General features: G+C 42.2%; 105 protein-coding genes, 6 tRNA genes, 1 pseudogene and 2 riboswitches (2 of these 114 running past the window's edge). Of the genes and pseudogenes, 86 read left to right on the forward strand and 26 right to left on the reverse strand.

Going from position 1 to position 115,343, the window contains the following annotated elements; translation table 11 throughout:
- Positions 1-1,441 carry the 3' portion of a methyl-accepting chemotaxis protein gene (locus tag ACWPWY_RS00575; RefSeq protein WP_454192747.1) on the forward strand. It extends 257 nt beyond the left edge of the window, so the window shows 1,441 of its 1,698 coding nt (coding positions 258-1,698); the start codon falls outside the window, past its left edge; the stop codon is at positions 1,439-1,441.
- A gap of 49 nt (positions 1,442-1,490) precedes the next feature.
- Positions 1,491-2,477, forward strand: a complete 987-nt coding sequence (locus tag ACWPWY_RS00580; protein WP_454189923.1) for an RsmD family RNA methyltransferase — start codon at positions 1,491-1,493, stop codon at positions 2,475-2,477.
- A gap of 66 nt (positions 2,478-2,543) precedes the next feature.
- Here ACWPWY_RS00580 and ACWPWY_RS00585 read toward each other — a convergent pair whose 3' ends face one another.
- Positions 2,544-3,500 carry a D-2-hydroxyacid dehydrogenase gene (locus tag ACWPWY_RS00585; RefSeq protein WP_454189924.1) on the reverse strand — a complete coding sequence of 319 codons (957 nt, stop codon included), beginning with the start codon at positions 3,498-3,500 and terminating at the stop codon, positions 2,544-2,546.
- Positions 3,501-3,992: 492 nt separating this feature from the next.
- Here ACWPWY_RS00585 and thpR point away from each other — a divergent pair, with 492 nt between their 5' ends.
- The 7 genes and pseudogenes from thpR (at position 3,993) to ACWPWY_RS00620 (ending at position 15,719) form a co-directional block, all read left to right on the forward strand.
- Positions 3,993-4,565, forward strand: a complete 573-nt coding sequence (thpR, locus tag ACWPWY_RS00590; RefSeq protein ID WP_454189925.1) for an RNA 2',3'-cyclic phosphodiesterase — start codon at positions 3,993-3,995, stop codon at positions 4,563-4,565.
- Between the two features lie 324 nt (positions 4,566-4,889).
- A complete protein-coding gene (locus ACWPWY_RS00595) occupies positions 4,890-5,789 on the forward strand; it encodes a cell wall hydrolase (RefSeq protein ID WP_454189926.1) in 900 nt (299 codons plus the stop codon).
- Between the two features lie 77 nt (positions 5,790-5,866).
- On the forward strand, positions 5,867-6,550 hold the full coding sequence (locus ACWPWY_RS00600; protein ID WP_454189927.1) for a metal-dependent hydrolase: 684 nt from the start codon (positions 5,867-5,869) through the stop codon (positions 6,548-6,550).
- Positions 6,551-6,855: 305 nt separating this feature from the next.
- Positions 6,856-7,440: pseudogene (locus tag ACWPWY_RS00605) on the forward strand (TetR/AcrR family transcriptional regulator).
- A 333-nt stretch (positions 7,441-7,773) separates the two neighbouring features.
- Complete coding sequence (locus ACWPWY_RS00610; protein WP_454189928.1) at positions 7,774-10,236, forward strand: YhgE/Pip family protein; 2,463 nt, start codon at positions 7,774-7,776, stop codon at positions 10,234-10,236.
- Positions 10,237-10,718: 482 nt separating this feature from the next.
- Positions 10,719-15,317 carry a glutamate synthase large subunit gene (gltB, locus tag ACWPWY_RS00615; RefSeq protein WP_454189929.1) on the forward strand — a complete coding sequence of 1,533 codons (4,599 nt, stop codon included), beginning with the start codon at positions 10,719-10,721 and terminating at the stop codon, positions 15,315-15,317.
- Positions 15,318-15,569: 252 nt separating this feature from the next.
- Entirely contained in the window at positions 15,570-15,719 is a 150-nt protein-coding gene (locus ACWPWY_RS00620; protein ID WP_454189930.1) for a hypothetical protein, read from the forward strand.
- Between the two features lie 134 nt (positions 15,720-15,853).
- Here ACWPWY_RS00620 and ACWPWY_RS00625 read toward each other — a convergent pair whose 3' ends face one another.
- Positions 15,854-16,222 carry a helix-turn-helix domain-containing protein gene (locus ACWPWY_RS00625; RefSeq protein WP_191797101.1) on the reverse strand — a complete coding sequence of 123 codons (369 nt, stop codon included), beginning with the start codon at positions 16,220-16,222 and terminating at the stop codon, positions 15,854-15,856.
- A gap of 222 nt (positions 16,223-16,444) precedes the next feature.
- Between ACWPWY_RS00625 and ACWPWY_RS00630 the strand changes: the two genes are divergently transcribed.
- The 12 genes from ACWPWY_RS00630 (at position 16,445) to ACWPWY_RS00685 (ending at position 28,125) form a co-directional block, all read left to right on the forward strand.
- Positions 16,445-16,870, forward strand: a complete 426-nt coding sequence (locus ACWPWY_RS00630; protein WP_454189931.1) for a hypothetical protein — start codon at positions 16,445-16,447, stop codon at positions 16,868-16,870.
- A gap of 963 nt (positions 16,871-17,833) precedes the next feature.
- Entirely contained in the window at positions 17,834-18,742 is a 909-nt protein-coding gene (gene galU / locus ACWPWY_RS00635) for a UTP--glucose-1-phosphate uridylyltransferase GalU (RefSeq protein ID WP_454189932.1), read from the forward strand.
- A 29-nt stretch (positions 18,743-18,771) separates the two neighbouring features.
- A complete protein-coding gene (locus ACWPWY_RS00640; RefSeq protein WP_454192748.1) occupies positions 18,772-19,431 on the forward strand; it encodes a sugar transferase in 660 nt (219 codons plus the stop codon).
- Between the two features lie 160 nt (positions 19,432-19,591).
- Complete coding sequence (locus ACWPWY_RS00645; protein ID WP_454189933.1) at positions 19,592-20,959, forward strand: sugar phosphate nucleotidyltransferase; 1,368 nt, start codon at positions 19,592-19,594, stop codon at positions 20,957-20,959.
- A gap of 12 nt (positions 20,960-20,971) precedes the next feature.
- Entirely contained in the window at positions 20,972-22,306 is a 1,335-nt protein-coding gene (locus ACWPWY_RS00650; RefSeq protein WP_454189934.1) for a UDP-glucose dehydrogenase family protein, read from the forward strand.
- A gap of 62 nt (positions 22,307-22,368) precedes the next feature.
- Entirely contained in the window at positions 22,369-23,313 is a 945-nt protein-coding gene (locus tag ACWPWY_RS00655; protein ID WP_454189935.1) for an LCP family glycopolymer transferase, read from the forward strand.
- Positions 23,310-23,837 carry a VanZ family protein gene (locus ACWPWY_RS00660; protein WP_454189936.1) on the forward strand — a complete coding sequence of 176 codons (528 nt, stop codon included), beginning with the start codon at positions 23,310-23,312 and terminating at the stop codon, positions 23,835-23,837. The genes ACWPWY_RS00655 and ACWPWY_RS00660 overlap by 4 nt, the downstream gene beginning before the upstream one ends.
- 58 nt (positions 23,838-23,895) lie before the next feature.
- The gene (locus ACWPWY_RS00665; protein ID WP_454189937.1) at positions 23,896-24,387 is read left to right on the forward strand and encodes a hypothetical protein; all 492 of its coding nucleotides are present in this window, start codon (positions 23,896-23,898) and stop codon (positions 24,385-24,387) included.
- A gap of 526 nt (positions 24,388-24,913) precedes the next feature.
- Positions 24,914-25,204 (forward strand): hypothetical protein, encoded by a 291-nt coding sequence (locus tag ACWPWY_RS00670; protein ID WP_454189938.1) that lies wholly within the window; start codon positions 24,914-24,916, stop codon positions 25,202-25,204.
- Positions 25,205-25,268: 64 nt separating this feature from the next.
- Positions 25,269-26,177 (forward strand): ABC transporter ATP-binding protein, encoded by a 909-nt coding sequence (locus ACWPWY_RS00675; protein ID WP_454189939.1) that lies wholly within the window; start codon positions 25,269-25,271, stop codon positions 26,175-26,177.
- On the forward strand, positions 26,170-26,949 hold the full coding sequence (locus ACWPWY_RS00680; protein WP_454189940.1) for an ABC transporter permease: 780 nt from the start codon (positions 26,170-26,172) through the stop codon (positions 26,947-26,949). Before ACWPWY_RS00675 ends, ACWPWY_RS00680 begins: the two co-directional genes overlap by 8 nt.
- A gap of 96 nt (positions 26,950-27,045) precedes the next feature.
- Entirely contained in the window at positions 27,046-28,125 is a 1,080-nt protein-coding gene (locus tag ACWPWY_RS00685) for an AI-2E family transporter (protein WP_454189941.1), read from the forward strand.
- A 103-nt stretch (positions 28,126-28,228) separates the two neighbouring features.
- On the opposite strand, the gene ACWPWY_RS00690 is transcribed toward ACWPWY_RS00685, so the two are convergent.
- The gene (locus tag ACWPWY_RS00690; RefSeq protein WP_454189942.1) at positions 28,229-29,578 is read right to left on the reverse strand and encodes a hemolysin family protein; all 1,350 of its coding nucleotides are present in this window, start codon (positions 29,576-29,578) and stop codon (positions 28,229-28,231) included.
- Positions 29,579-29,896: 318 nt separating this feature from the next.
- Here ACWPWY_RS00690 and cls point away from each other — a divergent pair, with 318 nt between their 5' ends.
- Positions 29,897-31,342 (forward strand): cardiolipin synthase, encoded by a 1,446-nt coding sequence (cls, locus tag ACWPWY_RS00695; protein ID WP_454189943.1) that lies wholly within the window; start codon positions 29,897-29,899, stop codon positions 31,340-31,342.
- Between the two features lie 179 nt (positions 31,343-31,521).
- Positions 31,522-32,412 carry a YitT family protein gene (locus ACWPWY_RS00700; RefSeq protein ID WP_454192749.1) on the forward strand — a complete coding sequence of 297 codons (891 nt, stop codon included), beginning with the start codon at positions 31,522-31,524 and terminating at the stop codon, positions 32,410-32,412.
- Positions 32,413-32,545: 133 nt separating this feature from the next.
- Here ACWPWY_RS00700 and ligD read toward each other — a convergent pair whose 3' ends face one another.
- The 4 genes from ligD to ku form a co-directional block, all read right to left on the reverse strand.
- Positions 32,546-33,436 (reverse strand): non-homologous end-joining DNA ligase, encoded by an 891-nt coding sequence (ligD, locus tag ACWPWY_RS00705; RefSeq protein WP_454189945.1) that lies wholly within the window; start codon positions 33,434-33,436, stop codon positions 32,546-32,548.
- On the reverse strand, positions 33,436-34,395 hold the full coding sequence (locus ACWPWY_RS00710) for an ATP-dependent DNA ligase (protein ID WP_454189946.1): 960 nt from the start codon (positions 34,393-34,395) through the stop codon (positions 33,436-33,438). Before ACWPWY_RS00710 ends, ligD begins: the two co-directional genes overlap by 1 nt.
- A gap of 29 nt (positions 34,396-34,424) precedes the next feature.
- Positions 34,425-35,294 carry a VOC family protein gene (locus ACWPWY_RS00715; RefSeq protein WP_454189947.1) on the reverse strand — a complete coding sequence of 290 codons (870 nt, stop codon included), beginning with the start codon at positions 35,292-35,294 and terminating at the stop codon, positions 34,425-34,427.
- A 139-nt stretch (positions 35,295-35,433) separates the two neighbouring features.
- Positions 35,434-36,354, reverse strand: a complete 921-nt coding sequence (gene ku / locus ACWPWY_RS00720; protein ID WP_454189948.1) for a non-homologous end joining protein Ku — start codon at positions 36,352-36,354, stop codon at positions 35,434-35,436.
- 150 nt (positions 36,355-36,504) lie between these two features.
- Between ku and ACWPWY_RS00725 the strand changes: the two genes are divergently transcribed.
- The 6 genes from ACWPWY_RS00725 to tsaD all read left to right on the forward strand — a co-directional run bounded on the left by ACWPWY_RS00725 (position 36,505) and on the right by tsaD (position 40,051).
- Positions 36,505-36,810, forward strand: coding sequence for a hypothetical protein (locus tag ACWPWY_RS00725; protein WP_454189949.1), 306 nt, complete (start codon positions 36,505-36,507; stop codon positions 36,808-36,810).
- Between the two features lie 2 nt (positions 36,811-36,812).
- Positions 36,813-36,995: an H-type small acid-soluble spore protein gene (locus ACWPWY_RS00730; protein ID WP_454189950.1), complete on the forward strand. Its 183-nt coding sequence runs from the start codon at positions 36,813-36,815 to the stop codon at positions 36,993-36,995.
- Between the two features lie 181 nt (positions 36,996-37,176).
- Positions 37,177-37,665, forward strand: a complete 489-nt coding sequence (gene tsaE / locus ACWPWY_RS00735) for a tRNA (adenosine(37)-N6)-threonylcarbamoyltransferase complex ATPase subunit type 1 TsaE (RefSeq protein WP_454189951.1) — start codon at positions 37,177-37,179, stop codon at positions 37,663-37,665.
- Complete coding sequence (tsaB, locus tag ACWPWY_RS00740; protein WP_454189952.1) at positions 37,662-38,474, forward strand: tRNA (adenosine(37)-N6)-threonylcarbamoyltransferase complex dimerization subunit type 1 TsaB; 813 nt, start codon at positions 37,662-37,664, stop codon at positions 38,472-38,474. The genes tsaE and tsaB overlap by 4 nt, the downstream gene beginning before the upstream one ends.
- A gap of 18 nt (positions 38,475-38,492) precedes the next feature.
- Positions 38,493-39,014 carry a ribosomal protein S18-alanine N-acetyltransferase gene (gene rimI / locus ACWPWY_RS00745; RefSeq protein WP_454189953.1) on the forward strand — a complete coding sequence of 174 codons (522 nt, stop codon included), beginning with the start codon at positions 38,493-38,495 and terminating at the stop codon, positions 39,012-39,014.
- Positions 39,011-40,051 carry a tRNA (adenosine(37)-N6)-threonylcarbamoyltransferase complex transferase subunit TsaD gene (tsaD, locus tag ACWPWY_RS00750; RefSeq protein ID WP_454189954.1) on the forward strand — a complete coding sequence of 347 codons (1,041 nt, stop codon included), beginning with the start codon at positions 39,011-39,013 and terminating at the stop codon, positions 40,049-40,051. Before rimI ends, tsaD begins: the two co-directional genes overlap by 4 nt.
- A 422-nt stretch (positions 40,052-40,473) precedes the next feature.
- On the opposite strand, the gene ACWPWY_RS00755 is transcribed toward tsaD, so the two are convergent.
- Positions 40,474-42,420 (reverse strand): ATP-binding cassette domain-containing protein, encoded by a 1,947-nt coding sequence (locus tag ACWPWY_RS00755; protein ID WP_454189955.1) that lies wholly within the window; start codon positions 42,418-42,420, stop codon positions 40,474-40,476.
- Between the two features lie 289 nt (positions 42,421-42,709).
- On the opposite strand from ACWPWY_RS00755, the gene ACWPWY_RS00760 reads away from it, so the two are divergent.
- The 8 genes from ACWPWY_RS00760 to ACWPWY_RS00795 all read left to right on the forward strand — a co-directional run bounded on the left by ACWPWY_RS00760 (position 42,710) and on the right by ACWPWY_RS00795 (position 48,844).
- A complete protein-coding gene (locus ACWPWY_RS00760; RefSeq protein ID WP_454189956.1) occupies positions 42,710-43,384 on the forward strand; it encodes a 5-formyltetrahydrofolate cyclo-ligase in 675 nt (224 codons plus the stop codon).
- 6 nt (positions 43,385-43,390) lie between these two features.
- The gene (moaC, locus tag ACWPWY_RS00765; RefSeq protein ID WP_454189957.1) at positions 43,391-43,897 is read left to right on the forward strand and encodes a cyclic pyranopterin monophosphate synthase MoaC; all 507 of its coding nucleotides are present in this window, start codon (positions 43,391-43,393) and stop codon (positions 43,895-43,897) included.
- A gap of 16 nt (positions 43,898-43,913) precedes the next feature.
- Positions 43,914-44,399 (forward strand): MogA/MoaB family molybdenum cofactor biosynthesis protein, encoded by a 486-nt coding sequence (locus ACWPWY_RS00770; protein WP_160032308.1) that lies wholly within the window; start codon positions 43,914-43,916, stop codon positions 44,397-44,399.
- Positions 44,400-44,536: 137 nt separating this feature from the next.
- Complete coding sequence (gene tatA, locus ACWPWY_RS00775) at positions 44,537-44,779, forward strand: twin-arginine translocase TatA/TatE family subunit (protein ID WP_454189958.1); 243 nt, start codon at positions 44,537-44,539, stop codon at positions 44,777-44,779.
- Between the two features lie 139 nt (positions 44,780-44,918).
- Positions 44,919-45,698, forward strand: coding sequence for a twin-arginine translocase subunit TatC (tatC, locus tag ACWPWY_RS00780; protein ID WP_454189959.1), 780 nt, complete (start codon positions 44,919-44,921; stop codon positions 45,696-45,698).
- Positions 45,699-45,910: 212 nt separating this feature from the next.
- Positions 45,911-46,192, forward strand: coding sequence for a co-chaperone GroES (gene groES, locus ACWPWY_RS00785; protein ID WP_191797156.1), 282 nt, complete (start codon positions 45,911-45,913; stop codon positions 46,190-46,192).
- Positions 46,193-46,265: 73 nt separating this feature from the next.
- Positions 46,266-47,900 carry a chaperonin GroEL gene (gene groL, locus ACWPWY_RS00790; RefSeq protein WP_454189960.1) on the forward strand — a complete coding sequence of 545 codons (1,635 nt, stop codon included), beginning with the start codon at positions 46,266-46,268 and terminating at the stop codon, positions 47,898-47,900.
- A gap of 419 nt (positions 47,901-48,319) precedes the next feature.
- Entirely contained in the window at positions 48,320-48,844 is a 525-nt protein-coding gene (locus ACWPWY_RS00795) for a GNAT family N-acetyltransferase (RefSeq protein ID WP_454189961.1), read from the forward strand.
- Between the two features lie 156 nt (positions 48,845-49,000).
- On the opposite strand, the gene ACWPWY_RS00800 is transcribed toward ACWPWY_RS00795, so the two are convergent.
- Positions 49,001-49,477: a DUF1641 domain-containing protein gene (locus ACWPWY_RS00800; RefSeq protein ID WP_454189962.1), complete on the reverse strand. Its 477-nt coding sequence runs from the start codon at positions 49,475-49,477 to the stop codon at positions 49,001-49,003.
- 5 nt (positions 49,478-49,482) lie between these two features.
- Positions 49,483-52,410, reverse strand: a complete 2,928-nt coding sequence (gene fdhF, locus ACWPWY_RS00805; protein ID WP_454192750.1) for a formate dehydrogenase subunit alpha — start codon at positions 52,408-52,410, stop codon at positions 49,483-49,485.
- 522 nt (positions 52,411-52,932) lie between these two features.
- Here fdhF and ACWPWY_RS00810 point away from each other — a divergent pair.
- From ACWPWY_RS00810 to ACWPWY_RS00835, 6 genes are all read left to right on the forward strand, one after another.
- A complete protein-coding gene (locus tag ACWPWY_RS00810; protein ID WP_454189963.1) occupies positions 52,933-53,280 on the forward strand; it encodes a DUF2294 domain-containing protein in 348 nt (115 codons plus the stop codon).
- Between the two features lie 12 nt (positions 53,281-53,292).
- Positions 53,293-54,093: a formate dehydrogenase accessory sulfurtransferase FdhD gene (fdhD, locus tag ACWPWY_RS00815; RefSeq protein ID WP_454189964.1), complete on the forward strand. Its 801-nt coding sequence runs from the start codon at positions 53,293-53,295 to the stop codon at positions 54,091-54,093.
- 28 nt (positions 54,094-54,121) lie between these two features.
- Complete coding sequence (moaA, locus tag ACWPWY_RS00820; RefSeq protein ID WP_454192751.1) at positions 54,122-55,138, forward strand: GTP 3',8-cyclase MoaA; 1,017 nt, start codon at positions 54,122-54,124, stop codon at positions 55,136-55,138.
- An 878-nt stretch (positions 55,139-56,016) separates the two neighbouring features.
- The gene (locus ACWPWY_RS00825; RefSeq protein ID WP_454189965.1) at positions 56,017-56,994 is read left to right on the forward strand and encodes a ring-cleaving dioxygenase; all 978 of its coding nucleotides are present in this window, start codon (positions 56,017-56,019) and stop codon (positions 56,992-56,994) included.
- A 148-nt stretch (positions 56,995-57,142) separates the two neighbouring features.
- Positions 57,143-57,736, forward strand: a complete 594-nt coding sequence (locus tag ACWPWY_RS00830; protein WP_454189966.1) for a nitroreductase family protein — start codon at positions 57,143-57,145, stop codon at positions 57,734-57,736.
- 149 nt (positions 57,737-57,885) lie between these two features.
- Positions 57,886-58,155: a phage holin family protein gene (locus ACWPWY_RS00835; protein ID WP_454189967.1), complete on the forward strand. Its 270-nt coding sequence runs from the start codon at positions 57,886-57,888 to the stop codon at positions 58,153-58,155.
- A gap of 103 nt (positions 58,156-58,258) precedes the next feature.
- Here the strand turns inward: ACWPWY_RS00835 and ACWPWY_RS00840 are convergent, their stop codons facing one another.
- Entirely contained in the window at positions 58,259-60,004 is a 1,746-nt protein-coding gene (locus tag ACWPWY_RS00840) for a glycine betaine ABC transporter substrate-binding protein (RefSeq protein WP_454189968.1), read from the reverse strand.
- Positions 59,982-61,199, reverse strand: a complete 1,218-nt coding sequence (locus tag ACWPWY_RS00845; protein ID WP_454189969.1) for a quaternary amine ABC transporter ATP-binding protein — start codon at positions 61,197-61,199, stop codon at positions 59,982-59,984. Before ACWPWY_RS00845 ends, ACWPWY_RS00840 begins: the two co-directional genes overlap by 23 nt.
- Positions 61,200-61,637: 438 nt before the next feature.
- Between ACWPWY_RS00845 and ACWPWY_RS00850 the strand changes: the two genes are divergently transcribed.
- The 7 genes from ACWPWY_RS00850 to ACWPWY_RS00880 all read left to right on the forward strand — a co-directional run bounded on the left by ACWPWY_RS00850 (position 61,638) and on the right by ACWPWY_RS00880 (position 71,061).
- Positions 61,638-62,201 carry a GbsR/MarR family transcriptional regulator gene (locus tag ACWPWY_RS00850; protein WP_454189970.1) on the forward strand — a complete coding sequence of 188 codons (564 nt, stop codon included), beginning with the start codon at positions 61,638-61,640 and terminating at the stop codon, positions 62,199-62,201.
- A gap of 175 nt (positions 62,202-62,376) precedes the next feature.
- Positions 62,377-63,564: a LolA family protein gene (locus ACWPWY_RS00855; protein WP_454189971.1), complete on the forward strand. Its 1,188-nt coding sequence runs from the start codon at positions 62,377-62,379 to the stop codon at positions 63,562-63,564.
- Positions 63,565-63,811: 247 nt separating this feature from the next.
- Positions 63,812-64,993 (forward strand): alanine racemase, encoded by a 1,182-nt coding sequence (gene alr, locus ACWPWY_RS00860; RefSeq protein ID WP_454189972.1) that lies wholly within the window; start codon positions 63,812-63,814, stop codon positions 64,991-64,993.
- Between the two features lie 219 nt (positions 64,994-65,212).
- Positions 65,213-65,494, forward strand: coding sequence for a CopG family ribbon-helix-helix protein (locus ACWPWY_RS00865; RefSeq protein WP_191797191.1), 282 nt, complete (start codon positions 65,213-65,215; stop codon positions 65,492-65,494).
- A gap of 3 nt (positions 65,495-65,497) precedes the next feature.
- On the forward strand, positions 65,498-65,848 hold the full coding sequence (locus ACWPWY_RS00870; RefSeq protein WP_160032284.1) for a type II toxin-antitoxin system PemK/MazF family toxin: 351 nt from the start codon (positions 65,498-65,500) through the stop codon (positions 65,846-65,848).
- A gap of 235 nt (positions 65,849-66,083) precedes the next feature.
- Positions 66,084-68,273: an alpha-galactosidase gene (locus ACWPWY_RS00875; protein WP_454189973.1), complete on the forward strand. Its 2,190-nt coding sequence runs from the start codon at positions 66,084-66,086 to the stop codon at positions 68,271-68,273.
- A gap of 574 nt (positions 68,274-68,847) precedes the next feature.
- The gene (locus ACWPWY_RS00880; RefSeq protein WP_454189974.1) at positions 68,848-71,061 is read left to right on the forward strand and encodes a Tex family protein; all 2,214 of its coding nucleotides are present in this window, start codon (positions 68,848-68,850) and stop codon (positions 71,059-71,061) included.
- A 68-nt stretch (positions 71,062-71,129) separates the two neighbouring features.
- On the opposite strand, the gene cmpA is transcribed toward ACWPWY_RS00880, so the two are convergent.
- Positions 71,130-71,273, reverse strand: coding sequence for a cortex morphogenetic protein CmpA (gene cmpA / locus ACWPWY_RS00885; RefSeq protein WP_191797197.1), 144 nt, complete (start codon positions 71,271-71,273; stop codon positions 71,130-71,132).
- A 128-nt stretch (positions 71,274-71,401) separates the two neighbouring features.
- The gene (locus ACWPWY_RS00890) at positions 71,402-71,770 is read right to left on the reverse strand and encodes a hydrolase/acyltransferase (RefSeq protein ID WP_454189975.1); all 369 of its coding nucleotides are present in this window, start codon (positions 71,768-71,770) and stop codon (positions 71,402-71,404) included.
- A 114-nt stretch (positions 71,771-71,884) separates the two neighbouring features.
- Here ACWPWY_RS00890 and ACWPWY_RS00895 point away from each other — a divergent pair, with 114 nt between their 5' ends.
- From ACWPWY_RS00895 to ACWPWY_RS00915, 5 genes are all read left to right on the forward strand, one after another.
- Complete coding sequence (locus ACWPWY_RS00895; protein WP_454192752.1) at positions 71,885-72,355, forward strand: SprT family protein; 471 nt, start codon at positions 71,885-71,887, stop codon at positions 72,353-72,355.
- Positions 72,356-72,382: 27 nt separating this feature from the next.
- Positions 72,383-73,126, forward strand: coding sequence for an ABC transporter ATP-binding protein (locus ACWPWY_RS00900; protein ID WP_454189976.1), 744 nt, complete (start codon positions 72,383-72,385; stop codon positions 73,124-73,126).
- Positions 73,127-73,876, forward strand: coding sequence for an ABC transporter permease (locus tag ACWPWY_RS00905; protein WP_454189977.1), 750 nt, complete (start codon positions 73,127-73,129; stop codon positions 73,874-73,876).
- Positions 73,877-73,923: 47 nt separating this feature from the next.
- Positions 73,924-73,999: transfer RNA gene (locus ACWPWY_RS00910), tRNA-Asn, on the forward strand.
- A gap of 7 nt (positions 74,000-74,006) precedes the next feature.
- Positions 74,007-74,095, forward strand: a tRNA-Ser gene (locus tag ACWPWY_RS00915).
- Between the two features lie 148 nt (positions 74,096-74,243).
- Here ACWPWY_RS00915 and ACWPWY_RS00920 read toward each other — a convergent pair.
- Together ACWPWY_RS00920 and ACWPWY_RS00925 are read right to left on the reverse strand one after the other, a co-directional pair.
- Positions 74,244-75,116, reverse strand: coding sequence for a Cof-type HAD-IIB family hydrolase (locus tag ACWPWY_RS00920; RefSeq protein WP_454192753.1), 873 nt, complete (start codon positions 75,114-75,116; stop codon positions 74,244-74,246).
- 2 nt (positions 75,117-75,118) lie between these two features.
- A complete protein-coding gene (locus ACWPWY_RS00925) occupies positions 75,119-75,898 on the reverse strand; it encodes a DeoR/GlpR family DNA-binding transcription regulator (RefSeq protein ID WP_454189978.1) in 780 nt (259 codons plus the stop codon).
- Positions 75,899-76,127: 229 nt separating this feature from the next.
- On the opposite strand from ACWPWY_RS00925, the gene ACWPWY_RS00930 reads away from it, so the two are divergent.
- From ACWPWY_RS00930 to ACWPWY_RS00940, 3 genes are all read left to right on the forward strand, one after another.
- Positions 76,128-76,199: transfer RNA gene (locus tag ACWPWY_RS00930), tRNA-Glu, on the forward strand.
- 72 nt (positions 76,200-76,271) lie between these two features.
- Positions 76,272-76,347: transfer RNA gene (locus tag ACWPWY_RS00935), tRNA-Lys, on the forward strand.
- Positions 76,348-76,362: 15 nt separating this feature from the next.
- Positions 76,363-76,445: transfer RNA gene (locus ACWPWY_RS00940), tRNA-Leu, on the forward strand.
- A gap of 181 nt (positions 76,446-76,626) precedes the next feature.
- Here ACWPWY_RS00940 and ACWPWY_RS00945 read toward each other — a convergent pair.
- The gene (locus ACWPWY_RS00945; protein WP_454189979.1) at positions 76,627-77,469 is read right to left on the reverse strand and encodes a DegV family protein; all 843 of its coding nucleotides are present in this window, start codon (positions 77,467-77,469) and stop codon (positions 76,627-76,629) included.
- 231 nt (positions 77,470-77,700) lie between these two features.
- Between ACWPWY_RS00945 and ACWPWY_RS00950 the strand changes: the two genes are divergently transcribed.
- From ACWPWY_RS00950 to urtE, 6 genes are all read left to right on the forward strand, one after another.
- The gene (locus tag ACWPWY_RS00950; RefSeq protein WP_454189980.1) at positions 77,701-78,042 is read left to right on the forward strand and encodes a helix-turn-helix domain-containing protein; all 342 of its coding nucleotides are present in this window, start codon (positions 77,701-77,703) and stop codon (positions 78,040-78,042) included.
- Between the two features lie 596 nt (positions 78,043-78,638).
- The gene (gene urtA / locus ACWPWY_RS00955) at positions 78,639-79,901 is read left to right on the forward strand and encodes an urea ABC transporter substrate-binding protein (protein WP_454189981.1); all 1,263 of its coding nucleotides are present in this window, start codon (positions 78,639-78,641) and stop codon (positions 79,899-79,901) included.
- Between the two features lie 44 nt (positions 79,902-79,945).
- Positions 79,946-80,851 (forward strand): urea ABC transporter permease subunit UrtB, encoded by a 906-nt coding sequence (gene urtB, locus ACWPWY_RS00960; RefSeq protein ID WP_454189982.1) that lies wholly within the window; start codon positions 79,946-79,948, stop codon positions 80,849-80,851.
- A gap of 15 nt (positions 80,852-80,866) precedes the next feature.
- Positions 80,867-81,967 carry an urea ABC transporter permease subunit UrtC gene (urtC, locus tag ACWPWY_RS00965; RefSeq protein ID WP_454189983.1) on the forward strand — a complete coding sequence of 367 codons (1,101 nt, stop codon included), beginning with the start codon at positions 80,867-80,869 and terminating at the stop codon, positions 81,965-81,967.
- Entirely contained in the window at positions 81,921-82,739 is an 819-nt protein-coding gene (gene urtD, locus ACWPWY_RS00970; protein ID WP_454189984.1) for an urea ABC transporter ATP-binding protein UrtD, read from the forward strand. Before urtC ends, urtD begins: the two co-directional genes overlap by 47 nt.
- Complete coding sequence (gene urtE / locus ACWPWY_RS00975) at positions 82,717-83,412, forward strand: urea ABC transporter ATP-binding subunit UrtE (protein ID WP_454189985.1); 696 nt, start codon at positions 82,717-82,719, stop codon at positions 83,410-83,412. Before urtD ends, urtE begins: the two co-directional genes overlap by 23 nt.
- An 84-nt stretch (positions 83,413-83,496) precedes the next feature.
- Here urtE and ACWPWY_RS00980 read toward each other — a convergent pair whose 3' ends face one another.
- Together ACWPWY_RS00980 and ACWPWY_RS00985 are read right to left on the reverse strand one after the other, a co-directional pair.
- Positions 83,497-84,120 carry a hypothetical protein gene (locus tag ACWPWY_RS00980; protein ID WP_454189986.1) on the reverse strand — a complete coding sequence of 208 codons (624 nt, stop codon included), beginning with the start codon at positions 84,118-84,120 and terminating at the stop codon, positions 83,497-83,499.
- A 232-nt stretch (positions 84,121-84,352) separates the two neighbouring features.
- Positions 84,353-85,072, reverse strand: coding sequence for an urease accessory protein UreF (locus ACWPWY_RS00985; protein WP_454189987.1), 720 nt, complete (start codon positions 85,070-85,072; stop codon positions 84,353-84,355).
- A 331-nt stretch (positions 85,073-85,403) separates the two neighbouring features.
- On the opposite strand from ACWPWY_RS00985, the gene ACWPWY_RS00990 reads away from it, so the two are divergent.
- A tRNA-Leu gene (locus ACWPWY_RS00990) sits at positions 85,404-85,486 on the forward strand.
- Positions 85,487-85,542: 56 nt separating this feature from the next.
- Here ACWPWY_RS00990 and ACWPWY_RS00995 read toward each other — a convergent pair.
- A complete protein-coding gene (locus ACWPWY_RS00995) occupies positions 85,543-86,028 on the reverse strand; it encodes a glutathione peroxidase (protein WP_454189988.1) in 486 nt (161 codons plus the stop codon).
- A 365-nt stretch (positions 86,029-86,393) separates the two neighbouring features.
- Positions 86,394-86,612: riboswitch (cyclic di-AMP (ydaO/yuaA leader) on the forward strand.
- Between the two features lie 92 nt (positions 86,613-86,704).
- Positions 86,705-86,875, forward strand: a riboswitch (cyclic di-AMP (ydaO/yuaA leader).
- A 145-nt stretch (positions 86,876-87,020) separates the two neighbouring features.
- Here ACWPWY_RS00995 and ACWPWY_RS01000 point away from each other — a divergent pair.
- On the forward strand, positions 87,021-87,434 hold the full coding sequence (locus ACWPWY_RS01000) for a hypothetical protein (protein WP_454189989.1): 414 nt from the start codon (positions 87,021-87,023) through the stop codon (positions 87,432-87,434).
- Positions 87,435-87,634: 200 nt separating this feature from the next.
- Positions 87,635-88,306, forward strand: a complete 672-nt coding sequence (locus ACWPWY_RS01005) for an HAD family hydrolase (protein ID WP_454189990.1) — start codon at positions 87,635-87,637, stop codon at positions 88,304-88,306.
- 72 nt (positions 88,307-88,378) lie between these two features.
- Here ACWPWY_RS01005 and ACWPWY_RS01010 read toward each other — a convergent pair whose 3' ends face one another.
- Both ACWPWY_RS01010 and ACWPWY_RS01015 read right to left on the reverse strand, forming a co-directional pair.
- Positions 88,379-89,686: an Nramp family divalent metal transporter gene (locus ACWPWY_RS01010; RefSeq protein ID WP_454189991.1), complete on the reverse strand. Its 1,308-nt coding sequence runs from the start codon at positions 89,684-89,686 to the stop codon at positions 88,379-88,381.
- Between the two features lie 314 nt (positions 89,687-90,000).
- Positions 90,001-90,915 carry a serine hydrolase domain-containing protein gene (locus tag ACWPWY_RS01015; RefSeq protein ID WP_454189992.1) on the reverse strand — a complete coding sequence of 305 codons (915 nt, stop codon included), beginning with the start codon at positions 90,913-90,915 and terminating at the stop codon, positions 90,001-90,003.
- A gap of 258 nt (positions 90,916-91,173) precedes the next feature.
- On the opposite strand from ACWPWY_RS01015, the gene ACWPWY_RS01020 reads away from it, so the two are divergent.
- The 3 genes from ACWPWY_RS01020 to ACWPWY_RS01030 all read left to right on the forward strand — a co-directional run bounded on the left by ACWPWY_RS01020 (position 91,174) and on the right by ACWPWY_RS01030 (position 92,674).
- Positions 91,174-91,593, forward strand: a complete 420-nt coding sequence (locus tag ACWPWY_RS01020; RefSeq protein WP_454189993.1) for an organic hydroperoxide resistance protein — start codon at positions 91,174-91,176, stop codon at positions 91,591-91,593.
- Positions 91,594-91,864: 271 nt separating this feature from the next.
- Positions 91,865-92,140, forward strand: coding sequence for a hypothetical protein (locus ACWPWY_RS01025; RefSeq protein WP_454189994.1), 276 nt, complete (start codon positions 91,865-91,867; stop codon positions 92,138-92,140).
- Positions 92,141-92,236: 96 nt separating this feature from the next.
- Positions 92,237-92,674, forward strand: a complete 438-nt coding sequence (locus tag ACWPWY_RS01030; protein WP_454189995.1) for a thiol-disulfide oxidoreductase DCC family protein — start codon at positions 92,237-92,239, stop codon at positions 92,672-92,674.
- A gap of 103 nt (positions 92,675-92,777) precedes the next feature.
- On the opposite strand, the gene ACWPWY_RS01035 is transcribed toward ACWPWY_RS01030, so the two are convergent.
- A complete protein-coding gene (locus tag ACWPWY_RS01035; RefSeq protein WP_454189996.1) occupies positions 92,778-93,659 on the reverse strand; it encodes a thermonuclease family protein in 882 nt (293 codons plus the stop codon).
- Between the two features lie 291 nt (positions 93,660-93,950).
- Between ACWPWY_RS01035 and ACWPWY_RS01040 the strand changes: the two genes are divergently transcribed.
- Genes ACWPWY_RS01040 through ACWPWY_RS01085 form a run of 10 tightly spaced genes read left to right on the forward strand, consistent with a single transcriptional unit; the run spans position 93,951 to position 104,690 of the window.
- Positions 93,951-95,123 (forward strand): nucleotide-binding protein, encoded by a 1,173-nt coding sequence (locus ACWPWY_RS01040; protein ID WP_454192754.1) that lies wholly within the window; start codon positions 93,951-93,953, stop codon positions 95,121-95,123.
- A complete protein-coding gene (locus ACWPWY_RS01045; RefSeq protein WP_454189997.1) occupies positions 95,120-96,355 on the forward strand; it encodes a CpaF family protein in 1,236 nt (411 codons plus the stop codon). Before ACWPWY_RS01040 ends, ACWPWY_RS01045 begins: the two co-directional genes overlap by 4 nt.
- A gap of 13 nt (positions 96,356-96,368) precedes the next feature.
- Positions 96,369-97,172 carry a type II secretion system F family protein gene (locus ACWPWY_RS01050; RefSeq protein WP_454189998.1) on the forward strand — a complete coding sequence of 268 codons (804 nt, stop codon included), beginning with the start codon at positions 96,369-96,371 and terminating at the stop codon, positions 97,170-97,172.
- 13 nt (positions 97,173-97,185) lie between these two features.
- Positions 97,186-98,058 carry a type II secretion system F family protein gene (locus ACWPWY_RS01055; protein WP_454189999.1) on the forward strand — a complete coding sequence of 291 codons (873 nt, stop codon included), beginning with the start codon at positions 97,186-97,188 and terminating at the stop codon, positions 98,056-98,058.
- A 12-nt stretch (positions 98,059-98,070) separates the two neighbouring features.
- Complete coding sequence (locus ACWPWY_RS01060; RefSeq protein ID WP_454190000.1) at positions 98,071-98,259, forward strand: Flp1 family type IVb pilin; 189 nt, start codon at positions 98,071-98,073, stop codon at positions 98,257-98,259.
- Positions 98,240-98,926, forward strand: a complete 687-nt coding sequence (locus tag ACWPWY_RS01065) for a TadE family protein (protein WP_454190001.1) — start codon at positions 98,240-98,242, stop codon at positions 98,924-98,926. The genes ACWPWY_RS01060 and ACWPWY_RS01065 overlap by 20 nt, the downstream gene beginning before the upstream one ends.
- Positions 98,927-98,951: 25 nt before the next feature.
- Complete coding sequence (locus ACWPWY_RS01070; RefSeq protein ID WP_454190002.1) at positions 98,952-101,156, forward strand: hypothetical protein; 2,205 nt, start codon at positions 98,952-98,954, stop codon at positions 101,154-101,156.
- A gap of 36 nt (positions 101,157-101,192) precedes the next feature.
- Positions 101,193-102,194, forward strand: a complete 1,002-nt coding sequence (locus ACWPWY_RS01075; RefSeq protein WP_454190003.1) for a TadE/TadG family type IV pilus assembly protein — start codon at positions 101,193-101,195, stop codon at positions 102,192-102,194.
- The gene (locus ACWPWY_RS01080; RefSeq protein ID WP_454190004.1) at positions 102,191-102,736 is read left to right on the forward strand and encodes an A24 family peptidase; all 546 of its coding nucleotides are present in this window, start codon (positions 102,191-102,193) and stop codon (positions 102,734-102,736) included. Before ACWPWY_RS01075 ends, ACWPWY_RS01080 begins: the two co-directional genes overlap by 4 nt.
- A 58-nt stretch (positions 102,737-102,794) precedes the next feature.
- Positions 102,795-104,690: a DUF6382 domain-containing protein gene (locus tag ACWPWY_RS01085; protein ID WP_454190005.1), complete on the forward strand. Its 1,896-nt coding sequence runs from the start codon at positions 102,795-102,797 to the stop codon at positions 104,688-104,690.
- On the opposite strand, the gene ACWPWY_RS01090 is transcribed toward ACWPWY_RS01085, so the two are convergent.
- Together ACWPWY_RS01090 and ACWPWY_RS01095 are read right to left on the reverse strand one after the other, a co-directional pair.
- Positions 104,687-105,580 (reverse strand): TIGR01777 family oxidoreductase, encoded by an 894-nt coding sequence (locus ACWPWY_RS01090; protein WP_454190006.1) that lies wholly within the window; start codon positions 105,578-105,580, stop codon positions 104,687-104,689. The genes ACWPWY_RS01085 and ACWPWY_RS01090 overlap by 4 nt on opposite strands.
- Positions 105,581-105,902: 322 nt before the next feature.
- Positions 105,903-106,373 (reverse strand): DUF2621 domain-containing protein, encoded by a 471-nt coding sequence (locus tag ACWPWY_RS01095; protein ID WP_454190007.1) that lies wholly within the window; start codon positions 106,371-106,373, stop codon positions 105,903-105,905.
- A gap of 350 nt (positions 106,374-106,723) precedes the next feature.
- Between ACWPWY_RS01095 and ACWPWY_RS01100 the strand changes: the two genes are divergently transcribed.
- The 3 genes from ACWPWY_RS01100 to tkt all read left to right on the forward strand — a co-directional run bounded on the left by ACWPWY_RS01100 (position 106,724) and on the right by tkt (position 111,314).
- Positions 106,724-107,851, forward strand: coding sequence for a deoxyribonuclease IV (locus ACWPWY_RS01100; RefSeq protein WP_454190008.1), 1,128 nt, complete (start codon positions 106,724-106,726; stop codon positions 107,849-107,851).
- A gap of 36 nt (positions 107,852-107,887) precedes the next feature.
- The gene (gene purU, locus ACWPWY_RS01105) at positions 107,888-108,781 is read left to right on the forward strand and encodes a formyltetrahydrofolate deformylase (RefSeq protein WP_454190010.1); all 894 of its coding nucleotides are present in this window, start codon (positions 107,888-107,890) and stop codon (positions 108,779-108,781) included.
- A gap of 481 nt (positions 108,782-109,262) precedes the next feature.
- On the forward strand, positions 109,263-111,314 hold the full coding sequence (gene tkt, locus ACWPWY_RS01110) for a transketolase (RefSeq protein WP_454190011.1): 2,052 nt from the start codon (positions 109,263-109,265) through the stop codon (positions 111,312-111,314).
- Positions 111,315-111,394: 80 nt separating this feature from the next.
- Here tkt and ACWPWY_RS01115 read toward each other — a convergent pair whose 3' ends face one another.
- Positions 111,395-112,294, reverse strand: coding sequence for an NAD(P)-dependent oxidoreductase (locus ACWPWY_RS01115; protein ID WP_454190012.1), 900 nt, complete (start codon positions 112,292-112,294; stop codon positions 111,395-111,397).
- A 282-nt stretch (positions 112,295-112,576) separates the two neighbouring features.
- On the opposite strand from ACWPWY_RS01115, the gene ACWPWY_RS01120 reads away from it, so the two are divergent.
- From ACWPWY_RS01120 to ACWPWY_RS01130, 3 genes are all read left to right on the forward strand, one after another.
- The gene (locus ACWPWY_RS01120) at positions 112,577-113,932 is read left to right on the forward strand and encodes a glucose-6-phosphate isomerase (RefSeq protein WP_454190013.1); all 1,356 of its coding nucleotides are present in this window, start codon (positions 112,577-112,579) and stop codon (positions 113,930-113,932) included.
- A gap of 201 nt (positions 113,933-114,133) precedes the next feature.
- Positions 114,134-114,766 (forward strand): YigZ family protein, encoded by a 633-nt coding sequence (locus tag ACWPWY_RS01125; protein WP_454190014.1) that lies wholly within the window; start codon positions 114,134-114,136, stop codon positions 114,764-114,766.
- A 3-nt stretch (positions 114,767-114,769) separates the two neighbouring features.
- A protein-coding gene (locus tag ACWPWY_RS01130) for a TetR/AcrR family transcriptional regulator (protein ID WP_191797266.1) crosses the window boundary here: on the forward strand, positions 114,770-115,343 show its 5' portion. 8 nt of this gene lie beyond the right edge of the window; the window shows 574 of its 582 coding nt (coding positions 1-574); the start codon lies at positions 114,770-114,772; its stop codon lies beyond the right edge, outside the window.

Raw genomic sequence — 115,343 nt, forward strand, 5'->3', positions numbered from 1 at the left:
GACGATTCGCTTTCTTAGCGACACTAGAAAAACGTATGAAGCTAATATTCCCAATGAAGAAATTCAAAAGCAATTCGATGTTTTTGTTACGGAGTGGGATGCTTACAGTAAAATCAATACGAGAGCCGTTGAAATAGTAGATGAAAATAATCCGAATTTGGCTTATGAAGTGTTGCTCAAATCAGAGAACTCCTATCGGAAGATGTTGGTTCAGTTATCGTCACTGGCTGCACTTAATCAACAAGAGGCAGATCAATCGACCGTAACCCTAGAAAAGAATTCACTTAAAGCGGTATGGGTCTTAAACTTAGGGATTTGCTTAATCATGATTGCTACACTTATTAGTAACTTTGTATTAATCCGTACACTAGTGAGACCGATTAAGAACATTGAGAAGAATGTACAATCTATCGCAGATGGAGACTTATCAGTAAAAGATATTTACCGGAAGAAAGAAGATGAACTCACATCGCTCGGTAGAGGGATTAATCAGATGAAGGCGAATCTGGTTGAAATCGTAAGTCAGATTGGGACCACATCTAAGCTTGTTGAATCGCATAGTAGAGATCTTGCAGTTACATCAGAAGAAGTGAAACTCGGAAGCCAGCAAATTGCGATCTCGATGGAGGAATCAGCAAAAGCAACCGAAAGTCAGGCAGAAACAGCCACTTCTGCTGCTAGAACGGTTGAATTACTTAATGAGCATATCCAGGATCATGCCTCTAAAGGAGAGCAACTTAAAGGCATGTCTGAACTTGTTCTTGAACAAGGAACACGCGGTAAACAAATTATGCTGAAGTCGATTGAACAGATGAACCAGATTGCGAACCGGGTATCCTCGTCGATGAACCAAGTGAACCATCTGGATAAGAGCAACGAGAGCATATACGAACTTGTTCATGTCATCCGCGAAATTGCAAGACAAACCAATCTATTATCTTTGAATGCATCCATTGAAGCAGCAAGAGCAGGGGAACATGGTCGTGGATTTGCTGTGGTCGCTGAAGAAGTAAGATCATTATCGGATGCGGTTCAGCAGACGGTGGGTCAGATTAACGAACTGACTTCTCAAATTCAGCACGACACGAGATCCGTTGTGGAGTCCCTTGAGAGTGGAGTGCAGGAAACAACGCGAGGAACACTCCAAATGGAAGAAGTGAATGATGCATTTGAACAGATCACGTCTTCGGTAGTTGAAATGGTGGCTGTCATTAACGAAGTGACAGCGGGTCTTGGAGGAATGCAGGAACTAAGCGGCGAAATGAACGATTTCAGCCAGCAGATTTCAGCCATTTCACAGGAGTCAGCAGCGGGTGTAGAAGAAGTGTCTGCATCGGCAGAGCAGCAAGTCGGATCGCTTGAAGTGGTAGCGGATCGAATTGTGAAGCTCAGAACATTGTCAGAGGAACTGCTCGCTTCCATCTCTAAGCTTCGGGTATAATAGAAGCTAGTATGTACAATGCGAGATGAGAAGGGATTTACGGTTACTCATGATCATTCACAATAAAAATAGAACGAGCGATACATTTTTATATACCTTTGCCTGTCACGAAAGTGAACAGGCTCTTTGTTTTCTAGAGTTGAAACGAATGCTGGGAATGCAGGAGGCTTTGGACAATTCATTTTATATAACGAATCACTGCATCGATCCTTCGCGAAGTCCTTTTCTTAAAATGAGAGTAGATATATTATTCTCGGCTTCTGATTTGGATGAATTGGTAGTGCTTGCCGAATCCATAGAACTAGAAGAGGGTTCCACTTTTAAAGTGTTGTATCTGAAAGAAGGTATTCCTTACCCTTATGACGAGCAAAGAAAACTAGAACGTGCGGTAGGGAGCCGGATTCAGGGTACAGCGAGAATGAAAAAACCGGACATTACACTTGGTCTCATACACTTGGAATCAGGATGGATGCTTGGTCTATGTCACGAAGCAGAGAGTGTGTGGCTAAATCACAAAAATAAACCTCATAATTATTCCACTGGACTCAGTTCCAGAGTTGCCAGAGCACTCGTTAATATCGCAGCGCCTGAAGCCGCGGGAGTAACGATGATTGATCCTTGCTGCGGGATGGGGAATGTCTTAATTGAAGCTTTATCCATGGGGATATCCATTCGGGGTAACGATATCAATCCGCTTGCGGTACAAGGAGCTCGTAAGAATCTTCGACATTATGGTTATGATGATACCCTGGTTACGCTTGGAGATATGACGCAACTCGAAGAAAAGGCTGATCGCGCCATTTTAGATCTACCCTATAATGTATGCTCCGTCTTACCGGTAGAAGAACAAATGCAACTGCTAAATCACCTTGGTAAGCTGGCTGCAGAAGCGGTCATTGTAAGTACACAGCCAATTGCACAGCAGCTCGAGCAGACCGGATGGAGAGTCGAAGACCATGTGACCACATCGAAGGGTTCTTTTGTTCGAGAAATCTGGTACTGTAAGAGGCAAACCGATAATCACCTTAGAGATTAAGGCTCTTTCGTTAAAAACAAGAAAAAACCCGCATCAAGAATATGTCTTGGGCGGGTTTTTGTATTTCTAATAAGAACGACGGTAATCGACTAGATTACGTGGAAGCGTTTCGTTCTTCACATAAGCTTTCAAGTTCTCTATAAATATTTCAAAAGCACGCTCCTTATAATAAGGAGTACTTCCGGCAATATGAGGTGTAATTAGTACGTTATCCATCGACCATAGGGGATGATCGCTTGGCAAGGGTTCTTCTTCAAATACATCGAGCGCAGCAGATGCAATCTTCTTGTCTTGTAAAGCTTGCAGCAGTGCTGCGGTATCTACGGTTGCGCCGCGACCGACATTGATGAAGCAAGCTTCTTTTTTCATAGCGGCAAAAGCCTGTTCATTAAATAAATGGCGGGTATCATCGGTAAGTGGAAGAATGTTCACCACATAATCTCCTTCAGCCAGAACTTCTTCAAAGCGATCCATAGAGACCATTTTGCTGACATGAGGGACTTCTTTACCCGATCTGCGAACACCAATCACATTCATGCCAAAAGCTTCGGCAAGTTTCGCTGTGGCCTTCCCAATCTCACCTACGCCAACGATTACCATCGTCTTGCCATGAAGTTCACTTATGTTATCTTCACTCGCATCCCAAGTGCTGTTAGACTGATTAACAGCCGCCCGTTTAAGATTACGAGATAAAGACAGCATCATACCAAGAATCATTTCTGAGATGGGAATCGCGTGAATTCCGCTTGTATTCGTAAGCAGAATATTTCGTTCTTCAAAAATTTCTTGAGGAAGATAATCTACACCGGCAGACCAAGTCTGCACCCATTTTAATTTGCTGTCTGGATGGAGTAATTCATCCGGGTTACTTTTTGGCCAACCCACCAGTATCTCTGCTTCTTGCAGGAGGGAGGGATCAAGCTCCTTTGCTTTGCCTGTAGTTATTGTATAATGAGGTGCTATATCTTGGATACGCTGCTGCTCTGTTTCTGTAAAAGAAATTAAACTAACAATGTTGCTCATTCGCGTAGATCCTCCTCGTTTTATGAATAGTTACAGTGTAGCAGATATTTGGGCAGGCGGGCAATTACAGCGGGGGAGTGCGCCGGATGTATACCATCTATTTCCTAACCTATATAATAGAAGAAAAAGATTTTTATATTGATTTAGAACACGCGTACTCCTTATAAAGAAACCTATTATATAGTAAGAAAAAAATTTTAACGTTAACTTAATAAAAGAAATGATCTATAAATATAGTTTGTTTACCCATTAACCGGAATAATAAAAAATGGTTTGTGTTACCATATTTTATAGATTCAGTGACTGTTAGCTTAAGCTTGATATCTCGTTCAATTGGTCTCGGCTGATTTGGGAGTAATCTTACAATATGGGAATTTCAACCTTTTATATTACTTTAGTACCTGGTACTAGTACTAGGATATTAATATTATAATTTGGTTAATACTAGGTAAAGATATAGAGATAAAAATGAATTTAGAAAGGGAGCTTCGAATGACTCAAACGACACAAGACAAAGTACGCCTCTTCACAGCTGTTTCTCTACCAGATCATGTAAAAGAAGAAATACAGCGCTGGACAGTCGACAATAAAGATAAACTTCCCTTCCGCAATTTTACACATAAAGAAGATTATCATATTACACTACAGTTTTTAGGAGATACGGAAAGAAATTCTATAAATGCACTGTGTGAAGCGCTTCGGGAAGCCGCTGTTAAGATGCAACAGTTTCCTCTAAGTGTTGGGGAGACAGGCGTATTTGGTTCGCCATTACGTCCTAGGGTTTTATGGAAAGGAGTCGAAGGAGAGATTGATGTGCTTGCTGTGCTTTTCCAGCATATTGTAAATGCGACTACGCCATTGGGATATATTTCCGAGAATCGTCCTTATCGACCTCATGTCACCATTGCTCGCAAATTTGATGATTCCCAGAAGCAAAAGTGGAATTTAGATGAACTGCCAGCACAGGAGAAAATAGAACCCTGGCTTGTCAAAGACTTTGTGTTATATCAGACGATACTCGGTCAAAAACCGATGTATAAAATAATGGAGAAATTTGATTTTTGATTGTCTCTTTTCTCTTAACTTCGCTACAAAATGGGTTGATCACTTATTATCCTAAAAATATACAATCAACCCAAATATATTAAATGATTTAATAGGGATAAAAAAATTCACAAAATTTATTCAAAATTTTTTATTTCACGATATAGAGCAGGTGTTCGTGTGTAAAAAATCCTGATGTATCAACGGAATTCTGAGTTTAACATTGTCCTCAATTAAGGGGCACACAGAGATATCAAACCTATAAAATAGTTTCCTCTATGTATTCAAACCTTGCATTTTTGGTTACAGTTAAGTAGAATTGTGCCGATATAACAGGAGGTTATTATGAATACAAATAGAGAGACTCGCTGGGTAGCACCGCTCATGTATGTGCTGCTTGTGTTTATATTGGGGGCAAGCCTGATTACGAAGGCTGTTGAAGTATATGGGGAAAGTACAACACAGGATAGTACGGAATCCGGAACTCCTATGAATCAAATAGCAGTAAATCAAAACAGCAGGATGTACTCTGATCGGGACGGAGTCGCTATGCTTACTTCTGTGACGGATTTAACAGGATTAAACACAGTAACGACGGCACAGCTGACACAGGATTCAGGACGTTCTTCTTCGGAAGACCATGTCTTGATTAAAACAGCTGCTCTTTCGGCTGAAACGAATGCTCAGAATGAGAAAGAAGCGGAACGTAAGGCTCTAGAAGCCAAAAAAGAAGCACAAAGAAAACAACTTGAAAAACAAAAAGCGATTGCGATAGCAAAAGAAAAAGAAAAACAAACTACTCCCCCAAAAACTCTATACTTTACCAAGACGGAATTACTAACCCAGGAGGAAAAAGATAAGGCTACCTGGAACTACAACGTCTCGGATAAAGAGCTGCGTATGCTGCAAAAAATTGTCATGGCAGAAGCAGAAGGTGAACCGTACGAAGGCAAAGTTGCAGTAGCTAACGTTGTCTTAAACCGGCTACGGTCAGCCAATTATCCCGATACCATTAAAGGCGTTATTTATCAAAAGTATCAATTTAGTCCCGTGGCGAACGGCCGAATGGACCGTGTGACGCCGAACGAGGACACCATTCGTGCTGTCAATGAAGCGCTCAATGGACGAAAAGAAGTACCTGACGAGACACTCTACTTCTTATCTATTACCCTAGCTGACGACTTAACCGTACATCATTCGCAAATAAAAGTTAAGAGAATCGGAAATCATACATTTTATAAATAAGATCCAACAGTGATATACTAGAAAGATAGTTCCTTTAAGAAATATTCATTTCTACTGATTAGGAGGCGTATCAATCTATGAAAATCACATATTATGGTCACTCATGTATCCTTGTTGAAGAAGCAGGCAAACGCGTTATTATTGATCCTTTTTTAACAGGGAATCCTACCGCAAAAATAGCTGCTAAAGACGTCAAAGTAGACGCAGTGCTACTAACTCATGGTCACTCCGATCACTTCGGTGATACACTCACGATCGCAAAACAGAATGATTGTCCTGTTGTAGCGGTCTATGAGTTAGCGGAGTATTGCCAGAGTCAAGGAGTACAAGTACAACATATGAATATTGGTGGCAGCTATCCGTTTGATGGTTTCAAAGTAAAGTATACGCTTGCCTTCCATAGCTCCTCTCTTGAAGTGAATGGGACAACCGTATATATGGGACAGCCTGCGGGAATTCTGTTAACGATGGGTGACAAAACGATCTATCATGCAGGAGATACGGCACTCTTCGGTGATATGAAAATCATCGGTGAAATGAACGATATTGATACAGCAATCCTGCCGATTGGAGATGTACTGACAATGGGTCCTGAAGAGGCTGCAATCGCTGCTGAGTGGGTAGGAGCGAAAAAGGTCATTCCCGTTCATTACAATACATTCCCGTTTATTGAACAGGATGCAAATTCGTTTACTGAGCTTCTAGAGTCCAAAGGGATAAAAGGAGTTGCTTTAGAGCCGGGTGCAAGTACAGAAATTTAATTCTTACTGAATCAATTTCATAATACCTTTAGTTGCTTTAATGAGGGCTATATAAAGATCGAAATGGTTTTATTCGTCTTTGTATAGTTACAAATTCACCATTTTCATGAGTTATGAAATTGATTTATTATAGAAGAAAGAGTCGCTTATGATCTTGCTGGGTCAGCCGGATGGGAAGTCGCTCTTTTTCTTTATTTATGTTATGTAATTTTTTTCTTGCTAATAGTAAATAAAAGTGGTAAAGTGATTTTTGACCGAATGACTATATTAGATTTTTAGTCAATAAGATCGAAGGAGGAGAGGCGATGGCTCCGATAGATCGTCGCAAACAAATACTCAAAGCGTGACGAAGTCCTTTGCTTTGTTTGGTTATAAAGCAACGACGATGGATCAGGTGGCGAAGATTGCGAATGTGGGTAAGGGAACAATCTACACCTTTTTTACGAATAAGGAAGAATTGTTCGATGAGATTTTGCATGAAGTCATTTTAGAAATGAAACATATTGCAGAGAGAGAATTAGATCATGAGCAGACGTTTTTTAATAACTTGTTTCGAATATTAGATTCCTTGCTTGAGTTCAGAGAGAAAGATGACCTGCTCATTAAGCTTTCTCAAGAAGTAAGGGAGTTTGGAACACTGCAGGCAAAAACGGGCAATGCCAAGGTAGAAGGTGTAATCACAGGTTATCTCGAGAAAGAACTTCGCTTAGCGCAAGAAAAGGGAGAGATAAAACCTTGTGATCCGAAAAGCCTCTTTTATTATGTTTAAGATCTACATTGCACTTACTTCGGACTGGAGCCATGGGAATGATCCTCTTAGCAAAGAAGAAATCAAACAATATATTGAATTGTTTTTGGTGCATGGACTAGCGCCAGATCTTCCGATATAAAAATACTTACTGAAAGCCGGTCGCACTATATAGTAATGAGATGGATGGAAATAGCCGGCTTTTAAAAATACTTCCCTGAGACAAATAGAAAGTATGCGATAAAACAAAAAGAAGATGTTTCATTGCTCAGGTAGAGGATTATATAAATAATGCAGTAATTAGGTTGTATCTTTGAAAAAGCATAGGAGAAAGGTTATTTTTTTTAATCTCATATGACTATTTGGGGAAAACAGTCATGAAGTTCGCGCTTTCTTTTTTCATACTGCGCTTATGAAATGAAATGACAACTAGAAAGTTCGAAGTGAGATAGCGTAAAGGGAGAGAAAGAAGTAAATGAAGACATTATCCGTATTTTTTCAAGATGTATGGCGGGCACTGAAGAACCCTAAAGTTCTTATCCCGCTGATTGCAGTCATGCTGATTCCTATTCTGTATACAGGCGTATATCTTACTGCCTTTTGGGATCCTTACGGCAAACTGGACACACTGCCTATAGCGGTGGTAAATCAGGATCAGGGAGCTGAATTTGAAGGCAAGCAGCTTCAGATCGGAGAAGACCTCATTGATGAACTGAAAGAAGGGCAAGATTTCAATTGGCAGTTCGTTGATCTTGATGAGGCAAGACAAGGAATGGATAATAACGAGTATTATATGATGATTACCATTCCAGAAGATTTCTCTCAAAAAGCAACGACATTAATGGATGATGAACCGAATCCATCCGAACTGATCTATGAACCGAATGCGAGCTATAACTTTATTGGTGCTCAGATTGGTGACACGGCGATGAAGGAGATCAGCAAGAAGGTATCTGCTGCGGTAACCGAATCCTATACAGAAACGCTGCTTGATAAATTTACAGAAGTAGCGGACGGATTTGAAGAAGCAGGAGATGGAGCAACTGAAATTAATGACGGTGCCGGTGAACTGAATGATGGAGCGTTGACACTTCAAGAAAATCTTCAGAAACTGACAGACGGAACGCTCGAACTAAAAGAAGGCATTGCTCCACTTGCAGACGGAGTTAAAACTTTGGATGATGGAGCGGGACAATTGAGCTCAGGTGCCAGCGATCTTTCTTCTGGACTATCTCAGCTCGTGGATGCGGAAGGTCAGTTATCTGGCGGGATCGGACAGCTCCAGGATGGTGCGGGTCAGTTGAAAGATGGAATCGTAAGTTCCCGTGAGGGTGCAGAGAAGCTTAGCACCGGTCTTACTGCCGCATCGAAAGGTGCAAATTCACTAGTATCGGGTCTTGAGGATGCATCAGCAGGAAGTGAAAAGCTAGTAGCCGGACTTACTTCTACCGAAGCAGGTGCCAGCAAACTTTCAGATGGACTGAAAAGTGCAGCTGGAGGAAGTGAGCAGCTAGTAGATGGTCTCACTTCATCTCAAGCAGCTAGCAAACAGATTGCAGAAGGTGCACAAGGCGTAGCAGACGGGATTAAACAGCTGACAGAACAGAGTCCAGAACTCGCTGCACTTCCTGAGGTACAGAAGCTGCTTGCAGCTAGTCAGGCTGTTGCAGCAGGAAGCAGTGAGCTTAGTGAAGGACAAAGTAAACTGCTAAGTGGAGCACAGTCTCTACATGAGGGGAATTCACAGTTATCTTCGGGTGCGGACGAACTTCTCGCTGCTCAGCAGCAATTACTTAGCGGAGCTCAGACTCTAAATGACGGACAGGGACAGCTATTAAGCGGTGCACAGCAACTTGCTGATGCTCAGAAACAATTAGCCGAAGGTGCGAGTACGCTGGCAGCAGGTCAAGATCAGCTTCTCGCAGGGGCGGATCAGTTATACAGTGGTCAGGGAGAACTTGCTAGTAATATGAACTTATTCGGTGAGAAATTAAGTGAAGCAGCAACGGGGAGTGAGACACTCAGCTCAGGCGCAGCCGATCTTAAATCGGGAACTAGTACGCTAGCTAGTGGTGTAGGTGAACTTACCGGCGGGGTAGATACGCTTGCAGATGGTTCTGTGAAACTTACGGATGGTGCTGGTGAACTTCATGATGGACTAACAGAGTTAAAAGATGGATCAGAAGAGCTTGCAGACAAGCTCAACGAAGCGGCTGATGAAACTGGAGAAATGAAAGGGAAAGACGATAGTTTCGTTGATATGTTCGCAGAGCCGGTTCAAACGGTAGAAAATGAATCAAGATCGGTCTCGAATTACGGAACAGGACTCACACCTTACTTTATGTCGATCGGTTTATTTGTAGGAGCACTGATCTCAACAATCGTGATGAGCATGCGTGAAACAAGTGTACCGGGTGCAACGCCTTGGGCACGCTTTGTGAGCCGTTTCTTTGCTTTTGCAGGAATGAGCATTATTCAAGCTATTGCAATTGCTACGTTCATGATTTATGGATTACACCTTGAAGTACAGAGTGTTCCTTACTTCTATCTGTTCTCGATCATTACAGGAATTGCTTCCATGATGATTGTTCAGGCACTCGTTACTTGGCTGGATCTAGTGGGACGTTATCTTGCTATCGTTCTACTCGTACTGCAACTTGCTACAAGTGGTGGTACATTCCCGCTTGAAACGCTTCCAAGCTGGCTGCAGCCAATTAGTCATTTGTTGCCGATGTACCACAGCGTTGTTGGTTATCGTGCTGTAGTCATGAGCGGAAACTATGATCTAATGTGGCACCAAGCTGAAATCCTAAGTGTTTATGCTGTAGTGGGCATGTTACTAACACTCGGATACTTCTTATGGAGCGGCTCTAAAAAAAGCAAGGATCAATCAGAAGATCAAAACCATACGCACAGTGGTGAAGCACTGACGGTATGACTTTAAGCAATATCAAAAAAACAATAGACGCACCCAACATATAGCCTATCACAGATAGACTTGATTGAAAGTGCTTCATGTCACACGAAAGCCCTGTCTTCCTTATGGAAGGCGGGGCTTTCTATTTTCTGAAAGATTGTACAAATTTTCAGAGTATTGGTCCATTCAAATATAACACCGTTATGGCAAATAATTAAGAACAATATAAAGAGTTATCAGGGAATGAGCAGGAATAAAATATCCGAGCAAATGCCAGAAAAAACATCGGTATATAGAGGTATAAACACAAATTTTCCCTATGACGATCATAGAAATTTTAAATTGCACCGAGTTTACACTCGATGTTAAAATGAGAGAACTATACGACCTTTGATCGTCAAGTACGGACTATTTATACTACTCCTCATTCCCTTTGTCCCTTCGTCATTTTTCGCTTATCACGGATGTTCCTAAAATTCATGATCATAGAAAGGTTGCGTTCCATGAGACAGACTGGATTACCTCCAAAACAGGGGCTTTATGACCCGCAGTTCGAGAAAGACGCTTGTGGTATGGGGTTTGTTGCTAATATTAAAGGGGCTGCCTCTCACGATATTGTTAGTCAAGCTTTGACGATGCTGAGTAACATGGAGCATCGCGGAGGACAAGGAAGTGAGCCAAATTCAGGTGACGGAGCCGGAATTTTAATTCAGATCCCTCATCGATTTTTTTCAGAAGAAGCACAGCGACTTGGATACCATCTTCCAGAGCCAGATCATTATGGTGTAGGAATGATTTTCACATCACGTAACGAAGAGGTTCGCGAGGAGCATTTAAATATCCTTCGCAAGATCATAGAAGATGAGGGACAGCAGTATCTTGGTATTCGTGAAGTACCCACATACGATGGAATGCTAGGCAGATCAGCGCTTGCTGCGAAGCCTTATGTATGTCAGGTGTTCATTGGCACAAGCGAGGAGAAGCTGAGCGGACTAGAACTAGAACGGAAGCTGTATATTATTCGCCGCCGTGCAGAGCAGCAGATTCGGTACGCTGATCAGGTAAGAGGCGCGGATGCATTTTATATTCCAAGTATGTCTTGCCGTAAAATTGTATATAAAGGCATGCTGACGACAGAACAGGTGGGTCAGTTCTATCTTGATCTGCAAGATGAACGGGTAGAATCAGCGATGGCACTGCTGCACTCTCGCTTTAGTACCAATACATTTCCGAGCTGGGAGCGGGCGCATCCGTATCGTTTCATGATCCACAACGGTGAGATCAACACGATGCGTGGTAACGTCAACTGGATGCACGCACGTCAGTCCCTGTTTGAGAGCGAACTATTCGGAGAAGACTTGTCCAAAGTAAAACCTGTTATTAACCCAGACGGATCGGATACAGCGATGTTTGATAACACGCTTGAATTTCTATACTTAAGCGGACGTTCCTTACCGCATGTCGCCATGATGATGGTGCCTGAACCTTGGAACAACGATGCTGGTATGGATGAAGATAAGAAGGCTTTCTATGAATATCACAGTACCTTAATGGAACCATGGGATGGACCGGCGGCAATGGCATTTACAGATGGAATCCAGATTGGAGCCATACTAGACCGTAACGGGCTGCGTCCTGCAAGGTATTATGTAACCAAAGATGACCGTATCGTATTGTCTTCGGAAGTGGGAGTCCTTGATATTGCACCAGAGAATATTCTGTACAAGGACAGATTACGCCCAGGCCGTATGCTTCTTGTGGATACCAAGGAAGGGCGTATTATTTCGGACGATGAAGTAAAATCGCAGATTGCCTCCGAGCAACCATACAAAGATTGGCTAGACGAGCATCTTGTCGATCTTCATGAGCTGCCTGACGCGCCGGAGCTGCCAGAACCGAAACATGAGAATATCAACCAGCTTCAGCTGGCATTCGGATATACGTTTGAAGAACTGCGTAAAGTGCTGGAGCCGATGGCTTCTACAGGGATGGAAGCAACCGGTTCCATGGGGTATGATGCACCGCTCGCCATATTATCGGATCGCCCTCAGCGGCTGTATAACTATTTTAAACAGATGTTTGCGCAGGTCACGAATCCGCCGATTGACGCAATGCGCGAAGAGATCGTCACTTCGACACTGACTACGATCGGTCCTGAGCGTAACTTACTATTGCCGGAACCGGAAAGTGCAAGACAGATTCGTGTATCTTCACCAATTCTGTCTAATGAGGAGTTCGCAAAACTCCGTCATATACGCAGACCTGGATTCCGCTCGATGACGATCCCGATCTTCTTCCCTGCCAAAGAAGGCGCAGAGGGAATGAAGAAGGCGATGGATGTGCTTTTTGAAGCAGCAGATCGTGTCATTGAGAAGGGGCATAATATTCTGATTCTGTCCGATCGCGGTGTAGATGCAGAGAATGCAGCGATCCCTGCCCTCCTGGCTGTATCGGGTCTTCACCATCACCTGATTCGTCAAGAAACCCGCACGAAAGTCAGCATTTTGCTGGAGTCGGGGGAACCTCGCGATGTACATCATTATGCGGTCCTGTTAGGGTACGGCGTGAGTGCTGTGAATCCATATTTAGCATTCGAGACGATGAATGATATGATCCAGCAAGGTATGCTGCGCGGGATTACACATGAGAAAGCAGTGAAGAATTACATTAAGGCTGCGACAAAAGGTGTCGTGAAAATCTTATCAAAGATGGGGATTTCCACGATCCAATCGTACCGAGGCGCTCAGATATTTGAGGCAGTAGGACTCAAAAATGATTTTGTAGATGAATACTTCACTTGGACACCTTCCCGTATTGGCGGTATTGGTCTGGAAGAAGTGACAGCAGAGACACTTGAGCACCATCAGCGTGCTTTTACAGATAAAGACGGTAACGATAAAGTGCTGGACTCAGGAGGAGAATATCAGTGGCGCAGCGATGGAGAAGACCATCTATTTACGCCGCAGACCATTCATACGCTCCAGCATGCGGTTAGAACGGGAGATTACGCGCTTTATAAGAAGTATGCAAAGCTTGTCCAAGGCGAGAACGAGAAGAGACTTACGATCCGATCGCTATTGAAATTAAAACCAGCGGGTCCAAGGGTTCCTCTTGAGGAAGTAGAGTCAGCTGAATCCATTATGAGACGATTTAAGACAGGAGCTATGTCTTTTGGCTCCATTAGTAAAGAAGCACATGAGGATTTAGCGATTGCAATGAACCGTGTTGGCGGTAAGAGCAATACTGGAGAAGGTGGAGAAGACCCCGCTCGTTTTGTAAAAGACAGTAATGGCGATTCTCGCCGTAGTGCGATTAAGCAGGTGGCTTCTGGACGTTTTGGTGTAACGTCGAATTATTTGGTAAATGCCGATGAAATCCAGATCAAAATGGCGCAAGGGGCGAAACCAGGAGAGGGCGGTCAGCTTCCAGGACGTAAAGTATATCCGTGGGTAGCTGAAGTTCGCGGCTCAACGCCGGGAGTAGGACTTATTTCGCCGCCGCCACATCACGATATTTACTCGATTGAAGATTTAGCGGAACTGATCTATGACCTTAAGAATGCGAACCCTCGTGCAGATATTAATGTAAAGCTAGTATCTGAAGCAGGAGTAGGTACCATCGCAGCGGGCGTAGCTAAGGGACGTGCTGATATTATTCTGGTCAGCGGATATGACGGAGGAACAGGAGCTTCCCCGCAAGGCTCCATTCGTCATGCCGGTATGCCTTGGGAGCTGGGACTCGCAGAGACGCATCAGACCTTGATGATCAACAATCTGCGTGACCGTGTTGTTTTGGAGACAGATGGCAAGATGCTGAACGGTCGTGACTTAGCTGTGGCAGCCTTACTTGGTGCGGAAGAGTATGGATTCTCGACGGCTCCACTGGTTGCACTGGGCTGTATTATGATGCGCGTCTGCCAGATGGATACCTGTCCGGTAGGGGTAGCAACTCAGAATCCGGAACTTCGCAAGAACTATATGGGAGATCCAGCACACGTCGTTAACTTTATGCGCTTTGTTGCGGAAGACACAAGAGAGATTATGGCGGAGCTTGGTTTCCGTACTATTGAAGAGATGGTAGGCCGTACGGATTGTTTGGATGCGGAACATGCTTCTAACCATTGGAAGAAGAACGGAATTGATCTTTCTCTGCTCCTTCATGTACCGGAGCAAGCAGAAGGAACGAACCGTGTACGTACCCAAAGACAGAATCATGGTCTAGAAGAGACTTTGGATATACAGAAACTTCTCCCGATGGCTGCTCCAGCCCTAGAGTCTGGTCAATTAGTGGAAGGCGTGCTCGGTATTACGAATGTGAACCGGGCAGTTGGGACCATCCTTGGCAGCGAAGTGACACGTAAATATGGTGCTGCAGGTCTTCCGGAAGATACGATTAGGTTCAAATTTATTGGATCAGCAGGTCAAAGTTTCGGCGCCTTTGTACCGAAAGGAATGACGCTTACGGTTGAAGGCGATTGTAATGACTACGTAGGTAAAGGTCTATCTGGCGGCAAGCTGATTGTGAAGCCGTCGCCTCAGTCTACTTTCCCTGCGGAAGAGAACATTATTATCGGGAATACCGCACTCTACGGTTCGACAAGTGGAGAAGCATATATCCGCGGCATTGCAGGGGAACGTTTTGCGGTTCGTAACTCAGGTGCCCGTGTAGTGGTTGAAGGAGTAGGAGATCACGGCTGTGAGTACATGACCGGGGGCCGTGTAGTTATTCTTGGAGATACAGGCCGTAACTTCGGAGCAGGGATGTCAGGCGGTATTGCTTACGTCTACGACTCAGACGGTACGTTCGTAAACCGCTGTAACCTCGAGATGGTACTTCTGGAGCGAATTGAAGATACGTCCGAAGCAGAGGATCTGCGCGGTATGATAAGCCGTCACGTAAAGTATACGGGAAGTACGGTAGGACAGCACATTCTAGATTACTGGAAACAGGAGATTGGATATTTTGTTCGAGTGATTCCAAAAGACTTTAAACGTATGCTGGAACAGATTTACAAAGTGCAAGCTAGTGGACTTACAGGAGACGATGCATTACTTGCTGCTTTTGAAGCAAATATGCGTGAGTTGGCAAGAGCAGGACAGTAATTCAGCATAATATTAGTAGTGTAAACTTTATTACAGACGATTTAGAAAAAAGACCTTAAAACTAGGACCTCTTGTTAGGTTGGTTTTAAGGTCTTTTTATGTTTTCGACAAAAATAGAAGCAAAATCCCCTTAGATTCTGCCATAAGACGACAACAAAAATAGGCTTATTTACGTATAATAGGTCTAGTGTTCCAGATCAATAAAAAATACATATACCTTATAAAATTATAATAAATGGAGTGGTTGTCGGCATGAACATGGAGTATCCAAGCAGGAACAATGATCAGAACTTTGAGCAGGACAACCCGCGGAAACAAGTGGATATCATGGATGTACTTAAACAATGCGGTATTGATCCTAATCATTGGGAATCCCTTGCGCTTCCTGAGAAAGATTCATAAGAATCCGTAAAGAACGGACTCTGGTCAACTACAGAGAGAAACCATACACCAAAAGAAAAGCTGTAAATTATCGCTGGGGTCAGCAGGTAATTTACAGCTTTCATTCTTTATATCCCCTATATTAATCAGAAGTGTTATTTCATATCTCGTTCCATACGTACAAATGCGATGAAGCGCTTCGCCTCTTCCTCTGACAATGGTTTCCCATCAATCATGAGTTCGAACTTACCGAGTACTTCACGATCCGATAGTTCTAAAGAATCTACAAAACCTCGCACCTCATCATCAAGTACCATATCTGGATTATTCGTTCGCCCAAGCAAGTAATCTACCGACACATGAAAAGTATCAGCAAATCTTGTGAGTGTTTCAAAATCCGGTTTTCTGCGGTTTTTTTCATAATGTGACAGAGAAGCTCTGGTAATATCAAGCATATTGGATAATTCCTCTTGAGTCAGGCCTCGTTTTTCCCTGAGTTCCGCAATTCGGTGTCCGTAATCCATCTATATCTTTCCTCCTGGTTCCTAATAAATGCTCCAAATAATATAGGTTTTTTTGCATTACAAATATAATGCCGGCTAATTATCGCTTGACACGATACAAAATGTATCGTAAATTTGATACAACAAAGTTACAAATTGTATCATTTTGTCACTCTTTTCTAGCCTTGACCCCAATTGTGTCATTCATACCTCGAAATATGCTCACTAAAGGGAATGAATCTAATGAACCAAGCCAAAAACAGCGACTCCAAAGCTTTCATGTATATTCATAAGTATCAAGATCGAGTCATTCACAGTAAATCGAGACCTATTATCGTAATGGGAATAGGCCAGCAATCAATAACCTTCATAAGCGACCTGTATATCCCAGTTACACCCGATCTTGAGCTTGGACTGGATGTCGAGGATGAAAATGCTGGTAATATGCGCTCATTGTGCACATTGAAATGGAAGCAAGAATTTGAGAGTTTTACGTTATATCATGGATTTCTACATAATCCAGAGAAACACAGACTATACATAAACGGACAACTGAACTGGATGATTCACCGCTTGCCGCATCTATATGAATTACGTCCGTTAGATCGAATAGAAGAATGGTCTCTGATCCGAGACAAGATTTACAACAAGATAGACCTATTTATCTAGACACATATCGCCATTTTACTATATTTCAGTAGTTACTGCATTAGTTGTTTGACCCCAATAATTTAGTGTGCAACATAATTGACTGCAGAGGGACATAGAATTGAAGGTGTTCGTCATATGATTAGAATTTACAGTCTTAGTCTACCTGATCTCAATAAGGTTGTTTCTTCTTCAAAGAATGCTCATGCTTATCGAATTTTCAACTGAAAATTATATCATGATAGATACTGGATCAGCATTAGAGAAGAGTGTGATTTTAACAGTCGAGTATTCACTGTCACATTTACGCAAGAAGGCAAATTTTTCTTTTGTTCGACACTGATCAACGAAAATCAACGTTTTATCAAGTAGTTGCTGTATATAACCTTACGGATTTGACGAGTGCACTGGAACAAGATACCCAGTTGTAGAGGTAAAATGAATCCGGTTTTATCATGACGTTCTATTATCGGAACCTTTTCACCAAACCGATCCCAAATGAAGTTGCTCAGATGACTGGTATATTACGACATTATGATTTCATCGCAATGATCCTTATTAAATATATAGCCGTGAAACCCCATGGGTAAATATCGTTGAAATGAAGCTGGGTCTAAGCAAGAAGGCTGAAAAGATGCTTTCTTGAATACTCGGTTCCTTTGAGTTGAAATAAGTTTTTTGTGCCTCGATAAGCCTTAATTTTTGTCCTATCAAGTAAGGATAGTTAGTTGAAAGTGTTTTTAAAGATTAGGTAATACCTACTGCACCTTTATTACTGTAGGTACTCGGTCACACTGTGGGTTTATGTAACCTTAGACGTTATCGTCAAGGGTGTGATGTGAGGGGGGGTTAAATGCCCTTTTATGAAATTGTAAGTAAGAAATACATCGTTTACATTCATAGTTTCAACTGAACAGTACAATGCGCTCATATGAGTAAAAAACTTGAAAAACATTTTAATGGAGAAGGATAAGGTGATGATGTATGAAGAGAGTAAAAAAAGCTATCATACCTGCAGCAGGTCTTGGTACAAGGTTTCTCCCTGCGACGAAAGCAATGCCAAAAGAGATGTTGCCCATTGTTGACAAACCGACCATTCAGTACATCATCGAAGAAGCAATTGCCTCAGGAATAGAAGATATTATTATTGTTACCGGAAAAGGTAAAAGAGCGATCGAAGATCATTTTGATAACTCCTTCGAACTAGAACAGACCTTGTTAGCTAAAGGCAAACTGGAACTATTAGAAGAAGTACGTAAATCATCCAACGTAGATATTCATTACATAAGACAGAAAGAGCCAAAGGGCTTGGGTCATGCGGTATGGTGCGCAAGAAATTTCATTGGTGATGAGCCATTTGCCGTATTATTAGGCGATGATATTGTTGAAGCAGAAGTACCTTGCACTAGGCAGTTAATTGAACAATACGAGATGCTGGAAAGATCCATTGTGGGTGTGCAGACCGTACAGGCAGATCAAACCGATCGATATGGTATTGTAGATCCACTTAATTCCGAAGGACGTCTATGCGCCGTTAATCGTTTTGTGGAGAAACCAAAACTTGGCGAAGCACCATCCAATCTAGCAATCATGGGAAGATATATATTTACTCCTAAGATCTTTGATTATCTTGAAGAACACAAGATTGGAGCGGGGGGAGAAATACAGCTCACTGATGCTATTCAGCAGTTAAATGAGGCCGAGGGAGTATACGCTTATGATTTCGAAGGTTCTCGTTATGATGTGGGGGAGAAATTAGGGTTTATTCTAACTACAATAAATTTTGCATTGAAAAATGAAGAGCTCCGTTTACCGATTCTTAAGGCAATGGAGGAGATACTAGAGAAAGAAGTGGCTGTAAAAGTTGCTGTCGGTGGGGGGGGATTCGAGTGAGCTCGAATTCACGCGGAGAAGTAGAAGTAATTATAGAAACGAATATATATGAAAGTAATTTAGCAGACAAAAAGAATAGAAATCAAATATATCTGTACATGAAAAGAATAACGGATATTACAGGTTCTTCAGTTGGACTTATATTACTGTTCCCCTTATTTTTGTTTATTGCATTCATGATAAAGCTCGAGGATCCTAAAGGACCTGTTTTTTTTAAACAGTTGCGAGTTGGTAGAGATGAGAAAACATTTTATATGTTTAAATTCCGTTCCATGGTATATAACGCCGAAGATATGTTAGAACAGTTACTTACACAAAATGAAGTGAGCGGCGCCATGTTCAAGATGAAAAACGATCCTCGAGTAACCAAGATTGGACGTTTTATTCGAAAGACAAGTTTAGATGAACTTCCACAGTTATGGAATGTACTGAAGGGTGAAATGAGTATGGTTGGACCGAGGCCATCTTTACCTAGAGAAGTGGAAGAGTACTCCCTTTATGACAAACAAAGATTAGGTGTAACACCAGGATGTACAGGACTTTGGCAGATTAGTGGAAGAAGTAATTTAGGATTTAAAGAAATGGTTGAGTTAGATCTTAAATATATTCAAGGTAGAACTTACTGGTATGACATTAAAATTATATTCAAAACAATAAGGGTGCTTTTCGGGACAAAGGATGCATTTTAAAGCAGTACTATGCTGAGGTAAATAGCTTGTCTTTAAAGGGTCTCAAAATGTTTTCTTTATTATGAGTTTAGGGATTATAAAGTAAATAGCATAGACCTGAAAAGAATTTCTGAATAGATGAAAGTATGATTTATAGATTTCCAGAGAAAAGAGGGATAAGATGAAATTAATACTACTATCTGGAGGATCGGGAAAAAGACTCTGGCCACTATCTAATGATGCAAGGTCTAAACAATTTCTCAGGATATTAGATATGGAAGGTCAAGATGAAAAAGTGTCTATGGTACAAAGAGTGTGGGATCAATTGAAAAAGAACGGTTTGTCCACTGATTCTTTTATTGCGACTAGTCAGAGACAGGTTGAGATTCTCAATAATCAATTAGAAAATGAAATAAGGTTAGTAGTTGAGCCTGAAAGAAGAGATACATTCCCTGCTATTTCTCTTGCAGCTACTTATTTATACAATATTTTAGGTGTAAGTTTAGATGAAACTATTGTAATTTTGCCGGTAGACCCTTATGTTGATGATTATTTCTTTGAATGTGTCAAAAACCTCGATCAAGTATTAAATGATTCGGGTGCAGATATCGCCCTTATTGGAGTTAAGCCAACTTACCCATCTGAGAAATATGGTTATATTGTTCCAGAACAAAGTGATAGTAATCAATCATACACTAGTGTTAATACTTTTGTTGAAAAACCTCATCATTCTGAAGCAGAGTCAATGATTAAACAAGGCGCTCTTTGGAATTGCGGGGTTTTTGCATTTAAATTGAATTACTTAATTAATTTGCTGATTGATTTAGAATTACCTATCCAGTATGAAACAATGTTAAGTCAATATGGACAGATGTCTGCTACTAGCTTTGATTATAAAGTAGTCGAGAATGCTAAGAATATTGTGGTTAGCCCATATGATGGATATTGGAAAGATCTTGGTACTTGGAATACACTAACTGATGAGATGGCAAATAAGATTATTGGTAGAGGTTACATATCAGATGATTCTCTGAATACACATTTAATTAATGAATTAAATATCCCTGTAACTATATTAGGACTTTCTAATATTGTAGTTGCGACTAGTGCAGATGGTATTTTGGTAAGTGATAAAGAATCAAGTCCACGAATAAAGGATGTTTTAAAGGGAGATAATCCACGCCCAATGTATGAAGAACGACGTTGGGGGAGTTATCAGGTCCTTGATCATACGAAAAATAAAAACGGTGAGCAAGTATTAACTAAGCGTATTTGCATCAAAGCGGATAGTAATCTGAGTTACCAATATCATAATTATCGGGAAGAAATGTGGTCCATAGTATCTGGTGAGGGAGAACTTATTCTCAATGATCAATTCCGAAAAGTAAAACAAGGGGATCTCATTAAAATTCCTTATAAAACACTTCATAGTATCAGAGCTATTACTGATTTAGAAATAATCGAAGTCCAGCTTGGCTCTGATCTAGTTGAAGAAGATATTGTTCGAGTGAAAATGGATTGGTCTGAAATTATGGAACTAAGTCTTTAAGGGGAGATTATTATGAAATTAGCAGTGATTGGTACCGGTTATGTGGGGCTAGTATCTGGAGTTTGTTTCTCAGACTTAGGTAATCAGGTTATATGTGTAGATAACAATCCCTTAAAAGTCGAGATGTTAGAACGAGGAGAAGTACCAATATACGAACCAGGACTAAAAGAATTAATAGATAAAAATAAGGCAGCCGGCAGGCTGTCTTTTTCTTTTGATACAAGATCTGCTGTGGTAGCCTCGGATATCGTATTACTTGCCGTAGGCACTCCATCATTACCAAATGGAGAAGCGAACCTCAGCTACATTGAACAAGCTGCTAAAGATGTAGCTCGAGCACTTAACGGATTTAAAATTATTGCAACGAAGAGTACCGTACCCGTAGGTACGAATGAACACATCGAACGAATTGTAAGTGAGCATACTAATTTTCCATTCTCGATTGCTTCAATTCCTGAGTTTCTTCGGGAAGGTTCAGCAATTCAAGATACTTTTAATCCGGATCGTATTGTTTTAGGCTGTTCGAATCAAGAAACCATAAACACATTAATTGAACTGCATAAGCCACTTACTTCAAATATCATTACAACTGATATCCGTTCTGCCGAGATGATAAAATATGCTTCGAATGCCTTCTTAGCTACCAAGATCTCCTTCATTAATGAAATCGCGAATATTTGTGAGAAGGTTGGGGCAGATGTGACTAGAGTTGCAGAAGGTATGGGATATGATCGGCGAATCGGTAGTTCCTTCCTCCAAGCAGGTATCGGTTATGGCGGATCTTGTTTTCCAAAAGATACGGAGGCCTTAATCCAAATTGCAGGAAATGTAGATTATGAATTTAAGTTGCTTAAATCTGTTGTTGAAGTTAACAAGGATCAACGCTTCAATATTATTCGAAAATTACAAGAAGCACTTGGTTCTTTGCAAGGAAAGAATATTGCGATCTGGGGATTGGCATTTAAGCCAGAAACAGATGATATTCGTGATGCACCCGCGATTGAAATTATCGAAGAATTAATTAAACTGGGGGCTAATGTAAAAGCATACGATCCGGTTGCCACAGCCAACTTTAAACTTAAAGTAAATCATAGTTCAATTAAGTGGTGTAATGATGCTTTAGAGACAGCTTCACAAAGTGACGCACTTTGCCTTCTTACAGAATGGTCTGAATTTACTCAAATTGACTTAGTTCAATTGGCTTCATTAATGGCACGTCCTATTCTGATTGACGGAAGAAATGTGTATGACCCTGTTAAAGTGAAAGAAGCCTCGTTTATCTATTATTCAGTTGGTCGTCCTCATTCTGCTAACATTTCTGATTCTTATACAGAAGCTATGTCCTAACGGACATAGCTTCTTTTTTAGGTTCGAAAGTACCCTATTTAAGAATGAAGGGAATATTATAGATGAAAAAATGGGCGAAGGTCACACTAAGCATTACTTCATTATTTATAATTCTTGGTGTTGGATACGGTATTTATTTATACAAATCTATTGAATCGACTGCGGAAAGTATATATGAGCCTAGGGATCCTATCCCTGCGATAACTAACATAGATGGTGGTCAGCAAACAAATACAGCTGCCATATCTAAGAAAATTGCAGATCAAGAGCCCTTTTCCGTATTACTGTTAGGAGTCGATGAGAGAGCAAATGATGTTGGACGCTCGGATACGATGGTTGTTCTTACCGTGAACCCTGCTAAACATTCTATCCTCATGTTTAATATTCCTAGAGATACCCGTACAGAAATAGTAGGAAAAGGAATGGAAGACAAAATTAATCACGCCTATGCTTTTGGGGGTGTAAACATGTCTGTACAGACTGTTGAAAACTTTCTAGGATCTCCAATTGATTACTATGTGAAGGTTAATATGGAAGGATTCACATCCATCATAGACTTATTGGGTGGTGTTGAGGTAGATAACCCATTTGAATTTACTATTGATGGTGAGTTATTCGCTGAAGGTCCGATACAATTAACGGGAGAAGAGGCACTTTTATTTTCCCGTATGAGATATGACGATCCTCGTGGCGATCTCGGACGTAACGCAAGGCAACGTGAGATTATCCAAGAACTGATGAATAATGCACTTCAGGTATCTAGTGTAGCCAAGATCCAAAATATCTTAGGTGAAGTAGGCAATAATGTAAAGACCGATATTACGTTTGACGAGATGAAGCAATTTATTAAAGACTACCGCTCAGATCTAAAAAATATCGAAACGATAGAAATAAAAGGTCACGGTCAGCGTATTAACGGAATCTACTATTATATTGTAGACGAACAAGAACGGGAACGAGCACAGAACTTAATGAAGGACCATTTGCAAAGGGCTGATACTCCTTGAGTAGACTAGAGAGAAAAAGGGCGAATAGAAAAAAGAAACAATGGATTTATTTGCTTATTGGAATCCTTCTCGTATGGGCAGTATTTATCTTATTTATGTCCACTCGATCTTATCAACAACAGACCATTCGCCCTCTTCTTATTAAAATCTCCAATCAGTTTAATATCGATATCCCTCTACCTGATGTTAAGGTTCATTATGCGGGAAATAATTACGAGCTACAGTCGAATCCCTATGGATTCATTGAATTTACTTTTCGCAAAAGTGCACATGTATTTGTATATGCTATACTCACACTTCTAGCTCATTATCTGATTCGAAAAAAGTGGGGGAGAAGTCTGTACAGCTATGTTCTCCCGCTAGTTTTTGTTGTTATTGTGGCGAGTATTGACGAGACCTTGCAGAAATTTTCAGTGGATCGAACATCATCCCCTTATGACGTTCTCCTAGATTTCACTGGTGGATGCATTGCTCTACTTCTCATGATCTTAATTGAAAGGTTCTCACGCAGACGAAAGGTCTAAAGATTCTTCCTCGCTCATAACCTGAGAAAGATACAAAGGACAAGAGGGAGGGAGCATCATGCTGCGCAGGCGCCGAGGGAATGGACTTATCAAATTGCTCACTGCCGTCCTGGTGGTGGGCTTGATTATTCTTTTGTTCTGGAGTGTACGTGGGATGGTTAAATCAACGAATGAAGAAGAAGCGGTTAAGATCGTTGAACAATTCTATGACTATGAGCAAGAAGGGGACTTTGGAAGTTCGTGGGAGCTGTTTCATTCGCTCATGAAGGAAAGATATAAGAAACCGGACTATGTTCAGACCCGGGCGCATGTGTTCATGCGACATTTCGGTACGAACACCTTCCAGTATGAGCGGAGCGAACCAGAGCGGAAATTCGATGTACAGTTGGTCGAAGGAAAAGAAGCACTGAAGGAAGTTTACCTTATTACGGTAACCCAGATCTATCATTCATCCTTCGGTAATTTCAAGATTGTCCAGCCCGTATATGCTGCTGAAGAGTCAGGCGATTGGCGGGTACTATGGTCATTTCAGAAATCGGAAGATTTCTAATGTTGCATTCATATGAAGAGCCCCTTTATGCATAGAGAAATTCTGTGCATAGAGGGGCTCTTTTTGTTCTTCGTTCCTACTCTTTTTTCGAAACCGCAAAGAAGTTGTCCTAACGCACAAGCAGCAAGCGTACAATAAAGTAGGTCAAGATAGGTGTACCTACAATAACAAGTACAGGTACGAGGCTGATGTGCCTCGATGCATTCCTCCTCCATTTTTCATTGTTCTTTTCATCATCATTCCTCCTAAAAACAACCATATTTATACAATACAAAATGTATCATCTGTCCATGATTGTGTGAATACGATAATGACTTGTTTTCGTAATCACGATGTAATTTAACCGTTATTTTCAGAAAAAATGCGATTTAACCCTTGAAATACAGGTTATATTTGTAATACGGGGCGATTATTCTTGACAAAGATATAGGACTCCATTATGTTCAAGATACAAAATGTATCGAATTAGATCGATTTTTGTAGTTCAAGAATGTGTCACACGTTACTTGAATGGGAGGGGCTTGATATGATAGGTACTCGTCGTTTTTACTGTGTGGCCTGCAAGAAAATTATGTGGGTCGAGAATGAGTCTACGAATACATTTGACTCAAGTCGCATTACCGCCGATCTTATCTTCCGGACCGGATTCTATCGAAATGAAATGCCGCTTGGATATTGTGGTCACTGCCGTGTCATTCATCAACATCCGCAAGATCTGGAGCAGGCTTCGCAGCAGGAGAGTCATCATCTTCCTTCCATATATCCTCAGAAGAGTGCTTCATCTATCGAATGTAGTACAGGTTGTATGGTACACTAGCTTCTGAGTTAAAGTTTCGGTACGAATCTGTACGATATTTGATAAATAAGGAGTGAACTTGTCCATGCATCAAGAACCTGTTGTTCGAATGCAAGGGGTCAGCAAAGTCATTTCTTCCCGCTATCTAGTACGAGACCTGACTCTGGATATCCATCCAGGCCAGGTCTTTGGTTTTTTAGGACCCAATGGCGCGGGAAAAACGACGACGATCCGTATGATGGTTGGACTGATTTCGATCAGCGAAGGCGATATACATATTGCGGGGCATAGTATAAAACATGAATTTGAAGAGGCGATTCGCGAGGTAGGGGCGATCGTAGAGAACCCGGAAATGTACAAATTTATGACCGGGTACCAGAACCTGTTACATTTTGCTCGGATGTCACCAGGTGTAACCAAGGAACGAATTCAGGAAGCGATTGAACTGGTCGGGCTTACTCAGCGTATTCATGATAAGGTGAAGAATTACTCGTTAGGAATGCGGCAGCGACTTGGCGTGGCACAGGCAATTTTGCATCGTCCTAAGTTACTTATTCTCGATGAGCCGACGAATGGACTGGATCCTCAAGGAATTCGTGAACTGCGGGATTATCTCCGCAAACTATGTGATGAAGAAGGAACGACCGTCTTTGTATCCAGTCACCTGTTATCTGAGATGGAACTGATGTGTGATACGGTGGCCGTCATACAAAATGGAAACCTCATTGATGTAAGAAGCGTAAGAGAAGAGGGAGTACAAGCAGCAACGGAATATATCTTTGAGGTGAGTGACGTGAATCTAGCGTATAAGCTCCTTAAAGGTGAAGGAAAAGTAGAACAAGGAATGTTATATCTGACCGGAACGAGAGATGAGGCTGCAGCGCTAAATGCTCTTCTTGTACAGAGTGGAATACAGGTATATGGAATTCGTGCTAGAAAGAATTCTCTAGAAGATCGGTTCCTAGCCCTTACAGGAGGTGAATCGATTGAGTAATTTTTTTATGCTTGTCCATAATGAGAATATGAAGATATACCGGCGTATGCGGACATGGGTCATGTTAGGTATCTTGGCTTTCATGTCAATTATCATTCCCTATCTCTTTTCCGGCAACGGGGGAGGAGAGACAACTTCATTTTGGGAGGGAGCGATGCTCGCAGTTACGTTTGTCAGCTTCCTGAATACGATTTTTGCCGTTGTTATTGCCGCAGATTCCGTAGCAGGTGAGTTCTCTTGGGGAACGATTAAGCTCTTGCTGATCCGTCCTTGGACGAGAAGTAAGATTCTCTTCTCCAAGTATCTTTCTGTTCTGCTATTCAGCATATTCAGTACACTGGTCATGATTCTGCTTGCTCTCGTTACATCGTATCTGCTCTTATCTTCTACAGCAGATGTGGGAATGATACCAGATAATATGACGCCCGCGAGTTATGCAGTGATTAGTTGGGTATTTGAATATGTAGATCTATTTATTACGATTGCGATTGCTTTTATGGTATCAACCGTATTTCGTTCTGGTGCGCTTGCGATCGGCTTATCTCTATTTATCCTATTTACTCAGGGGATCTTCGGAATGATCTTTAATCCTGAACGTTATGTATGGGCGAAGTACATACTTTTCACTAATATGGATCTTAGTCAGTATATGTATGGGGATGGCCTGGGAGGCATGACTCTTGGTTTCTCGATGATGATTCTTGCCGTGTATTATGTCATCTTTATGGGAATCTCCTGGTACGTGTTTAACAAAAGAGATGTGGCTGCGTAAAGCAGCATGACCGGATCGTAGTTACGCTTGAAGATATCAAACCGAAGCTTCCTTGCACATCGTAGACAAAATTTTATGTGGATGGAGGGTCTGGCATTGACTCAAACAAACCGATTTTTCCGATTTCTGATCGGAATTATTTTGGTCTTTCTCGTGATTTACCTGGGTTCAAAAGTAAACTTTATTTTTGACCCGATCATCTCGTTTGTCAGTATTATTCTAGTACCACTGATGCTGGCTGCATTTTTCTATTATCTGCTTCGGCCTTTAGTAGAAATTATGGCAAAACGAAAACTCAATCGTACGGTTGCCGTTCTCTTAATTTATCTGGCAATCGCTCTTATTCTGGTTGGGTTTATACTAGGCGTATGGCCTTCTCTTCGGGCGCAGTTCTTGGCATTCATTGAGAGTGCACCTGATCTGCTCAATATGCTTGGGAAACAAGTGAAGGAATTAGAACAGAGCGGCGTTCTTGCTCAGTTTTTCCCGGAAGGTACGAATGTATTATCCAAAGTGACCGACATTATCGATCAGGGATTCACTGTATTCACTAACTATTTGTCAGGGCTTGTATCTTTCTTCTCGTCCTTTGTCGTAGTGCTCTTTGTTTCTCCTATTATTCTGTTCTTCATGCTCAAAGAGGGCGGCAAATTTGGAGAGAACATTGTCAGCTTCCTGCCAAGACGTTTTCGGGATGAAGGTACAGATTTACTGAATGATATTGATAACTCACTCAGTGGATTTATCGTAGGTCGTGTCATTACGAATGTTGCATTAGGTGTACTTATGTACATTGGTTTTCTTATCATTGGTTTACCGTATGCGTTACTTCTCACTGTTGTCTCCGTGATTATGAATTTCATCCCATTCATCGGGGCGATTGTGTCTTCGGTTCCCATTGTGATTATTGCCTTTACGGAGGAACCTGTAATGGCAATCTGGGCACTGGTTATTATCCTTGTAGCACAGCAAATCCAGGACAACCTATTGGCTCCGTACATTATGAACAAGACGCTGGATATCCATCCAATCACGACGATCATTGTTGTCCTAGTGGGCGGAGATATCGGGGGACTTATCGGTATGCTACTGGCGATTCCAGTCTATATGACGGCTAAGATCATTGTTGCACGTGTATATAACGTGTTCTTTAAAGATCGCTGGGAAAAAGTATAGAAGAAACGGAAGAATAACTACATTCATATCTGTTTGAAAATAAAGCAAAATAAGGCCCGCATCCTACACAGAGGATGCGGGCCTTATTCTATATAACAATGAATTACTCAGCCATAACGGCTTGTTCATTTAGTGCACTAGCAATAGGTACTTTCGATGCCACCGCCACTTTAAGGAAGCGGTTTTTCTCTTTTTCAATAAGAGTGAAAGTTAGTCCTTCAAATTCAAATTCTTCTTGTACTTCCATTTCTGGTTGATGACTATACAGCCACCCTCCAATGGTGTCCCATTCGTCTGTATCAAGTGCAGCGGTGAAGAGATCATTTACTTTTGAGAGCGACACTTTGCCGTCAAAGAGAATATGATTCTCATCCATGATTTGAATTTCTTCTACTTCATCGGAGTCGAATTCATCTCTTATCTCGCCGACAATTTGTTCCAGTATGTCTTCAATGGTGACCATACCTGAAGTTCCGCCATATTCATCGACCAAGATCACAATATGATTGCCTTCTTGCTGCATTTTTTTCAGCAGGTCTTTGACCGGTGTGGTCTCATGTACTGCCGGAATAGGGTGGATCAAACTTTGAATATCAATCTTATTTGAATCGTTGCCGTAATAGTCTAGGAAGAATTGTTTGGTATGAATAATCCCGATAATATCATCCTTGTTCTCATTAACGACAGGAAAACGAGTATACTGTTCTTCTTTAATGATGGCGAGATTTTCTTCGACCGACTTACTGGCGTATAGACATACCATATCGGTCCTTGGAACCATAATTTCTTTGGCTAACATCTCATCAAAAGCAAAGATTCGGCTCACATATCCAAATTCACTTTGGTTAATCATGCCGCTTTCGAAACTCTCGTTAATGATAATCTGCAGTTCCTCTTCCGAGTGAGCTTCTTCTTGTTCCGAAGCTGGCTTCACACCGAATAATTTAACAAGCTGGTTAGCAGAGCTATTTAAGACGAAAATAAATGGATACATCACTTTGTTAAACCAGATAATGGGTCCCGCAGTCCACATAGCCACGGTTTCGGCTTTACGAATCGAGACAGTCTTAGGAGCCAGTTCCCCTACGACCACATGTAAGTAAGTGATCATCATGAAAGCAAGTACAAAGGATAACACCGATCCTACGGATTCAGGAACTCCCCAGCTTGCAAACAATGGATGCAGAATTTTTTCAATCGTTGGTTCACCGAGCCAGCCAAGTCCTAGTGAAGTGATGGTAATTCCGAGCTGACAAGCAGACAGATAACCATCCAGATTGGCAACCACTTGCCTTACCGCAGCTGCTTTCTTATTGCCTTCTGCAATTAATTGATCGAGCCTACTCGTTCTTACACGTACTATGGCGAACTCAACAGCTACAAAAAATGCAGAAAATCCGATGAGCACGGCCACCATTACTAAATTTAACGCGTAACTACTACCTTCGTCCATTTCACATCTCTTCTCCTTCATGATTTTAAAGTATATAAAAGTTTAACGAATATTATATCGCATCTTCCATCTTATGACCAACTTGACATAAGGCCCAATAAGTGTTCTTCAGGAAAAATAGTTCTCAAACACGATATGTATAGACTTGTATATATATTAATGAAACATTTTCTTTAGATCCGAAACCGATCCCAGGAGATCGAGAAGGGAATTTCTGTACAGAAGCGTGCATGAAATACGCTAAAGTTTGTCAAACTGTATAGATGACTGTATAGAGTCACATTTTGTTTTTTATCAGATCAGAGGAGGAGCTTAGCGATGATGGGGTCGGTTATTCTTTTTCTAATCCTATTGTATTTGGGTCAGACGATGCTTCTATTATTGTTCGAATATAAGCGCCCAGAAAAAGCTGCGGTGTGGATCTTCATTTCGTTCTGTCTGCCTCTGATTGGTATATGGCTGTATAGGATTGCAGGAAGACCTTATGGTAAGAGTGCCTCTATGACAAGAGAAGAGCGGAAGGTATGGAATGAAATGCATTCCGAGATCGCTGGGAAAGTAAATAAGGTTACCTCCGTAGAGGATATGAAGAACCAAGATTTTACACATAACGAGCGTCTTTACAATCTATTATCAGAAATTCCTAATAGCGCAATCACGGGCTGCAATCATACGGATTATTATGCGGAAGGAGATCCATTATTTACAGCTTTATTTCAAGATATCAAAGAGGCTAAGGAACATATCCATCTCGAATTCTATATTATTCGGCATGATATTATGGGCACCCTATTTCAAGATCTGCTAATCAAGAAATCGCAGGAAGGGGTTCAAGTACGAATCATCTGTGACGGAGTTGGGAGCAAAGCTCTATCCAAACCCTTCCTAAAGCGAATGAAGGATGCAGGGGTCGAGATTCATTTCTTTTTACCGCCATTACTCGCAATAAAACTAAGAAAAATAAATTATCGGAATCATCGAAAAATCGTGGTGATTGATGGCAAGATTGGGTATACGGGTGGAATGAACATCGGTGATGAGTACAAAGGGGAATCTCTCACATTAGGATTCTGGCGTGACACGCACATGCGCATGCACGGTGATTCAGTCTACTACTTGCAGATGGCTTTTATTAAAGACTGGAGGCTCGTGAGCGGACAGACGCTTTGTACCCATTTGGTTCCGGCTTTATTTCCTGAGCACCATTGTAAAGGAACAGAGCAGGTACAAGTGATATCGAGCGGTCCTGATGAGACCAGGCATCCCATTCAGGAGATGTGTTTTAATGCCATTGCAATGGCAAGCTCAAGGGTGTATATTACAACCCCTTATTTTATTCCGGATGTAGCGCTGATGACAGCGATCAAAACAGCAGCCCGAAGCGGGGTGGATGTAAGGGTGCTTATTCCCGGCAGGGCCGATTACAAGATTGTGCTGCTTGCATCGCTGTCTCATCTGGAAGAATTAATGGAAGCGGGAGTTACGTTCTACCGCTATCAGAAAGGGTTCGTCCATGCCAAGGTGGTAATCGTGGATCAATTACTGGCAGCGGTAGGATCAGCAAACCTCGATATGCGCAGCTTCTATAGTAACTTTGAACTGACAGCAGCCATGTATTCGCGTAGTGCGTTAGACCAGCTGACAGCTGATTTTGAACAAGATTTACAGGATAGTAAACGAATTGAATTAGGTGAATTTAAGCAACGTTCTCGGGCCTCCAAGTGCGCTGAAGTCGTATGTAGGTTGCTATCTCCGCTGCTTTGATTATATTCGTCTGATTTCTAAATGAAAAACACCTTTCTAATCGTTTATCTCTGTTTTGCTGTCGTTTTTGTGACTTTTGTAACTTTGATATGTTATAATAGAGGTATCCAGTATGTCTTATGGCATAGAAAAAGTGAAAAGAAAAGGGGAGTTCTATGTCAGATATGACGACCAAAGAAATGATGCCAAGTCCAAGTAAACAGACGAAGGCAAGCAGTTCTCCGCTTAGTCTAAAGCTTCTGCAACGAGGACTTTTAATCCTTGTGGGAGCTACATTAATGGCAGTAGGCCTTGAAATTTTCCTTGTTCCCAATGGCGTTATTGACGGAGGAATTACAGGGATATCGATTATGTTATCCAAAATAACCGGTATGCCGCTCGGGATCCTGCTGACCGTACTTAACCTGCCTTTTCTCTTCATCGGCTATAAACAGATCGGCAAGACATTTGCGATTTGTACCTTTTTCGGCATTGTAGTAATGTCGATCGGCACACAATTGCTGCATCATGTGAGTGCGCTTACGCCAAATGAGCCGCTGCTTGGCGCTGTATTTGGCGGTGTTATCCTAGGGATTGGCGTTGGTCTTGTTATTCGTTCCGGTGGATCGCTGGATGGTACCGAGATCGTAGCTATTCTGCTTAGTGAAAAATCTCCCTTCTCCGTTGGACAGATTGTTCTGTTCATTAACTTATTCATCTTCGTTATGGCCGGCTTCGTATTTGGATGGCCGAATGCACTGTATTCGATCATTGCATATTATATTGCGATGAAGATGATCGACATCACGATCGAAGGTATGGATCAATCCAAATCGGTATGGATCATTAGCGACAAGTTCCGAGATATCGGTGAAGCACTTACCGACAGATTGGGACGCGGCGTTACATACCTCGATGGTGAGGGCGGTTTTAGCGGAGAAGAGAAGAAAGTCATCTTTGTAGTAATTACCCGACTAGAAGAAGCTAAGCTGAAGAGTATCGTAGAAGATTGGGACCCGGACGCATTTCTTGCGATCGGTAACATTCACGATGTGAAGGGTGGACGCTTCAAGAAAAAAGGTATTCATTAATACATGAGTCGCATTTCATTGTTATAATGAGGCTGAAAAGGATTTAAATATATAACAGCCCAGCTGTTCCTAAGTTTATAGGACAGCCGGGCTTTTTTTGTTTTTATCAGATTAAACAAGAATACATAGGATCTCAAGTCTTAGCGAGATGAGCGAGAAGAGGATCCAGCGGCTGAGCAGGGAGGGCTGCGATCAGATCTCCTTTTTCGGCCAGGCGCGCTCCAATGTTTAGTAACGTGAAATCTTTGGGCGATACATCACGCGCTACTTCTTCCCATAACAGAGGGGTAGAGACGGTCGCCTGTTCTCTTGCTCTTGGCGTATAGGGGGCAGCAAGTGTCTTTCCTCCATAATGCTGTAAATAGTCAAAATATATTTTATCTCCGCGATCTTTTTTGAGACGCTCAAGGGTGAACAATTTAGGGTGTTTCTCACATACATACCTGCCGACAAAATGACCGAGCGTTCGAAGCTGTTCAAACGTAATTCCTTTGCTGATGGGAACAATGATTTGAACACCCGTTGCCCCGGATGTTTTGGGAACGGACTGAATCCCGAGTGAAGAGAGTACCTGACCTACAATATGTGCGGCTTCCATGATTCTTGGTTCTTCTTGAAGGGTAGGGTCAAGGTCAATCATCCATTCACATGGCAGACTGCTGCCTACCGCATGAAGGGAAGGGTGGAATTCCAGCGCAGCCAGATTGCCAAGCCATAATAACTCAGGCAGGCCGCTCAGTACCACGTAATTGATCTTCTCGTGAATAGCCGTCTGAACAAAGGGCGGCAGCGGCTCGGGAGCGTTTTTCTGATAAAAGAATTCACCATGCACCCCGTGTGGATAACGGATTGTAGTTAATAGCCGATCCCTGCAGTAAGTAAGAAGATAAGGCGAAAGTTCGGCTAGTTTCTGTAAATAAATCGCTTTGGTTACACCAGCCTCTGGCCACAGTGGTTTATCGGGATTCGTAATGGTCAGGGTCTGGCCTTGAATCTGGATAGTTCCTTTTACCGTTCTAGCCATTACGAATGTTCCTCCTTCTGTGATAGGGTACAGTCTTTCGGCTGGATATGAGGTGCAAAGCTTTCGATGGTTGGATGACGCATCGTTCCCCCAGGTGTCCATTCGAGATAGGTAATGCGAACGACGATCTCAGGTCTAATCCATAGAGCTCCCTGATATCGGCCTGGCGAATGGTCAAAAGGCATTTCGCTCGTAAGAAGGGGCTGAATGCGATCTGTAAGATCCCGCCAATCCTTAACCGTGAATCTTCCGGTTCCGGCGTGACCAATGTACGTAAGTATTCCATCCTCACGATATAATCCGACAAGGAGAGAATTTACGATGTTGTCACGGAGCGTAACGCCGCCGATCACAGCATAGAGGTCCCCGTTCTTCTTCCGTTTTTGCCAGCGGTTATCCTTTCCGCCCAGCGCATACGTACTCGTCAGATCTTTGACGACAACACCTTCTAGCTGTTGCGCTTTGGTCGCTTCAAAGAGAGCATTCCCATCCGGGAAATTCTGCACGAGTTGGACAAGGGGCTGAGGTTTAATGATCTGGTTCAGCCGTTCTTGGCGTTCAGATAGAGGGAGATGAGTTATCCATTCTCCATTCAGATAGAGAAGATCAAATACCATATAGGTAACGGGTACACTTTGTAACCCTTGCCGAATACTCCGCTCACTCCGAAGACTGTCCCGCCGCATGATCTCGTGGAAAGAAGGTTTGCCGCCGGCAAATGCGATGAGTTCTCCATCCAAAATAAAAGAAGAAGCGGATGAATATACATCCGCCTGACCGAGTTCCGGGTATTGTATGGTTCGATCGTTTCGCTTGCGATTCACTAGGCGAACTTCCTCACCATCATAATAAGTGAGCATTCGAACGCCGTCCCATTTTACCTGAGCAATCCAGGGATGCCCTGATGGAAATTGTTCGGTTCGAACCGGTTCGAAAGGAATGACGGGTGTAAACTTCATATATTGCTTCTCCTTATGTGTAAGAGAGATCAGGCGTGAGTGATTCGGATCTGGATACCGAAGGGATCCATTACTCTAGCTTCCTCCGTTTTTCGGCTGACAGTGACTCCGTTCTGCTCAAGTCTTACAAGAGCTTCTTCATACACGACCTGATTCTCAAAGATAATGGTGAAATAATCAATTCCAACGGCATCCGATGGAACTTTTGGAGCACCTGTGCCTGCCCATACATTGAGTCCAATATGGTGATGGTATCCGCCTGCTGATGCGAAGAGGGCATGCATAGAGCGAGAAGCATCTACCACAATATCAAAACCAAGCAGATGATTGTAGAAATGGCGTGCTTCTTCTAGATCAGAGATATGAAAATGCACATGCCCAATCATCGTTCCCTCAGGCAGACCTGTAAAAGGTGTAGCTCCCGCGAGTTGCAACAGACCTTGTACATCGACAGGGTCTGTTCCCATGATGTAGTTATGATGTTCATCTTTCTTCCATGTACTTCTTGGACGATCGGCATAAATCTCAATACCATGTCCATCCGGATCATTAATATATAGTGCTTCGCTGACTGTATGATCGCCTTGACCAATCTCAATCCCGGCTTCTGCCAGATGTCGCAGTGCAATTCCTAGAGAAGTACGATTAGGCAGTAGAATAGCAAAATGGTACAGCCCTGCATGGCTTCTTGGTGCAATAGGTTTAGCATTCGGAATCTCCTCAAGAATAAGAAGCGATGTAGATCCGCCCTTTGCTGTAAAGCTTGCAACATGTTCTCCGGTACGGGATAACAACGTGAGACCCACTACTTTTTCATAAAAATGAATGGACCGTTCCAAGTCGCTTACCCGAAGTTTTACTTCACCGAGCACGGTATTTGGATGAATAGAATAAGTCATATGATAAATCCCCCTTATTAAGTAAAGTCATTTTAGATTAACTAAAATAAATATACTTAATTACTTTGTGTAAGTAAGTATAAAGTGTTAATCTCTTTACGTCAATAAGGAAGAATTTATTATAGAGATTCTATTTTGCTTATGCCCCGGATTCTTTTGTTTTGGCGGTTTTCCGTTTTTTTGTTTTAGGTGTAACGACAGGAGCCGTCTTGGTTTCTTCTGATCCAGCAGCTGCAGCTGCCGTTTTCCGGGCCCGTTTCTTGGCTGGTGGTTTCCCTGGATCGGTTGGTATCGGCTGCGTAGCTTCAATGCTTGCCTGAAGAGCAGCCATTAGATCAACAACGTTGGTCTCTGGTTTAGCAGGAGCGACTTTGAATTCTTCTCCGGCTACTTTATGTTGAATCGCGTCAAGCAGGCGTAAGCGATAATCATCCGTATATTTCTCAGGTTCAAAAGGGGTAGACAGCTGGTCAATCAGCATCTTAGCCATATTGAGTTCCTTATCATTCACCGCAATGTTCTCCGGAAGATTTGGAACCTGAGAGATAGGGCGGATTTCGTCGGGATAAAAAATCGTTTCGATAGCAAGGCATTCATCTAATACACGGATGGCAGCGAGACTGCTTTTCGAACGAATCGAGATTTTGGCAATACCAATCTTCCCCGTATCCCTCATTGCAGACATCAAAAGTTGGTAGGCGTTAGCACCTGCTTGATCGGGGGACAGGTAATATGTTTTTTGAAAATAAATCGGGTCGATATCAGTTAAATTCACAAAATCAAGAATGGCAATATTTTTATTAGCCTGATCAGATAACTGCTCTAATTCTTCTTTTTCAAAAAGAACAAATTTGCCCTTCTCATATTCGTATCCTTTCGTAATTTCCTCCCATTTCACTTCGATATCACAAGAAGGACATTTACGGATATAAGCAAGTGGACTTCCGCACACATTATGGATGTAACGCATCGAGATATCTTTATCTTCTGTAGCCGAGAACATTTTGACAGGGACATGAACGAGTCCGAAGCTGATGGCACCCTTCCAGACGGTATGCATGATTTCTTCCCCTCCTACTTCATTATTTATCTATCCTGTTTTACTGCTATTATGGTCAAAAAAAGCCGGATCTATCCTGATTCCTGACGGATGATCTTCTTTTATCACGGGCATAGTACATAAATCATTGCTAAAGGGGGAAGCTAGAAGATGACATGGGATTATTCGGATTCACATGAAGGAAGAGACGGAAAAGATGATTGGGATCTTCCTGCTGATTTTGGAGGACCGGATATGATTGCTGTCGATTTGGTGAACTGGGAAGCAGTTACTGCTCCTGAAGATGAAGTAGAGGAATCGTTCGAGAATACCGCATTTGATGTCGATCGAATGGTAAATGAAGGGCTTGGCGGTGGCGAAGTTACGCGGGATAACGGATATACTCAAGACAGTACGAGTGATGCACTTTTTGATGAAAGTGAATTTGAAGTGAATGAGAAGAAAGGGGAGGAATAAGGATGGAAGCAACCCGCGCAAAAGCAATTTTTGAAGCGAAAGAAAATTATGCTGTGAAATTAGATGGAGAAAAACCGGTATGGATCGAACATGTGGATCTAGACAATGAAATGGCAACGGTACAAATCGGGAATAATCCGCTCGATACGCATACCGTGAATGTAGAGCGTCTTGTAGAAGGCTAACCATTATCATTACTTGAGATTGCTGCAATCAGCAAAAGATAAGGAGAACTCGGGGGAGAGGTAACATCCTTCGGGTTCTTTGACTTGTCTTTGCCTTGCGAGTGAAAGTGTGGAACTATATAATGAGGTGAAGTATTTTGTTATCCTTACGAAGGATAATGACCGAAAGAAGGTTGGCACATTGGTACAAGAACATCAGGAATGGGTGTTTCACTCTAAAGGTGTACAAGATACAGACAAACTGGCCGCTGTCCTTGCGAAGTTAGCAGTTCCTGGAACCGTCATAGCGCTTGATGGAGATTTGGGTGCGGGAAAGACAGCATTTTCTCAAAGCTTTGCAAGACATCTCGGTGTAGAAGGGGTTGTGAACAGCCCTACATTTACACTGATTAAAGAATATAAGGGAAGACTTGCACTATATCATATGGATGTATACCGCATTTCTCTGGATGAAGCTGAAGGGCTAGGCCTTGATGAATATTTTTACGGTGATGGTGTAAGTCTGGTAGAATGGTCCAGCATTATCCCTGAACTGCTGCCCGAAGCTCATCTGCATATTCAGATGGAAGTAACGGGAGCAGAAGAACGAGTGATTCGTTTAGATGGTTACGGAGCACCTTATGCTGCATGGTGTCAGGAATTAAGCAGAAGTGGAGTCGATAAGGGATGAACGAAGAACATCAGCCGCGTCAGCGGTTTTTGGCGTTGGATACATCGACAGCTGTGCTTGCCGCAGCGGTGATGTCAGAAGAGTCATTAGTAGCTGAGAGTAATACAAGAGCAGATCGTAATCATGCCGTGCATGTTGTGCAGGCTTTGAAGGATCTGATGGAGAATAATCAAATAACAAAAGAAGATATTGCGGGCATCGCTGTCGGCATTGGACCGGGTTCTTATACAGGGGTCCGCATCGCGGTCACGGCGGCCAAAACATTAGCTTGGGCTTGGGGTGTACCTGTAGCTGCTGTATCTAGTCTTGCTGCACTTGCTTTAGGCGGACTTCAAGCTTATGTGAACGAAACTAACTTGGCGGAAAATCCTCAAGGATCACCGGAGAAGTCTGGTAGCCGATACTGGGTTGTACCGCTGATGGATGCGCGTAGAGGTCAAGCTTATACTGCGTTATTCGAAGGAGAAGGAGTAAGCTCTGAACTGCACCGAATGGAGCCTGATGCCATAAGGTTGGTCGATAGCTGGGTGGATGCGATTGCATCGCTGCTAAGTGAACTTCCTTCTTCGGCTGCACCGGATGGAGTCCTTTTTGTAGGTGATGTAGAGCCTCATAGGCAGACGCTTGAAAAACTTCAGACGATGCAGCCTGAAATGCAGATTCATCTTCAATCTTATGAGATGGAAGGGCGTTATGTTGGCAAGATTGGAGCAGCGAGACTGCTTCAAGGGGAGCAGGAAGATATTCATACCTTACTGCCGAATTACACCCAACTTGCAGAAGCGGAAGCAAATCTTCTGCGTAAATGAAGGGAGTCGTAGAGCTGCATGGATCGTAAGGAAGAGAAGGGACAGCTTGTATTCCGGATGATGACGATGCAAGATATTCCGGATGTCCTCATTATTGAACAGGACTGTTTTACATTACCATGGACGGAAAGTGCGTTCGTGAATGAACTTACACATAACCATTTTGCGAAATACATGATTATGGAACTAGATGGTAAACCGATTGGATATGCCGGAATGTGGACGATTATTGATGAAGCCCACATTACGAATATTGCTGTACTGGAAGCATACCGTGGCAGAAAGCTTGGTGAGAAGCTGCTTACGGAACTTATGAAGACAGCAGCCTATCTCGGTATGACCAGAATGACTTTGGAAGTGAGAGTCTCTAATACGGTAGCACAAGGATTATATGAGAAAAAAGGATTCAGACCTTCCGGACTCCGCAAAGGATATTATTCAGATAATAATGAAGATGCAATGATTATGTGGGCTGATTTACCCGCAAGTGCGCACCTCGGTACGGAAGGAACAGAGGAAGGAAGTCTAAGAGATTCATGACACAATCGTCCTTACAAAATACAAGTTATATTCTCGCTGTGGAGACAAGCTGTGATGAAACGTCCGTTTCTGTGATTAAAGATGGACGCGAGGTATTGGTCAACCTCATCGCAAGTCAGATTGAGACACATAAAGCTTTTGGCGGAGTTGTACCGGAAGTTGCTTCCCGGAAGCATGTTGAGGTCATTACGCTCATTATGGAGCAAGCTATTGAAGCATCGGGTATCCAGCCGAAGGATCTATCAGCAATTGCCGTTACGCAGGGACCTGGTCTTGTGGGTGCACTGCTTGTAGGTATCGTTGCTGCCAAAACGCTGGCAATGGCTCTCGATAAACCGCTGATCGGAACCCATCATATTGCGGGTCATATTTATGCGAACCGTTTGGTGGAAGAGATTGAATATCCTGCAATGGCCCTAGTTGTATCCGGTGGACATACGGAGCTTACTCATATCCCTTCGGAAGGTAAGTTTGAAGTAATTGGACGTACACGGGATGATGCAGTAGGTGAGGCGTATGATAAAGTGGCGCGCGCACTCGGTTGTCCATATCCGGGTGGACCGCATGTGGACCGGATGGCTCATGAGGCAGAGGCGGTAACACCGCTTCCTCGGGTATGGCTTGAACCAGGTTCTTATGATTTCAGCTTCAGCGGTCTGAAGTCCGCCGTGCTGAATATCGTGAATCAGGCATCGATGAAAGGCGTGACACTTGATCGCAGCAGTGTGGCGCGTGGTTTTCAGGAATCGGTCGTTGAAGTGCTCGTCGAGAAAGCTGTTCGTGCAGTTCGCGCCTATGGTTCCAAGCAGCTTCTGCTTAGCGGAGGGGTGGCTGCCAATAAAGGCTTGCGCAAGGCACTCGAGGAACGCTGTGCAAAAGAAAATATCAAGCTTCTCATTCCGCCGATGGAGTACTGCACCGATAATGCGGCGATGATTGGAGCAGCAGCCTATCTGAAATGGGAACGCGGTATGTTTTCCGATCTGAAGATGCAAGCAGAACCAGGCTTATCTTTGGAGAATTGGTCCGTAGAGTAGATTTAAGAACATAAAGATCAAAAGTCGACATCTTCTATAGATGATCGACTTTTCTTTTTGTGGGGAAAGCAATAAAGAGATTAAAGCGATTAACTATAAAAAGGTAAATCTGTCAAGTTGTTAACAAAGTTATCCACATATCCGGAAGAAATTGGGGATAAACCTAAAAAAGTGAGGAATATTATGTTTTCGCAAATAAATGAAAATAACAAAAATTCTTAACATCCATATGTAAGGTAAATTGTGGATAATGTGGATAGAATAGTGGATAATATTGGGTTTTCCATGAAAATGGCTTTATTAAGCCAAAAAAACAGCCCAAAGGGCTGTTAAATTGGATTTGTTATCCACTTTTTCTGTGGATAGAATTGTTAATACTTTATTTATACGGTAAATATGTCAATTTGAAGATTTATTTTTTGCTATTCGGCGAGTTCTTCCCACTCTGCATACACTTCGTTGAGCTTGTTCTTCCAAGTTTCGATTGATTGCTGAATTTCTTGTAGTTTCATGTAATCTTGATAGATCTCTGGTTTCGCCATTTCCGCTTGCTCTTCTTCAATCTTACTTTCTATATCCGCAATTTGTTCTTCAAGACTCTCCAGTCTGCGCTGTCTGTTCCGCTCTTCCCGCTTTGCCTGCTTCTCTGCTTGGAAAAGATCGGCTCCAGACTTTTCAGCGGCAGAAGAAAGTGTGCTCTGTTTCGTTGTTGCCGCCTTCAGTTCTTGGCGTTCCTGTTCGATTTCTGCAAGCTCCTGTTTCTTCATCACATAATCATCATAATTTCCTAGGAAATGCTGTGTTCCATTCGGGTGCAGTTCGACAATGCGTTCTGCCATTTTGTTAAGGAAATAACGGTCATGTGAAATGAAGAGCAGGGTTCCTTCATAATCGATCAGTGCGGATTCAAGTACTTCTTTACTATATAAGTCCAAATGGTTCGTCGGCTCATCGAGTATAAGTACATTGGATTCTTGCAGCATGAGCTTCGCTAACGATACACGGGCTTTTTCTCCGCCGCTCAGTGCACTAATCCGCTTCTGCACATCATCTCCGCTGAAGAGGAAGTTACCGAGTACAGTACGAATACGCGCTTCTTCCATATGCGGATATTCACTCCACAATTCTTCGAGAATGGTGTTCTTATCATTGAGATTCGTCTGTTCTTGATCATAGTATCCAAGCTTAATCTTAGTACCCCAATCGATCTGACCTGAGCGCGGAGTCATCTGTCCTGTCAGACATTTCAACAGTGTGGATTTCCCGATTCCGTTCGGTCCAATGAGAGCAACCGTTTCTCCTCTGCGCAGATCCATATCGGCGTGTTCGAAAAGAGGCTGACTTTCTTTATCAAAAGCGACAGATAAGTCGCGCACATGGAGCACTTCTTTTCCCGACATATAAGCAATATCAAAAGAAAAATGAGCCCGTTTCAGATCGCCTTGCGGTCGATCCATGACTTCCATTTTATCCAGTGCTTTGCGCCGGCTTTGCGCGCGTTTGGTCGTGGAAGCACGCACAATGTTTCGCTGAATAAATTCTTCCATTTTAGATATTTCGTCTTGTTGCTTCTCATATTGTTTCATCTGAGCTTCGTATTCTGCTGCTTTGATCTCCATATAACGACTGTAATTCCCCGTATACTTGCGGGAACGGTGCCGTTCAATTTCCACTATTCCAGTAACAAGCCGGTCAAGGAAATACCGGTCATGGGAGACCACTAAGATGGCGCCTGAATATCCGCGAAGATAATCCTCCAGCCAAGTGAGTGTTTCGATATCTAGATGGTTCGTCGGTTCATCCAGCATAAGCACATCGGGAGCTTGAAGGAGGATTCGGGCAAGAGCGAGCCTTGTCTTTTGTCCTCCGCTGAGAGTAGAAATCTTCGTATCCACAGGAAATTCACTGAATCCCATTCCGTGAAGGACACTACGAATCCGCGTCTCAATCTCGTAGCCGCCATGATCTTTGAACCAGTCCGAACGTACGGCATAACGCTCCAACAGATCGGCATATTTTTTCTCATCATTCATTTCTTTTGGATCAGCAATTCGCTGTTCCATCAGTCTCAGTTCTGCTTCAGTTTCCGTCAGGTGAGCGAATACCTTCAGCATCTCCTCCCAGATGGTGCCATCTGACTCTAGACCACTGTTCTGTGCGAGGTATCCGATGGTAGTTTCTTTAGCTTTGAAGATTTGACCGCCGTCATAGGACATTTCCCCGGCCAGAATTTTCAGTAGAGTAGACTTCCCTGCACCATTGACCCCTACAAGTCCAATCCGTTCACGTTCTAATATCTGTAGGCTGACACCTTCGAGAATGCTGTCTATGCCATATCGTTTTATAATTCCAGAAGCTTGAAAAAGCATGATGTTTCCTCCTGTCTAGAAAGCAATAAACTAGTCCTAGTTTACATGAAAAAGAAATGCTTTGCACCGCTTAGAACAAGTTATAATCGAAGTTACCCGTCTGCCTTGGGTAAAAAGCTTTGATCTTTGTCTCACTTATAGTCTTTTCATGAAATAGGTGATAAACTTATGTATAGAAAAAGCCGAATTGTGATTCACATTAATGAACGTCAGCAAGTGATGATGAGCACTAGTGAACAGGTTGTGAATAACCACTTTTCGCACGACGGATAAAATGGAGGGAAAGTGGATGGAAACACATCCGGACAAGCTCCAGTTAAAGAAGCAACTTCGAAGAAGAATGCTTGCGGTGCGCGAAGCACTGCCGCCCGATCAGCGTTCAGAAGCATCAAGGCAGATATGTGAATATGCCACTCAGGAGATGGATCTTTTGCGCAGTAAGCTTAAGCAGAAGAATCTAACTCTTTTTCTATATATGACTTTTCGTAGTGAAGCCGATACGTTTATGCTTTTGAAGAAGGCACTGGCCCAAAGAGACAAGGTGCTCGTGCCGAAGGTAAAAGAGGATTCGGACCTTATGGAACTTAGGGAGATCAAGCGGATGACGGATGTGGAGCCGGGAAGATGGGACATTCCTGAGCCAGCAGATCATACCCTAGTGTATCCTGTAGAGAGATGGCCTGAGATTGATCTTGTCATTGTTCCAGGACTTGCTTATGACCTTTGTGGAGGAAGAATTGGATACGGTGGAGGTTATTACGACCGCTTTGCCGAAAAGATGTATATGGAAGTTAATAAAAAGCAGATAGAAGGCCAAAATGTAACCTTACCTCTATATGCAGGGCTTGTCCTTCCTGGGCAGCTTCTTCCACCGAATGATATTCCTATGGAACCGCAGGATTTTAGACTGAACCTTCTTTTTACAGAGAAGGGTGTTTTACATACTCAAATAAAAGGAACGTGATGGAACATGGATGCGAAGTCACAGAACGGACAGAATGAAAGACAGCAACTGACTCATTTCAATGAGCAGGGACGTGCGAGAATGGTAGACATCTCGGGTAAAGAGGTTACGGTTCGTACCGCGGTCGCACAGTCGATGATTACAATGAATGAAGCTACACTTCAGGCGATTAAGGCAGGTACGGTAGGAAAAGGGGATGTGCTGGCCGTTGCTCAAGTGGCCGGAATTCAGGCTGCCAAGCGTACTTCCGATTGGATTCCGATGTGTCACCCGCTGCCGCTTACCGGAGTTAACATTACTTTTACAGATAACGGAGAACGCGAACTGTATATTGAAGTGTCCGTTAAGACAGAAGGGAAAACAGGGGTTGAGATGGAGGCTCTAACAGCTGCATCCGCTACTGCACTCACAATCTACGATATGTGTAAGGCAATGCAGAAAGATATGATAATAGGTCCGACACTGCTGAATTCAAAAACAGGCGGTAAAAGTGGGGACTATAAATCCAAATAGAGGGATGGGTGATCTTATGTTGTGGAAAACAGCGATCCTTACAGCAAGTGATAAGGGAGCGAGAGGAGAGCGGGAAGACACGAGTGCGCAGGTCATCCGTGAACTTGTCGAAGAAGAACTGGGCGGTGAAATTATTGAATACCGCATTGTACCTGATGAACCAGACGAGATCATTGCTGCGCTGATTGAAATGACGGATTATTTTCATGCGGATCTTGTTCTTACCACAGGCGGGACTGAACTTGCGATTAGAGATGTAACCCCAGAAGCTACGCGCAGAGTCATTGACCGAGAAGTACCAGGTATGGCAGAAGCTATGCGGATGACGGTGCTGCAGAAGAACCGGGGAGCTATGTTGTTTAGAGGAATCTGCGGTATTCGCGGAAGAACACTGATCGTAAATTTACCTGGAACTCCTAAGGGTGTACACGAGAATCTTGCAGCTATTATGGACCAGCTCCCTGAGGCACTGCTGATGGTTACAGGACAATTTAGACAGTAAGCGATTGACCATGTACACCTTCCTTTTTCTTGTAAATACGGCTATGTATGTGATTACATTTGTGGTATGATTTCATGTAGATGGATGATTATGGATGTTAATCCATATATATAGTACAACAAGAAGGAGGGGTATACATGCCAAATATCGGAGGAACGGGTTTTATTCTGCTTGTCATTGTTGCCTTGTTGTTATTCGGACCTAACAAGCTCCCTGAACTAGGACGAGCTGTCGGAAGAACCTTCCGTGAATTTAAGAATGGTGCTCAAGAGATCATGTCAGATGAATCCTCATCCCGTAAGGGGTCTTCAGCAAGTGAAGTAAAGTCAGCTGAAGCAGAGACAGTTCAGAAAACAGAGGATAAGCGCCTGCCAGAGTAATTCTATATGTCTTATGCTTGCGCGCTTTACGTGAAGGTGCATGCTAAGTGCTTGTTTCGTGCAAGTTAAGGATCCCTTCTTTGGTAAGAAGGGTTTTGTTTTTTCTTCTACCTGATGAGCAGAGAGAGGGAGTGTTACGATGTCTGAACATGAAGAAGGTATGACGCTGGTGAGTCACTTGGGGGAACTACGAAGACGTCTTGTCGCTGTACTGGTCGTCCTTCTGCTCGGACTGATTGGCGGTCTATTTATCAGTGACCCGATCTATCAATATCTGACAGCATATGGGCCCCTTCCGGGTATTGAACTTCATGCCCTCACGCTGTGGGATGGACTTGGAATGTATATGAAGATTGCTCTTATTTTTTCTCTTGTGATTACGTTGCCTTTTACAGCCTATCAGATTTGGAAGTTTGTGAGTCCAGGTCTGAAGCCGAGTGAGCAAAAAGCGACCGTGCGTTATATTCCTTTTGTTTTTTTATTGTTCTTATTAGGAATTGCTTTTTCATATAAAATATTGCTCCCAATGGCTACCTCTTTTACAAGCAGTATCAATAAGAATCTTGGTCTTGTCGAAACGTATGGGATGGCACAATATTTCACGTTTATGTTTAATCTAATCCTGCCTGTATCGCTGTTATTTGAACTGCCTGTTGTTGTTATGTTTCTGACGAAACTGCGTATTCTCAATCCACTGCGTTTACGTAAAATGCGCCGGATCTCCTACTTTGCACTTGTATTTATCGCTGTATTTGTGACCCCGCCTGATTTTATTTCCGATATTTTGGTTACAATTCCTTTGATCCTGCTCTATGAGTTCAGTGTCTTTCTGTCGTCTGTTGTTTACCGGAAACAGCTCGAAGAGGCTGAGGAATACGAATCGAGATATGTTAAGGTGGATGCAGGAGAGAAGATATAGGACGAGCATAATTTTTACAGGATTGGACAGAATGGAAGATGGCTTCATGAATAACTGAAAAGATCTGCTAAAAATCCTGAAAAGGACTTGAAATCATCTTCTAATTTCAGTATCATGAAATTGGTTGTTAGCACTGACGACTGTCGAGTGCTAATGTAAGAGTGCAACAACCGTAAGATATGTAACTTACTTATTTAAGGAGGCTATTTTTCATGATCAGACCTTTAGGTGAACGCGTATTGGTAGAACCGATCGAACAAGAAGAGACAACAGCTTTCGGGATTGTACTTCCGGACTCTGCTAAAGAAAAACCGCAAGAGGGTAAAGTTATCGCTGTTGGCGCTGGAAGCTTAAAAGATGGCGTTCGTGTTCCTTTGGAAGTAAAAGAAGGAGACCGCGTTATTTTCTCCAAATACGCTGGAACAGAGCTTAAATACGAAGGTAAAGAATATTTGATTATGAAGGAAAGCGACATTCACGCAATCTTGGGTTAATCTTCATAAGTGAAGAGCTTGAATATATGAATCGAAGCATAGATTTCATAATATATTAGGAGGTTTTATGACCATGGCTAAGGATATTAAATTCAGTGAAGACGCACGTCGTTCCATGCTTCGTGGTGTGGACGCTTTGGCAAACGCAGTAAAAGTAACACTCGGACCTAAAGGACGTAACGTTGTTCTTGAGAAAAAATTTGGCAGCCCCCTCATCACGAATGATGGTGTAACCATTGCGAAAGAAATCGAACTTGAAGATGCATTCGAGAACATGGGTGCTCAGCTCGTTAAAGAAGTAGCTACAAAAACAAACGATGTTGCTGGTGACGGTACTACGACTGCAACCGTTCTTGCTCAAGCCCTCATTACAGAAGGTCTGAAAAACGTAACTGCAGGTGCAAGCCCAATCGGTATCCGTAAAGGGATCGACAAAGCGGTTCGTGCAGCTGTAGAAGAACTGCGCAGCATTTCTAAACCAGTTGAAAACAAACAATCCATCGCTCAAGTTGCTTCTATTTCCGCAGCTGACGAAGAAGTAGGCGAATTGATCGCTGAAGCAATGGAAAAAGTAGGTAATGACGGTGTTATCACTGTAGAAGAATCCCGTGGTTTTGAAACTGAACTTGAAGTGGTTGAAGGTATGCAATTCGACCGCGGATACATTTCTCCATACATGATTACAGATACAGATAAAATGGAAGCTGTCCTCGACAACCCATACATTCTGATCACTGATAAAAAAATTACAAACACGCAAGAAATCTTGCCTGTTCTTGAAAAAATCGTACAACAAAGCAAACCGCTTCTGTTGATCGCTGAAGATATCGAAGGCGAAGCGCAAGCGATGCTGATCGTGAACAAACTGCGCGGAACATTCAATGCAGTAGCTGTTAAAGCTCCTGGATTTGGTGACCGTCGTAAAGCAATGCTGCAAGATATCGCTGCTCTGACTGGCGGCCAAGTGATCACTGAGGAACTCGGACTTGATCTGAAATCCGCTACAATCGATCAACTCGGTACTGCCCGTCAAGTACGTGTTACTAAAGAAAACACAATCATCGTTGACGGTGCAGGAAGCAAAGAAGACATCGATGCTCGTGTGAAACAAATTCGTTCCCAACTGGAAGAAACAACTTCCGAGTTCGATAAAGAGAAATTGCAAGAGCGTCTTGCTAAACTTGCTGGCGGCGTAGCTGTTATCAAAGTTGGTGCAGCATCTGAAACTGAGCTGAAAGAGCGTAAACTTCGTATCGAAGATGCATTGAACGCGACTCGTGCAGCAGTAGAAGAAGGTATCGTATCCGGCGGTGGTACAGCTCTAGTGAACGTATATGGCGCTGTAGCTGCAGTAGGTGAGAAACTTGAAGGTGACGAGCAAACAGGTGTAAACATTGTTCTGCGCGCACTGGAAGCTCCAATCCGTACGATCGCTGCTAACGCGGGTGAAGAAGGTTCCGTAATCGTGGACCGTCTGAAACGCGAAGAAGTTGGCGTAGGATTTAACGCTGCTAATGGTCAATGGGTAAACATGATCGAAGCGGGTATCGTTGACCCTGCAAAAGTAACTCGTTCCGCATTGCAACATGCTGCATCTATCGCGGCTATGTTCCTTACTACGGAAGCAGTTATCGCTGACAAACCAGAACCAGCAGCTCCTGCAGGTCCAGACATGGGCGGCATGGGTGGAATGGGCGGCATGATGTAAGGCATTTAAGCCTTATATCATGTGCCTAGCAGAGTGAATTTTCGGTCATTTTGAGCGAGAATTTATGAAGCAGTCACTGTTACGAATTATATATCTATAAAAACCACTTCTTAATATTCTTAAGAAGTGGTTTTTTTGTTCTTAAAATTTGCTTATGGCAGTACTCCTTGGAGCTATGATAGCATTAGTAAACATTTTATTACTCATAACGGGGAAGTTTGGGAATTTCGCACATGTGCTATCCTACAAGATAGTATGAGGCAAAAAAGTGCATACTTGTTTTATTTTTTATATTAAACTTATAATACTTTAAATTGGAGAAAAAAACATATACTACGAATTTTAAATATATGATCCCTCGGGAAGGGGATTTATTTCGGGAATGTGGTGTTTGTATAACGAAAGGTGAAAAAGAGAGAATGATTAATTTAATCAGTTTGGATAAAACTAATGTAACGCCAAAAGTTAAGGATTTATATTTGACTCAATTTCCAAAGTTTGAACGTTTTCCTTTTGGGCTTTTGATATATAAATCGAAAAAGAAAAATAGTGATTTTTTTGCCATTTATGATGACAGTGAATATATCGGTATGTTGTATTTAACTTATTACAAAGACATTGTTTATATTTTTTATTTGGCTATGGATCCGTCAAAACAATCAAAAGGTTACGGGAGCTCTATATTACAACATTTGAGGGAGATTTATAAAGACAAACGTCTGCTTTTAAATATAGAAAAAGTGGACAGTTCTGCTGATAATTATGAGCAACGATTAAAAAGAAAGAGATTTTATGAGAAGAATGGTTTTAGAAATACGGATTTTGAAATCGCGAAAAAGGATATCGTCTATGAAATTTTGTATTCAGGAAAAGAAGTTTATGAATATGAATATCATGCTTTATTCCAAGCTTATTTAGGTAGAGTATTATACGCTATTCTTTAACTCGATCACTCAGGATAGTTCAGTAGATCAAGCAAACCCCTGACTCGTTAAAGAGCCAGGGGTATTTATACTTTTACTAATTAACTGCAACATGGGTGAAGACTTCACCAATAATGGTGTTTTTTCGTCCTAGACGGAAGATAGAATAACGTCTTCTTATTTTAAGCCTTTGCCGAGCCCTTTTAAAAAGTGAATTCCAAAATTCAAAGAGCGATTGACGTCAGGATCGTTTAATAGTTTCACTAATTTGAAGGCACTAATCTTTTCATCTGATTCAATAGCCTTGTTCGCTTCATCCAGTCCTGTAGTCAGACTATTAATAAGTTTCGTTGTTGTTTCAGGATCGATTTCAGATAATGCTCCAGCCGCACCCATGAAGTTGTTGATGATATTCGTAACCGGTTTACGAGTCAATTGACTAAGGGCCACATGAGCAACCTCTTCTTTGGCTTCTAGCAGTTTAGTAGCTGCTTCTAGTGCTCCGATATCATTGAGTTCTGCCATGATCGCAAAGACTTGTTGTACCATGTCTTCATTCTCTGACAAAAGCTGTTTTAAATTCTCTAACTTTTCTTCTTTTCGTTGTTCTTCTGTTATTTCCTGTTTTTTAATCGTTGTAATTGGCGCAGCCATGTGGGTCACTCCCTTTCGTTAGTGGTTGTTAAGTGTACGTAGCCAGGACGATTCCATTTACGCTGTACTTCAACACCATTTTGTGGATGACGTTTTTTATAACGCGGATTGGTCCTAGGAAGTGGATTTTTCCCTTTTGGTTTGAGTACTTCGACACGTACTTTTGTTTGTTTATAAGCTGGAGTAGATGTATTAATGTCTGCAGCCGGGCCGGTTAAGAAATTAATTGCTGAATCCTTGCTAACCGAGTTCATTGGTAAAAACAGTTCGTTTCCTTGTACCCGATCGGTTACTAAGGCATTTAATTTTAATGCGCCATAAGGAGATACGAGACGAAGCAGGGCACCATCTTCAATACCGCGGGCTTTGGCTAGTTCTGGTGATACCTCTACAAAAATCTCAGGTACTTTGGACTGGATCCCTTTTGATTTATTCGTCATGTTTCCTTCATGGAAGTGTTCAAGCATACGACCATTGTTAATGAGACAGTCATACTGTGCTTCATATTCCACAGGTTTTACCCAATCATGTAAAGCAAACCGCGCTTTTTTATCAGGGAAGTTAAACCCCTCTTCATATAGTAAAGGTGTATCTTTTCCATCCAGACTACCCCAACAGAAGCTGCCCCAATTGGCGAGTACATCATAGTTAGCTTGAGAGAAGAGGGGAGATAGGCTAGCCATTTCATCAAAAATCTCACTTGGGTGGCTATAGTTCCAGTCTGCACCTAAGCGGCGAGCTACTGCCTGAAGGATTTCCCAATCGGCTTTTGATTCACCAAGCGTCGGCAACACTTGATAGAGTCGCTGCACCCGGCGTTCGGTATTGGTGAAAGTGCCTTCTTTTTCAAGTGATGGTGCTGCTGGTAAGATAACGTCTGCGTATTGTGCTGTGCGTGATAGGAAGATATCCTGTACAACAAAAAAATCGAGTTGCGAAAGGACTTTATCTACGTGGTTAGCGTCACAGTCTACAAGAGCCATATCTTCTCCCACTAAATACATAGCTTTCATTTTACCTTCCATAATCGTATCTAACATTTTCATGTTTGTACGACCTGGTTCTGGCTTGATTTTTACACCATATGCTTTTTCGAATTTCTCGCGTTCCGTATCGTTTGTTACTTTTTGATAACCTGGCAATAGGTTTGGAAGTGTACCCATGTCGCAAGCGCCTTGCACATTGTTATGACCACGGAGAGGGTAGGCTCCTGCACCTGGGCGACGATAGTTACCCGTAGCAAGCAGTAGATTGGAGATCGCTGCTGATGTATAGGAGCCGCCTGTATTTTGGGTAACACCCATGCCCCAAAGAATACAGGTACCGTCTGCATCACGAATCATTTCCGCAACGTGAATCAGCGTATCTTTTGAAATACCGGTCGTCTCTTCCGCGTATTCCAAAGTGTATTTTTCAAGCACTTCGGTAAACTCACTGAAGAAATGTACATTCTCATTAATGAAAGCTTCATCATGCCAACCTTGATCAATGATGTATTTGGTAACCGCCATGATCCATACTTGGTCTGTACCTTGTTTAGGACGGATGAAGATATCAGAACGCTCCGCCATCTCATGTTTACGAATATCGGAAACAATTAATTTTTGTCCGTGTAGCTTATGGGCACGTTTTACTCGAGTCGCTAAAACAGGGTGACCTTCTGCAGGGTTTGCTCCCACAATGATGACAAGGCCAGCTTTTGCAATATCTTTAATCGTTCCCGCGTCCCCACCCATACCAACGGTACGTAGTAATCCGTCTGTAGCGGGAGACTGACAATAACGCGAACAGTTATCGACATCATTGGTTTCGAACAATTGACGAGCCATTTTCTGAATTAAGTAGTTTTCTTCGTTCGTAATTTTTGAGGAAGAGATAAATCCGACAGAACCCGAGCCATATTCTTTTTGGATACCGCCAAGTTTAGCAGCAATTAAATCAAGTGCTTCGTCCCATGAGGATTCAACAAATTCATCATTTTTACGAATTAAAGGTTTGGTAATCCGTTCTTCGGAGTTGATGAAATCCCAACCGAACTTTCCTTTTACACAAGTAGAGATCGCATTGACGGGACCTTCGGAAGGTTGTACTTTTAAAATTTTACGGTCTTTAGTCCAGACTTCAAACGAGCATCCTACACCACAGAAAGTACATACGGTTTTTGTTTTTTTCGTGCGTTTACTACGCATAGCAGCTTCGATTTCAGAAACAGCAAAGATACCGCTATACCCAGGTTCAACGTCCTTAATCAAATTAATCATGGGAGTGAGCATATCTTGTTTGAGTCCAGTCATAAACCCGGCTTCGCCCAGCATTGTTTTTTCCATGAGCGCGTTACATGGACAGACGGTAACACACTGACCGCAGCTGACACAGGAGGAATCGTTAATGGTAGCGCCTTCATCCCAAATCACTCGGGGTCTATCCGCTTCCCAATCGATGGATAGGGTTTCGTTTACTTGCAGGCTTTGGCACACTTCCACACATTGTCCACATGCGATACATTGATTCGGATCATATCGATAAAATGGATGCGACATATCCACTTCATCTGGTTTTACTTTGGGTTCATAAGGATATTTTTGATGCTCAATTTCCATGAGTTCTGCTGTATTATGTAATTTACAATCGCCGTTGTTATTGTCACATACGGTACAATACAGCAAATGATTTTCTAGTATACGATCCATTGCTTCGGTTTGAGCAGCCTTCGCTTTCGGGGAAGTAAGCTCCACGTTCATGCCGTCTACTGCTTTTGTAGAACAAGAACGAACGAGCTCACCATTCACTTCAACGATACATGTATCACAAGTTTGGATCGGATCTACAGAGGGCACATGACAAATTTGTGGATGAGGGATGCCGTTTTGATTAAGGGTATCAAGAATTGTTGCTCCTTCTAAAACGTCATATGGTACGCCATTAATACTCATTTTAGTCAAAGTAATTTCCTCCTTTTGCTCTAAGAGACTTATATGTTCTTAGGATCATAATTAGGATGAATAATGAATAAAATACCGAGTTACATATTAGGTTTAAGGAAACGGTGAGTAAAAAAATAAAAAATCCACCATGAAACAGCATGCGGTAAACATGCTGAATAGCTCATGGTGGATAAAATTAATAGCAGGACTTGCTAAAAATTCAATCTACTTTATTTACTATTTATGTAACAATAGAATTCAAACAGTACCTATTTAAACTCCATTGGTTCCACATTGATTATAGCTCTTTTCGATAAGAATGTTCAATAATAGCAATAAATTTTATTAATGAGAATGGTTATCAGATTGGTTGAATTGATGTAATTGAGAGAGAAGATGCGTTAGAGTCATTTGTAAGATCATGGACAAAAGCAGGCTTTACTAGTACTATTTATCTGCGAAAGTTGAATAATCGACCAATCTAATTCCTGTAATATTATAAAAGTGTATTGATGATGGGGGTTCGTTACAATGTCAAAAAAAGTGCATGAATTTAATGACATCATTCGAAGACTACGTAAAGATAAATTTGGAAAAGGACCTGAGCGTATTCATACCGTTTTCGTTGAGAACATGGCTATTTCCACTTTATATGGTAATCTCACACCTACAGAAAAATTTATTGCGAGCACAGCTGACGGGTTAAAAATGGTTCACGCGGCACGCACAAGTATGATTCAAGATTTATATAGTGAATCACCCCCAGAAGGCATGGAAGAACTGATCGGCTCAAAGCTGCTCCATTTATTTTCTGACATCAAAGTGGATGAGGACTTTGCTATTTCTGTATTTGTTTTTGAAGACAATATTAGAGAGTAAAGAGGATGCCGTATGGAAAAAGCAGTAACAAGAGAGGTTATACATGTTGAAGACAAACAGATTCAAGTAAAAGAAGATCTGGTGGTTACAGAATACGCGGTCACTGTTAAAATTAATCAACAAGAGTTTGTTACCATGGTTTGTACACCAGAGTATGTAGAAGATATGGTAATTGGATATTTAGCTTCTGAGCGAATCATTCGGAGTTCCACAGATATTGAGGAAGTTTGGTATCAAGAAAAAGAAGGCTTTGTGCATGTCAAAACCAAGGGTGTTAATCCTTACTCACAGCAAATTCAGAACAAAAGATACATTACCTCTTGCTGTGGCATGAGCCGACAAGGTTTCGTTTTTGCTAATGATGCACTTGTATCTAAAAAAGTAGAAGATATTCATGTGCGTATTACAACAAATGATTGTTTTCGGTTAATGCACGATATGCAAGATTCGGCTGAAATATTCAAAAAAACAGGTGGTGTGCATAATGCATCGCTTTGTGATGTGAATGGGATTATACTCAGTCGAATGGATATTGGACGCCATAATGCATTAGATAAAATATATGGATATTGCCTGCGAAATAACATTAGTATGACAGACAAAATTATCGTATTTAGCGGACGAATTTCATCTGAAATTTTACTCAAAGTATCGAAGATTGGGTGTGAAATTGTACTGTCTAAATCTGCTCCAACCGAACTGGCATTGCAACTAGCAGAAGAACTCGGTATTACAACGGTAGGTTTTGTTCGTCAGAATTCACTTAATATATATACACATAAAGAGCGCATTCTTTTACCTGTAAATGAATAACTCTTCAAAATGAAAGAAGGAGATTACAATTTCGAATCTACTAGACCAACTACATAGACCTCTAAGAGATCTAAGAATATCCGTGACAGACCGATGTAATTTTCGTTGTCAGTATTGTATGCCTGCGGAGGTATTTGGTCCAGATTTTGCTTTTTTACCGTCTGATAAAATACTCAGTTTTGAAGAAATTGAACGATTAATTAAGATTTTCGTCTCATTAGGTGTGAGAAAAGTACGTATTACGGGCGGGGAGCCTTTGCTGCGTCAAGATCTGCCTGAGTTAATAGAACGAATTCATCGCATTGCTGGAGTAGAGGAGATTGCCTTAACAACGAATGGTACTTTACTCAAAAAATATGCACACGATTTAGCAAAAGCAGGATTATCTCGAGTCTCGGTTAGCCTGGATTCACTAAATGAGGAACGTTTTTTTGAGATGAATGGTCACCGGGGAAAAGTGTCAACGGTATTAGAAGGTATTGAAAAGGCGGCAGAAGCTGGCTTATTAGTAAAGATTAATATGGTTGTGCAAAAAGGAAAGAACGAACAAGATATCGTCGCAATGGCAAAATTTTTTAAAGAAAAACAGCATATCCTCCGGTTTATTGAATATATGGATGTCGGTAATTCGAATGGTTGGCGGCTGGATGATGTGGTGTCAAAGAAGGAAATCATCGACCAAGTTCATGAGGAACTCCCTTTGAAACCTACCGAGCCTAATTATGTAGGGGAAGTGGCTACGCGTTATCAATATCAAGATGCTCAGGGTGAAATCGGCGTGATCTCCTCTGTTACGGATTCTTTCTGCGGGACATGTTCGCGTGCACGGATCTCTGCTGAAGGAAAATTATATACTTGTTTATTTGCGACAGAGGGAACGAATCTACGAGATTTATTACGGTCTGGGGAAGATGATGAATCGATAACCCGATATATTTCAGCGGTATGGGAAAATAGGAATGATCGTTATTCCGATGAACGAAATGAAGAGACAATGAGAAAAAGAAAGAACTCGAAGATCGAAATGTCACATATCGGTGGTTAGTTTAAATATAAAAGAGAGCAGAAGAATTTCTCTGCTCCCTCATTACCAATACCTTAGTAGCGTTGCAATAAAACAAGACCGCTGATTGCAGATGTTCTTTTTTTGAAGATCATCTTGAAGCCAACATCCTTATCTAACATACAAGCCAGTGCAGTACGAAGCATTGCATTGTGTTTTAAATCAATTTTACAAGGTTCAGAACTCCCAATGACACGTACGGAGACGATTCTTTTTGGAGAGCCAGGGATTAGAGGATTTCTTGCCCAAGTAATCAATACAAGGTCAGGCTGTCTAGTAGCTTTTATACTATCATATCATTCACCTCTTTTCTTTTAGTACTCTATATTAGATGCTGATAGAGGAGAAAGTGTGCTAGACAAATCTATTAAAAAGTAAGAGAATCCATCGGGAATCTATCAATATATCAATTAGCTGTTATATGAAGAAAATATCAGTAGACACTTAATGGGCTAGATTACGAATTGGAATGTTAGGTTCAAAAGAACCAAATTCATAAGAAATTGAATGAAGTAACCCAGATCGGTGTAATGATAAGAAGGGAGAAAATAAAGTTCTAAATAGATAGGGAATGATCCCGATCTATTTTTCGAAAAAGGTTGACTTTCATCTTGATTAGTAATAAACTTTAGTTAAGCGATTGAGAAAAAGTAAGTTACGAACGTCAAGCAATGAATTGCCAAGAGGCATGAATGATTAAAATCCCTGAATGTTAGAGATATGGAATGCAGCTCATTTTCACATCGAAAATAAAGAAGCCATTCGTTATACTTCGTCGAACATATGGGATTTGATTTTTAATCATATATCTTAAATTTGTAATACTTTAATTAGAGGTAAATAAAAGGTAGGGATAAACAATGAACCATTTAAAAGGAATTCACCATGTAACAGCAATTACGAGTAACGCTGAAAAAAATTATGAGTTTTTCACTTATGTCCTCGGTATGCGGCTAGTGAAAAAAACAGTAAACCAAGATGATATTCAGACCTATCATTTGTTCTTTGCAGATGATAAAGGCAGTGCCGGTACAGACATGACATTCTTTGATTTTCCTGGTATTCCAAAAGGGACCCATGGTAATGATGAGATCTATAAATCTTCTTTCCGTGTTCCTACTGACAAAGCGATTGAATATTGGAAAGAACGCTTTGATCGCCTTGGAGTAAGTCATTCTGGAATTCAAGAGCTGTTTGGGAAGAAAACATTGTCTTTTGTCGACTTTGATGATCAGCAGTATCAGTTGATCTCAGATGAGTTGAACAAAGGGGTACCATCCGGAACGCCTTGGCAAAAAGGTCCGATCCCATTAGAATATGCGATTACAGGACTAGGTCCTATCTTTGTACGATTCTCCCAGTTTGATTATTTCAAAGAATTGATGGAGAGAGTGCTTTTGTTCAAAGAAATTGCACAGGAAGGAAATCTTCATTTATTTGAAGGAGGAGAGGGAGGAAACGGAGCGCAAGTAGTCGTTGAAGACAACACAGAACTCCCGCCAGCCCGTCAAGGTTACGGTACAGTTCACCATGCTGCATTCCGGGTTGAGAACCGGGCTGTACTTGATGAATGGACTTCTCGTATGGAAAGCTTCGGCTTTACTACTTCAGGTTATGTAGACCGTTACTTCTTTGAATCCTTGTATGCAAGAGTAACACCGCAGATTTTGTTTGAATTTGCAACCGATGGTCCTGGTTTTATGGGGGATGAGCCTTATGAAACGCTGGGAGAAAAATTGTCTCTGCCGCCATTCTTAGAACCGCGCCGTGAACAGATTGAGCGGGATGTTCGCCCGATCGACACCATGCGCAGTGATAAAGTTTTCAATAAGGAGTAACCTGCAAAGTTCTATCGCTGAAGAATCGATATAACTTTGCAGGTACCTGCATTATTTCGGTCGATCTAGAAACGAGCCGATGAAATAATACTGGTATCCTTTGAAAAATATAAATATATTACATTCAATTAATAGGAGGAAATTTATTATGAATTTTTTTGAAGCAGTAGAAACACGCCGTTCTGTATATGCACTTAACAAAGAAGTAAAGGTGTCTGACGATCGTATTAAAGAAATCGTTGAGCATGCAGTAAAACACGTACCGTCCTCATTTAACTCCCAATCTTCTCGTGTCGTTGTTCTCTTCAAAGGCGAGCACGAAAAATTGTGGGACATGACAACAGAAGTACTGAAAGCAGTTATGGGCGATGCAGACTTCTCTGGAACTAAGCAAAAAATGGATATGTTTAAAGGCGCTTACGGTACCGTGTTGTTCTTCGAAGATCAAACGGTTATAGCTGGCTTGCAAGAAGCATTCCCTGCTTATGCAGAAAACTTCCCAATCTGGTCTGAACAAACTTCTGGTATGCACCAATTCGCCGTATGGACTGCTCTTGCTACAGAAGGGGTCGGCGCTTCCTTACAGCATTATAACCCATTGGTTGACGAAAGAATTGCAAATGAGTGGAACGTTCCTGAATCATGGAAACTTCGTGCTCAAATGCCGTTCGGTGGTATTGCACAACCAGCTGGCGACAAAGAATTCAAACCGCTGGATGAGCGCATTAAATTCTTCGGTTAAGTTTCTATCTAGTTCTGAGCCATTCCTTTATCTTCGGATGAAGGGATGGCTTTTTTAGTTGTAAACATTTCTACTACAGGTACTGTTCGTCCAATATTCTGCATACATAACCTTATATCTCAAAATGCAAAAAAGAGGAGAGTGGGAATGTGGAGTGGAGTATGATCTGGGAGCTCATTGATCCGCGTCTAGTTGGGGTCGTAGCCGCTTGCTGGGTCGTAGGATTTATTCTTAAATCTACGCCGGCTATACCGGATTGGACCATTGTATATGTCGTTGTTATTGTTGCTGTACTACTTGCGGTCTGGATGCTGGGTTGGTCTCCCGATTCAGTCGTGCAGGGGATTTTGGCCGGTTCTTTCTCCGTATATGGACATCAGGTGGTTAAACAGACGCGCAGTATTGGAAGAGAGAACTAGGGGAATGGGCCGATAATCAAGTAAAGGAATATAATAAAAACCGTAACCCAGTGCATAAGGGTTACGGTTTTTTATTGAACTGCTTTTTATAATAAGGAAAGATTTATTTCAGATCTTCAATGGAATCGATATCCATGTAAGCTGGAACAGTAAGTCCTGTTTTTGCACCTTCCATATTCACACCAACATCTTCGACTTTGTCAATATAACGGTCGTAGTATGCTGCGGAAGTTACAGGCATCCATGCTGCCAGGGTAGCATCCACATCTCCATCTGCGACACCAGTCCACATAGGACCCATCTCTACTTGAAGTGAAGTTACATTGTAACCAAGCTCATTTTCGAGGACATATTCCACAAGATTTGTACTTGCGATTTCAGAGTCCCAAGCAACATAGCTAAGTTTCAATGTCTCCCCATTCGAAGACCGCAGACCTTTTGTCCACTCATCGACTTTGTCTTGATGAGCTTCAGCCCATTCTTTTGCTGCCTGCTGTGGATCGGAGCCGTCCTGAATGGCAATCATCATTTCAGCCATCTCTTCAGCCGTCCAGTTAAAGCGATCCAAGAATTCATAGGCTGTTGGATGATCTTCTTTGAGTCCTTTACGGACAATCGTACGAATTTCTTCCGCATCACCATAAGATTTTAGCGGATCTTCAAGGAACTTCAGATCATATTTGTTGAACATCCAGTGCGGAGTCCATCCCGTGATAATAATAGGGTCTTCATTCTTCATTGCTTTCTCCAGCATCGCTGTCATCGCAGAACTGGAACCTTCCACAAGCGTCCAATCTGTCAGATCGTAATCTTCCAGTGCTTGTGTCGTAGAAGTCATAATACCGGCACCAGGGTCGATACCAATAATCTGATAATTCACTTCTGCGCCAGTTGCGTTCTGATTTGCACTATCAGCAGTATCATTACCTACAAAATACTGGGAAAAACCAGCGATCAGTACAATGGCTGTAGCAGCAGATATCATCCAGATCCGTTGTTTCTGTGTAAAGCGACTGCTTTTCTTCTTCCCTGGCTTACCTACCAGATTTTGCGAGAAACGGTCAAGCACGATCGCGAGTACAACAACGACGAGTCCTGCTTCGAATCCTTTACCAATCTGAAGTTGTCCAACTGCACGGTATACTTCAGCACCAATTCCTTGTGCCCCAATCATTGATGCGATTACGACCATGGATAGTGACAACATGATGGTTTGGTTAACACCACTCATTAGTGTTGGCATCGCTAGCGGAAGCTGTACTTTAAATAGCTTTTGAGTTGAAGTTGAACCAAAAGCATCAGCCGCTTCCACAAGTTCCGTAGACACTTGGCGGATACCAAGATGCGTCATACGAATTGTTGGCGGAATGGAGAAAATAACAGATGCAATAACACCCGGTACAACGCCCAGACTAAAGAAAGTAACGGCTGGAAGCAGGTACACGAACGCAGGCATCGTCTGCATGAGATCGAGAACCGGAGTAACGACTCTTTCCACGCCGCGGCTATAAGCCGACAGAATACCAAGAGGTACACCAATCACGACGGATACAATTCCTGACGTTACGACGAGTCCCAGTGTATCCATGGATTGTGTCCAGTAACCTAGGTTATAGATGAGCAGGAAGCCAATTACCGTGAATGCGGTAAGCTTCCATTTTCCAAGTAAATAAGCAAGAACCCCAAAAATAATAATGAAAAGAAATGGGTGGGGTAATAAAAACAGGCCTGAGAAAAATCCGACGACACTTTCGATAATAGTCGAAATGACGCCGAAGAATCCGGAGAGTGTGTCATTTAGCCAATTAACGGCGACATCTGTCCACTCAGCTATGGGTAACTTCGGCATTAGATGGTTCCTCCTTCGTTGTAACTTCGCCGCCAAGGGCTCCAAGCAGTGCGCCTCTTACGATAACGCCTACGATTCTTCCATTGTCACCTACTACGGCTACAGGAACTTTGGCAGAGCTTGTAATTTCAAATAGATCATTCATCATCGTTTCAGGCGGTACTTGAGGTCCGTCTGTAATGAGAATATCTTGTAATGTTTTACCGTCTTTAAAGGCTTGAACGGCATCTTCCGCTGTAATAACACCGAGTAGTTTTTTAGTACGGTCGATGACAAACAGATTAGATATACCGCGTTCACGCATCAGCTCAAGGGCAACCCGTGGGCCGCGGTCAAGTGTAATGGTCTCTGGTCGGAGCATGACGTGAGAAGCAGTGAGTACTTTAGATAAGTCCACATCCTCGACGAAACGAGCGACAAATGAGTTAGCAGGCTGAATCATAATTTCTTCCGGTGTGCCAATTTGTTCAACAGAACCGTCTTTCATCAGCGCAATTCGGTCTCCAATACGAAGAGCCTCGTCCAGATCATGCGTAATAAAGATAATTGTTTTTTGCATGCGATCTTGCAGCTCTAAGAGCTCATCTTGCATGTCACGGCGAATCAGTGGATCAAGTGCGCTGAAAGCTTCGTCCATAAGCAGTACTTCTGGATCGTTAGCAAGGGCACGTGCAAGACCGACACGCTGTTGCATCCCGCCGCTTAGCTCGCTTGGAAGTTTATCTTCCCAACCTTTAAGTCCTACCAGCTCAAGAGCTTCTTTTGCTTTTTCTCTGCGTATTGCTTTATCTACTTTTTGAATCTCCAAACCATATTCAACGTTATCGAGTACAGTACGGTGAGGTAGAAGAGCAAAACTTTGGAATACCATGCTGATGGTTTCGCGGCGAACTTTACGCAGTTGCTCTTTGTTCATTTTACGAAGATCTTTCCCGTGAACGAGAATTTCACCTGAAGTAGGTTCGATCAAACGGTTAAGCATTCGTACAAGTGTGGATTTACCACTACCAGAGAGCCCCATGATAACGAAGATTTCTCCCTGTTTAATGTCCATATTGACTTGATTTACGCCGACCGTAATATTTTTCTCTTTAGCCAAGCGCTTTTTATCCCAACCTTGTTCAAGAAGCTTAACTCCCTCTTGAGCATTAGGACCAAACAGCTTACTTACATTTTTCACTTCTAGTATGGTCATGCTTATCTTTACACCCCTTTTTCTATAACGATATAAGCTTTATTTCACTTAATTTAAACATTTGCCTTTGCCATTGTAACAAAATGGCTCTATACTTTCAATTGTACATTCCGTATGTTTAGTTTGTACAGTAAAAACTGTACGAATTGAATATTAGGAAAATACGCAGATTTTCTTGTCTATTCTTCACTTATTGAGGAATAGCTACGTAGGATACAACTTTACTTTTCATATTGCTTTTCTTAAAATAGATCATGACAATTAACACCAATTGTGATTAAAGTCATCGATTTATCAATTTGATTTATAGATTGTCCTTAATGTAATTCTTTTATGATTTGGTTATTTGAACCTAATACCGTGAATATTTCAGTATTTATGTGAACAGTAAGCGTTTTTATACATGTAGGATTAAGGGTAGAATGGGAGGTTACAAGCATGAGCTTGGACCAATTAAATGAAGAACAACAATTAAAAATAATGAATATTCGTAAGCGTGTAATTCAAACCGTGGGTAAAAATATGGAATTGTACGGACTCACTTCTTCTGCGGGCCATTTATATGGACTTCTCTTTTTTGCGAATCATCCTATGACGCTTGATGAGATGGGAAAAGAAATGGAAATGAGTAAGACAAGTATGAGCACGAGTGTACGTAATCTTCTTGATCTTCAAATGGTGAATAAGGTGTGGAGTAAAGGCTCTCGTAAGGATCAGTATGAAGTGGAGTATGACTGGCATCAGACCTTTATGGATTACTTCACCATTAAATGGAGACAAGCGGCAGAAAGTAATCTTCTTTCATTTAAAAAAGCAATAGAAGAACTAAATAGACTTTTAAAAGAACATATTGAAGATGAAAAACTTTACGAGTTCCTTTCTAGAGATAAGAAAAAGATGGAGGAAGCCGTAGCTTACTACAAGTGGCTGAACCGTTTAATTGATGCCATGGAATCAGAAGAAATTTTTCAGCTTGTTCCTAAAGAAGAATTGGATAATTGAATCAATTTCTTGATAAGTCTCACTTCTACCGCAGAAGGTTGAGGCTTTTTTTATGCGTTTTAATCCATTTTGACTATTCATTTATCCAGCTTGTCAGGCCAGTCTGCATAAATCGAACAAGTCCCTCATAAACATGTATCAATCAGTCGAAAACAGTGTTAAAGGGGATGATGTCATGCGCCGGATATCATGGATAATTGCCATGGTACTGTGCTTTTCAGGTCTGCTTACGGCTTGTGGACCAAAGGATGCAGAGTCAGTAGTAAAAGATTTGAACGAGGTCGTAGGAGAGCTAGAAAGTTACAAAGGTTCGGGTGTAATGACACTTTATTCTGGAGAGACACCACAGGAGTACAAAGTAGAAGTATCGCATCAAAAACCTTCTTATTATCGGATTGCTTTAACGAACGCGAAGAAAAACATCACACAAATTGTACTTCGTAATGATGATGGCGTATTTGTTCTAACACCGAGCCTGAACAAAAGTTTCCGGTTCCAAAGCAACTGGCCGGACGATCAAGGCCAAGTCTATTTATATGAAACCCTTGTCCGCAGTATTATTGGCGATAACGCTCGTCAATTTGCAGATGAAGATGACAGTTATGTGTTTGACGTAGCTGCGAATTATAATACGCATTCGCTTGTTCGTCAGAAAATTTGGCTGGATAAAGACAATTATTCGCCAAAACATGTTGCCGTATCGGATGCCAATGCTAACGTTGTCGTTGATGTAAAATTTGATACATTTGAATTTGGTACCAAGTTTGAAAAAGATTCTTTTGATATGCAGAAGAACATGTCAGCTGGTAATGGAGAGATTCAGGCACCTGAAGCAGGCAGCACCCCTACGATTAATGAAGATGTGAATACACCGGAAGTATCTGCTTCTGAGGAGCAGGATCCTGGAGTGGATGTTTCCGATCAGCCTGAATTAGGGCAGCCAGGCGATGAGGTTGGGGGAGAAGTGAATCCGGATGACAGTGCGACTGCTGAAGAAGGAGCATCAACATCAAGTGATCTTGGAGACTTTGGAGTCATTGAACCTACGTACCTTCCGAACGGGGTAAACATGAAAGGTGAACCGACGATTATGGAAACAGAAGATGATTATGCGGTCATGTTACGGTTTGAAGGAACATATGATTACACCATTATTGAAGCAAGACCACAAGACAGAGCCTCTTCCTATGCTGCAACAACACCTGTAGATCTTGGCTTTACAATTGGTATGATGACCACAGAATTACCTCAGACTTTAACATGGTTTGATGAAGGAATGGAGTACCGTATTACAAGCGATAACTTACCTGTAGCAGAAATGGTACAAATAGCCGCTTCTATGCAGGACCAATCGGGTAAATAATATGTGAGACAGGCGGATACCGAATATTTACGAAGCATTTCTTCGTAAATTACACGGCTGTTCGCCTCTTTTTTTATCCGCAGATTGTAGGCAAAATGGGGTTTGACGTCGAATATAACAATAATTGTAATTCCTATTCCTTACGTGAATCAAATACCTTAGGTATAGGCATTTGACAGTCGACATTCTCTCGCATACCATTAGTTTATTGTTAGGTAGGAATTAAAATCAGGGAAGGTGACTGAGGGTGGAAGGACAGTATCGCCCGACCCAAGCTGAAATTAACTTGGATCATTTAAGACATAATGTGAATGTATTTCGCAAGAGTTTGCCAGAAGATGTGTTGTTCAGTGCTTGTGTTAAGGCGAATGCTTACGGTCATGGTGCTGTAGAGATGTCGAAAGAACTTGAAAAGATAGGAGTAGACTATCTCAATGTTGCTTTTCTTGACGAAGCCCTAGAACTTCGTAAAGCAGGAATAAACACACCGATACTTATACTGGGATATACACCACCGGAAGGGATAGAGACTGCATATCGTCATGATATTACGCTAACGGTATTTAGTGAGGAAGTTATCACTAGTATCGAAAACCTTCATCCTTCCGAAGACATACGCAAGCTGAAAGTGCATCTCAAGATTGACAGCGGTATGGGGCGTCTTGGAGTGATTACGGCAGAAGACGCAATGCAGGTAGCAAGTCGCCTGTCACGTCTTCCTTATGTGGAACTCGAAGGGGCATATACCCATTTTGCCAAAGCGGATGAAGAAAACAAAGACTATACACTGATGCAATATCAACGGTTCATGGATGTGATTAGCGCGCTGCGGGATTCAGGTTACAAGCTCCCGATCATACATACGGGTAACAGTGCTGCTGCTATTGATACTCCGTCTCTTTCGCTGAATATGGTGCGGGTAGGAATTAGCCTGTACGGACTGTATCCATCTGATGAAGTGGATAAGCAGAGCGTGCATTTACTCCCAGTGCTGACACTAAAAACAAAGATTGTTTATGTAAAAAATGTTCCCGAACATTGGGGCATTAGTTACGGAACCAAGTATTATTCTTCAAAAGAAGAAAGGATTGGAACCCTTCCGATCGGTTATGCAGATGGTTACTCCCGTATGCTAACCGGTAAAACAGAAGTTTTAATACGCGGCCACCGCGTCCCGGTCGTTGGTACCATTTGTATGGATCAGTGTATGGTGTCTTTACAAACGTTAACGGATAAAGAAGATATTAAAGCTGGTGAAGAGGTTGTTCTCATCGGTCAGCAAATGGGCAGTACAATTACTGTCGATGAGCTGGCATCGAAGATTGATACGATTAACTATGAAGTTCTGTGCATGATTGCGAATCGTGTCCCGCGTGTTTATATCCGGGATGGAAAAGTCATCGCTCACGTTAACGCACTGTTATCCTAAGTTTCGTGAAATTTCTGTGAGGAAAGAGGATTTCGTCTAAAACCCGCGAATTGTGTAGATATCTTAAAAATGGATGATGTACGTATCAGTTCATTCCGTTTATAATGAGTAATGCATACTTGATATACGCGGGGCATATATATCCTCTTGTATAAATTTCCTGAAATAACGTTATACTGGTTTACAGTGGCGTAGGTTTTGTGTGGGGGTGGAAGAGACTTGACCAATGTACAGAACACCAAACGGATTATGATCAGTTTACCCGATCATCTTTTGCAGGAAGTTGATGGTATCGTAGCAATGGAAAATTCGAACCGCAGTGAATTTATTAGGCAGGCTATGAAGCTGTATCTGATGGAGCGCAAGAAGCGTTACATCAGAGAAACCATGCAGCGCGGCTACATGGAAATGGCCAAAATTAATTTGACCATGGCTTCCGAAGCCTTTCACGCGGAGGATGATGCAGACAGCATTCTGGGCCGCTTAGTGAGCGGGGTGTAAACATTGATCGTAAAACGCGGAGACGTATTTTTTGCGGATCTTTCACCCGTTGTTGGTTCCGAGCAAGGGGGAGTCAGACCGGTGCTTGTGATCCAGAATGATATCGGCAATCGGTTTAGCCCAACCTGCATCGTAGCTGCCATTACGGCACAGATTCAGAAGGCGAAATTGCCGACCCACGTAGAAATTGATGCCGAAGCGCATGGTTTTGACCGGGATTCTGTCGTTCTGCTTGAGCAGATTCGGACCATTGATAAGCAGCGTCTTACAGATAAGATTACGCATCTGGATGATGAGACGATGAAGCTTGTCAATGAATCGTTACAGATCAGCCTAGGTTTAATTGATTTCTAGGTGAGCATAAAGAGCGAACAGTATTGCAGTACTGTTCGCTCTTTTTGTTATGTTTTGACTTTTCTTCCATGTAAAATAAGCGTTTTAGTATTTATTTTAGATTAAGGCGATATCAGAAGACGAAGATAGTACATTGCATTTAAAATCAACCGATTCTATACTGAGAAGAGGGTTAACAATTTTTGCATTTTATTTTTGAAAGCGCTATTAAATAGACATGGGAGTGGATAACAACATGGCGATTTTTTATAACGAAGAGAAACGGCTTTTTCACCTGCAAACCAAGAGTGCTAGTTATGTGTTTCGTGCGCTACCTACAGGTCATTTGACTCAAATATATTATGGTAAAAGATTACGCGATAACGATTTCGCTTGGATTCATGTACGTGAGGAGCGTTGTTCGTTCAGCCCGAATCCAGTACCAGAAGACCGGACCATCTCCTTTGATACCTTGCCTCAGGAATATCCGGTATATGGTACGAGCGATTTTCGTCATCCGGCTTTCCAGCTTCGTCAGCCGAATGGATCAACGGTAACTGAATTTTTGTACAAAAATCACCGAATTGTAAGCGGTAAACCTGCATTATCGGGACTGCCAGCAACTTATACAGAGCAGGATGCCGAAGCAGATACCTTGATTGTAGTACTTGAAGATTCTGTAGCAGGAATCCAATTAGAACTGACTTATACCGCATTTCATGAGTACGATGCTATCACACGTTCCGCGCGAATTATAAACACTGGAGATGCTAGAAACGAAATTGTACGCGCTTTAAGTGCAAGTATTGATTTCCCGCATGCGAACTACGAGTGGCTTCAGCTTTCAGGAGCTTGGATTAGAGAACGGAATATTGTCCGCAAACCGCTTACCTTTGGTAATCAAAGTATAGAAAGCCGCAGAGGTTCCAGCAGTCATCAGCAGAATCCATTTGCAGCTCTTTTAAGTCCGAATGCAACAGAAGATACAGGTGAAGTTTATGGATTTAGCCTTGTATACAGCGGTAACTTCATAGCACAAGCGGAAGTGGACCAGTTCCAAACAACACGCTTGTCCTTGGGCATTAATCCATTTGAATTCGGCTGGGTTCTTGAGCCAGGCGAAGCTTTCCAGACACCAGAAGTTGTTATGGTTTACTCTGATGAGGGTCTTGGCAAAATGTCTCATACGTATCACAAATTATACAGGGAGCGTCTAGCAAGAGGACAGCATCGCGATCAGGAACGCCCGATTCTCGTTAATAACTGGGAAGCGACTTATTTTAACTTTACAGCGGACAAGATTGAGAACATTGCTCGCGCTGGGCAAGAACTTGGTATTGAATTGTTCGTTCTTGATGATGGTTGGTTTGGACATCGGGATAGTGACAATTCTTCATTAGGCGATTGGTTTGTTGATAAAAACAAGCTGCCTGAAGGTTTGGACGACCTGGTGGGGCGTGTAACAGAGACGGGTATGCAGTTTGGCTTGTGGTTTGAACCAGAGATGGTATCACCAGATAGTGAGCTTTATCGAAATCATCCAGATTGGTGCTTGCATATCCCACATCGCCGCCGTACAGAAGGCAGACAGCAGCTCGTTCTTGATATGTCCCGTAAAGACGTGCAAGACGAAATCGTTCGTATGATATCGGATATTTTGGCAAGTGCTCCGATCACGTACGTGAAATGGGATATGAATCGAAATATGACAGAAGTCGGTTCCGCTCTATTGCCGCCAGAGAAACAGAAAGAAACAGCTCACCGCTATATGCTCGGTTTGTACGATGTGATGGAGCGGATTACTTCGAAGTTCCCGCACATTTTGTTTGAAAGCTGTTCTGGTGGCGGAGGCAGATTTGACCCAGGAATGCTGTACTACATGCCGCAAACATGGACAAGTGATAATACCGATGCCGTATCACGTATGAAGATTCAATACGGTACAAGTCTTGTATATCCGATTAGCTCCATGGGTTCTCATATTTCAGCTGTTCCAAATCATCAGGTTGGCCGGAATACCTCTCTTGAAACCCGTGGTCATGTGGCGATGTCCGGTAATTTTGGATACGAACTGGATCTCACTTTATTTGATGAGAATGATAAAAAAACGGTGCAGGAACAGGTTGCCTTGTACAAAGAGATTCGTAAGACCGTACAATTCGGCGTGTTTCATCGTTTGTTGAACCCGTTTGAAGGAAACGAAGCGGCATGGATGTTTGTCTCACCGGATGGTGAAGATGTGGTTGTATTCTACTTCCGTGTACTGTCCGAACCCAATGCTCCACTGCAGCGTCTGAAGCTGAAAGGACTTGAGCCTGAACGTGATTATGCAGCCGTAGATGGAGAAGGTGTATACAGCGGGGATGCCCTGATGTATGCCGGTATTTCCGTAGGAAATAAAGTAGGAGATTATCATAGCGAGATGTACCGTTTCAGACGCGTATAGATCGTTTTTGTAATCGTTTAACAGGAAAGACTGCAAAAGCTGCCTTAAGGTACTGCTGCTGCAGTCTTTTTTTGCCGTAAATACAGTAATATGGCGCGTCAAAAGTGGAAATTGAGCCGAAGTTCTGTGATAATAAGATACATCCCGCCTGAGGTGGTGACATAGAGATCCGGAAATAGTGATGGGACAGACAGATTCGTGTACGGTATACTTTTTCTGGGCAAATTTTAAAATAAACAGAAATCGAAGTGCAGGCTAAATACCAGCAACTTCGAACTAACCTAAAAAATATGTGCTTTTTATTAAAAAAAGAAATTGGACGTCTCATATTCTTTTGCCGGGTGGTGTTTTGTTTTGCATAAAGTCAGACGGTAGCGGAGTAACAAATGAATTCCAAGAAGTGAAGCGTCCGCCTTTGTGATTGGAGTTGTACCACTGAGTATTAGGATAAAAAACTCCAATCACAACAGCGGTCATGGAATCATTTGTGTACGTAGCGGCTATGAATGCGAAATGCTTGACACCTTGCAACGGAATAATGAGCGGGTAATCCATAGAAGAAAGAGGGATTTTTTTGTCAGAGCTATCCGCAGTTGAAGTGAACGATGAGAAACTGAAAAAAGAACAGGAAGAGCGTATTGTTAATCAAGTCGCTAAAGAACTTTCGCTCTCACTTAAGCAGGTAAGAACAACCGTGTCTTTGTTGAACGAAGGGAATACTATTCCTTTTATCGCAAGATACCGTAAAGAAATGACAGGCGAGCTGGACGAGAATGAGCTGCGTCTGATTGAAGAGAGAACGGTCTACCTCCGTAATCTGGAAGATCGTAAAGTGGAAGTCATCCGGATTATTGAAGAGCAGGGCAAACTGACGGAGGAACTAGCTAAATCCATCAAACAAGCGGTCAAACTTCAAGAAGTAGAAGATTTGTATCGTCCTTATCGTCAAAAACGTAAAACCCGTGCGAGTGTAGCGAAAGAAAAAGGGCTTGAGCCACTGTCCGAGTGGATCTGGAACCAACCGAAACAAGGAAATGTCATGGAAGAAGCCGCTCGTTATGTGAACGAAGAGCTCGGAGTAGATAGTGCAGATACTGCCCTGCAAGGAGCCAAGGATATTCTAGCTGAGAATATCGCGGATGATGCATCCATTCGATCATGGGTAAGAAGATATACACTGGATCACGGTATGCTGACTTCGGAAGCGAAGGATATTGATGTGGAATCCGTATATGAGAACTACTATGACTACCGTGAACTCGCTAAAAAAATGCCGCCGCATCGAATTCTTGCAATTAACCGCGGAGAACGTGAAGGCATACTGAAAGTTGGACTCGATGTTAATGCAGAACCGGTCCATAACTATATTGGCCGTCAGATACTGAAACCATCATCGGTCGTTAGTGACATCCTTGAAAATGTAATTATGGATGCTTATAAGCGTCTAATTGCTCCTTCGATTGAAAGAGAAGTTCGTACAGAGCTAACGGAAAAAGGCGAAGCGCAGGCTATCTCCATCTTCTCAGGTAATCTGCGTAGCTTGCTTCTGCAGCCGCCGATTCCGAATAAACGTGTACTTGGCGTCGATCCTGCTTACCGGACGGGCTGTAAACTTGCGGTTGTAGACGAAACAGGAAAACTGCTTGAGGTAGCTGTAACGTATCCAACACCGCCGAATAATAAGAAGCAGGAAGCGTTGGCTAAATTTAAAGAATTGATCAGCAAATATGATATTGAACTGATTGTCATTGGAAACGGGACAGCTTCCCGTGAAACCGAGCAATTTGTAGCGGAAGTCATGCAAGAGATCGGTGATCCAGATCTTGCTTATCTGATCGTGAATGAAGCAGGGGCGAGTGTATACTCCGCTTCTAAGATTGCACAGGAAGAATTCCCTGATCTGGACGTAGCAGAGCGCAGTGCTGCTTCCATTGCTCGCCGGGTTCAAGATCCACTGGCTGAACTTGTGAAGATTGATCCAAAAGCCATTGGTGTGGGTCAATACCAACATGATGTATCTCAAAAACATCTAGAAGAAAGCCTGAAAGCCGTAGTAGAATCTGCCGTTAACCATGTTGGTGTAGATGTGAATACAGCTTCTCCTTCGCTGTTGTCTTATGTAGCGGGAGTAAACTCCACGATTGCTAAAAATATTGTGAAATACCGTGAAGAGCATGGTAAGTTTTCTTCTCGAAAAGAACTGCAAAAAGTTCCGCGTTTAGGCGCCAAGACGTTTGAACAATGTGCTGGATTTATGCGTATTTCGGAAGGGGATAACCCGCTGGATAAGACAGCTATTCACCCGGAATCTTATTCTGTAGTTGACCGAGTCTTTGCAGAACTCAAAGTGGACCTGGATAAACTGGGAACCGAAGAACTGACTCGGATCTTGGAAGAACAAAGCGCACAAGAGCTTGCTGACAGAGTAGAGGTCGGTCTGCCGACACTGCGCGATATTCTTGAGAACTTACAGCGTCCGGGTCGTGACCCGCGTGAAGAGTTGCCGCTTCCTATTTTCCGTACCGATGTACTGAAGATTGAAGATCTGGAACCGGGAATGGAACTGCAAGGAACCGTTCGTAATGTAATTGACTTCGGTGCTTTTGTAGACATTGGCGTGAAAAGTGATGGACTAGTTCATATCTCGCAGCTTAGCAACGGTTTTGTAAAGCATCCAATGGATGTGGTTTCCGTAGGAGATAATGTAACAGTATGGGTGCTTAGCGTAGATTTGAAAAAGGGCCGCGTTGCTCTTACGATGAAGGACCCAAATCAAACGAATCAGTAAAATTTCATAACGACAGCGAAAGCCGATGATGAGGATGCACTATGTCTGATTCACCGGCTGGCAGCTGTTTAAAGATCAGGTTCATTAGCCATACCATGATGAGCGCCTGGTCGATTACGATAGAAGAACCAGCATTCGTTCAGCAGCCGAATTTGTCGGCGATCTTTCTTATGGAAAGCACGCATGAGTTGGTTACTAAGCCATTGGGGCACGGGGAAATCCCTCCTCCATAGGTTCATTTCTGTACGTTAGCATATGGGGTGAGAGCCCGAATTGTGCCAGTTCACATGAAAATAACCGTTCTACAAGGGAATGTAGAACGGTTATTTGTGTCGTTTTTTTATAGTGGATGAGTTAGAGTAAGTTCTTCTTCTTCGTACCATTGTTCTAGCTGTGCCTGAAGGGCACGAATCTCGGTAAGCAGGGCGATCAGTGGATAGTGTTCTTCTTTTACAGCTGCAAAGGCTTTCTCTAGATCGTTAATATAGGCAAGACCTTGTGTAATCACATAGCGTTCTTCCAGCAGATCCAGCTGATCACATTCAGCGATGGCTCTAGGAAGTGTAGGAACAATATCAGCGGTCAGCTTATCGATTTCTTTATTCAGCCTAAGATTCAGTGCGCTGAGCTGATAAGCATAATCGGAGGGCATTTCCACAAATTCTAACTGATCGGCGTGTTGCAGAATAACGTATCGCATTTTAGACATACGTGCATTTCTCCCCTTTAGTTCGGTCAGTGGTTCCTTGACAGTGTATCCCAAGGTATACTTACAATCAAGTAGAAACAATGAAAGAAAGAGAGCTGAGCATATATGAATTCCATGACGAACGAAGAACTGCAGACATGGATTGAGCGCATCTCACTCGAAAGTTTTGGCGTTCCATTTCAGCATGAGGCCACGTTTAACAGCAGGCTAACCACGACTGGCGGCAGATACATGCTCCGCAGTCATCGAATAGAGATTAATCCTCATCAGCTTAAGGTCTACGGCAAAGAAGAAGTCGAGAAGATTATCAAGCATGAACTATGCCATTATCATCTACATATACGAGGGAGGGGCTATCGTCATCGCGACCCTGAATTTAAACAGCTTTTAGCAAAAGTAGGGGGAAGTCGTTTTTGCCAGTCCTTGCCGGACGGAAAAGGCCGAAGAACCCTGCCCTATAAATATAAACTTGTCTGCCAGAAGTGCGGGCAAACGTATCAGCGTAAGCGCAAGGTAGATGTTAGGAAGTATCGGTGCGGCAAATGTGGCGGTAAGCTTGTCATGTCGGAGCTAGTCACTCCCTAAGTTTCATAGATGAAGGAGATTATTTCATTGCAACCTATTTTACGTGTAGAAAACTTGAGGAAAAAATACGCAGGTCTAGATCGTCCTTGGTTATTTGAGCGGGTGACAGCAAACATTTATCCCAATGACCGAATTGCACTGCTTGGTGTATCTGGTCAAGGGAAGAGTACCTTGCTCCGCATTCTGTCGAGATTGGACATTCATGACGATGGTATCTTGGAGTACAGCGGTGTTTCATATGAACAAATGGACCCGAGGGAGTGGAGGACACATATTGGTTATGTAGCGCAGCAGGCAGTGATGCTCGAAGGAACAGTGGAGGACAATCTTCGGCTTTATAGCTCACTGCATCAGAAAACCTACAATGAAGAACTGGCTCATTTTTTGCTAGAGAAGGTGGGTCTGTCGGGTCTCGATCTTACTCAAAATGCAAAAAGTTTGTCTGGTGGGGAGAAACAGCGTATTGCGCTTGTGCGATCTTTATTGATGCAACCTGAGGTACTGCTGCTGGATGAGATTACGGCTTCGCTGGATCAAGGAAGTAAGAAAAGAGTAGAAGAAATTCTTCACGATTGGGCGGAGATTCATCAAACCGCGATGATCTGGGTTACTCACGATTTGGAGCAAGCTAGACAGGTTTCAAATCGGGTATGGTTTATGGCCCAGGGAACACTTCTTCATGACCTAGCTTCTACTGAATTTTTTGAGAATTTGGCAGATGAAGAGATTGCCCGGTTTCTGAATGCAGCAGGGGAAGGCAGGAACACATAAATGTCGATTGTAGCACTTAGTTTCACTCTTATCTTTGTTATAATTACCATGCTTGTTTCGGTATGGCAAAAGGTCGGTCTAGAAAAAGAAATTGCTATTGGAACCATTCGCTCTGCTATACAGCTGTTGCTCGTCGGGTATATTTTGCAATATGTTTTTAACACCAAAAATCCCTTGCTCCTGTTGCTCATTATTTCAATCATGATCCTCGTTGCTTCTTATAATGCATCAAAGAGAGCGAAAGGGATAACAGGGATTGTCTGGCGGATCTATGTATCGATTGCACTCACGGAGCTGCTGATGATGGCACTCGTGCTCGGTCTAGGTATCGTTGAGGTGTCTCCGCGTTTCATTATACCCATCAGCGGGATGACCATCGGGAATGCGATGGTGGTAGCCGGGTTATTCTTAAACCGAATGAAGGAAGAAGTACATTCATCAAGACCCGAGATCGAAACCTTACTCGCGCTAGGGGCAACAGCCAAGCAGGCTGTACATCTTCAATTGAAAAAAGCAGTGAAATCAAGCATGATTCCTACCATAGATAGTATGAAGACGGTAGGGATTGTTCAGCTTCCCGGTATGATGACCGGGATGATTATAGCGGGTGCAGACCCAGTAGAAGCAGTAAAGTATCAGATACTTATTGTATTTGCTTTTACAAGTTCTGCGGCAATTACGGCGATTACGTTGGCACTACTCAGCTATAAATTGTGGTTTACAGATGATCTAAGAGTCAAGGGAATTTGAAGCTTGACTCTTCTTTAAAGTTTTGATAAATTATATATAGTTAATGTTCCCTGATAGCTCAGTTGGTAGAGCACTCGACTGTTAATCGAGTTGTCACAGGTTCGAGCCCTGTTCGGGGAGCCATACTTTTGGAGAGATACCCAAGTGGCTATAAGGGGACCCTCTGCTAAGGGGTTAGACTGCGTAAGCGGTGCGAGGGTTCGAATCCCTCTCTCTCCGTTCGAAGTAAACATTGGAAAGCCCGAGAGGGCTTTTTTTTGTTGTCTGTATCTTATAATTGATGAGTTTTGTATTGTTATAAGAACAAGACGATACGGAAGTTTATAGAAAAGAGCGCATGGAATCCATGCGCTCTTTTTCATTACAACTACCGATTGTTCACGGGTAGATTTTTTAATTTTTGTTTAATGGCATAGGCAACGCCATGTTCTGTATTTTTTAAAGTAACCTCTTTAGCTATTTCCTTGATCTTGGGATTCGCATTACCCATAGCAACAGAATGATGGACCATGGACAACATCGACACATCGTTAAAGCTGTCCCCGATCGCCATCGTATCTTCCATGGATACTCCAAGACGAGATGCTAGTTTACTTAGCGCATTTCCTTTAGATGCTTCAGGATGTTCTACCTCAAAATTATGATCTGCGGAAATGACCATCGCTACATTCTCGTCGTGCCGAAATTGCGCACGGCCTTTCTCCAGTTTTTCATGATCAAAAGAAAGAGAAAGGATATTGTAAATTTCGGCACTTTCCGGAATGTTACGATAACTCGGAATACGCACGATTCCCGTTTGTTCATATTGTTTCTCTGCGAGCCTTAGCAAACGATCCATACTTTCCTCTGGGTTTGCACTAAGGGCGCGGTCAATTTCGATAGACATGAGTTGATGTCCCTGATTGGGAGAATAGATTGCCTGATCCGTGAGCACTTCATAATAAAATTCGTTCGCTTCCAGCCATTCGAGTATGCCAAACGCGATATTTCGATCCATAGGAATGGATTCGATTTTATTTTCATTTTCATCGTGGGTAGTAGCTCCGTTAGCTGCAATAACGGGTGTAACAAGTCCAGCCTTTTTACAGATGGCTCTTACATCAGCATGGGCTCTTCCTGTAGCGATAACCACATGGATCCCGTTATTTTGGGCCGAACGGATCGCATCCGCATTTTCGGAACTAATCTGACTTTCGGTATTAAGCAGTGTTCCATCTAAATCAATCGCAATAAGTTTAATCATTATAAATCCTCCTGTTCTTCAGTAGAATCCGGCACTAAAACTTCCACTTGATGTTGTCCAAAAAAATCCATCATGGCTGTGCTCGGAAGTTGATCTGTGATAATAACATCAACTAGAGACCAGTCTGCAAATCGGTAGAAATAATTTCGACCAAATTTAGAATGATCTGCAAGAACGATGACCATTTCGGCTTGCTCCATCATCTTACGTTTTACTTTTCCTTCTTCATCATCTGCGCTGAGTCCGTCTGTAGTAATTCCGCCGACACCAATAAATGCTTTCTCAACATAATAATTAGATAGAGCTTCGATCACAGAAGATCCATAAACATAGCGATGTTCCTTATGAAGAATACCGCCCAGAAGTCTGATATGGATCGAGTCCTTTTCGGATAGTAAATCAGCTGAGTTGATGGAGTTCGTAATCACGGTGCAATGATCGGCATGTAAAAATTCAGCGCAGGCTTGAACAGTGGTAGAAGAGTCAAGAATGATACGGTCACCTTTGCGAACCAGAGCGGCAGCAAGTTTCCCGATTTTTTTCTTTTCTTCGGATACAATGACAAGTCGATCTTTATAATTTTTGAATTCCTGAATCGGGGAGGGGAGAAGCGCGCCTCCGCGAGTACGGACAATAAGGTCTTGTTCTTCGAGCTTAATGAGATCACGTCTAGCTGTATCTCTAGATACATCGAACTGATGACAAATTTCTTCAATAGAAATTCGTCCTGCGTTAGCAAGGTGATCCATAATAAGTTGCATTCGTTCTTCCTGATACAATTTGGAGACCTCCTAATATTATGCATCAATATAAGTAATTTTAATGTTTTATAAGTCAAAATGCAATATTTAAAAGAATAATACTTATATGATGAGGCTAAAACTCCATTTATATAAGGGAATATAAGTTTTTTATTTTATGATAAAAAAAATTGAAAAAGGGGTTGTCATGGCTATTTATATTATGTTATACTCTATCTTGCTGCTGAAGAGCGCAGGATGTTAATAAGGCCCGTTGGTCAAGGGGTTAAGACACCTCCCTTTCACGGAGGTAACAGGGGTTCGAATCCCCTACGGGTCACTTTTTCTCTTAATGATTTATGAAGAAACCAATCCGTGTTATGGCAAATAACATCATGGAACTTCTCATCAAGAGCCATTAGCTCAGTTGGTAGAGCACCTGACTTTTAATCAGGGTGTCGAAGGTTCGAGCCCTTCATGGCTCACCAGTTATAATTTTATATGCGGTCGTGGTGGAATGGCAGACACGCTACCTTGAGGGGGTAGTGGGTGTATACCCGTGGAGGTTCGAGTCCTCTCGACCGCATCATATTGAAGAAGAGCCTTATGCTATTGCATAAGGCTCTTCTTTTTATGTCTTCTTATAGATTCGCATAGTAAGAGGAAGAATTGAGTATAAAAAAAGGACTGTTTCTGGAACCGAATGAAGTACGGGCCAAGAAAAGTCCTTTTAGATAGAATAATATTGATTTATATTGAAATGAAATTTACTCAAAATAATACATAAACCCAATTGCACCGACACCTGTATGTGTACTGATAATAGGTGAGGTATAGCTGATCTCTACATCTTCATAACCAGTAAGCTCGTGAATTAAATCTTTCAGCTGAGATGCCAATTTAAAATTTTCAGCATGGGCGATTCCGACTTTGTGGATCGTTTTTCCTTTCACATCTTCAGCAAACTGCTTGGCCAGATGTCTTGCGATCTGAGCTTGGCTTCTAAGATTGACAACGGGAGTATACTTACCGTCAACAAGAGAAGCAACAGGTTTGATATGCAGGAGGGAGCCGATCAGCGCTTTCCCTTTACCGATTCGTCCACCTTTTACCAAGTTATCAAGTGTATCTACCGCAACAAACAGTTTGGTATTTTTTCTGACCTCTTCTATTTTACTTATGATTTCTTCAACTGTCTTGCCTTGCTCCGCCATTGTAGCAGCTTCGACTACTTGATAAGCGAGTGCTTTGGATGTGAATTGGGAATCGATGACGGTTACTTTAGCATCTGACATGTCGGCAGCCATTTGCGCTGAACGTACAGTGCCGCTCATGCCTCCGGTCATATGAATGGATATGATCTCGTATCCTTCTTCATGAAACCGGTTATATCTTTCTAAAAATTCGCCGGCAGCCGGCTGAGAACTCTTAGGAAGTTCATCACTTTGGATCATTTTTTGAATGAATTCTTCAGGTGTAATATCTATTTGGTCAAGATAGGTTTCGCCTTTAATGGTAAAAGAAAGAGGCACCACTTCAATACCGTATCTTTGAATGACGGAACGGTCGAGATCTAGTGTAGAGTCCGTCACAATTTTAATTTTACTCATTTGTTCACTCCTTCATAAATAGAGGCCATCATATAAAGGATAACGCATTTTTCTCGTATTCACCAGTGACAGATATAACTATATAAAGCATCCACAGTAAGTACAAATATCGGACGAAGGGTGTGCATGTTGTATGTTATAATATGAAATTAAAACCTGAGTTAGATGACTTGCTAGTCTACGGATTGCTGGACTTTAATATTATGATGGCTTCATGGAAGGCGGTCTTATATGCATTCGATTTACGAGCGAATTGAGCATTTAATTATGAAAAAAGGGATGACCAAAAAAGCATTTTGTGAGGAATTAAAAATAAGCACGGGTAATCTAGGAGATTGGAAACGGGGAAAATCAACTCCGAGTACAACGAAACTAATTGAGATTGCTACTTTTTTTCAAGTGAGTTTGGATTGGATCATGCTTGGCAAGTTTGATGAAGAGATTAGAGAGCAGAAAACTGCTTATAGTATGGGAAATTGTGATCTGAATATAAACGTAGGGGATTTAACTACGGAAGAGCAGGCTTTCATTAGAGAGTATATTGAATTCACAAAATATCGTAAAAGAAAATGAGCAGGCCTTTACGCCGGGAAAGTTCCTGAGAAGGATAACAGAAGATAACGGATTACATAAGAACACTTAAATAGTTATTACATGCAGACCATGATCTTAGAGATCATGGTCTGGTTTGCTTTTCATACTTTTCTGAAAAGTGAAAGTTATTCCCTTTAGATTAGTCAGTGATTTCATTTGTCTCCGATCCAGATGAAATAATATCATTCCTCTTGTATCGAATATCCCTCTCATACCATTATTCTTTGTTAAAGACGTTCCGCCATATCGCATGAGTTTGCTGCGTTCCTTCCGTCTCACGCTCTTTCCATTACTTCAGAAGTTAGGATGGAAATAGCTTTGGGCAAATGAGCTCAACCTTTTAGCAGTGCATTCCGGTTTTTATGTAAGTTATACTAACACTAAATTAGCTTTTTTTTCAGTTCAGTTCTTTATTTTTGTTGTTATGCACCATATAACTAGGCATAGAATAAAAATATGTAAGGTATATTGACACATGAAGTTTCATCCCTCTATAATGTGAGATACCAAACATTAATGGAAAAACAGGAAATAAATGTTCGGGTTCGACTAACTGAATAAAGGGGATGGGGTTCATGTTGATGCGAAAGTTCGGTAAGTGGTTTCCTGTGTTGCTAACAGGTGTGATTATGTTGTCCGGTTGTGTATCCGGGGGAGAAGGTCCAGCTGCACAACCGTCTGCTACGGAGGGCAGTGGTACGGTAAGTGCTTCAAATGGTGACACGATTAAGGTAGGGATTCTGCACTCTCTCAGCGGAACGATGTCGATTAGTGAAGTATCAGTTAAAGATGCGGAAATGCTTGCTATTGAAGAGATCAATGCAGCAGGCGGGGTACTTGGAAAACAAATCGAGCCTGTTATTGAAGATGGTGCTTCGGATTGGCCGACTTTTGCAGAAAAAGCAGGGAAACTGCTGCAGCAAGATCAAGTAGCTGCGGTGTTTGGTGGATGGACATCGGCAAGCCGAAAAGCGATGCTGCCTGTTTTTGAACAAAATAATGGACTATTATTCTATCCCGTACAATATGAAGGACTTGAATCCTCCCCGAACATTTTCTATACCGGAGCAACAACCAATCAGCAAATTGTTCCTTCCGTAAGCTGGCTGCTTGAGAATCGTGGCAAGAAATTCTTCCTGCTGGGTTCGGATTACGTTTTCCCTAAAACAGCGAACAAAGTCATTCAGGCACAGCTTGAGGCAGAAGGGGGCGAAGTGGTTGGAGAAGAATATACTCCCCTTGGTCATACGGATTACAGCACAATTATCAACAAAATCAAAGCCGCAAAACCAGATGTTGTCTATAACACGCTGAATGGAGATAGCAATGTCGCCTTCTTCAAACAACTAAAAGACGCGGGGATTACATCTCAAGATTTAACAACCTTGTCTGTCAGTGTAGCTGAAGAGGAAATTCGTGGTATTGGTGCGGATGTGCTCGCAGGTCATTTAGCAGCTTGGAACTATTACCAAACAACGGACACACCGGAGAATACAAAATTCACGGCTGCTTATAAAGCGAAATACGGAGCCGACCGAGTTACTGCTGATCCTATTGAAGCCGGATATACTGCCGTTTATTTATGGAAAGCAGCCGTTGAAAAAGCAGGATCTACTGATGTAGCTAAAGTGAAAGAGGCAGCTAAAGGAATTGAATTCAATGCGCCTAGCGGCAAAGTGACTATTGATGGAGAGAACCAACATATTTACAAAACGGTACGTATAGGCGAAGTCCAGTCCAATGGACAGTTCAAAGAACTCTGGAACTCAGGTAAGCCTGTGAAGCCTGATCCGTATCTGGAAACCTATGAATGGGGAAAATCACTTGGCGCTAAATAACTTGTTTCTACTATAGATAGAACGGAAGGGAGGCGGCATAATCGATGGATATGTTTTTGCTGCAAGCTTTTAACGGCTTGAGTGTAAGTTCCATTCTGCTTCTGATTGCACTCGGCCTCGCCGTAACCTTTGGACTGATGAATATTATCAATATGGCGCATGGCGAGATGATCATGATCGGTGCTTATGCCACGTATGTAACACAAAATTTATTTATCTCCTACATGCCCTCGTCTTGGTTTAGTACGTACTATCTTGTTGCGCTTCCCGCTTCGTTCCTCCTTGCCGCGGGGATCGGCTGGCTGCTTGAAGTGCTTCTGATCCGCCATTTATACGGAAGGCCCTTGGATAGTTTGCTTGCAACTTGGGGAGTGGGAATGATTTTGCAACAACTGGCAAGGACGATTTTTGGTGCCCCGAATGTCGGGGTGACCAGTCCTTCCTGGCTTAATGGAGGAATGATGGTTACGGAAAGCATCACACTTCCTTATACACGGTTATTCATTATTTTACTGGTCGCTGTCGTACTGTTCTGCATGTACATCTATATTTATAAAACAGCAGCAGGACGCCGGATGCGTGCTGTTATGCAGAATCGTAATATGGCAGGCTGCCTTGGGATCTCTACTCGCCGCGTTGATGGGCTTACCTTTGCCATTGGTTCCGGTATTGCGGGAGTCGCAGGGTGCGCACTTACTTTGCTTGGCCCCATCGGACCATCAATTGGTACCTATTACATCGTAGATGCTTTTATGGTTGTTGTTCTAGGCGGGGTAGGGAAACTGATTGGTACTGTGACAGGGGCGCTCGGAATAGGAGTCTTCAATACCTTATTTGAGACGTACACAAGCGCATCCATTGGTAAAGTTCTGGTATTTGCATGCATCGTTGCTTTCCTTCAATGGAAACCGAGAGGGCTCGTGGCACTTCGTTCACGGAGTTTAGACTAGAGGGGGGACTTAAGGATGCCGTTTATAAATAGACTGGGAACACGGGGGCAACGAATTGCCTGGGGAGTAGTGCTGATTCTGATGAGTCTCGCACCGCTCATATCCACAGAATTTCGGTTAAGCTTGCTTGCAAAATTTCTTGCTTTAGCGATCCTTGCCATTGGACTTGATCTGATCTGGGGTTACGGAGGAGTGCTGAGTTTAGGACATGGAGTATTTTTTGGGCTTGGGGCTTATGCCATGGCGATGTATTTGAAATTACAAGCCAGCGGGCCGGCGCTGCCTGATTTCATGGTATGGAATAGTGTGACGGAACTTCCGTGGTTTTGGGCGATTTTTCGATCTTTCCCTGCTGCGTTTCTACTTGGAATCTTATTACCTGGTTTACTTGCTTTTTTGCTTGGAATATTCACCTTTCGAAATCGAATTACCGGTGTATATTTCACCATATTAACGCAGGCGCTAGTCATGATCATGGTAACACTGTTTGTAGGAAAACAGGAATGGACAGGAGGAACCAATGGGTTAACGGGATATCATCACATTTTTGGGATGGAGCTTCATCGTCCATCAACGACCATTATACTCTATTATGTAACGCTTCTGATTCTAGTCTTGACTTACGTGCTCTGCAAACGAGTCGTGCGCAGCAGGTTTGGTCAAGTGCTTGAAGCTGCCAGAGATGGCGAGAATAGAGTTCGATTTCTCGGATATGATCCTGCGTGGTACAAAACAATGGCGTTTACCTTGTCTGGTGCGCTTGCAGGACTCGCAGGGATGCTGTTTGTCCTTCAGGTTGGCATTATCTCCCCTTCGATGATGGGAATTGTACCCTCGATTGAAATGGTGTTATGGGTTGCACTTGGGGGCCGGGGAACGCTGGTTGGAGCTATGATCGGGGCTGTAGTGCTGAATGCGGCAAAAACAGGAATTAGCGAAGCGTATCCAGAAGGATGGCTTTTCGTTATGGGTGGTCTATTTGTAGCTATCGTATTATTCATGCCTAAAGGTCTTGTTGGTGTATATCACAGTGTAACCGGCATGTGGGTCCGAAAAGGAGGTGTACGAGATGGTCAGTCCGTCCGTAAACGTAAGCATAAGCAAGCAACTTCCTAATGAACAGATCGTACTCACGGTTCAAGATATCACGGTTTCTTTCTCTGGATTTGTTGCGGTACGTAATATGAATTTATCCTTAAAACAGCGAGAACTTCATTTCTTGATCGGTCCAAATGGAGCTGGCAAAACAACGATGCTTGATGTGATCTGCGGAAAAACCAAACCTGTATCAGGTCAAGTTCTTCTTCCGGATGGGACAGATCTCATTTCTAAAAAAGAACATCAGGTCGCAAGACTCGGTATTGGCCGTAAGTTTCAAGCGCCTTCTGTATTTGGGGGGCTCACAGTACATGAGAATTTAGAGATCGCACTGAATCCTAATAAAAATGTATTCTCCACGCTTCGTAAACGGCGAGGGGGATGTCTCACAAGAGAAATGAAAGAAGTGGTGGAACAGATTGGTCTAGGACAACGCTTGAATCTTAGGGCGGGCTCTTTATCCCATGGGGAAAAGCAGTGGCTTGAAATTGGAATGCTTTTGCTTCAAAAGCCTGAAGTGCTGCTGCTTGATGAACCTGTTGCAGGTATGACAGATGAAGAAACGAATAAGACGGGGATTCTGTTAACGGAGATTGCAAAAGAGCGATCTGTAGTTGTGGTGGAACATGATATGGAATTTGTTAGACAGTATGCGCAGAAGGTCACCGTCATGCATGAAGGAACACTGCTCACTGAAGGAACAATGCAGGAGGTTCAGCAGAATCCAGTAGTTGCCGAAGTGTATTTGGGCAAAAGGAGGGAAAAGGATGCTGTTACTGAAGGGGATTGAATCCGGATACGGGGAAAGTATGGTGCTTCGTCAGGTGCATCTCGATATAAAGCCAGGTCAGGTTGTATGTTTAATGGGTCGCAACGGAGTGGGAAAATCGACACTGCTACGAACCCTAATGGGTATTCTGAAGGTGCGAAAAGGCAGTATTCATTGGGATGGAAAAGAAGTAACGAAGTGGGATTCAGCCAAACGTGCTAGGGGCGGAATCGGCTATGTTCCCCAAGGAAGGGATGTTTTTCCGCAGATGAGCGTCAGAGAAAACCTACTGCTTGGACTTGAAACGGCTCCTAGAGGAACAAAAACGATTCCAGCAGATGTACTCGAAATGTTTCCTGTGCTGCAGACGATGATGAATAGACAGGGCGGCGATCTAAGCGGTGGTCAACAACAGCAGCTTGCCTTCGCCAGAGCGCTTGCTCCAAGGCCGCGATTATTGCTGCTGGATGAACCGACAGAAGGGATTCAGCCGTCCATTGTAGACGACATTCGCGATGTTATTATTCAGATTAAGAATCAGGGAGATACAGCAATTTTACTTGTGGAACAAAGTGAAGAATTCGTTCGAAGCGTGGCGGATTATATCTATGTAATGGATAAAGGTGCTATAGCGATGCATGGGAAACCGGAAGAACTCGATCTTGCCAGCTTCGAACATTATCTTACGGTTTAATGAAGGAGTTTTAATGTTGTGATGAATATCGTGCTTCTCTAAGCAGCTCTGCCTTGTTCGGGTGAACAAAGCAGAGCTGCTTGTTTAGGATTCATCTAGAAATTGAGAATACTGAGGATACACTCTTCTTATACAATCAGGACATATATCGTGTGTAAATTCGGCGTGTGTATTTTTTTCCACAAAACGCTCAACGGGATTCCATTCATCCTCATCATCTCGAATTCGTTTGCATACAGCGCAGATGGGCAGCATACCCCGAAGGGTTTTGATCTGAGAAGAAGCATGGCTGAGATGGGTTTCCATGGTTTTGAAAGGGGTGATGTCATAATACGAAATGAGGAGACCGATGAAATCGGGCTGAAGAGAAGTTTTGTATAGGGCAGCTTCTAACCAAAACCATGAATACCCTTGATCTGTAAGGGTGCTTAATTCGCAGGTATAGCCGGTTGTATGTCGCTCCAATACTTTTTGTAGATTAAGAATAATGAGCTGTATATTATGTATGCAGGTTCCTGGGATTTCGCTAAGGACCTTGTAATAATCCATCTTTAGATAGCTCTCTGCAGGATAGGGGAGAAGCTCAGAAATTTTGGTGAGCCATGTTTGATTGTATGAAGAAATATGTCCTTCTTCATTAATTATTACCGTCGCAGAACGAAATTGATTGTAGGAATCTTCGAGTGTAAGCGGGTTTGCTTCAGACAATGGCAGTCTCTCCCTATTAAATATTTCGTTCTTGAAAAAAGAATAAAGAAGGAGTTTTCTTCTTTGTTTTTCCAGAAAAGTATGATTATATTATATACGTTATTACGTCATCTAACAATGATGAATAACTTACATACGTCTTTCTTTTCCGACAATATCGACGATACATGAGGAAAAACACGCCGGAATGGATAGTCGGCGTGTTTTGGGGATGAGTACGGAGAGGGGTTTCTTAATACGAGGTGAGTTTCGATGGAACTCTGGATGCCTTTGTTACTCCTTCATTGAAAGGAAAGTTAGGAATAAGGGGTTGTATGGTGAATCGAGAGCGATGAAATACAGAGGCATCAGACAGATCTATTTTGTTCCATTCCTGATCCAAATGATCTCCTAATGTCTTGCGTAGTTGTTCAAGTTCGTTTGGTTCCGTAGAGAGAAGTTGAGTAGCGTGGAGGAAGCACGCATTCTTGGCAGCGTGGAGATAACCGGATACGGCGTTTAATAGGGGGACACCAAGCTGGTGATTAATCCAAGCATGTACGACAGGTAAGGAAATGACAGCGCCATACTGTTCGGCGGCTTTCTCAAGTGGAGAGAAGTCCATCCATGGATGCAGTGCTTTGGATAACTTGATAAGTCGTTTTCCTGTTGCTCTTGATGAATTCCGTTTATCGGCAGGGAAGTGCTGAACATGAAGCATCTTATCGATAAGTGCTATTCTCCAGTAATCTTGCTTAGCAGAGGCGGTGTATGTTCCCTTGATGGCGAGACCTTCGATTCGGATGAGATTAGGGTAAAGTTCGAGACGCATAAACGTCTCCAGATCCTGCGAAGTACGGATCACTCCTTTCTCAATCTTTGACTTAAGTCCGAAGGAGTGAGAAAACCCTCCTACTTGAAGTGAGGAATCAAGCAGTTTTACGTAGTCGAGCAGCTTATTTCCTCGGTTCATTCGGTTCGCCTCCCTGAATTATCGTGATAATGGAAATTGATCAGAGTAGAGATTGATTACGGTGTTATATTTGTGTGATATTATTAAGATTCCGTTGTATTTGATACCTATTTTGACATACAAAAACCGGTAAAGTCAACAAAAATCTGTTATTTTTCAATAATGTGTTATGTAAATTAACATCAATTTAACGTAAAGTGGGTATTTTTGAGTGCCTGTTTTTTGTTTTTATCATGTAAAAAAATATTTTTTATTTTCATCTTTACAACACATAGGTTTATGTGTATAATATATTTTGTTGGCACGAAAATATTGCTGATAAACAAGTTGCGCGGTCGTGGTGGAATGGCAGACACGCTACCTTGAGGGGGTAGTGGGTGTATACCCGTGGAGGTTCGAGTCCTCTCGACCGCATAAAACAAAAAGAGACCTTGAAGTCATGACTTCAAGGTCTCTTTTTTGTGCTCTTATCACTTAAGTGATAAGAGCTTCGCGATATCAGCTTCAATCTTGTCCGGGGTCGTCTGTGGACTGTATCTTTTTACAATGTGACCTTCTTGATCCACAAGAAATTTAGTGAAGTTCCATTTAATCGCTTTCGATCCTAAAATACCAGGTGCCTTGCTAGTTAAATATTTGAAGAGGGGATGAGCTTCCTCGCCGTTCACATTTACTTTCTCGAACATAGGGAAACTGACACTGTAATTCATCTGACAAAATTCAGCGATGTCATCGCTTGTCCCTGGCTCTTGATGAGCGAATTGATTACTTGGAAAACCGAGCACTTCAAAAGACTGTTGATTGAATTTGTCATAGAGTTCTTGCAGTCCTTTGAATTGTGGTGATAGTCCACATTTGCTGGCGGTATTAACGATAAGCATAGCTTTACCTTTGTAAGCTGACATGTTAAGCTCTTGACCTTTCAGGGTGCTGACATTGAAATCATATATGGACATAGATTGACCCACCGCCTCGTCTTTTTCTTCTCATTATAAGAGAATGGATAAGGGTTTTACAATATTTTCTACAATTAAATTTTAAACAATTAATATAGGAAGTTAAACAATACGCAGGAAGTTTATATCTTGTCTTCTCTAGGTTTAATGAAAGTGTGTGAAATACAGAGATACGAAGAGATTAGAGGAAATGGAAGCTTTATTGTTTCGTGTTTTGAGTGAATTAAGGGGATTATGGCTTAATATTGGCTGAAGTGAACTTTTGAGTACCTTTACACCATTTCGCTTCGGGTGTATGATTCATATCGTAAATCTTGAGCGCAAAGAAAGACGAGTTACATTTTATAAAACAATAGAAATTCTCATTACTATGCTTGCTGAATTTTCGTCTGATTTATTCAAACGAAAAACGGGGGAACCAATGATAGCAGGGCTGATTGAATCGGTGTGAGAACTGATTCAGGAACTTTGTTGGGGTGAATCTTTTGAAGTGGAATGGCATTTGCCATTCGGTGGATAAGGAAGGGCGGCTCTCACCGTCCGAATCCGACAGCTAACCTCGTAAGCTAATAATTTGAGAGAGGAATGATGAATCTTGTGATCGTTTATCGACCGCAGGGGCGCTAACCCTCTGTGGTTTTTTATTGTTTTCTACGCTGAATTTTTAGATTCATCTATTTATTTTTCGGTGGATCTTTTATAAAAACGGGGGAACCAAACGGGAATGAACATTCGAAAGATTGTTTATTCCAAGGGGTGAATTTCCGGGTCGTCAGACCGGGAATAGGGCAACTCTCTCTTGTCCGAATCCGGCAGCTAACCTCGTAAGCGTATATAGGGAGAGGCAGCAGAACCGTGAGCACCCGAGAGGGTAATCAGGAATTTTCGTGATTCCTTATATTCCTATTCGGGTGGGAGAGCGCCGGCATGCCTTCATGATGTAAATGGTGTTCTTTTTTTGTTGTCTTTTCAATCATAGGGAGGCTTACACAATGAATAATGAAATCATTCTGGTTACTGCACCTAATGAAGCAGCTCGAAATTTTATTCGGTTATTAATGTACAAAAAGCTATCCTTTGCTGTTCTCACGAATAGCGCACAGGAAGAAAAACAGGTTAGACGACTTGGAGTGCAGCATATTATCCGAATGGATACTGCTTTTGCTCATAAATGGGCGTTGCCTAATGCAACAGTAGGGCGGATATTTTTGTTTGAAAACAGCATGAATTTAACCTGTCGCTTTCTACAAATATGCAGACCATGGACTCAAAAACCGATAACGATCATTACTCAACAGAATCATCCTCGCGGTGTATACCGGGGGATGGGAGCGAATCATATCGTTTTCACAATCAAGGGTGAAGTCGGGTTCTTGTTGAACGAAGAGCGAGCTGCTGTTAATTAGAATGTTTTTCGATTGAAATGATAAATGTAAAAGTTATTTTGCATCTATGATGTAGTAGGGTGGGCATCCCTGCTATGATTGCGGAACAAATCTTGCATTGCTATAATGGTCAAATAAGATGCACATAGTGTGAGACTCATGATCATCATGGGTCTTTTTTATATGGAAGATCATTGTAACTTGAAAGGTTGAGGCAGTAGATGGGAATGTGGTCTGACGTGAAGTGGCTTTTTTTTGATGTAGGGGACACGCTTGTCGATGAATGGATACCCGTGGACCATATTATGAATCAGTTTGTAGAGCGTGCTGCAGATCGAGGTTATTCAATAACGATTGAGGATGTTAGGGGGAAGTTTATCGAAAGTTACTCTACATTTATTGATTCCCCTATGCAGTATGCCATCTCTCGGTTGATTGCGAAGGAAGAGGATCGGGCTTATATTCGGCCTAAGTTGAAATTCCGTAAAGAACTTGAAGTCCCTTATCCAGAAGCTAAAAAAATTCTAGCTCAGCTCGGAGAACATTACCAAATTGGCATTATTGCGAATCAGAGTCCAGGTACAGCTGAACGGCTTCAGCAATATGGCCTTAGTTCCTATGTTGATGTTATCGCCTGCTCCGCAGAACAAGGACTAGCTAAACCGGACGTAAGACTGTATGAATATGCTTTGCAAAAAGCAGGCTGTGCTCCTTCGGAAGCAATAATGATTGGTGATCGTATTGATAACGATATTGTTCCTGCTAAATTACTCGGGATGAAAACAATCCGAATTTTACAAGGGTATGGAAGATACCAACCCTCTGCAAGCGCAAGTGATACGCCGGATTATACCATATCCAGTTTAGATGAATTAATATCACTGCTTTTATAATTCTAAATTGAAAAAGAATTTAAAAAAATAGTCTGCACAGTAGAACAACTCTGTGCAGACTATTTTTTATGCTTAGAAAAGGGTTAATGCGAGCAGACATACATTTAAAATAACAATAATGCCTGCAATGGTCCAAGATAAGATGCTTAGCCATTTTTTATTGACGAATTCGCCCATCATTTTTTTGCTGCTTGTAAACATGACAAGTGGAATGACGGCAAAAGGAAGCTGTAACGATAAAATGACTTGGCTCAGAATTAGCAGATCGGTGGTGCCTTTCTCACCTGCAATCGCCGTAACAATGACAGCAGGGATGATGGCAATAAGCCGGGTCGCCAGTCGTCTTAGCCATGCGGGCAATCTGATATTAAGGAAACCTTCCATTACAATCTGACCGGACAGTGTGCCGGTAAGTGTTGAGTTTTGCCCTGAAGCTAGCAGTGCAATCCCGAATAAAATACTGGCCATCGTCGTTCCCAGAAGCGGGGTAAGCAGATGATATGCATCCGTTATATCTGCTACATCAAACATCCCTGCTTGGTGAAACGCAGCTGCCGAGACCACGAGGATCGCGCCATTAATAAACATGGCAATCGTCAGTGCGATGGTCGAATCGATCGTCGTATAATGGATTGCTTCTTTTTTGGCTTTGACCGTATTTTCAATCTTACGTGACTTCACGATAGAAGAATGGAGATATAGATTATGCGGCATAACTGTTGCTCCAAGGATACCAATTGCTATATAGAGCATTTCAGGATTACGCAGCACCTCGGCATCGGGAACGAGACCTTGCATAATACCGGAACTGCTGGGATGCGCCATAAACAAATCGATCCCAAAACAAACTGCGATGGTTCCCATTAAGACGATGACGATACTTTCTAAAGTCCGAACTCCTCTATTCTGCAGTAGCAGAATTAGAAGAACATCGACGGCTGTAATTATAACCCCATACAAAATAGGGATTCCAAACAATAAATTGAGTGCAATGGCTGAACCGATGACTTCTGCAAGATCCGTAGCTGCAATGGCTAATTCTGCGAGAACCCAGAGTACTGCAACAACTGCGGGGCTGAAACGTTCACGGCATGCTTGTGCAAGGTCTTTACCTGTAACAAGGCCAAGTTTGCCTGAGAGTGTCTGGAGTACAACGGCCATGAGATTAGATAGGACGATGACAAACAGCAGGCGATAACCAAACTGGGATCCGCCTGCAATATCTGTTGCCCAGTTCCCTGGGTCCATGTAACCAACCGCGACAAGGAAGCCGGGGCCGGTAAAAGCAAGTAGCTTACGTAACCAGGATGCGTCTGTAGGCACCGTAAGAGAACCCGTATAACTTCCATCTCCGGATTCTGCTCCAGATAGAGAGTACATTGAATTTGGTTTTTTTGTTTTTTAGAAAAACTCATAAGATGTCACCTGTTTCTATTGAAAATGAAAATTACAGAAAATTTAAATATTTTTCAGAAAATATCTAGTGCTTACAAAATATATTGTACTACTTCAATTTTATTTGTCTAGTGCAACATTTGTGTACCAGTAAAATAAATTATTTAATGCGGTACATGTTCATTTTTACATATAAACGTAAATTAATATTTTGAATACACAAAAAAACAAGCAAAGAATAGAAATGCTATCTTTGCTTGCTAAAGTATCTTCTATAGATAGGGTATTAGGGGGAATGTTCATCCTAATTGTGGATACAATTCAGACCAAACAGCATCCATAATTCCTTGGATATTATTTTCTTCGCTATTAATCGCAATTACCGCTTCTTTATCAGGTAAGACGACAAGCAGCTGACCATGAGCTCCATCTGCACGGTATGCTCCGTGAGTACACATCCAGAACTGACAGCCATATCCAACCCCCCAGTCTCCTTCAGCAGGGGTATTTATATGTTTGCGGGTAGCATAAGTGATCCAAGACTCCGGGATTAATTGTTCCCCATTCCATTCTCCTTTGTTTAATAGCAGCTGACCGAACCGAGTCAATTCTTCATTGCTGATGTTAAGTCCAGTACAGCCAAGTGTAACGCCAAGCGGCGAGCTATCCCATTCCACGTCATAGATCCCAAGTGGAGTAAATAGCCGAGGAACCAAATAATCTCGAACCGTTTCACCCACTGCCGCTTGCACGAGAGCAGATATCATAAAAGTATCACCGCTGCTGTATGTAAATTGTTCTCCCGGTGCACGGTCCAGAGGTATAGAGAGATAATGCTTGGCCCAGTCTTTTTCTATGAGAGTATTGCGCTCATGGGCCCATAATGGAGGGTTATCATGTCCTGTTGACATCGTCAGCAGTTCATATAGTGTGATTTCTCCAGGAGAAGGGATCATGGGGTTGGCTGATTTATGAGTTGTAGAGTAAGAAAAGAAATCACTGAGTTTTGTTTCGAGTGACAATTTTCCTTCTTCTAATGCAAGACCCACCGCCATGCTGGTAAAAGATTTACTGACCGAATGCTGCAGACGGCGCTCATCCCTTGTTACATCCCAGACCCCAGCAGGCTTTCCCTCTTGAAGAATTCGAACAGAGCAGACATTTAGCTCATTGTTCGTCACTTGTTGAACAAAGCTGGTTAAATCAATCGTCATGACAAACTTCCTTTCCTGTTTATTTAGGTCAAGGGAGTATCAGTAACTCATTCCATACGAAAAAACATTTCAAAACAGAGGGTTCTTGTTGTGCAAAGAATGGTATTACAGGTGTGTAAATAAGTCAATCTTAAACGAATTTGTTTTAATTCCTGTGAGAAGTTTAAAAATAGATATGCAGGAACATCACATCCTAACGTAACAAGCTAGGAACAAGATGTTAATATACTAAATTTACTAGGATAAGGAGCGATTAAGATGGAAGCATTGTATACAGCAAGCGCAACCGTACGCGGAGGAAGAGATGGATCTTTTGAAACATCAGATGGTGTACTTCGCCACGACTTATCTACTCCAAAAGAATTGGGCGGTGCAGGTGGAAATGCCACTAACCCAGAGCAACTATTTGCAGCAGGTTATGGTGCATGTTACGAAAGCGCACTGAGCAATATCGCTCGTAAAGAAGGCGTGAAATTAAGTGATGTAGAAATCACAAGTAATGTAATGATCGGGAAGGATCCGAAAGATGACGGGTTCCAACTTGCCGTTCGTCTTGATGTGAAGATCCCAGGTGTTGACCGTGCGAAGGCAGAAGATTTGGCTAAGAAAGCACATGATTTCTGTCCTTATTCCAAAGCTACACGCGGTAACATCCCAGTTGAACTTAACGTCATTTAAGTGAATCAATTTCAGAGTTATGAAATTAATTCAGGTATATAAAATAGGATCTTGCGGAAAAGTCGTGTTTCATTAGACGATCTTTCACGAGATATAAAAGAGACCTTGGTGGGTTCGCCAAGGTCTCCTCTTTTGTAGATGACTTTACGATCTATTCAAATATGTTTCTATACAGGGGTATATTGATTTGACATCAGGGTTAAAATTCTTTAATATGACTAAGTACTAATATGTACGTGGCATGAATAAATTTGAAATCACAGGTGATTACATGTCTTATAGACCCCAGATTGTTGACTTAACAACTGCTAGCCGCAATGAAGAATCGGGACTTTATGAATTTACAATGAAGCTTCATGATGGAACGCTTTGTCGTGTATTTTATTCCAACAAACCGGAATGGCACATGACTAGCATCAGCCGTCTTCAGAAGACTCCATGCCCGATTTGTCGTAAGGATTTCATCTGTAAATGTATGGAAAAATTTGCGGGTGATATTCATGAGCAAATCATGAATGACCAATTGATCGAACAAGCTATCAAGTAGGTATAGCGTGTTATGATGAGCGTCCGTGAGATCACGGCGCTTTTTTTCTATATACTTATAGTCTAGAGTGGTTAAGTTGATCTAAGGGGTGAAATCATGAAGAGTGAATCTCAGTGTGATATGAAACCATATATGAATCTTAATATTGTGTTGATTGACGGGGTTTGTCATTTGTGTCAAGGACTCACAAAATGGATTATTCAGCGAGATGGCAAGGGGGACTTTCACTTTGCTTCACTTCAATCGGAGATCGGCCAGAAACTGCTTGAGCATGGTGAATTATCTCTTCATTCGATGGATACGTTTGTACTTATTGAAAAAGGAGACTATTACACGCGTTCTACGGCCGCACTGCATATTGCAAAAAAGCTGGGCTTCCCTTATAAGCTTGCTTCCGTATTCTTGATGATTCCAGCTGTGATCCGAGACCGGGTATATAACGTTGTTGCCCGTAATCGTTACCGCTGGTTTGGCAAAGATGAAGAAGATGCTTGTATGTTACCTACTCCCGAGATCCGTAAACGATTTTTATAAATAGGAAGACAAATAAAATAAGGCAGCCAGTAGTAGTAACTGAACCTCCATCTGTTAGTGAAATCTAACAAGTGGAGGCAGTCACCTAATTGGCTGCCTTTTTTTAATTTTTAGGGGCTCTATAACCGGCAGCTACTGCTTCCGCTTCTGTACAAAACCAAGCCTCTGGTTGGGTTGATTTGTAATTACGAGACGCAGTGGTGTGGTAAATCTTCTCTCCCTTAGCATTGATATTCCCTTTAATGGTACAGGTATTGTTAGGCGGAGTAGAAGAAGTGTTATTTCCATTAGAAGATGAGGTTCCACTGGTAGACTGGTTTGAACTCGTATTACCGCTGTCTTGTTGATACTCACTAGGGTGAAATCCATCTTCTTGTGCATAGTTCTCATATTTCCAAATACCTAGCGCTTGTTTTTTGCTTTTGCTCTGAATGGCTTCAAATTGATCCACATAACGAACGTTCGGCGGATAGATGTAAGCGACCCTTGCATAACCCTTCTTGAGCAGTGATTCTTGGAGCATTACACCATCCACATAGACGTAGGCAAGCAGACGAGAGTATTTATCCCGATTGGGACCGATATCAAATTCAAGTTCGATTTTCTTTGCCTTTTCTAATACTTGTTTCGTATATTGCTTTGCTTCTTGACCAAGTGGTTGTACACCGAGTTTTGGATGGGATGTCTCGGGTGTGTCTATGAGCAGCAAGCGAACAGATTGGCTCTTACCTTCGTACATCACTTTCAAGGTATCTCCGTCCACTGCACGGTCGAGAGTGACCGGCACTCTTGGATATTTATAATCCGCGGTTGCTTGATTTGATGCGTTATCCGTACTTGATGTACCAGTAGAAGCACCTGTATTTGGTGTACTACCTGTATTCGTATCGGTGATAGAATCTCCTAACTGAATCTCACCGCAACCAGCCGTAAGAACAGTAATACTCAGGACAAGTGGAATCATCCACCGTCTCAAAAAAGACATGAAAAACACTCCATTCTAAGATGTATAGTATGTATGCGTGGACCTCTCTAAGTGTACTATATCCGCAAAAGAAAGGGAACGAACGTTTGCTAAACTTACATTGTATTCTTCGCTTTTTATAAATGAGGTATAAGGAAATAGAAATTTGTTCTTGATGGTTGTGGGAAATTATGCTAATCTAGCGTTAACTTAATCAGCACGTGACGGAAGCACCGTCCATATATCGCAGAGAATTTTGCGATAATGGGCGGTGCTTTTTTTTGCTGTGGAAGGGGAAAGGTATGATGATTGATGAATAGAGTGCTACTTGCAAGCAGCAGTTTGGAATATGTTGAGTCGCTGCTAGATTTCATTCAGGGAAGTTCGTATTCAGCTGTATTTCAGGTGACTGCTTTTTCGCAGCCGGAGGCTATGTCTAGATACATAGAGGAACTAAGTTCTTCCTTTTTGCCAAACTTAGTAGTAGTAGAAGAGCCATTTATAGAGAAATGGAATTCCAGTCCTTTTTCAAATAAGGTACCTATTCTTCTATTTACAGAGCAGCCTGTCCCTGAAGAAAATCACACGAAAATTAGGAAGTATCAGCCTTTGCCTGCCATCTTAGCAAAATGGGAAGAAGTGCTGCTAAGTTCGAGTAGACGAGAAAAAGGTAGATTCACGGGTGAACAAACATGGGTGATTGGGGTTAATTCGGCATCTGGAGGCTGCGGTAAAACCACCGTTGCACTCAATCTAGCTAAACAGCTCGGGCGGTCCGGTTATTCAGTATTTTATCTAAACCTAGAAACCATCGATAGTACAGGGCCATTTTTACATACAACATCTATAGACAGGCAATCCGAATCAAGCGGGGATTCCTTTAGTCAATTATTGTATCAGCTAAGAGCTAATAAGAACTCAAACAGTACCATTCGTGGAGAGAAGAAGGACAAGATCGATCTAAAACCATATACAATTCGGAATGAACGTATTCAAGCAGATTGTTTTCTTCCGGCAAAAAATCGCAAAGAGCTGCTTCAGATGAGCAAATCGGATACGAGTGAATTGATTCGTCTCCTTACTGAGTCAGGTCAATACCATTTTGTTATCGCCGATCATGATTCAGTATGGGACTTACGCTCGGAAGCGGTGATGGAAGAGTCTCAATTGCTGGTATGGCTGTTGTCTGATGATATTCATACGATGAATAAATGCAAGGAATGGATGAAGTTTCATATGCAGCTTGATCCAGAGCGGTACGAGAATATGATGAGAAAAACATGGTATGTCATTAATCGATATATGGGAAATATGGAAAACGAGCTTCCAGTCGAAGGAATGAATGCAGAACATTATCTGCCTTATATCCCTTCTTGGAAACAGATGCGGGAACCTGATTTGTTGCTAAGCTCACCGATTTATCAGAAGGAAATGAGTAAGCTTTGTGAAGCTATTGGCGTAATGAACAGGGAGAATACAGCATGAATGAAGCATGGTTTAAGGAATTAAGAAAGACGGTACGTTCTGGTCTCGATGTCACTTCATCTGCGGGGGATTCGGAACTAATGGAGCACATCGAGCGGAGGGTGCTTTATCATCCAGATCTGGTACATCTGACTTCCGGAGAAAAGCAGTCCTTGATTAGACGATTGTATGACTCCTTTAGAGGACTTGATGTGCTACAACCGCTGGTAGATAACCCGAATATTACGGAGATTATGATCAATAGTCATCACGAGATTTTTATTGAAGAACGTGGTGAAGTTAAACAGCTACCCATCGCATTTGAATCCGCAGACCGGCTCGAAGATATTATTCAGTCTATTGTCTCTGGAGTAAACCGCATCGTTAATGAGTCTTCTCCGATCGTCGATGCAAGGCTGAAAGATGGGTCCCGGGTGAATATTGTTTTGCCGCCGATTGCTCTGAAGGGTCCCACAATGACTATACGGAAATTCCCGGAGAAACCAATGAGTATGGAAGATCTAGTTCATATCGGTGCTCTAACCGAAGAGACTGCACAGCTGTTGCAAAAACTCGTAAAGAGTAAATACAACATTTTTATCAGCGGCGGAACCGGATCAGGGAAAACCACTTTCCTCAATGCCTTGTCTCAATATGTTCCTAGCAGTGAGCGGATCATTACGATAGAGGATTCAGCGGAGTTGCAGATTGTTACTGTGCCGAATCTTGTATCGCTGGAGACAAGAAATGCCAATACGGAAGGCAGAGGGGAAATATCAATCCGTGATTTGATCCGCTCTTCTCTTCGGATGAGACCCAATCGAATTATTGTAGGGGAGGTACGGGGGAGTGAAGCCCTGGACATGTTGCAAGCGATGAACACGGGGCATGATGGAAGTCTCTCGACGGGACACGCAAACAGTATTGTCGATATGGTTAGTCGTTTAGAAACGATGGTGCTGAGCGGGGCTGACCTGCCCATTGTTGTCGTTAGACAGCAGATCAGCTCGGCTATCGATATATTTGTTCATCTATCAAGACTCAGAGATCGTTCGCGGCGGGTTACAGAGATCAGTGAAGTTGTTGGAATGGAAGATGGGGAGGTGAGGCTGAATCGTCTATACCAGTTTCAGGAACATGGTGAAGCAGAAGGTCGCATTGTAGGTGAACTCGTCCCGAACTCCTCTTCGCTTGTACATGTGGACAAATTACGGGCTGCCGGCATCCGTTATCCATTTCATGAAGGTAGTTAGGAGGGGGATGAAGATGAATTTGAGTAGGAGGGTTATTCAGAACACGAACCAAGCACAGGCAGAGCCTAGCAGCAAACTATCTGACTATTCAGTACATCATTTAAGTTCGCGGCAAAGGACATTGTGTATGATGGTCAGTGCCATTCTTTTTTTTAGTGTCGGTTACTTATTCTATCATCACTTCGTAATGAGCAGCATATTAACCTTAGCAGCATTCTTTATCCCTAAATATTATAATCTCTACCTCCTGGAGAAGAGGCGATCGGCACTCAGTCTTCACTTCAAGCAAGCACTTTATTCTCTATCTTCCTCTCTTGCTGCCGGAAAGTCCGTAGAAAATGCATTTAGGGAAGCAGTACTGGATCTTCGAATGCTTGATCCGCAGGCAGATCACGATCTGATTCGTGAGTTTACGATCATTTGTACTCGAATGGAATATGGTCAGCCGATCGAGGAAGCTTTATTGGATTTTGCGAATCGAGCTCATATGGAGGATATCACGAACTTCGCAGATGTATTTGTTACTTGTAAACGCACAGGCGGTGATCTGGTTGAAGTCGTAAGAAGAACTTCATCGGTCATAGGAGAGAAACTAGATATTCAGCAAGAAATAGCAGTAACCATCTCTCAGAAAAAGTTTGAGTCTAAGGCGATGTTTGCCTCTCCCTTTGTGTTTTTGTTTGTACTAAGTGTCACGTCTCCAGATTTCCTTGCTCCTTTATATAGCCCAGCCGGATATCTCATTTCAAGTGTATCACTTATCGCTTTGTTTGCTTGTTTCTTGTGGGTGAACCGTATTATGAATATTCGGGTATAAGGGGTGCGGACTAATGATGATCATTTGTAGTTTAATGGCTGCTTTGCTTGCCTTGTGGTGGATTCTAGCCAATCGGACAGCTAAAACAAGGTATCTGAAGCTGGATCAGGTGGAGATGACCGGACTACGGTTTCGTAAACTGCATGCTCCATTTATTGGTCTAATTGAACGATTGGACTTCGTAAGAAAGTTTCCGATGTTTGTCTACCGTGTGCAGCATTCGATTCAGAGAGCCTATGGACCTAAACATGGTCATGAGAAAATGATGTTGTTTCTTGCGGAGATGTTTGTATACAGCTGGCTCGCGCTAATTGGTGGGTCGGTAATGACGCTGGGGTTAAAAGGAGAACTGATGGGAATTGCTATCGGATGCATGCTTGCCATTATTATTCCTTTTGCACAGCTGAAGGATCTTCATGAGAAGGTGAAGCTGCGTGAACAGGATATTTTAATGGAACTGCCAGAATTCCTTAACAAAGTTGTCTTGCTTGTTGGCGCAGGGGAGACCGTCCAGAAGGCAATTATTCATTGTACAGAGCGTAAACAGAATTCTGAACATCCTTTGTACATAGAACTCAGACAAATGATTGCAGAATGGAACAGTGGATTTTCATTTCAACAAGCCTTTGAGCAGTTTAGTAAACGATGCGGCGTTCAGGAAGTATCTATATTTACAACAACCGTGCTGCTTAACTTTCGGCGGGGAGGCAATGATTTTGTACTCTCTCTAAGGGAGCTGTCGCGAGTGTTGTGGGAGAAGAGAAAATCACTCAGTCGTACCAAAGGGGAGCAGGCTTCATCTAAGCTCGTGTTTCCAATGGTCGTTATTTTTTTAGTCATTGTAATTATGGTAGGAGCACCTTCATTTATGACGATGAATTTATAGGAGGAAATATAAATGCTAACAACAGTTAAAAACAAGATGATTGGTTTTTGGAAGGAAGAGGATGGCCTCGGTACGCTGGAGATGATTTTGATTATTGGGGTCATTATTGTAATTGGTCTCATTTTTAAAAACCAAATTACTGCGATCGTTAACAAATTGCTGAAACAGGTTGGCTCAAAAAGTGAAGAATTTTTCGAATAAGTTCTTCAGATTAAAAAGAAAATTAAAAAACGACGATGGGAGCTTCACCCTTGAAGCTTCTCTCGTGTTTCCTGTCATTTTGTTTACGCTATGTCTTTTAATGTTCTTTTGCGTGTTGTTATATCAAAAATCGATGTTATCGCAGTATGCTTCTGCATCTTCGGAGCGCTCAGCTTATAGCTGGGAGAACAGTCATAAGGAACCGAAGACAGGAGCGTTTCCAGAGGACGAATATGACAGGTTGTACTGGAGATTGGCTGATGATCATATGCTTGGTTCGCTTTTTGGTACGTTTGGAGCAGAATCTGCTTCCTCTATATCTGTTCCAAGCGAGGTATTGGAGGACAATCTTACGTCACAGAAGATGAGTCAGACAGCTGCATCGCTTCCACCAATGTACAGCGGGACGATGGAGTATGAGAATAAATTCATGAATCGGCAGATAACAACGAAAATAGATCAATTTATATCTTTACCTATGGTAGATTTCTTGCTTGATTCCAATCGCAAGATATATTTTTCGGGCAGATCCGTTGTTGTTGAACCTGATGAGTTCATCCGCAATATAGAGCTGATTCGATATTATGGAGCGCGATTTTCGGGTATGGGAACGCCTGGGGATCCATCGGAAATTGCACAAATTCTCGGAAAGCTGACGGGGAAATAATTCTAGGATATGGGGGAGGAACGGATTGTTTAAGAAAGGGGAATCGGAGTCTGGAGCTGTGACTATTTTTCTGGCAATGGTCCTTGCCGTCATCTTCATGTTTGTTGCTGTATTTATAGATTACGCAAGAATCGGAGCTATGAAAGTTCAGACAGAGAGGTTATCTCATGCCGCTGTTCGTTCTGTAATGTCCTCTTACATGCCGGAACTTCAGCAGAGATATGGGTTATTTGCGCATAGCGGTGAACAAGGAGATTTCATCATGTCTAAAGTGCTGAATGATAGTACAAAGCCCATTCCTCATCGGGATGGACTTGCCATTATTCCAATGCAGCTGGATAGTTCGGGTCTTGTATTTGATCGAGAACTAGGCAGGTATGATCACTTTAATCAACAGATCCAGGAAGAGATGAAATATAAAGCACCGATTGATTTTTTATATGATGCCGTAACTAGATTTAAACCACTCTCAGAGGATTTAAAGCAAGCGGCTCACAGTGTAGACGTTCTGCGGAAATTACAGAAACTATATGACAAGCGAGAAAAATCGCTTGAGCAGGCTATCAAAAAGAGAAGAGAAGCTGCGAAAACAGCGGAGTTGGTCGCAAAGCTAGTTATGGACCCTCCAAGCAGCTACTTCAGTGATAGCCCGTTGGGTGGAAACATTCGCTCGTTAGCGGATGGAGCCTCTCGATACTCTGATTATTACTCTAAATTCACTGTAGACGAAGCAAGAGAGCCTCTCCTCAGAATATATGGTACGGAGCTTAGCGAGTATCGGATGGATCTCACAGGAGTATTGCTTCGCCTCGGAAAAGCGAGAACAGAAGCAGCAAGCACACACAAGCAGAAGATTAAAGAGGCAAATGGTCTGATCGAAGAGGCGAAAGAGCTGAATGAGCAGATGAAACAGGTCATTAAAGATGGAGAGGCGAGAGCCGCTAATCAGGCTTATGACAAAGTGGGACAAGCAAACACACCAGGCAAGGGAGTATCATCATCTGGGAATGTAAGTGGGGCTGAATTACGTAAGAAGACAGAAGAACTGGTGCGTAAAGATACGGAGTTCGCGGATTTCACAAACAGTCAGAATCAACAATTAACTGATTTCACAAATGCACAGCAAAAAGTAAAGACCGCTGAAAATTCGCTTCGCAATCTAACAGGCGGTGATACCTATCATAAAAGAAATGAAGTTCTTACCGCGAACATGGAAATACAGCGATATATGGACAGCTATGTTAAATCTAGCAGCAGTAATGTGATAGATCAGTCTGCAGAGCAGATCGATGATTATAGAGCAGCTGACAAAGAAAGACAAAAAGTGGACGAGCAGTCTCAGCAGAAATTAAAAGAAGTCCAAAATAAAATAAAATTATTAGTGGCCACGGCGGGACTAGAAGAAAGTACAAAACAGTTTGATGAACTAAAAACTTATTTTAATGAAAGTATTTCCTTTAACCAGACGAGTAGTGAAGAATCAGTTAGCACAGAAATGTCTGACGACCCCTATGATGCGGGCGGAGATGCGATGACGAACATGGATCAAATGTTTGGAGGTATGTCAGCGTTTATTGATGTGCTGGGTGATGAGTTGTTTCAGAACGAATATGCAATGCATTATTTTTCATCAGTAGATCTATCGATGTTATCGGGCAGCAAGACAAACACGAGTACGATGGAACCGGAATCGTTTTTTCTGCCGGAAAGTCAAGAACTGGAGTATATCATTTATGGGTTTCATAATCCTTATGGAAATATTACAGCGGCCTATGGCGAAGTGTTTTCAATAAGGCTTGCGATTAGAACGATGGAGGGACTTGTTGAGAGCAGTAAGCTTGGAAATCCATTGCTTATTCTTTCAAAAGCGATTCTGTATGGGCTCGAACATGCACTTGCTGATATGAATTCGCTTGCTGATGACGGAAAAGTAGAATTGTCCAAATATGCCAAGCAGATATCGGTAACCTACCGTGACCATTTACGATTTTTCTTGCTTGCGCACAGTAATAACGAGAAGAAAATGTCCCGAATGATGGCATTGATTCGTTTGAACACGGATATAGATCTGACGAAATCATATACCTATGCTTCAGGCCAGACAGGAATGAGGATGAAATTATGGTTCTTACCTGGAATAACCAACATGTTAGGGGCCATATCGGGAAGCGCTGATCGTGTAGAGGATGGAAGTGTTTATATCACGATTCAGTCGGATTACTCCTACTAGATTATCCAGTTCATATTAATAGGGGCTAATAAAATTATGAAAATTCAGAAGAAACGGATAAAAAGAAGTAGAAAGATAGGTGGCAGTCTGAGGTCGGACAAAGGGAGTATAGTACTTGATGCTTCTCTTGTCATGCCCATTTTTCTCTTTTTCATCGTATTTCTTATTTATTTTGTTCAGATGACGTTATTTGTGACGGCCCTGCAAACTGCTGCCTCAGAAACAGCGAAAAAAATCTCTGCACATATGTATCCTGTAGTACTTGCAGTTGATGCGGCAAGCTCAATAGATTCAGGATTAGATGGCTTGGACATCCCAGGAACGGGGGAGGGAGGGGTTTTTCCGATACCTGAATTGTCATTGACTGATTTAGTTGCGAAATATGCTTCTGCTCTGCCCGAACCGATTGGTGAGTGGGCTTCTATGGCAGCTGCAAGCGGAGAAGCACCGCTGCAGCATCTGCAAAGTTCAGTTTCAGAAGCCATTCTGGACCCGGTAATTAAGCCGCTCATCTCTCCGGTCATCGAGAATACCGTGCTTGAATATGACCGGATTCATGTTAATGGCATCGACTTACCCAACCTGAAAGAAAAAACAAACCCTTACTTCGGACTAGAGCTAACTTATGAATTGCCGCTCAAAGTTCCTTTTACAAAGAAAAGCATTCGAATTCAGGCCAGCAGCAAAGAGCGAATCTGGATTGGGGCTACAAATGAAGGAGGCACAGAAGGAGATGGAACCACTGCTGCGAAGGGAAATGTAGCGTTGTTATCCAAACCGGAACCTGCCTATATTGCAAGACAAGCTACCATCAGAGCAAAGATTACGCCGGGTGCTTCTGCAAATTTGTCGGTATTTTATAAAACAGGAGAAAGCACCGCCAAACATGTAGGATGGGCTACGGCCGATGAGAATGGTTATGTGGAGTGGACGTGGTTTGTCGGCACAAGAACGACAGCAGGAACTTGGCCTTTTGTCATTGAAACAAGTGATGGAGCTAGGTTAGAAGTGATGTTTGAGGTTGCTTCAAAGTCATGAAGGAAGAAGTGAATGTAATGGAACTTGTTTATTATGGGTGTGGAATTTTTGTGGTCGCTGCATTTATTACAGATGTCAGATCCATGCGAATACCTAATTTGCTATCCTTGTCCGCTATCATTAGCGGGCTGATCGTACATTTATGTATAGGTGGATTTCAAGGTTTGCTTGGAAGTATCAGCGGATTTGGTACTGGGTTTGGAATTATGTTTGTGCTTTATCTCGCTGGGGCTGTGGGAGCGGGGGATGTCAAAATTTTTGGTGGAATTGGGGCATGGACCGGAGTCTTGTTTACAGTTCAAGCGATGGTATACTCCATTCTCATTGCAGGCGTAATTGGTTTGATTATTTTACTATGGAAAAAACAACTGGTTCAACGATTGGGTAAGCTCATTCTATATATTATTGGCCGAGTGATTCCGGATACGGGGTTAATGAATTCAGTGCATAGTTACAGCCCGCTGAAGGAAGGATTTCGGTTTCCTTTTATGATTGCTGTATTGCCGGGGTTTATTAGCGCATGCGGAATATATGTATTATAAAAAAATGTCTTATTATACACGGAGAACAGAACAGTAATGTGTCTAAAGGAGAGACGTTATGATTAGCTTGAAACGAGATTTTATACATAACGGTAAAGCAATGATGACGATTGAGAAAACAGGCGGATTTGTTCGCAGTGAACTGAGTGAGGTACAGCTGCAAATGCTTATGTCTAATGTTATTTCGGGTCATCTAGCAATGTCTATGAAAGAGATCAATCAAGAAATTACGTTTCATTATGATATAACGGGTAAAAAAATGCTTTCTCAGACAGCAAGACATGAGAAATTATCTTTAACGGGCCTTTTTCAATTACTGCTGCAGATCACTCAGACATTACTTGCTTGTCCGCAGTATATGCTAGATGAACAAAGGTATGTATTGCATGAGGATTATATCTTTACAACCGATACCCTTGAGGAAGCAAAAGTACATTTATGCTATATACCAGCTTCAGTAGAAAAGGAAGCAGAGCCTATACCTATTCAAGTATCTCAGATGATGAGCAGAATGATGCCTTATGTCAAAGCGCTCGAAGGCACGGGAATTCAAAGAATTTTGCAGTTATGTAGTGACGGGGATTTTCAGCTTAACAGCTTGCAGGAATTATTGAATGAACTCCTTATGTATGAGATAGGTGTAGGAAGTAAGTCATCTGCAAAAACAAATAGTGCACATGGCGTATCTATTCCGTCTCCTAAAGATCATCAACTTCAGGGAAAATCTCGGTCTCCCATTAACGAACTAAATGATGTGATTCCTGATTTACAGAGACTTCAAAGACCTACACATACACCCAAACCCAAACCCAAACAGGCACCGGTGTTGTCTAATCAATCAAACGAGAGCTTACGTTCGTCTGTTCCACATAGCCCACTCGGTCGTTCTCCATTTGAACGGGTGGATGAGTATAAACCTGATCTAGCTTTGGGCTCTATTCCGCACCCTATTTTTTCTATGAAAGATACCCTTGAATCGAGTGAACATGACTCTGAGGAAGCGGAAGAGAAAGAGACTAAAAAACCTGAAAAACCTATTTATTACTGGCTGGGCGGGATGCTCCTTGCCTCTGTGTTATGGAGATTTCTTTATATGGATGAACCAACGACTATTAGGTTTACGGTGTGTTTAGTTTTAACCATAGTACTAGCTGCAACTGCTTATATTCTATCTACAGGAAAGTTTGCTGGGTTGGGTAAAATTTCTTTGAACAGCAAGAGAAAACAAGAAAATGATTGCTACAACAACGAATTCACAGACGATGAGCAACCTTCCCCTTTCTCTTTATTTCAGCAGAAAGATGAGAGTGATTTTCCTGGGAAAAGGGGGATTTTCGGTGGTGGAAATAAAAACATAGAAGGTGCAGAACCGTGGCGCTGGAACTCACCATCTAAGCTAGAGGAATCTGATAATGAAACTAACAATCCCTTAAAACAAACAACCTCAACAACCTCAACGTCAGATTCTACCTTCTCTTTTATTGTGCCAAAATCACTGGACAATGAAGAGCATGAGACAACAGCTAATTACTATGAGTCTTTGCGTCATAGCACGCAGATGTTAAATTCATCTCATGTCCAAGCTACGGTACTTCTTGATGATTCAGAGCCAGTTTCAAGTCATCCTAGACAGGCAGCTGTGTTGACCCTTAAAAAGGGGATATTGGAACGGCAAGCACCCCAAGCTGCACTTGAACAAATGGAGTTAGGTACAGGAAGTTTTATTATTGGCCGCTCACAGGAAGTAGCTCAATTCGTAGAGAAAGGGAAGGGGACATCCCGAGCACATGTAGAAATCAGTAAGTCCAAAGATCAATATTATATTAAAGATCTAAATTCGATGAACGGTACACTTCTGCTTGATGAGCCGATGATACCTTATAAACAATATCCCTTGGAAGAAGGCGATTTCTTTATCATTGCAGAGTCAAAATATACTTTCCGTTATGTTTAGCTGTTTTTTAGCTGACGAATCGCGTCATCCAGGCGTGGGTAATTGAATTGGAACCCACATTCCTGTGCTTTGTCAGGGACTGCTTTCTGACCTTCCAAAATGAGAATGGACATTTCGCCAAGCATTGCTTTGAATATAAAAGAAGGCACTGGAAACCAGTGAGGACGATGCAGAACTTTTCCAATGGTCTTTCCGAAATCTCCATTCGTAACTGGGTGCGGAGAAGTGGCATTCACAGGGCCGCTCAGATCAGGAGTTCGCACAGCATAATCGATCAGCTTCACCATGTCGTTCATATGTATCCATGAAACCCACTGTTCTCCATCACCAATAGGCCCGCCTACCCCTAATTTATAAGGTAACTGCATGAGAGGGTAGGCTCCCTTACTGCCCAAAACTACGCCTGTTCTGATAAGGACTAACCTTGTATTATTAAATTTTTGCAGGGCTGCATTTTCCCAATGTACACAGACATCAGATAGAAAATCGATGCTCGCTACCTCAGAGTATTCATTATAGGTGTCCTTTCGAGAGGTGCCATAGATTCCTACAGCTGAGGATTGAATGACTACTTTCGGTTTATTCGTGAGTCGATCTAGAATATCTCCTAATCGGTGTACCGAATCCAGGCGAGATTGTCTTATCTTTAACTTTGTCTCCTTTGTCCACCGCTGATTAAGCGATTCACCAGCCAGATTAACGACAGCATCCAGTGACTCCAGAGGATAGGGATTGCTGCTCAATTCATCCCAAGTCACATATTTGATGGATTCTGGATGAGGATCTTTTGCTTTTCTTGTCACAATAATGACTTCATGTCCTTGCTTTGTCCAATACTCAGAGAGATGACTCCCTATAAAACCTGTACCTCCGCAAATCGCAAGCTTCATATAATGATCTCGCCCCTCTCTTTTGACCAACGTATAAAATGACAGCCCATTTCACAGCTCTATTAGTTTATTACACGATTGTGGTCTGTTTACACTCTTCTTTGCGCCAAATTCATTATAAATTCCAGTTTCTATGCCAAATGGCTAAGGTTGCCCGAGGAGCTTCTAGCATAGTAACACTAAAATATCTTTATGATGAGCGTAAAAAAGCCTTCTATACTATTACTATAGTAAGAAGACTTCTACTTCATGCGCTTGATGATTACATAAAATACATAGAAATGCTTAATGCTGCGAATAGACATAGGCTGCTGTAATACGTCTATTTGTTTAATAGATGTTTGTAAGGCTTATAGTCAATCTGTTTCTTGTCAAGAAAGGTAACGAGGAAGCGATTGTCTCTTTTTGGTGTAGCCACAATATATCCTTTAATACAGTGATCTCTCGTTACTTCTTTCGCGCGATTCTGAAGTGCAATCTTACCAATCTCGGCAGCTATGGAATGCTTGGCAATATCACGAAAAGGGCCAGGGACAGGCTGAACCAGCTCGTCTAAGAAACTTTTTGCCTCGTCTGTCCAGAGATGACGACTTGCTTCGACCCAGTGATTCTGCCAATCCAGCTTGGATTTACCATCGGCTTTAGGAAGGACCTTTAAGAATTTCCGAAACATAAAAAAACCGCCGATTATCATACTTCCTAGCATGATAAATCCCCAAAATACAAGAGAGTTCATAAACCAGTTGCTAGGCATAGCCGAACTAAGCTTACTGTTAATCAGGATTAGATCCATATCAATCACCTCAGGGATAGAGTAAAATAAGAATCACTAAATTAAATGATAAAGTTTATAAATAAGTATCTGTAATAGCTCTGTTTAAAAGGAAACGATGCTGTGAATGAATTCTTAATGAGGTATACGTTTTCTAAATTTATCCTTTTATTGAATTATAACGTAGATATGAATATATTTCGATAGTTAACGGATAAGATTCTCACTCCAATTCTATTTGTTTCTATGAATAGCAGAGACAAAGATGAAGGTAAGATGAGAGATGCGTGTTACCTACGAGTATCGTATTGCTTGGCTTTCATAATCAAGTTACAATAAACTTTACATTCTAAAAACTAGGGGGATAAAAGATGCTAAAAATCGGTTCCCACGTATCCTTTTCGGGCAAGGGTTTACTGACAGCAACAGAAGAAGCGGCGTCGTATGGTTCTTCTTCGTTCATGATATATACAGGTGCTCCGCAAAATACGCGCCGTAAACCAATGGAATCTATGTACCTTGAAGAAGGTAAAAAAGCTATGCAAGAGGGTGGATTTGAAGAGATTGTGGTGCATGCACCTTATATCATCAATCTAGGCTCTTACAAAGACCACACTTATGAACTTGCAGTTAGTTTTCTACAGGAAGAAATTCGCCGTACGCATGCGATCGGTGTGAAGAATATTGTGCTTCATCCCGGTGCTTTTACGGATAAAGATGCCGATTATGGTATTCAGCGTATTGCAGAGGGACTAAATGAAGTATTAAACGGTGTTCAAGAAACAGATGTGAATATTGCACTGGAAACAATGGCAGGCAAAGGAACAGAGATTGGACGTTCTTTTGAAGAACTGGCTCGAATTATTGATAAGGTGGAACGTAATGAACGTCTGACCATTTGTATGGATACTTGCCATATTCATGATGCCGGTTACGATATCGTAGGCGATCTGGACGGTGTTCTTGAACAGTTCGATCGTACAGTTGGCCTTGATCGAATCGGAGTCGTTCATATTAATGATAGTAAAAATCCATCAGGAGCAAAAAAGGATAGACATACGCCGATTGGTGCAGGTTGGATTGGTTTTGACACCATTAACCGCGTTGTCCACCATGAACTGCTCAAAGGTCGCCCATTTATCCTTGAGACCCCATGGATCGGAAAAGATGCCAAAACACAGCGTCCTATGTATGAAGCAGAGATTGCTTTGCTACGCGGAGATGTAGCAGGACGTTTTGGAGAAGGTTTCCTTGAAGATGTGGAGAGACTCCATCATTTCTTTACAGGGGAAGATATTGAATCCCGCCGTTTTGTGCTGGACACATGGACACTCCTCAAAAATGATGCAAAAGCGAAAAAAGCAGATCCTCGCGAACCGCTTGAGCGCTTGTATGATATGGTTGTAAATGCAGCGTTGTTCCCTGAACTTACGGAAGAACAATTAAATCATCGTTTGATTGGATGGCTTGCTGGTAAAGAAGCGTTGGTGAAAGTTTAGGTTTTTGATCTAAATCAAGGGGGAGAAATTCGACCAATGGATATTCACACAAAACACACACAAGTTAGACCTGCACATATAGATCGTGCCCGTATGCTGATTTCTTGTCCAGACGCTCCGGGTATTGTCGCTACCGTTTCGAAGTTTCTATTCGATCACGGGGCAAATATTATTCAATCCGATCAGTACTCGATGAATCCAGACGGAGGCATGTTCTTTATGCGGGTGGAATTTGATCTTCCACAGCTGTCTAGTCGCTTGCCTGAGCTGGAAGCGGACTTTGGTTCTATAGCTAAACAGTTTCAGATGGAGTGGTATATTTCGGATGTTTCAAGACGCAAGAAGCTTGCCATTTTTGTATCCAAAGAAGATCACTGTCTCGTTGAGCTTTTGTGGCAGTGGCAAGCGGGAGATTTGGATGCGGAGATTGGCCTTGTCGTGAGTAACCACCCGGATATGAAAGATTACGTTGAATCCTTTGGTATTCCGTATCATCATATTCCTGTTACACCAGATACGAAGAAAGAGGCAGAGAAGCGTCAGCTTGAAGTGATTGGTGAAGACATTGATGTGATTATCCTGGCTCGCTATATGCAGATTATATCGCCAACGTTTATCGAACATTACCGAAATCGTATTATTAATATCCATCACTCCTTCTTACCCGCCTTTGTGGGTGGTAAGCCTTATGCTCAAGCCTATGGCCGCGGTGTAAAACTAATTGGAGCAACCGCGCACTATGTGACGGAAGAGCTGGATGGAGGTCCGATTATTGAGCAGGACGTTGAGCGTGTAAGTCATCGGGATGATGTTCCTGAACTAAAAAGAATTGGCCGCACAATCGAACGTGTTGTCCTTGCCCGCGCTGTAAAATGGCATGTGGAAGACCGAATTCTCGTTCACGAGAATAAGACCGTGGTCTTTAACTAAGAGAAATAATGAACGATAATTTCATATAAATGGTAAGCAAAAAACTGTTCCCAAGCTAACTTTAGGGGACAGTTTTTTTATTAGAATTAGTAAAATAAACCAGGTGGCCACAATCTAAATGGAAAATATTTGATGTTTTAAAGAGCCCAGACGAGTCTAAGAGTATATAATAGGGATGGCATTTTACGTGTAGTTGTCGCCTTTTTTGTACAAGCTAACCGCTTTATCGATTAGGTATGCTTTTCCTAACAGGGGAGATACTTTGGTGGATGACTTATATGAATTTTTTATGTAACGAACAAGAAGGCTATGGAAAAATGATGTATGAGGTGTTACAATACTATTGAATAAGTCAAATTGAAACATTCAAGCGGATTAACTTGCATAAATGCTTTTTTATTTTAGCGGGTACCAATCCCTGAGCGTAAGTCCGTTTGCTTATCCTGACATCTTTTTTTAGAGATTATGAGGAGGATGAAACATGACTGATCAACAAACTAAAGACCAAAGCATTAACAAAGATGAAAATTCAACAATCGATAATTTGTCTATTACTACTGTTCGTACCTTGGCAATCGACGCAATTGAGAAAGCAAAATCCGGACACCCGGGTATGCCGATGGGCTCTGCACCAATGGGCTATCAATTGTTTGCCAAAACGATGAACCATAATCCGGAAAATCCAACTTGGATCAACCGTGACCGTTTCGTATTGTCCGCAGGACACGGATCTATGCTGCTTTACAGCCTTTTGCACCTGAGCGGATATGATCTTCCAATGGAAGAGATTAAACAATTCCGTCAATGGGGAAGCTTGACTCCAGGACACCCTGAGTTCGGTCACACCGCTGGTGTGGATGCAACTACAGGTCCACTTGGACAAGGGATTGCAATGGCCGTTGGTATGGCAATGGCTGAAGCTCAGCTCGGAGCTACTTACAATAAAGATAACTTTGATGTAGTAGACCATTATACTTACGCAATTTGCGGTGACGGTGACCTTATGGAAGGTGTTTCTCATGAAGCAGCATCCCTGGCATCTCACTTGAAACTGGGTAAACTCGTGGTTCTTTATGATTCCAACGATATTTCCCTTGATGGTAAGCTGGACCTTTCTTTCTCTGAAAGTGTTCAAAAACGTTTTGAAGGATACGGCTGGCAAGTGCTTCGCGTAGAAGATGGTAACGATCTTCCTGCAATCGAAAAAGCGATTAAAGAAGCACAAGCAGTATCAGATCGTCCAACCCTGATCGAAGTGAAAACAGTAATTGGTTACGGTAGCCCGAACAAACAAGGTAAAGGCGGCCATGGCGGTACTCACGGATCTCCACTAGGTGCTGACGAAACAAAACTCACTAAAGAATATTACAAATGGGTATATGAAGAAGATTTCTTCGTTCCAGATGAAGTACGTGCTCATTTTGCAAAAGTTAAAGAACGTGGTGTAGAAGCGAACAAAGCTTGGGAAGCTAAATTTGCTGAATACAAAAAAGCGTACCCTGAACTTGCTGCTCAGTTCGAAACAGCAATCAGCGGCGCACTTCCTGAAGGTTGGGATCGCGACTTGCCGAAATACAGTGTCGAAGATAAAGCGGTATCTACTCGCGTAGCATCCGGTAATGCACTGAACGGTCTTGCTCACAATGTACCTAACCTGACGGGTGGATCTGCTGACCTTGAAAGTTCAACAATGACTCACTTGAACGATCTTGCTCAGTTCACTCCAGCGGATTACTCTGGCCGTAACATCTACTTTGGTGTTCGTGAATTCGGTATGGCTGCTGCAATGAACGGTATGGCGCTGCATAGCGGTGTGAAAGTATTCGGCGGTACATTCTTCGTATTTACCGATTACCTTCGTCCAGCAGTTCGTCTGTCCTCTATTATGAAATTGCCAGTAACTTATGTGCTGACTCATGATAGTATCGCAGTAGGTGAAGATGGTCCTACGCATGAACCGATTGAACAACTCGCTTCCCTGCGTATCATTCCAGGTCTTACTGTTATTCGTCCAGCGGATGCAAATGAAACTTCTGCAGCATGGGCTTATGCAGTAGAGAATACTTCAAATCCGGTAGCACTTGTCCTTACTCGTCAAAACTTGCCGATTCTTCCGGGTACAGTAGAAGGCGCTCGTGAAGGAATCAAACGTGGTGCTTATGTAGTATCTGATGCGAAGAATGGTAAAGCAACCGCTCAAATTATCGCAACAGGTTCTGAAGTTCAGTTGGCAGTCAAAGCTCAAGAAGCTCTTGCTGAAGAAGGTATTCACGTACGTGTTATCAGTATGCCAAGCTGGGATCTGTTCGAAAAACAAGATAAAGCATATAAAGATTCCGTTCTCCTTCCAGACGTTAAAGCTCGTCTTGCAGTAGAAATGGCTCATCCAATGGGCTGGGAAAAATATGTGGGTGATGCTGGTGATATTCTCGGCATTTCTACGTTCGGTGCATCTGCGCCTGGCGACACTGTAATTAAAGAATATGGCTTCACAGTAGAAAACGTAGTAAGCCGCGTTAAAGCGCTTCTGTAGTTCTATTGTATCCATATGAAAACAAAAAAAGGGTGAAGCAGCCAAATGGCGCTTTACCCTTTTTCATCCTATCTTGATATCTATGCAAGCGGTTTGCCGTTAATTTGCTGTTCTATATAGGCTTCGTAGATTTTTACGACAGCTGATAAGTCTTCCTCACCGTATCCTTTAGCGGCACCAGACTGGAACATGCTTTTTGCCAGATTCAGCATAGGGGCAGGCACGCCAGTATTGTCTGTTAGAGAGGACGCAAGTTTTAAATCTTTGAGCATAAGAGCGAGGGAGAACTGATTCGTAAAGTCATGGTCAATGATTTTGCGGCCTTTCAGTTCAGCTGCTTTACTGCCGGCAGAACCTAACTGGACGAGATCCAGGAATGCATCAGCCGGGATGCCCGATTTTGAGGCAATCGCAAATCCTTCCGCTAGTGCTACATTGTTAATTCCAACGATCGTATTATGGGCAAGTTTCGCTACGGCACCATTTCCGTTTTCGCCCATAGGAATTACTTTTTTTCCGAGCGTTTCGAATACATCCATCTGACTTTCGATGGTTACGGCATCACCGCCGACCATAAATACTAATGAACCATCAATGGCTGCTGGTTTGCTGCCTGTAACTGGTGCATCCAGAAAAGAACAATCAAGAGCCGTAGCATCAGCTGCGAGTTTCTTGGCAAGGTCAGGGGAAATGGTACTGCAGTCTATAATGGTAGTTCCGTCAATGACACCTGCAAAAATACCGTTCTCGCCATAATAAATATCATTGATGGATGCGTCATTACTTACCATAGTTATGACGAGAGACTGACCGTGTGCTGCTTCTTTTGGTGTTTTGGCAGCTACAGCACCTTCGGCTACGAGTGGAATGCATTTTTCGTCAGTTCGGTTATATACAGTGACTTCATAGCCTTTTTTAAGAAGATTGGAAGCCATAGGTCCGCCCATCGTACCGAGTCCGAGTACAGCAATCTTTTTCATGAATTGTTCTCACCTTTCGTTGTTTAATCAAACGTTCATTAGGTCTTCATCATATCATGGAGACTGGGGCAAGCCAAAAAGCTTACTCTTGAAGAGAATAAAGCGTAAAAGACTCGGTCAATCATTCGCTAAGCTTGTCACGTTATCGAAATTACAGTATTCTAATTCATAAGTGAAGGCGCGGTAGTCAACAATAACGTATAAACCGGACAGCCATAAGACAAGCTTTGAAGTGAGAACTAATTCTCGCTAATTATTAAAAATAGTGGAGGTTTTATAATCATGGCTAAAAAAGTAACTTTTGATTACAGTAAAGCTCTTGAATTTGTAGGTCAACATGAAGTGGATTATTTGGCAGAACCGATTCGTCTTGCTCATGAACAGCTTCATAATGGTACAGGCGCAGGTTCCGACTACCTGGGCTGGATCGACCTTCCAACGAACTATGATAAAGAAGAGTTCTCCCGTATTCAAAAAGCAGCTGCGAAAATCCAAAGCGACTCCGAAGTACTGATCGTAATCGGAATCGGCGGTTCTTATCTTGGTGCGCGTGCAGCGATTGAAATGTTGACTCACTCTTTCTACAATGAGCTGCCAAAAGAAAAACGTAAAACCCCAGAAATCTATTTTGCAGGTAATAACATTAGCTCTACATATGTAAACCATCTGCTTGAGCTGGTTGAAGGAAAAGACTTCTCTGTCAATGTAATCTCCAAATCCGGTACAACAACAGAACCAGCGATTGCATTCCGTATCTTCCGTGCTGCACTAGAGAAAAAATACGGTAAAGAAGAAGCGCGTAAACGTATTTATGCAACGACTGACAAAGCTCGCGGTGCACTGAAAAAACTTGCAACTGAAGAAGGTTATGAATCTTTCATTATTCCTGATGACGTAGGTGGTCGTTATTCCGTACTGACAGCAGTAGGACTTCTGCCTATCGCTACAGCAGGTATTAACATTGAAGAAATGATGCAAGGTGCGGCTGATGCTTCCAAAGAATTTGCTAACCCGAACGTTGCAGAGAACCAAAGTTATCAGTACGCTGCAGTGCGTAATGCGCTGTATCGCAAAGGCAAAGGAACAGAAATTCTTGTGAACTACGAGCCATCCTTGCACTTTGTATCCGAATGGTGGAAACAATTGTTTGGTGAAAGCGAAGGAAAAGACTTCAAAGGAATCTATCCTGCTTCCGTTGATTTCTCTACAGACCTTCACTCCATGGGACAATTCATTCAAGAGGGTAGCCGTAACATTTTCGAAACAGTTATCCAAGTGGAAGAAGTGGCAAACCACATTTCCATTGAAGCAGATCCAGATGATCTAGATGGTCTGAACTTCCTTGAAGGAAAAACAATGGATTTCGTTAACAAAAAAGCATTCCAAGGTACGCTGCTCGCACATACAGACGGTCAAGTACCAAATCTTATTGTAAATGTTCCAGATATGTCTCCATATTCTTTCGGATATCTGGTATACTTCTTTGAAAAAGCATGCGGAATCAGCGGATACCTGATGGGCGTAAATCCGTTTGACCAACCGGGTGTAGAAGCTTACAAAAAGAACATGTTTGCTCTTCTTGGCAAACCAGGTTATGAAGAAGAAAAAGAAAAACTTGAAGCAAGACTCACTGAATAGTAATGGAATGATTTGTTAAAGATCAGAAGTTATCTGTTTCATAAATATAGTAATACAATCAAGCTTCCATAGGTTGTTTGATCATAAGAAGCAGTTCACCCGTATTTGGATGGACTGCTTTCTTACAAATATGAACCCAATTACATCTAAGAATAGAACACCTATAGGTGTTTTCTTCACATATAGAAAGGTAAGAGAGCAATGATTGAGCAGTACAAAACCGTTCGAGCAGCAGGGAACAAAGAAATTGTGATTAAGAAATCTCGATTTATTGGTCACGTTATGCCTGTACAGAATGAAGAAGAAGCGATCCAATTTATTGAAGACATTAAGAAAAAACATTGGAACGCAACTCATAATTGTTCAGCATATATGATTGGTGAACGGGATGAGATTCAGAAGCAGTCTGATGATGGAGAGCCAAGCGGGACCGCTGGGAAACCTATTTTGGAGGTGATCAAAAATCAGGGATTAAAAAATGTCGCTATCGTGGTAACGAGATATTTTGGCGGTATTATGCTGGGTGCCGGGGGACTAATTCGCGCTTATACGGATGGAGCAGTAGCTGCTATTGAGGCCGGAGAAGCGATAACGAAAGTGCTTCACCGCGAAATTTTCGTGGAACTGGATTACACATGGCTAGGAAAAGTGGAGAATGAGCTGAGAAACAGGCAGGTTCGCATGGGAGAGACTACATTTACTGACAAAGTCAAGCTGACATGTCTGCCGGTAGATCGTGAAGCAGAGCGATTCATGGAGTTTATGACAGACCTAACACAAGGTCAATCTGTGATCACGGAGGGACAGCAGCTTTATTTTATTGAAGGAGAATAAGATATGGCTAGAAGAGCAGTAGAGCAGGAATTGTCGAGAGAACGGATTTTGGAAGCGGCCAGGCATTTGTTCGTTACAAAAGGATATCGATCTATTTCAATGCGTAGTATTGGACAGCATCTAGGATACAGTCACGGCTCTTTATATTATCATTTCAAGGAAAAAGCAGAGTTGTTTTATGCCATTGTAGTCGAAGATTTTAATCATTTGGGGCAGCTTCTCCTGCAGGCCATGGCTAGAAGTTCAAAGGATGGACTTACGAAACCAGAGCATGTCATGATGGAATTTATACGCTTTGGTCTGCAAAATCCTTATCAATATGAAATTATGTTTATGATTCGAGACGAAGAGCTGCTTGCTTATTGCCGGGCAGAACAGAATCGTTGTTATGAATTATTCGCCACCATTATCCGTCATCATATGAACCACAAAAACTACACAAACGAAGAACGGATTCAATTACCCCACAGTTTATTTTTATCCATTCACGGATTCATCTCTTATTACATCCAAGACCGCTTGCCTTTTGAAGAAGTCAGGGCTGAAGCAGCTTCGCATGTAAACATCATGTGCAGTC

Source organism: Paenibacillus sp. Marseille-Q7038 (assembly GCF_965111595.1).

Coding starts and splice junctions, on each gene's coding strand:
- purU (WP_454190010.1), top strand. CDS start 107,888: ATGGATATTCACACAAAACACACACAAGTTAGACCTGCACATATAGAT.
- ACWPWY_RS00610 (WP_454189928.1), top strand. CDS start 7,774: ATGAAGACATTATCCGTATTTTTTCAAGATGTATGGCGGGCACTGAAG.
- ACWPWY_RS00825 (WP_454189965.1), top strand. CDS start 56,017: ATGAACCATTTAAAAGGAATTCACCATGTAACAGCAATTACGAGTAAC.
- ku (WP_454189948.1), bottom strand. CDS start 36,354: ATGCATACCGTCTGGAAGGGTGCCATCAGCTTCGGACTCGTTCATGTC.
- ACWPWY_RS00850 (WP_454189970.1), top strand. CDS start 61,638: ATGAGCTTGGACCAATTAAATGAAGAACAACAATTAAAAATAATGAAT.
- ACWPWY_RS01025 (WP_454189994.1), top strand. CDS start 91,865: ATGTCTTATAGACCCCAGATTGTTGACTTAACAACTGCTAGCCGCAAT.
- cls (WP_454189943.1), top strand. CDS start 29,897: ATGATGGGGTCGGTTATTCTTTTTCTAATCCTATTGTATTTGGGTCAG.
- ACWPWY_RS00675 (WP_454189939.1), top strand. CDS start 25,269: ATGCATCAAGAACCTGTTGTTCGAATGCAAGGGGTCAGCAAAGTCATT.
- ACWPWY_RS00580 (WP_454189923.1), top strand. CDS start 1,491: ATGATCATTCACAATAAAAATAGAACGAGCGATACATTTTTATATACC.
- ACWPWY_RS01055 (WP_454189999.1), top strand. CDS start 97,186: ATGATGATCATTTGTAGTTTAATGGCTGCTTTGCTTGCCTTGTGGTGG.
- ACWPWY_RS00760 (WP_454189956.1), top strand. CDS start 42,710: ATGGAAACACATCCGGACAAGCTCCAGTTAAAGAAGCAACTTCGAAGA.
- ACWPWY_RS00595 (WP_454189926.1), top strand. CDS start 4,890: ATGAATACAAATAGAGAGACTCGCTGGGTAGCACCGCTCATGTATGTG.
- ACWPWY_RS00700 (WP_454192749.1), top strand. CDS start 31,522: ATGATGCCAAGTCCAAGTAAACAGACGAAGGCAAGCAGTTCTCCGCTT.
- urtB (WP_454189982.1), top strand. CDS start 79,946: ATGGATATGTTTTTGCTGCAAGCTTTTAACGGCTTGAGTGTAAGTTCC.
- ACWPWY_RS00770 (WP_160032308.1), top strand. CDS start 43,914: ATGTTGTGGAAAACAGCGATCCTTACAGCAAGTGATAAGGGAGCGAGA.
- moaC (WP_454189957.1), top strand. CDS start 43,391: ATGGATGCGAAGTCACAGAACGGACAGAATGAAAGACAGCAACTGACT.
- ACWPWY_RS00755 (WP_454189955.1), bottom strand. CDS start 42,420: ATGCTTTTTCAAGCTTCTGGAATTATAAAACGATATGGCATAGACAGC.
- ACWPWY_RS00810 (WP_454189963.1), top strand. CDS start 52,933: ATGTCAAAAAAAGTGCATGAATTTAATGACATCATTCGAAGACTACGT.
- ACWPWY_RS00855 (WP_454189971.1), top strand. CDS start 62,377: ATGCGCCGGATATCATGGATAATTGCCATGGTACTGTGCTTTTCAGGT.
- ligD (WP_454189945.1), bottom strand. CDS start 33,436: ATGGCTAGAACGGTAAAAGGAACTATCCAGATTCAAGGCCAGACCCTG.
- gltB (WP_454189929.1), top strand. CDS start 10,719: ATGAGACAGACTGGATTACCTCCAAAACAGGGGCTTTATGACCCGCAG.
- groES (WP_191797156.1), top strand. CDS start 45,911: ATGATCAGACCTTTAGGTGAACGCGTATTGGTAGAACCGATCGAACAA.
- ACWPWY_RS00725 (WP_454189949.1), top strand. CDS start 36,505: ATGACATGGGATTATTCGGATTCACATGAAGGAAGAGACGGAAAAGAT.
- thpR (WP_454189925.1), top strand. CDS start 3,993: ATGACTCAAACGACACAAGACAAAGTACGCCTCTTCACAGCTGTTTCT.
- ACWPWY_RS01090 (WP_454190006.1), bottom strand. CDS start 105,580: ATGAAGCTTGCGATTTGCGGAGGTACAGGTTTTATAGGGAGTCATCTC.
- tatA (WP_454189958.1), top strand. CDS start 44,537: ATGCCAAATATCGGAGGAACGGGTTTTATTCTGCTTGTCATTGTTGCC.
- ACWPWY_RS00655 (WP_454189935.1), top strand. CDS start 22,369: ATGAAAAAATGGGCGAAGGTCACACTAAGCATTACTTCATTATTTATA.
- ACWPWY_RS01030 (WP_454189995.1), top strand. CDS start 92,237: ATGAAGAGTGAATCTCAGTGTGATATGAAACCATATATGAATCTTAAT.
- ACWPWY_RS01040 (WP_454192754.1), top strand. CDS start 93,951: ATGAATAGAGTGCTACTTGCAAGCAGCAGTTTGGAATATGTTGAGTCG.
- ACWPWY_RS01005 (WP_454189990.1), top strand. CDS start 87,635: ATGGGAATGTGGTCTGACGTGAAGTGGCTTTTTTTTGATGTAGGGGAC.
- ACWPWY_RS00715 (WP_454189947.1), bottom strand. CDS start 35,294: ATGACTTATTCTATTCATCCAAATACCGTGCTCGGTGAAGTAAAACTT.
- ACWPWY_RS00670 (WP_454189938.1), top strand. CDS start 24,914: ATGATAGGTACTCGTCGTTTTTACTGTGTGGCCTGCAAGAAAATTATG.
- ACWPWY_RS00945 (WP_454189979.1), bottom strand. CDS start 77,469: ATGAGTAAAATTAAAATTGTGACGGACTCTACACTAGATCTCGACCGT.
- ACWPWY_RS01075 (WP_454190003.1), top strand. CDS start 101,193: ATGAAAATTCAGAAGAAACGGATAAAAAGAAGTAGAAAGATAGGTGGC.
- ACWPWY_RS00830 (WP_454189966.1), top strand. CDS start 57,143: ATGAATTTTTTTGAAGCAGTAGAAACACGCCGTTCTGTATATGCACTT.
- ACWPWY_RS00665 (WP_454189937.1), top strand. CDS start 23,896: ATGCTGCGCAGGCGCCGAGGGAATGGACTTATCAAATTGCTCACTGCC.
- ACWPWY_RS00890 (WP_454189975.1), bottom strand. CDS start 71,770: ATGTCTAAAATGCGATACGTTATTCTGCAACACGCCGATCAGTTAGAA.
- groL (WP_454189960.1), top strand. CDS start 46,266: ATGGCTAAGGATATTAAATTCAGTGAAGACGCACGTCGTTCCATGCTT.
- rimI (WP_454189953.1), top strand. CDS start 38,493: ATGGATCGTAAGGAAGAGAAGGGACAGCTTGTATTCCGGATGATGACG.
- urtE (WP_454189985.1), top strand. CDS start 82,717: ATGCTGTTACTGAAGGGGATTGAATCCGGATACGGGGAAAGTATGGTG.
- ACWPWY_RS00800 (WP_454189962.1), bottom strand. CDS start 49,477: ATGGCTGCGCCAATTACAACGATTAAAAAACAGGAAATAACAGAAGAA.
- ACWPWY_RS00650 (WP_454189934.1), top strand. CDS start 20,972: ATGAAATTAGCAGTGATTGGTACCGGTTATGTGGGGCTAGTATCTGGA.
- ACWPWY_RS00895 (WP_454192752.1), top strand. CDS start 71,885: ATGACGAACGAAGAACTGCAGACATGGATTGAGCGCATCTCACTCGAA.
- urtA (WP_454189981.1), top strand. CDS start 78,639: ATGTTGATGCGAAAGTTCGGTAAGTGGTTTCCTGTGTTGCTAACAGGT.
- ACWPWY_RS00875 (WP_454189973.1), top strand. CDS start 66,084: ATGGCGATTTTTTATAACGAAGAGAAACGGCTTTTTCACCTGCAAACC.
- ACWPWY_RS00985 (WP_454189987.1), bottom strand. CDS start 85,072: ATGAACCGAGGAAATAAGCTGCTCGACTACGTAAAACTGCTTGATTCC.
- ACWPWY_RS00710 (WP_454189946.1), bottom strand. CDS start 34,395: ATGAAGTTTACACCCGTCATTCCTTTCGAACCGGTTCGAACCGAACAA.
- ACWPWY_RS00625 (WP_191797101.1), bottom strand. CDS start 16,222: ATGGATTACGGACACCGAATTGCGGAACTCAGGGAAAAACGAGGCCTG.
- ACWPWY_RS00630 (WP_454189931.1), top strand. CDS start 16,445: ATGAACCAAGCCAAAAACAGCGACTCCAAAGCTTTCATGTATATTCAT.
- tsaB (WP_454189952.1), top strand. CDS start 37,662: ATGAACGAAGAACATCAGCCGCGTCAGCGGTTTTTGGCGTTGGATACA.
- ACWPWY_RS00950 (WP_454189980.1), top strand. CDS start 77,701: ATGCATTCGATTTACGAGCGAATTGAGCATTTAATTATGAAAAAAGGG.
- ACWPWY_RS01100 (WP_454190008.1), top strand. CDS start 106,724: ATGCTAAAAATCGGTTCCCACGTATCCTTTTCGGGCAAGGGTTTACTG.
- ACWPWY_RS01000 (WP_454189989.1), top strand. CDS start 87,021: ATGAATAATGAAATCATTCTGGTTACTGCACCTAATGAAGCAGCTCGA.
- ACWPWY_RS01060 (WP_454190000.1), top strand. CDS start 98,071: ATGCTAACAACAGTTAAAAACAAGATGATTGGTTTTTGGAAGGAAGAG.
- ACWPWY_RS00795 (WP_454189961.1), top strand. CDS start 48,320: ATGATTAATTTAATCAGTTTGGATAAAACTAATGTAACGCCAAAAGTT.
- ACWPWY_RS00690 (WP_454189942.1), bottom strand. CDS start 29,578: ATGGACGAAGGTAGTAGTTACGCGTTAAATTTAGTAATGGTGGCCGTG.
- ACWPWY_RS00600 (WP_454189927.1), top strand. CDS start 5,867: ATGAAAATCACATATTATGGTCACTCATGTATCCTTGTTGAAGAAGCA.
- ACWPWY_RS01120 (WP_454190013.1), top strand. CDS start 112,577: ATGGCTAAAAAAGTAACTTTTGATTACAGTAAAGCTCTTGAATTTGTA.
- tsaD (WP_454189954.1), top strand. CDS start 39,011: ATGACACAATCGTCCTTACAAAATACAAGTTATATTCTCGCTGTGGAG.
- ACWPWY_RS00585 (WP_454189924.1), bottom strand. CDS start 3,500: ATGAGCAACATTGTTAGTTTAATTTCTTTTACAGAAACAGAGCAGCAG.
- ACWPWY_RS00840 (WP_454189968.1), bottom strand. CDS start 60,004: ATGCCGAAGTTACCCATAGCTGAGTGGACAGATGTCGCCGTTAATTGG.
- ACWPWY_RS01080 (WP_454190004.1), top strand. CDS start 102,191: ATGAAGGAAGAAGTGAATGTAATGGAACTTGTTTATTATGGGTGTGGA.
- ACWPWY_RS00845 (WP_454189969.1), bottom strand. CDS start 61,199: ATGACCATACTAGAAGTGAAAAATGTAAGTAAGCTGTTTGGTCCTAAT.
- ACWPWY_RS01020 (WP_454189993.1), top strand. CDS start 91,174: ATGGAAGCATTGTATACAGCAAGCGCAACCGTACGCGGAGGAAGAGAT.
- ACWPWY_RS00995 (WP_454189988.1), bottom strand. CDS start 86,028: ATGTCCATATATGATTTCAATGTCAGCACCCTGAAAGGTCAAGAGCTT.
- tatC (WP_454189959.1), top strand. CDS start 44,919: ATGTCTGAACATGAAGAAGGTATGACGCTGGTGAGTCACTTGGGGGAA.
- fdhD (WP_454189964.1), top strand. CDS start 53,293: ATGGAAAAAGCAGTAACAAGAGAGGTTATACATGTTGAAGACAAACAG.
- ACWPWY_RS01035 (WP_454189996.1), bottom strand. CDS start 93,659: ATGTCTTTTTTGAGACGGTGGATGATTCCACTTGTCCTGAGTATTACT.
- tkt (WP_454190011.1), top strand. CDS start 109,263: ATGACTGATCAACAAACTAAAGACCAAAGCATTAACAAAGATGAAAAT.
- ACWPWY_RS01125 (WP_454190014.1), top strand. CDS start 114,134: ATGATTGAGCAGTACAAAACCGTTCGAGCAGCAGGGAACAAAGAAATT.
- ACWPWY_RS01085 (WP_454190005.1), top strand. CDS start 102,795: ATGATTAGCTTGAAACGAGATTTTATACATAACGGTAAAGCAATGATG.
- urtD (WP_454189984.1), top strand. CDS start 81,921: ATGGTCAGTCCGTCCGTAAACGTAAGCATAAGCAAGCAACTTCCTAAT.
- ACWPWY_RS00620 (WP_454189930.1), top strand. CDS start 15,570: ATGAACATGGAGTATCCAAGCAGGAACAATGATCAGAACTTTGAGCAG.
- ACWPWY_RS01115 (WP_454190012.1), bottom strand. CDS start 112,294: ATGAAAAAGATTGCTGTACTCGGACTCGGTACGATGGGCGGACCTATG.
- galU (WP_454189932.1), top strand. CDS start 17,834: ATGAAGAGAGTAAAAAAAGCTATCATACCTGCAGCAGGTCTTGGTACA.
- ACWPWY_RS01015 (WP_454189992.1), bottom strand. CDS start 90,915: ATGACGATTGATTTAACCAGCTTTGTTCAACAAGTGACGAACAATGAG.
- ACWPWY_RS01050 (WP_454189998.1), top strand. CDS start 96,369: ATGAATTTGAGTAGGAGGGTTATTCAGAACACGAACCAAGCACAGGCA.
- ACWPWY_RS00645 (WP_454189933.1), top strand. CDS start 19,592: ATGAAATTAATACTACTATCTGGAGGATCGGGAAAAAGACTCTGGCCA.
- urtC (WP_454189983.1), top strand. CDS start 80,867: ATGCCGTTTATAAATAGACTGGGAACACGGGGGCAACGAATTGCCTGG.
- ACWPWY_RS01045 (WP_454189997.1), top strand. CDS start 95,120: ATGAATGAAGCATGGTTTAAGGAATTAAGAAAGACGGTACGTTCTGGT.
- fdhF (WP_454192750.1), bottom strand. CDS start 52,410: ATGAGTATTAATGGCGTACCATATGACGTTTTAGAAGGAGCAACAATT.
- ACWPWY_RS01010 (WP_454189991.1), bottom strand. CDS start 89,686: ATGTACTCTCTATCTGGAGCAGAATCCGGAGATGGAAGTTATACGGGT.
- ACWPWY_RS01095 (WP_454190007.1), bottom strand. CDS start 106,373: ATGGATCTAATCCTGATTAACAGTAAGCTTAGTTCGGCTATGCCTAGC.
- ACWPWY_RS00905 (WP_454189977.1), top strand. CDS start 73,127: ATGTCGATTGTAGCACTTAGTTTCACTCTTATCTTTGTTATAATTACC.
- ACWPWY_RS00730 (WP_454189950.1), top strand. CDS start 36,813: ATGGAAGCAACCCGCGCAAAAGCAATTTTTGAAGCGAAAGAAAATTAT.